The sequence below is a fragment of the Streptomyces sp. E-08 genome (genome assembly GCF_049913095.1).
In the GTDB taxonomy this organism is placed as follows: domain Bacteria; phylum Actinomycetota; class Actinomycetes; order Streptomycetales; family Streptomycetaceae; genus Streptomyces.
The window spans coordinates 618,756-734,098 of the sequence record NZ_CP183971.1 but is presented as its reverse complement, the minus strand read 5'-3'; the positions used below and the strand labels follow the sequence as shown (position 1 = coordinate 734,098).

The 115,343-nt window shown below is 73.6% G+C and carries 86 protein-coding genes and 1 pseudogene (2 of these 87 cut by a window edge); 52 read left to right on the top strand and 35 right to left on the bottom strand.

Annotated elements, in window-relative coordinates:
- The 4 genes in view from ACN9MM_RS03530 to ACN9MM_RS03515 are tightly spaced (at most 20 nt apart) and all read right to left on the bottom strand, a layout consistent with a single transcriptional unit that may run on beyond the window.
- Positions 1–720: the 5' portion of an ABC transporter ATP-binding protein gene (locus ACN9MM_RS03530; protein WP_426362231.1), read on the bottom strand. The gene continues 285 nt to the left of window position 1, outside the view; 720 of the gene's 1,005 nt are visible here — the first part of the coding sequence; its start codon is at positions 718–720; its stop codon lies off the left edge, out of view.
- Complete coding sequence (locus ACN9MM_RS03525) at positions 720–1,706, bottom strand: ABC transporter permease (RefSeq protein ID WP_426362230.1); 987 nt, start codon at positions 1,704–1,706, stop codon at positions 720–722. The genes ACN9MM_RS03530 and ACN9MM_RS03525 overlap by 1 nt, the downstream gene beginning before the upstream one ends.
- Positions 1,703–2,629, bottom strand: a complete 927-nt coding sequence (locus tag ACN9MM_RS03520) for an ABC transporter permease (protein WP_426368661.1) — start codon at positions 2,627–2,629, stop codon at positions 1,703–1,705. The genes ACN9MM_RS03525 and ACN9MM_RS03520 overlap by 4 nt, the downstream gene beginning before the upstream one ends.
- 20 nt (positions 2,630–2,649) lie before the next feature.
- A complete protein-coding gene (locus tag ACN9MM_RS03515; protein ID WP_426362228.1) occupies positions 2,650–4,395 on the bottom strand; it encodes an ABC transporter substrate-binding protein in 1,746 nt (581 codons plus the stop codon).
- A 217-nt stretch (positions 4,396–4,612) separates the two neighbouring features.
- On the opposite strand from ACN9MM_RS03515, the gene ACN9MM_RS03510 reads away from it, so the two are divergent.
- The 6 genes from ACN9MM_RS03510 (at position 4,613) to ACN9MM_RS03485 (ending at position 11,870) form a co-directional block, all read left to right on the top strand.
- A complete protein-coding gene (locus ACN9MM_RS03510) occupies positions 4,613–5,770 on the top strand; it encodes an NAD(P)/FAD-dependent oxidoreductase (RefSeq protein ID WP_426362227.1) in 1,158 nt (385 codons plus the stop codon).
- Positions 5,771–5,836: 66 nt separating this feature from the next.
- Complete coding sequence (locus tag ACN9MM_RS03505; protein ID WP_426362226.1) at positions 5,837–6,151, top strand: (2Fe-2S)-binding protein; 315 nt, start codon at positions 5,837–5,839, stop codon at positions 6,149–6,151.
- Entirely contained in the window at positions 6,132–7,619 is a 1,488-nt protein-coding gene (locus ACN9MM_RS03500; protein ID WP_426362225.1) for an FAD-dependent oxidoreductase, read from the top strand. The genes ACN9MM_RS03505 and ACN9MM_RS03500 overlap by 20 nt, the downstream gene beginning before the upstream one ends.
- A 79-nt stretch (positions 7,620–7,698) precedes the next feature.
- Positions 7,699–8,604 (top strand): dihydrodipicolinate synthase family protein, encoded by a 906-nt coding sequence (locus ACN9MM_RS03495; protein ID WP_426362224.1) that lies wholly within the window; start codon positions 7,699–7,701, stop codon positions 8,602–8,604.
- Between the two features lie 514 nt (positions 8,605–9,118).
- Positions 9,119–10,504, top strand: coding sequence for an aldehyde dehydrogenase family protein (locus ACN9MM_RS03490; protein WP_426362223.1), 1,386 nt, complete (start codon positions 9,119–9,121; stop codon positions 10,502–10,504).
- A gap of 100 nt (positions 10,505–10,604) precedes the next feature.
- On the top strand, positions 10,605–11,870 hold the full coding sequence (locus ACN9MM_RS03485; RefSeq protein ID WP_426362222.1) for an alpha/beta fold hydrolase: 1,266 nt from the start codon (positions 10,605–10,607) through the stop codon (positions 11,868–11,870).
- Between the two features lie 58 nt (positions 11,871–11,928).
- Here ACN9MM_RS03485 and ACN9MM_RS03480 read toward each other — a convergent pair whose 3' ends face one another.
- Together ACN9MM_RS03480 and ACN9MM_RS03475 are read right to left on the bottom strand one after the other, a co-directional pair.
- Positions 11,929–13,062, bottom strand: a complete 1,134-nt coding sequence (locus tag ACN9MM_RS03480; protein WP_426362221.1) for a serine hydrolase domain-containing protein — start codon at positions 13,060–13,062, stop codon at positions 11,929–11,931.
- Between the two features lie 47 nt (positions 13,063–13,109).
- Positions 13,110–14,006 carry an alpha/beta hydrolase gene (locus ACN9MM_RS03475; RefSeq protein ID WP_426362220.1) on the bottom strand — a complete coding sequence of 299 codons (897 nt, stop codon included), beginning with the start codon at positions 14,004–14,006 and terminating at the stop codon, positions 13,110–13,112.
- A gap of 117 nt (positions 14,007–14,123) precedes the next feature.
- On the opposite strand from ACN9MM_RS03475, the gene ACN9MM_RS03470 reads away from it, so the two are divergent.
- Positions 14,124–15,152, top strand: coding sequence for a PucR family transcriptional regulator (locus tag ACN9MM_RS03470; protein WP_426362219.1), 1,029 nt, complete (start codon positions 14,124–14,126; stop codon positions 15,150–15,152).
- Between the two features lie 342 nt (positions 15,153–15,494).
- Entirely contained in the window at positions 15,495–16,700 is a 1,206-nt protein-coding gene (locus ACN9MM_RS03465; RefSeq protein WP_426362218.1) for a serine hydrolase domain-containing protein, read from the top strand.
- Positions 16,701–16,753: 53 nt separating this feature from the next.
- Here ACN9MM_RS03465 and ACN9MM_RS03460 read toward each other — a convergent pair whose 3' ends face one another.
- The 8 genes from ACN9MM_RS03460 to ACN9MM_RS03425 all read right to left on the bottom strand — a co-directional run bounded on the left by ACN9MM_RS03460 (position 16,754) and on the right by ACN9MM_RS03425 (position 27,341).
- Entirely contained in the window at positions 16,754–17,824 is a 1,071-nt protein-coding gene (locus tag ACN9MM_RS03460; RefSeq protein WP_426362217.1) for an NUDIX domain-containing protein, read from the bottom strand.
- 154 nt (positions 17,825–17,978) lie between these two features.
- On the bottom strand, positions 17,979–20,003 hold the full coding sequence (locus ACN9MM_RS03455; RefSeq protein WP_426362216.1) for an ATP-binding cassette domain-containing protein: 2,025 nt from the start codon (positions 20,001–20,003) through the stop codon (positions 17,979–17,981).
- 255 nt (positions 20,004–20,258) lie between these two features.
- Positions 20,259–20,717 carry a MarR family transcriptional regulator gene (locus ACN9MM_RS03450; protein ID WP_426362215.1) on the bottom strand — a complete coding sequence of 153 codons (459 nt, stop codon included), beginning with the start codon at positions 20,715–20,717 and terminating at the stop codon, positions 20,259–20,261.
- The gene (locus ACN9MM_RS03445; protein WP_426362214.1) at positions 20,714–21,196 is read right to left on the bottom strand and encodes a MarR family winged helix-turn-helix transcriptional regulator; all 483 of its coding nucleotides are present in this window, start codon (positions 21,194–21,196) and stop codon (positions 20,714–20,716) included. The genes ACN9MM_RS03450 and ACN9MM_RS03445 overlap by 4 nt, the downstream gene beginning before the upstream one ends.
- A 136-nt stretch (positions 21,197–21,332) precedes the next feature.
- Positions 21,333–23,717, bottom strand: coding sequence for a protein kinase domain-containing protein (locus ACN9MM_RS03440; protein WP_426362213.1), 2,385 nt, complete (start codon positions 23,715–23,717; stop codon positions 21,333–21,335).
- A gap of 2 nt (positions 23,718–23,719) precedes the next feature.
- A complete protein-coding gene (locus ACN9MM_RS03435) occupies positions 23,720–26,017 on the bottom strand; it encodes a protein kinase domain-containing protein (RefSeq protein WP_426362212.1) in 2,298 nt (765 codons plus the stop codon).
- Positions 26,018–26,119: 102 nt separating this feature from the next.
- Complete coding sequence (locus ACN9MM_RS03430) at positions 26,120–26,791, bottom strand: hypothetical protein (RefSeq protein ID WP_426362211.1); 672 nt, start codon at positions 26,789–26,791, stop codon at positions 26,120–26,122.
- 115 nt (positions 26,792–26,906) lie between these two features.
- Entirely contained in the window at positions 26,907–27,341 is a 435-nt protein-coding gene (locus tag ACN9MM_RS03425) for an ester cyclase (RefSeq protein WP_426362210.1), read from the bottom strand.
- A 407-nt stretch (positions 27,342–27,748) separates the two neighbouring features.
- On the opposite strand from ACN9MM_RS03425, the gene ACN9MM_RS03420 reads away from it, so the two are divergent.
- The 3 genes from ACN9MM_RS03420 (at position 27,749) to ACN9MM_RS03410 (ending at position 31,453) form a co-directional block, all read left to right on the top strand.
- Complete coding sequence (locus tag ACN9MM_RS03420; RefSeq protein WP_426362209.1) at positions 27,749–29,146, top strand: APC family permease; 1,398 nt, start codon at positions 27,749–27,751, stop codon at positions 29,144–29,146.
- Between the two features lie 194 nt (positions 29,147–29,340).
- A complete protein-coding gene (locus ACN9MM_RS03415; RefSeq protein WP_426362208.1) occupies positions 29,341–29,748 on the top strand; it encodes a hypothetical protein in 408 nt (135 codons plus the stop codon).
- Between the two features lie 196 nt (positions 29,749–29,944).
- On the top strand, positions 29,945–31,453 hold the full coding sequence (locus ACN9MM_RS03410) for a right-handed parallel beta-helix repeat-containing protein (protein WP_426362207.1): 1,509 nt from the start codon (positions 29,945–29,947) through the stop codon (positions 31,451–31,453).
- Between the two features lie 60 nt (positions 31,454–31,513).
- Here the strand turns inward: ACN9MM_RS03410 and ACN9MM_RS03405 are convergent, their stop codons facing one another.
- Positions 31,514–31,912 carry a nuclear transport factor 2 family protein gene (locus ACN9MM_RS03405; RefSeq protein ID WP_382866414.1) on the bottom strand — a complete coding sequence of 133 codons (399 nt, stop codon included), beginning with the start codon at positions 31,910–31,912 and terminating at the stop codon, positions 31,514–31,516.
- Positions 31,913–32,127: 215 nt separating this feature from the next.
- On the opposite strand from ACN9MM_RS03405, the gene ACN9MM_RS03400 reads away from it, so the two are divergent.
- Entirely contained in the window at positions 32,128–35,154 is a 3,027-nt protein-coding gene (locus tag ACN9MM_RS03400; RefSeq protein ID WP_426368660.1) for an AfsR/SARP family transcriptional regulator, read from the top strand.
- A gap of 65 nt (positions 35,155–35,219) precedes the next feature.
- Here the strand turns inward: ACN9MM_RS03400 and ACN9MM_RS03395 are convergent, their stop codons facing one another.
- Positions 35,220–35,483 carry a hypothetical protein gene (locus ACN9MM_RS03395; protein ID WP_426362206.1) on the bottom strand — a complete coding sequence of 88 codons (264 nt, stop codon included), beginning with the start codon at positions 35,481–35,483 and terminating at the stop codon, positions 35,220–35,222.
- A 326-nt stretch (positions 35,484–35,809) separates the two neighbouring features.
- On the opposite strand from ACN9MM_RS03395, the gene ACN9MM_RS03390 reads away from it, so the two are divergent.
- The 15 genes from ACN9MM_RS03390 to ACN9MM_RS03320 all read left to right on the top strand — a co-directional run bounded on the left by ACN9MM_RS03390 (position 35,810) and on the right by ACN9MM_RS03320 (position 70,942).
- Positions 35,810–37,153, top strand: a complete 1,344-nt coding sequence (locus ACN9MM_RS03390; RefSeq protein WP_426362205.1) for a helix-turn-helix domain-containing protein — start codon at positions 35,810–35,812, stop codon at positions 37,151–37,153.
- Positions 37,154–37,509: 356 nt separating this feature from the next.
- The gene (locus ACN9MM_RS03385; RefSeq protein WP_426362204.1) at positions 37,510–47,067 is read left to right on the top strand and encodes an amino acid adenylation domain-containing protein; all 9,558 of its coding nucleotides are present in this window, start codon (positions 37,510–37,512) and stop codon (positions 47,065–47,067) included.
- On the top strand, positions 47,064–47,849 hold the full coding sequence (locus ACN9MM_RS03380; RefSeq protein WP_426362203.1) for a thioesterase II family protein: 786 nt from the start codon (positions 47,064–47,066) through the stop codon (positions 47,847–47,849). The genes ACN9MM_RS03385 and ACN9MM_RS03380 overlap by 4 nt, the downstream gene beginning before the upstream one ends.
- Positions 47,850–47,896: 47 nt before the next feature.
- Entirely contained in the window at positions 47,897–48,931 is a 1,035-nt protein-coding gene (locus tag ACN9MM_RS03375) for a TauD/TfdA family dioxygenase (RefSeq protein WP_426362202.1), read from the top strand.
- Between the two features lie 8 nt (positions 48,932–48,939).
- Positions 48,940–50,889 (top strand): amino acid adenylation domain-containing protein, encoded by a 1,950-nt coding sequence (locus tag ACN9MM_RS03370; protein ID WP_426362201.1) that lies wholly within the window; start codon positions 48,940–48,942, stop codon positions 50,887–50,889.
- Between the two features lie 59 nt (positions 50,890–50,948).
- Positions 50,949–56,483, top strand: a complete 5,535-nt coding sequence (locus ACN9MM_RS03365) for a condensation domain-containing protein (RefSeq protein ID WP_426362200.1) — start codon at positions 50,949–50,951, stop codon at positions 56,481–56,483.
- A 330-nt stretch (positions 56,484–56,813) separates the two neighbouring features.
- A complete protein-coding gene (locus ACN9MM_RS03360; RefSeq protein ID WP_426362199.1) occupies positions 56,814–63,962 on the top strand; it encodes an amino acid adenylation domain-containing protein in 7,149 nt (2,382 codons plus the stop codon).
- The gene (locus tag ACN9MM_RS03355; protein WP_426362198.1) at positions 63,959–64,174 is read left to right on the top strand and encodes an MbtH family protein; all 216 of its coding nucleotides are present in this window, start codon (positions 63,959–63,961) and stop codon (positions 64,172–64,174) included. The genes ACN9MM_RS03360 and ACN9MM_RS03355 overlap by 4 nt, the downstream gene beginning before the upstream one ends.
- Before the next feature lie 165 nt (positions 64,175–64,339).
- Entirely contained in the window at positions 64,340–64,750 is a 411-nt protein-coding gene (locus tag ACN9MM_RS03350) for a cobalamin B12-binding domain-containing protein (RefSeq protein ID WP_382866382.1), read from the top strand.
- Positions 64,747–66,060 (top strand): methylaspartate mutase, encoded by a 1,314-nt coding sequence (locus ACN9MM_RS03345; protein WP_426362197.1) that lies wholly within the window; start codon positions 64,747–64,749, stop codon positions 66,058–66,060. Before ACN9MM_RS03350 ends, ACN9MM_RS03345 begins: the two co-directional genes overlap by 4 nt.
- Before the next feature lie 65 nt (positions 66,061–66,125).
- Positions 66,126–67,130 carry an asparagine synthetase A gene (locus tag ACN9MM_RS03340; RefSeq protein WP_426362196.1) on the top strand — a complete coding sequence of 335 codons (1,005 nt, stop codon included), beginning with the start codon at positions 66,126–66,128 and terminating at the stop codon, positions 67,128–67,130.
- On the top strand, positions 67,127–68,434 hold the full coding sequence (locus ACN9MM_RS03335; protein WP_426362195.1) for a glutamate synthase-related protein: 1,308 nt from the start codon (positions 67,127–67,129) through the stop codon (positions 68,432–68,434). Before ACN9MM_RS03340 ends, ACN9MM_RS03335 begins: the two co-directional genes overlap by 4 nt.
- Complete coding sequence (locus tag ACN9MM_RS03330; protein WP_426362194.1) at positions 68,431–68,784, top strand: hypothetical protein; 354 nt, start codon at positions 68,431–68,433, stop codon at positions 68,782–68,784. The genes ACN9MM_RS03335 and ACN9MM_RS03330 overlap by 4 nt, the downstream gene beginning before the upstream one ends.
- Positions 68,785–68,853: 69 nt before the next feature.
- On the top strand, positions 68,854–70,143 hold the full coding sequence (locus tag ACN9MM_RS03325; RefSeq protein ID WP_426362193.1) for an MFS transporter: 1,290 nt from the start codon (positions 68,854–68,856) through the stop codon (positions 70,141–70,143).
- A gap of 10 nt (positions 70,144–70,153) precedes the next feature.
- Positions 70,154–70,942 carry a 4'-phosphopantetheinyl transferase family protein gene (locus ACN9MM_RS03320; RefSeq protein ID WP_426368659.1) on the top strand — a complete coding sequence of 263 codons (789 nt, stop codon included), beginning with the start codon at positions 70,154–70,156 and terminating at the stop codon, positions 70,940–70,942.
- Positions 70,943–70,970: 28 nt separating this feature from the next.
- Here ACN9MM_RS03320 and ACN9MM_RS03315 read toward each other — a convergent pair whose 3' ends face one another.
- The gene (locus ACN9MM_RS03315) at positions 70,971–71,999 is read right to left on the bottom strand and encodes a hemolysin family protein (RefSeq protein WP_426362192.1); all 1,029 of its coding nucleotides are present in this window, start codon (positions 71,997–71,999) and stop codon (positions 70,971–70,973) included.
- Positions 71,996–73,312, bottom strand: coding sequence for a hemolysin family protein (locus ACN9MM_RS03310; protein ID WP_426362191.1), 1,317 nt, complete (start codon positions 73,310–73,312; stop codon positions 71,996–71,998). Before ACN9MM_RS03310 ends, ACN9MM_RS03315 begins: the two co-directional genes overlap by 4 nt.
- Positions 73,313–73,554: 242 nt before the next feature.
- Here ACN9MM_RS03310 and ACN9MM_RS03305 point away from each other — a divergent pair, with 242 nt between their 5' ends.
- The 5 genes from ACN9MM_RS03305 to ACN9MM_RS03285 all read left to right on the top strand — a co-directional run bounded on the left by ACN9MM_RS03305 (position 73,555) and on the right by ACN9MM_RS03285 (position 77,564).
- Positions 73,555–74,577 (top strand): sporulation protein, encoded by a 1,023-nt coding sequence (locus ACN9MM_RS03305; protein ID WP_426362190.1) that lies wholly within the window; start codon positions 73,555–73,557, stop codon positions 74,575–74,577.
- Between the two features lie 145 nt (positions 74,578–74,722).
- Positions 74,723–75,298, top strand: coding sequence for a TerD family protein (locus ACN9MM_RS03300; RefSeq protein ID WP_382866351.1), 576 nt, complete (start codon positions 74,723–74,725; stop codon positions 75,296–75,298).
- Positions 75,299–75,335: 37 nt separating this feature from the next.
- Entirely contained in the window at positions 75,336–75,575 is a 240-nt protein-coding gene (locus ACN9MM_RS03295; protein WP_426362189.1) for a twin-arginine translocase TatA/TatE family subunit, read from the top strand.
- 117 nt (positions 75,576–75,692) lie between these two features.
- Entirely contained in the window at positions 75,693–76,535 is an 843-nt protein-coding gene (locus ACN9MM_RS03290; protein WP_426362188.1) for a hypothetical protein, read from the top strand.
- A gap of 237 nt (positions 76,536–76,772) precedes the next feature.
- Complete coding sequence (locus ACN9MM_RS03285; RefSeq protein WP_426362187.1) at positions 76,773–77,564, top strand: DUF4239 domain-containing protein; 792 nt, start codon at positions 76,773–76,775, stop codon at positions 77,562–77,564.
- Between the two features lie 22 nt (positions 77,565–77,586).
- Here the strand turns inward: ACN9MM_RS03285 and ACN9MM_RS03280 are convergent, their stop codons facing one another.
- Together ACN9MM_RS03280 and ACN9MM_RS03275 are read right to left on the bottom strand one after the other, a co-directional pair.
- A complete protein-coding gene (locus tag ACN9MM_RS03280; protein ID WP_426362186.1) occupies positions 77,587–78,597 on the bottom strand; it encodes a zinc-dependent alcohol dehydrogenase family protein in 1,011 nt (336 codons plus the stop codon).
- Positions 78,598–78,722: 125 nt separating this feature from the next.
- The gene (locus ACN9MM_RS03275) at positions 78,723–79,118 is read right to left on the bottom strand and encodes a nuclear transport factor 2 family protein (RefSeq protein ID WP_426362185.1); all 396 of its coding nucleotides are present in this window, start codon (positions 79,116–79,118) and stop codon (positions 78,723–78,725) included.
- Between the two features lie 91 nt (positions 79,119–79,209).
- Here ACN9MM_RS03275 and ACN9MM_RS03270 point away from each other — a divergent pair, with 91 nt between their 5' ends.
- Complete coding sequence (locus tag ACN9MM_RS03270) at positions 79,210–79,824, top strand: TetR/AcrR family transcriptional regulator (protein WP_426362184.1); 615 nt, start codon at positions 79,210–79,212, stop codon at positions 79,822–79,824.
- A gap of 223 nt (positions 79,825–80,047) precedes the next feature.
- Here ACN9MM_RS03270 and ACN9MM_RS03265 read toward each other — a convergent pair whose 3' ends face one another.
- Positions 80,048–81,001, bottom strand: coding sequence for a terpene synthase family protein (locus ACN9MM_RS03265; RefSeq protein ID WP_426362183.1), 954 nt, complete (start codon positions 80,999–81,001; stop codon positions 80,048–80,050).
- Positions 81,002–81,407: 406 nt separating this feature from the next.
- Here ACN9MM_RS03265 and ACN9MM_RS03260 point away from each other — a divergent pair, with 406 nt between their 5' ends.
- Positions 81,408–83,372, top strand: a complete 1,965-nt coding sequence (locus tag ACN9MM_RS03260; protein WP_426368658.1) for an ATP-binding protein — start codon at positions 81,408–81,410, stop codon at positions 83,370–83,372.
- Positions 83,373–83,463: 91 nt separating this feature from the next.
- On the opposite strand, the gene ACN9MM_RS03255 is transcribed toward ACN9MM_RS03260, so the two are convergent.
- Complete coding sequence (locus ACN9MM_RS03255) at positions 83,464–84,225, bottom strand: MerR family transcriptional regulator (protein ID WP_426362182.1); 762 nt, start codon at positions 84,223–84,225, stop codon at positions 83,464–83,466.
- Positions 84,226–84,477: 252 nt separating this feature from the next.
- Here ACN9MM_RS03255 and ACN9MM_RS03250 point away from each other — a divergent pair, with 252 nt between their 5' ends.
- The 6 genes from ACN9MM_RS03250 to ACN9MM_RS03225 all read left to right on the top strand — a co-directional run bounded on the left by ACN9MM_RS03250 (position 84,478) and on the right by ACN9MM_RS03225 (position 90,611).
- Positions 84,478–85,080: a GNAT family N-acetyltransferase gene (locus tag ACN9MM_RS03250; RefSeq protein WP_426368657.1), complete on the top strand. Its 603-nt coding sequence runs from the start codon at positions 84,478–84,480 to the stop codon at positions 85,078–85,080.
- A gap of 121 nt (positions 85,081–85,201) precedes the next feature.
- The gene (locus tag ACN9MM_RS03245; protein WP_426368656.1) at positions 85,202–85,609 is read left to right on the top strand and encodes a YciI family protein; all 408 of its coding nucleotides are present in this window, start codon (positions 85,202–85,204) and stop codon (positions 85,607–85,609) included.
- A gap of 8 nt (positions 85,610–85,617) precedes the next feature.
- Complete coding sequence (locus tag ACN9MM_RS03240; RefSeq protein WP_426368655.1) at positions 85,618–86,793, top strand: RNA polymerase sigma factor; 1,176 nt, start codon at positions 85,618–85,620, stop codon at positions 86,791–86,793.
- Between the two features lie 204 nt (positions 86,794–86,997).
- A complete protein-coding gene (locus ACN9MM_RS03235) occupies positions 86,998–88,197 on the top strand; it encodes a S8 family serine peptidase (RefSeq protein WP_426362181.1) in 1,200 nt (399 codons plus the stop codon).
- A 153-nt stretch (positions 88,198–88,350) separates the two neighbouring features.
- Complete coding sequence (locus ACN9MM_RS03230) at positions 88,351–90,009, top strand: serine/threonine-protein kinase (RefSeq protein ID WP_426362180.1); 1,659 nt, start codon at positions 88,351–88,353, stop codon at positions 90,007–90,009.
- Positions 90,006–90,611: a hypothetical protein gene (locus ACN9MM_RS03225; protein ID WP_426362179.1), complete on the top strand. Its 606-nt coding sequence runs from the start codon at positions 90,006–90,008 to the stop codon at positions 90,609–90,611. The genes ACN9MM_RS03230 and ACN9MM_RS03225 overlap by 4 nt, the downstream gene beginning before the upstream one ends.
- A 44-nt stretch (positions 90,612–90,655) precedes the next feature.
- On the opposite strand, the pseudogene ACN9MM_RS03220 reads toward ACN9MM_RS03225, so the two are convergent.
- The 3 genes and pseudogenes from ACN9MM_RS03220 to ACN9MM_RS03210 form a co-directional block, all read right to left on the bottom strand.
- A pseudogene (locus tag ACN9MM_RS03220) lies at positions 90,656–90,917 on the bottom strand (Type 1 glutamine amidotransferase-like domain-containing protein); the annotation flags it as partial.
- A 46-nt stretch (positions 90,918–90,963) separates the two neighbouring features.
- Complete coding sequence (locus tag ACN9MM_RS03215) at positions 90,964–92,445, bottom strand: hypothetical protein (RefSeq protein WP_426362178.1); 1,482 nt, start codon at positions 92,443–92,445, stop codon at positions 90,964–90,966.
- An 84-nt stretch (positions 92,446–92,529) separates the two neighbouring features.
- Positions 92,530–93,840, bottom strand: coding sequence for an MFS transporter (locus tag ACN9MM_RS03210; protein ID WP_426362177.1), 1,311 nt, complete (start codon positions 93,838–93,840; stop codon positions 92,530–92,532).
- A gap of 39 nt (positions 93,841–93,879) precedes the next feature.
- Here ACN9MM_RS03210 and ACN9MM_RS03205 point away from each other — a divergent pair, with 39 nt between their 5' ends.
- Positions 93,880–94,380, top strand: coding sequence for a MarR family winged helix-turn-helix transcriptional regulator (locus ACN9MM_RS03205; protein ID WP_426362176.1), 501 nt, complete (start codon positions 93,880–93,882; stop codon positions 94,378–94,380).
- 108 nt (positions 94,381–94,488) lie between these two features.
- Here ACN9MM_RS03205 and ACN9MM_RS03200 read toward each other — a convergent pair whose 3' ends face one another.
- Positions 94,489–95,160: a response regulator transcription factor gene (locus ACN9MM_RS03200; RefSeq protein WP_426362175.1), complete on the bottom strand. Its 672-nt coding sequence runs from the start codon at positions 95,158–95,160 to the stop codon at positions 94,489–94,491.
- Positions 95,157–96,269: a sensor histidine kinase gene (locus ACN9MM_RS03195; RefSeq protein WP_426362174.1), complete on the bottom strand. Its 1,113-nt coding sequence runs from the start codon at positions 96,267–96,269 to the stop codon at positions 95,157–95,159. Before ACN9MM_RS03195 ends, ACN9MM_RS03200 begins: the two co-directional genes overlap by 4 nt.
- A gap of 311 nt (positions 96,270–96,580) precedes the next feature.
- Between ACN9MM_RS03195 and ACN9MM_RS03190 the strand changes: the two genes are divergently transcribed.
- Together ACN9MM_RS03190 and ACN9MM_RS03185 are read left to right on the top strand one after the other, a co-directional pair.
- Positions 96,581–98,125 carry a hypothetical protein gene (locus tag ACN9MM_RS03190; protein WP_426362173.1) on the top strand — a complete coding sequence of 515 codons (1,545 nt, stop codon included), beginning with the start codon at positions 96,581–96,583 and terminating at the stop codon, positions 98,123–98,125.
- Between the two features lie 284 nt (positions 98,126–98,409).
- Complete coding sequence (locus tag ACN9MM_RS03185) at positions 98,410–99,981, top strand: TROVE domain-containing protein (protein WP_426368654.1); 1,572 nt, start codon at positions 98,410–98,412, stop codon at positions 99,979–99,981.
- A gap of 56 nt (positions 99,982–100,037) precedes the next feature.
- Here the strand turns inward: ACN9MM_RS03185 and ACN9MM_RS03180 are convergent, their stop codons facing one another.
- A complete protein-coding gene (locus tag ACN9MM_RS03180) occupies positions 100,038–101,585 on the bottom strand; it encodes a serine hydrolase (RefSeq protein ID WP_426362172.1) in 1,548 nt (515 codons plus the stop codon).
- Positions 101,586–101,668: 83 nt separating this feature from the next.
- Between ACN9MM_RS03180 and ACN9MM_RS03175 the strand changes: the two genes are divergently transcribed.
- From ACN9MM_RS03175 to ACN9MM_RS03165, 3 genes are read left to right on the top strand one after another with little or no spacing between them, the layout of a single operon-like run.
- The gene (locus ACN9MM_RS03175) at positions 101,669–102,616 is read left to right on the top strand and encodes a nitrilase-related carbon-nitrogen hydrolase (RefSeq protein WP_426362171.1); all 948 of its coding nucleotides are present in this window, start codon (positions 101,669–101,671) and stop codon (positions 102,614–102,616) included.
- Between the two features lie 46 nt (positions 102,617–102,662).
- Entirely contained in the window at positions 102,663–103,460 is a 798-nt protein-coding gene (locus ACN9MM_RS03170; RefSeq protein WP_426362170.1) for a thymidylate synthase, read from the top strand.
- On the top strand, positions 103,457–103,972 hold the full coding sequence (locus ACN9MM_RS03165) for a dihydrofolate reductase (RefSeq protein WP_426362169.1): 516 nt from the start codon (positions 103,457–103,459) through the stop codon (positions 103,970–103,972). Before ACN9MM_RS03170 ends, ACN9MM_RS03165 begins: the two co-directional genes overlap by 4 nt.
- A gap of 103 nt (positions 103,973–104,075) precedes the next feature.
- On the opposite strand, the gene ACN9MM_RS03160 is transcribed toward ACN9MM_RS03165, so the two are convergent.
- The 6 genes from ACN9MM_RS03160 to ACN9MM_RS03135 all read right to left on the bottom strand — a co-directional run bounded on the left by ACN9MM_RS03160 (position 104,076) and on the right by ACN9MM_RS03135 (position 108,872).
- Positions 104,076–105,080 carry a MerR family transcriptional regulator gene (locus ACN9MM_RS03160; protein ID WP_426362168.1) on the bottom strand — a complete coding sequence of 335 codons (1,005 nt, stop codon included), beginning with the start codon at positions 105,078–105,080 and terminating at the stop codon, positions 104,076–104,078.
- 35 nt (positions 105,081–105,115) lie between these two features.
- Positions 105,116–105,784, bottom strand: a complete 669-nt coding sequence (locus ACN9MM_RS03155; RefSeq protein WP_426362167.1) for a HEAT repeat domain-containing protein — start codon at positions 105,782–105,784, stop codon at positions 105,116–105,118.
- Positions 105,785–105,873: 89 nt separating this feature from the next.
- The gene (locus tag ACN9MM_RS03150; protein ID WP_426368653.1) at positions 105,874–106,401 is read right to left on the bottom strand and encodes an NUDIX hydrolase family protein; all 528 of its coding nucleotides are present in this window, start codon (positions 106,399–106,401) and stop codon (positions 105,874–105,876) included.
- 134 nt (positions 106,402–106,535) lie between these two features.
- Entirely contained in the window at positions 106,536–106,919 is a 384-nt protein-coding gene (locus ACN9MM_RS03145) for a VOC family protein (RefSeq protein WP_426362166.1), read from the bottom strand.
- A gap of 76 nt (positions 106,920–106,995) precedes the next feature.
- A complete protein-coding gene (locus ACN9MM_RS03140) occupies positions 106,996–107,943 on the bottom strand; it encodes a peptidoglycan-binding protein (RefSeq protein WP_426362165.1) in 948 nt (315 codons plus the stop codon).
- A gap of 179 nt (positions 107,944–108,122) precedes the next feature.
- On the bottom strand, positions 108,123–108,872 hold the full coding sequence (locus tag ACN9MM_RS03135; RefSeq protein ID WP_426362164.1) for a GntR family transcriptional regulator: 750 nt from the start codon (positions 108,870–108,872) through the stop codon (positions 108,123–108,125).
- Positions 108,873–109,168: 296 nt separating this feature from the next.
- Between ACN9MM_RS03135 and ACN9MM_RS03130 the strand changes: the two genes are divergently transcribed.
- The 5 genes from ACN9MM_RS03130 to ACN9MM_RS03110 are packed head-to-tail and all read left to right on the top strand — an operon-like array spanning position 109,169 to position 113,869.
- Positions 109,169–110,287, top strand: coding sequence for an ABC transporter substrate-binding protein (locus ACN9MM_RS03130; protein ID WP_426368652.1), 1,119 nt, complete (start codon positions 109,169–109,171; stop codon positions 110,285–110,287).
- Positions 110,287–111,180, top strand: a complete 894-nt coding sequence (locus ACN9MM_RS03125; RefSeq protein WP_426362163.1) for an ABC transporter permease — start codon at positions 110,287–110,289, stop codon at positions 111,178–111,180. The genes ACN9MM_RS03130 and ACN9MM_RS03125 overlap by 1 nt, the downstream gene beginning before the upstream one ends.
- Entirely contained in the window at positions 111,168–112,091 is a 924-nt protein-coding gene (locus ACN9MM_RS03120; protein ID WP_426362162.1) for an ABC transporter permease, read from the top strand. The genes ACN9MM_RS03125 and ACN9MM_RS03120 overlap by 13 nt, the downstream gene beginning before the upstream one ends.
- Positions 112,092–112,094: 3 nt before the next feature.
- A complete protein-coding gene (locus tag ACN9MM_RS03115) occupies positions 112,095–113,180 on the top strand; it encodes an ABC transporter ATP-binding protein (RefSeq protein WP_426362161.1) in 1,086 nt (361 codons plus the stop codon).
- Positions 113,177–113,869 carry an HAD family hydrolase gene (locus ACN9MM_RS03110; protein WP_426362160.1) on the top strand — a complete coding sequence of 231 codons (693 nt, stop codon included), beginning with the start codon at positions 113,177–113,179 and terminating at the stop codon, positions 113,867–113,869. The genes ACN9MM_RS03115 and ACN9MM_RS03110 overlap by 4 nt, the downstream gene beginning before the upstream one ends.
- Positions 113,870–113,949: 80 nt before the next feature.
- On the opposite strand, the gene ACN9MM_RS03105 is transcribed toward ACN9MM_RS03110, so the two are convergent.
- Positions 113,950–114,429 (bottom strand): carboxymuconolactone decarboxylase family protein, encoded by a 480-nt coding sequence (locus ACN9MM_RS03105; RefSeq protein WP_426362159.1) that lies wholly within the window; start codon positions 114,427–114,429, stop codon positions 113,950–113,952.
- Between the two features lie 181 nt (positions 114,430–114,610).
- On the opposite strand from ACN9MM_RS03105, the gene ACN9MM_RS03100 reads away from it, so the two are divergent.
- Positions 114,611–115,343, top strand: the 5' portion of a protein-coding gene (locus tag ACN9MM_RS03100; RefSeq protein ID WP_426362158.1) for an RNA polymerase sigma-70 factor. The gene runs 161 nt beyond the window's last position; 733 of the gene's 894 nt are visible here — the first part of the coding sequence; its start codon is at positions 114,611–114,613; its stop codon lies off the right edge, out of view.

Sequence of the window (115,343 nt, the reverse complement as noted above, 5' to 3'; positions counted from 1 at the left end):
CACCGGGGCGTGTTCGGCGGCCCGGCCGCCGTACATCACGAGGACGTCGTGGGCCACCCGGGCGACCACGCCGAGATCGTGCGTGATCATGACGACGGCGAGACCCCGGTCCTCCTGGAGGCGGGCGATCAGGTCCAGGATCTGGGCCTGGACGGTGACGTCGAGCGCCGTCGTCGGCTCGTCGGCGATCAACAGGTCGGGCTCGCAGGCGAGCGCCATCGCGATCATCACGCGCTGGCGCATGCCGCCGGAGAACTGGTGCGGGTACTCGCCGGCCCGGCGGCGGGGTTCGGGGATGCCGACCTCGCCGAGCGCCTCGACGGCCCGGTCGCGGGCCGCCGCGCGACGCGACCCGAAGTGGACCCGGTGGTGCTCGGCGATCTGCTCGCCGACGGTGTAGTAGGGGTGCAGGCTGGACAGCGGGTCCTGGAAGATCATCGCCATCCTCCGGCCGCGCAGCCGGTTGAGCTCGCGCTCCGCCAGGCCGACCAGTTCGCGGCCGTCCAGGGTGACGGAACCGCTGACCTCGGCGCCGGTGTGCAGGCCCATCACCGCGAGCGAGGTGACGGACTTGCCGGAGCCGGACTCGCCGACGATGCCGAGGGTGCGGCCGGGCGCGACGTCGAAGGAGAGGGAGTCGACGGCCCGGACGGACCCGTGCCGGGTCGGGAACGTGACCGTGAGGTCCCGCACCGACAGCAGGGGGGTGGAGTCGCCCATCAGTACCTCACTCGCGGGTCGACGACGGCGTACAGCAGGTCGACGGCCAGGTTGGCGACGACGATGAAGGTGGCGGCGAGCAGGGTGACGCCGAGGATGACGGGCTGGTCGCCGGTGGACAGGGCCCCGTAGAAGAGGCGTCCGACGCCGGGGAGTCCGAAGAGCGACTCGGTGATGACGGCGCCGGCGAGGAGCCCGCCGAGGTCCATGCCGAAGAGGGTCAGGACGGGGGTCATGCCCGCCCGCAGGCCGTGTTTGACGACGACCGTGCGGCGCGGCAGGCCCTTGGCGCGGGCGGTGCGGATGTACGGCTCGGCCATGGACTCGATCATCGAACCGCGGCTCTGCCGGGCGTACATGGCCGCGTAGAGCACGGCCAGTGCCAGCCAGGGAAGCAGCAGGTTGGAGGCCCAGGACAGCGGGTCGGAGGTGAAGGGGACGTACTGCGGGTAGGGCAGCAGCCCGGTCAGCCGGATCAGCCCGTAGATGAGCAGCACCGAGGTGAAGTAGACCGGCAGGGAGGCGGCGGCGACCGCGCCGACCATGAGGACCCGGTCGGTGAGGGTGTCCTTGCGGAGGGCCGCCGTCACGCCGGCGGAGAGGCCGAGGACCAGCCACAGCACGGCCGCGCCGACGGCGAGGGAGGCGGAGACGGGCAGCCGGTCGACGAGCAGGTCCCAGACGCTCTCGCTGTTCTCGTACGAGTAGCCCAGGCAGGGGAAGTCGCAGCGCAGGGCGTACGGGCCGGTCCCCATGGTGCGGCCGGTGAAGATGCCGGAGACGAAGTCGGCGAACTGGCGCCACAGCGGCGCGTCCAGGCCCATGTGGGCGCGGATCGCGTCCAGGCGCTCGTCGCTGCAGGCCTTGCCGCAGGCCGCGGCGGCCGGGTCGGAGGGCAGCACGTAGAAGATGGTGAAGGTGACGGCGGCGATCGCGAGGAGGACGCCGGCCACTCCGAGGAGCCGGCGGCCGAGGTAGAGGATCACGTACGTCCCCCGCGCGGGTCGAGGAGGTCGCGCAGGGCGTCGCCGAGGAGGGTGAACGCCAGCACGGTGAGGAAGAGGCAGAGGCTGGGGACGAGGAAGTACATGGGGTCCGTGTCGTAGTAGGCGACGCTCTCCGCGATCATCTGCCCCCAGGACGGGGTCGGCGGACGGACGCCGACGCCGAGGTAGCTGAGCGCGGCCTCGGTGGCGATCATGCCGGGGATCATGAGCGTGGTGTACGCGATGACGGGTCCCGCGACGCCCGGCAGGACGTCCCGGGCGAGGATCCGCCAGGGTCCCGAGCCGCCGACGCGGGCGGCGTCGACGTACTCGCGGTGTTTGAGCGAGAGGGTCTGGCCGCGGACGACCCGGGCCACGCCGGGCCAGCCGAAGAGGCCGATGACGAGGATCATCAGCAGGGTCCGGTTGACGTCCCGGGCCACCGACATCATCGCGATCATGAAGATGAGGGAGGGGAAGGACATCGTCAGGTCCATCAGCCGGGACAGGACGGTGTCGGTGCGGCCGCCGAAGTAGCCTGCGGCGATGCCGGCGGTCACCCCCGCCACCACGACGATCGCGGTGGCGGCGAAGGCGATCAGGAGCGAGACCTGGGCGCCGTGCACGACCCGGGCGAACAGGTCGCGCCCGGTGATGGGTTCGACGCCGAGCCAGTGCTCGGCGGAGACCCCGCCGAGCGGTCCGATCGGCAGTCCGCCGAGGTAGGGGTCGACGGCGGACTTGTCGAACTCCTCCGGGCTCCAGCCGCCCAGCGCGCTGATCAGCGGGGCGGCCACGGTCATCAGGGCGAAGAGGACGACGACGGCGAGGGAGACCTTGAGGGAGGTGCGGCGGCGCAGTTCCGCGCGGACCAGCTGCCAGGCCCCGCCGGCCCCGGGCACCGGAGGTGAGGTGGTGGTCATGGTCATGGGAGGGACGTCCTTCAGTTCGCGCTCTTCGACGGGTCCTTGAGGCCGACGGTCGCGTAGTCGAGCTGACCGCTCCAGGAGGTGTGGCCGTAGGCGCCGGCGATGTTGGTGCCCACGAGGAGCGAGCGGCGCTTCATGGCGCCGGGGGCGACGGGCGCCTTGGCGAGGATCTGCCCGTCGAGCTCCTGCCAGGCCTTGTTGGCCTGGGCGCCGTCGGTCATGGCGGCGATCTCGTCCATCCGCTTCATGGTGGCGTCGTCCCGGAAGAGGGAATGGTTGCCGGAGTTGCCCTTCACCTTGATGTAGCGGCCGTCGAACACGAAGGGGAGGAAGGTGGTGCCGGACGGGAAGTCGGGGCACCAGCCGGTGTAGACGAGGTCCGTGCGGTTCTTGGTGTCGCCGATGGTGTCGTAGAAGGCGGACGGGTCGACGGTCTCGATGGTCACCTTGATGCCGGCCCGGCCCAGGGACTGCTGGATGGCCTCGCCGATGGCCTTGTCGTTGATGCTGACGGTGAGGCGGGTGGAGAAGCCGTCGGCCTTCCCGGCCTCCTTCAGGAGCTGCTTGGCCTTCTCGGGGTCGCCGGAGAGCGGGATCTTCAGGGTGTCGGGCTGCTTTCCGCCGGTGAAGAGGGAGCCCGGCATGGCGGCGCTGGAGGCGTCGGTGACGGCCGGGCCGCCGGCGGCGGTGACGATCGCCTCCCGGTCGAGGGCCCACTGCACGGCCTGGCGGACCTTCAGGTCGTCGAAGGGGGCGCGGCCGGTGTGCATCTGGAGCATCTCGGTGCAGCTGCTGGACTCGGCGAGCAGCCGGGCCTTGACGTCGCTCCTGGTCAGCACCTTGGGGATGGACTCGGGGCGGAGCTGGGCCCAGGGGACGGCGGAGGCGTCGGTGCCGGAGGAGGCGATGAGCCGGTCGTCGATCTGGTTGCCCTTGAGGCCCATGGTGACGACGATCCGGTCCGGGTACGCCTTGCGGACCGTGTCGCTCTTCGGGTCCCAGTGGGGGTTGCGGACCAGGACGATCTGCTTGTCGCGGGCGTACGTCTCGATCTTGTACGGCCCCGAGGAGAACGGGCGGCTGTCGTACTGGGGTCCCTTGTCCTGCTTCTGCGGCACCGGGGCGAAGGTCGGCAGCGTGGCGGCGAAGGGGAACTCGGCGAAGGGCTTGTGGAGTTCGAAGACGATCGTGCGGGCGTCCGGGGTCTTCACCGAGTCGAGGTGCCGGCCCCCTGCCGGACCCTGGTAGCCCTCGGCGCCGGCGAGGTAGCGGGCCGCGTAGTCGGGGCCGCCGGGCAGCTCGGGGGAGAAGGACCTCTCCACGTTGTACTTGATGTCCTGGGCGGTGATCGGGGTGCCGTCCTCGTACTTCAGGCCGGGCTTGAGGCGGAAGGTCCACGTCCTGGCGCCGTTGGACGGGGTGCCGAGGTCCTCGGCGAGGTCGGGGACGAGTTCGCTGCCCTTGGCGCCGGGCTCGGCCTTGTAGGTGACGAGCGTGCGGTAGAGCAGCCGGGTGCCGAAGTCCATGTCGGGCATGACCCAGTTGCGGGCGGGGTCGAGGTGGGTGAAGTCCTGGTTGGACAGGACGGTGAGCGTGCCGCCCTTCTGCGGGGTCCCTCCGATGACCGCGCCGCTGGTGGAGGCCGCGGGGTTCCTGCGGTCCGGGGAGCCGGCGGACTTCCCGCCGCCGGAACAGGCGGTCGCGCCGAGGGCGAGGGTCGTCACCAGGGCGGTGGCCAAGGTGAGGGTGCGCTGGTTCATGAAAGGTCACTCCGGGAGGGCAGCAGTCGGACAGCCGGTGTCGAGGATCTGTCGGCTGGAATGTGACCGGTAACATAGTAATGTGAAATTGTACTGACAAGGTGTCGGGCGTTCTGTTACTCATCCGTGTCCGTGCGGTGCATTCGACGGCGGCGGGGTGACTGAGAGGCTCCTCGCAGGTCTTGGCAACTTCAGTGCCATGTGAAATATTACTGCCGTGCCCACGAGAAACACCTCGGATGTCATCGTCGTCGGCGCCGGCGTCGTCGGCGCGGCCTGCGCCCACTACGCCGCCCGAGCCGGCCTCTCCGTCACCGTCGTCGACCGCGGTCCCGTCGCCGGCGGAACCACGGGAGCCGGCGAGGGAAACCTCCTGGTCTCCGACAAGGAACCAGGGCCCGAGCTCGAACTCGCCCTGATCGCCACCGCGTTGTGGCGGGAGCTGTCCGAACTGCTCCCGCCACAGGTCGAGTACGAGGCCAAGGGCGGCCTTGTCGTCGCCTCGGACGAGCCCGGGATGTGCGCCCTGCGCGCGTTCGCGGCCCGCCAGGAGAAGGCGGGCGTCACCAGCCGGGAGGTCCCCGCGGACCGGCTCCACGACCTGGAGCCCCACCTCGCACCCACCCTGGCGGGCGGTTTCCACTACCCTCAGGACGCCCAGGTGATGCCCGCCCACGCCGCCGCCCAGCTGCTGCGCTCGGGAGGCGGAAGGATCCGGCTGCGCCTCGGGGAGGAGGTCACCGGCCTGCTCACCGGCTCCGCCGGAGAGATCCGCGGCGTACGCACCACGGCCGGCGAGATCCACGCCCCGTACGTCGTCAACGCCGCCGGAACCTGGGGCGGCGCCCTCGCCGCCCTCGCCGGCGTCCACCTGCCCGTGCTGCCCCGCAGGGGCTTCGTCCTCGTCACCGAACCGCTCCCGCGCGTGGTGCGCCACAAGGTGTACGCCGCGGACTACGTCGCCGACGTCGCCAGCGGCTCCGCCGCGCTCCAGACCTCGGCCGTCGTCGAGGGCACCCCCGCGGGACCCGTCCTGATCGGCGCCAGCCGCGAACGCGTCGGCTTCGACCGGACACTCTCCACCGAGGTCCTGAGCCGGCTCGCCGCCGGGGCCACCGCGCTGTTCCCGGTCCTCGGCGCCGTCCGGGCCATCCGCACCTACCTCGGCTTCCGCCCCTACCTGCCCGACCACCTTCCCGCGATCGGCCCCGACCCGCGCGTCCCCGGCCTGCTCCACGCCTGCGGCCACGAAGGAGCGGGCATCGGACTCGCCCCCGTGACCGGACAGATCGTCACCGCCTGCCTGACGGGCGCCGAACCGCCCCTCGACATCCACCCGTTCCGGCCGGACCGGTTCGCCGAGACGGCACCCTGAGCCGCGGCAGCGCCGACGGCACCGCACCCCGACGTGCGCGCACCCATCGTCACGAGAGGAGGGCCCGTGGCCCGCACCCCCGCCGACCTCGTCGGCGCACAGCCCGATCCGCCGTTCGAGATCACCTTCGACGGCCGTCGCGTCACCGCCCTGCCGGGCCAGACCCTCGCCGCCGCCCTCTGGAGCGCCGGCATCCTGGCCTGGCGCACCACCCGGGACGGCGGCCGGCCGCGCGGCGCCTTCTGCGGCATCGGCCAGTGCTACGACTGCCTCGCCACCGTCAACGGCGAACCCAACCGGCGCGCCTGCCTGGTCCCGGCACGCCCCGGCGACGCGATCACCACCCAGGAGGGCCACGGCCATGACCGCCTCACCGTCTGAGCCCGGAGTGCGGCGCGCACCGTACGACCTCGCCGTCGTCGGCGCGGGCTCCGCGGGACTCTCCGGCGCCGTCACGGCCGCCGAACTCGGCCTCTCCGTCGCCCTCCTCGACACCTCCGCCCAGACCGGCGGACAGTTCTACCGGCACCCGGCGCCCTCCCTCGGCGCCGTACGGCCCGAGGCCCTGCACCACGACTGGTCCGCCTACTCCGACCTGCGGCGACGTCTCACCGGAAGCTCCGTCACCCACCTGGCGGGACACCACGTGTGGTCCACGGTGCGGGAGGACGACGGGACCTGGACCGTGCACGCGGTCACCGGGGCCGACGGCGACGGGGAGCGGCCCGTACGGATCCGGGCGCGGAACCTGCTCCTCGCCACCGGAGCATACGAGCGCCAACTCCCCTTCCCCGGCTGGACCCTGCCCGGCGTCGTGGGCGCCGGAGGAGCCCAGGCCATGCTGAAGTCCGGGCTCGTGCTGCCCGGTCGCCGCATCGTCGTGGCGGGCAGCGGCCCCCTGCTGCTCGCCGTCGCCTCCTCCCTCGCCGCCGCCGGCGCGCGGGTGCCGGCCGTGGTCGAGGCCGCCGGCTATCTGCGGTACGCCCGCAGCCCCCGGGCGCTCGCCGCCAACCCGGGGAAGGCGGTCGAGGCCCTGCTGCACGGAGCCGGACTGCTCCGGCACCGGGTGCCGGTGCGGCTGCGCAGCGCGGTCACCGAGGTGCACGGCACCGACCGGGTGGAAGCCGTGACCGTCACCCGCCTGGACGCCGACTGGCGCCCCGTGCCGGGGACGGGCCGACGGATCACCTGCGACGCCCTGGCCGTCGGCCACGGCCTGGTCCCCCAGATCGAGCTGGCCACGACGGTCGGCTGCGCCACCCGGACCCTGCCCGACGGCACCCTGGGCCTCGCCCTGGACGACCTCCAGGAGACCTCGGAGCCCGGCCTGTGGGCGGCGGGCGAGACCGGAGGCGTCGGCGGCGCCGAACTCGCCCGTACGGAAGGGGAGCTGGCGGCCCGCGCCCTCGCCGCGCGACTCCTCGGGCGGCGCACCGGCGAGGGCCGGATCGCCGAACTCCGGCGCCGCCGCGACCGGATGCGCGCCTTCGCCGACGTGATGTCCGCGGCGCACGCCCCGGGCCCCGGCTGGCAGGAGTGGCTCACCGACCCCACGGACGTGTGCCGCTGCGAGGAGGTCACCGCCGGCCGCGTCCGCGAGGCGGTCACCGAACTCGGCGCGCGGGACGCGCGCACCGTCAAGCTCCTCACCCGGGCGGGCATGGGCTGGTGCCAGGGGCGGATGTGCGGCACGGCCGTCGCCTGCCTCGCCGCGCGCGGGGGCACCCCCGAACCACCCGCGGAACGCCGCCCGTTCGCCGTGCCGGTGCGGCTCTCGACGCTCGCCGCGCTCTCCCCGCTCGATGAGGATCCGGCAGGGCCGGCCGCTCCACCCCCCGAAGCTCCCTAGAGCCCGGAAGAGAGGCCCCGTCGGGCCTCTCCTCTTTCCCTACCTGTAAAATGTCACACAGTATAGAAAGGTCATCGGCATGACCACCACCTGGAACACCGACCGCCCCTGGCGCGGCATCATGGTCGCCACCACCCTCCCGTTCCGCGAGGACCTCTCCGTCGACCACGACGCCTACGCCGAGCACGTCGCCTGGCTGATCGCCAACGGCTGCGACGGCGTCGTCCCGAACGGCTCCCTCGGCGAGTACCAGACCCTGACCGACGCCGAGCGCGCCCAGGTCGTCCGCACCGCCGTCGAAGCGGCCGGCGACGGGGCCAGGGTCATGCCGGGCGTCGCCGCCTACGGCAGCGCCGAGTCGCGCCGCTGGGCCGAGCAGGCCGCCGAGGCGGGCGCCGGCTCGGTCCTCCTCCTGCCGCCCAACACCTACCGCGCCGACCCGGCGGCCGTGCGCGCCCACTACACCGAGGTCGCCGGGGTCGGGATCCCGATCGTCGCGTACAACAACCCCTTCGACACCAAGGTCGACCTCACCCCCGACCTGCTGGCCCGGCTGCACGGCGACGGCAGCATCGTCGCGGTGAAGGAGTTCAGCGGGGACGTCCGCCGCGCGTACGAGATCGCCGAACTCGCCCCGGAGCTCGACCTCCTGATCGGAGCGGACGACGTCCTCCTCGAGCTGGCCGTCGCGGGCGCCGTCGGATGGATCGCCGGATACCCGAACGCCTTCCCGGCGAGCTGCGCCGAGCTGTACCACGCGGCCGTGGCGGGCGACCTGACGACCGCGCTGCCGCTGTACAAGTCGCTGCACTCGCTGCTGCGATGGGACTCCAAGACGGAGTTCGTCCAGTCCATCAAGCTCTCCATGGACATCGCCGGCCGCCCCGGCGGGCCCACCCGGCCGCCGCGCCACCCGCTGACCGGCACGATCGAGGCCGCGGTGCGCACGGCCACGGAGAAGGCCGTCGCGAACGGCCACCACTGACGGACCCGCGACGCGGGCTCCCGCCCGTCGCCGCCCACCGCCGGTGGGCGGCGGATGCGCGCGGCCCGGCGCCGACGGTCGTGACGGACGGGTGCCGGCTGACGCCCGGGGCCGATGCCGACGGCCGGCACCTGGCGTCCGGCGCTCACCGTCGCCGGTCGTGCCGGACGCGTGCCGGCTGACGCCCGGCACTGACGATCGTGAGGGACGTCCGCCCGCTGACGCGCGCGCCGCCCGGCGGTGTTGGTCGGCACCTGGCGTCCGGTGCCCACCGACGCGCTCCGTCCGGCGACTCCGTGCCGGCGGGCGTGGGGCGCGCCCGCCTTCCGGCGCGGCCTGGCCGGAGCGCGCCGTCCAGAGGTCCGCGCCGTCGGCGCGGACCGCACCCACGGCCGTGGTTCGCGCCCGGCCCCCGATGTCCCGCGCCGCGGTCCTGGGTCCGCCCGCCGCCGGCGTCGTACCGCCCTTCCCGCAACGTCCCGAACCGGACACCCTTCCCCGGAGGCCTCCTCCCGTGACCGACGTCGTTCCCACCCTCACCTCCAGCAACCCGGCCGACCCCACCGACGTACTCCTCCACATCCCCGCGCCCGGTGCCTTCGCGGCCGTCGACGCCGTCGAGCGGGCCCGCGCCGCCCAGCCCGGCTGGCTGCGGGCCGGAGCCGCCGCCCGCTCGGCCGCTCTGGGAGCCGTCGCCGACGCCGTCGAGGCCGCGGCCGGCGAACTGGCCGCGCTCGCCGTGCGCGAGGTCGGCAAACCGCTCTCCGAGGCCAGGGCCGAGGTGGCCCGTACCGCCGCGATCTGGCGCTACTACGCCCAGGCCCCGTACGAGCCCACCGGCGCCGTCCACGAGACCGCCGCGGGCGCCGGACTCCTCCTGACCCGGCGCCGCCCGCACGGCGTGGCCGGCCTCATCACGCCCTGGAACTTCCCCTTCGCCATCCCGACCTGGAAGGCGGCCCCCGCGCTCGCGGCCGGGAACACGGTCGTGCTCAAGCCGGCCCCCGAGGCCACCGCGTGCGCCCAGCGCCTGGCCGAGATCGTGCGACAGGCCGTGCCGGACGCCGTGTTCACCGTCCTGCCCGGCGGGGCGACCGAAGGCAACGCGCTCGTCTCGGCCGCCGACGTCGTCTCCTTCACCGGCTCCACCCCCGTGGGGCAGGCCGTGGCCCGGGCCGCGACCGCCCGGGGCATCCCGGCACAGGCCGAGATGGGCGGCCTCAACGCGGCGATCGTCCTGCCCGACGCGGACATCGAGCAGGCAGCCGCCCACATCGCCGCCTCCATCGCCGGGTTCGCGGGCCAGAAGTGCACCGCCACCAGCCGCGTCATCGCGGTCGGTGCCGCCCTCGACCCGCTGCGCGAGGCGCTCTCCGAGGCGCTGCGGGCCCTCGCGGTCGGTGACCCGGCCGACCCGGCCACCGTGTGCGGGCCGCTCATCCACGAGGGCGCCCGCGACCGCATGGCCGAGGCCTGCCGGGGCCTCGCCACGCTCGCCGGCGGTACCGCGCTCGACAGGCCCGGCTGGTACGCGGCCCCGACCCTGGTCGAGAAGGTGTCCCCGGGACACCGGCTCCTGCGCGAGGAGGTCTTCGGCCCGGTCGCCGCCCTGCTCGCCGCCGACGACGTCGCCCACGCGATCCGGATCACCAACTCCGTCCCGTACGGCCTGGTGACCTCGGTCCACACCGCCGACCTGAACACGGCCCTGCACGGCCTCGACCTGCTCGACACCGGCATGATCCGGATCAACGCCCCGTCCACCGGCGTCGACTTCCACCTGCCGTTCGGCGGCTCCAAGGCCTCCAGCCACGGGCCGCGCGAGCAGGGCAGGGCGGGCCTGGAGTTCTACACGTCGGGACGTACGTACACCCTGGCGCCGGCGGGACCGGCGGCGTGATCCGGCGCGGTGGTGGCCCCGGGCCGCGAAGGGCCACCACCGCACGCACCACGGGCGGCCGGGCCCGCGAGCGCCCTCCCACATCCGAGCGAGAGAACCCATGAATCCCGCGTACGCGACCGTCGACCACACCTTCACCGTCCCCCTGGACCACCGGGCCCCCGACGGCCCCACCCTCCAGGTCTTCGCCCGGGAGGTCGCCGACCCCGCCCGCGCGGGCGAGGAACTCCCCTGGCTGCTCTACCTCCAGGGCGGACCCGGCGGAAAGTCCCCCCGCCCGTCGGCCGGTGCGCCCGGCTGGCTGCCGCACGCCCTGAAGACCCACCGGGTGCTGCTCCTCGACCAGCGCGGCACCGGCCGCTCCAGTCCCGTCACCGCCCGCTCGGCCGCCGCCTTCGACACGCCGGAGCGCCTCGCCGACCATCTCGCGCACTTCCGGGCGGACGCGATCGTCGCCGACGCGGAGCTGATCCGCCGCGAACTCTGCGGCGACACCCCCTGGGAGACCCTCGGGCAGAGCTACGGCGGTTTCCTCACCCTCACCTATCTCTCCCAGGCGCCCGCGGGTCTGCGCGCCTGCTACGTCACCGGCGGTCTGCCCGGCCTCGCCGCCACCGCCGACGACGTGTACGCGCGCACGTACCCCCGGGTCCGCGACCGGGTGCGCGACTTCTACGCCCGCTACCCGCAGGACGCCTCCCGCCTGCGGAGGATCGCCGACCTCCTCGAGGCCGGAGACGTCCGCCTGCCGGACGGCGACCGGCTCACCCCGCGCCGCTTGCGCACGCTGGGACTCGTCCTCGGCATGGGCGACGGCTTCGAGCGCCTCCACTGGCTGCTCGACGAATCCCTGGACGCCGCAGGTGAGTTGACCGGCACCTTCCTGCACCAGGTGATGTCCCTGACCGGCTTCGCCGACAATCCGCTCTTCGCCGTCCTCCAGGAGTCCCTGTACGGGCAGGGTGACGGGCCGACCGGCTGGGCGGCCGCCCGCGCCCTGGCGGACTTCCCCGAGTTCACCGTGGACGCCGACCCGTTCCTGCTCACCGGGGAGATGATGTACCCGTGGATGTTCCGTGAGATCAGGGGGCTGCGCCCCTTCGCGGACGCCGCCGACCTGCTGGCCGCACGCACCGACTGGCCGCCCCTGTACGACCCGTGCCGTCTCGCGGCGAACGAGGTGCCGGTCGCCGCGGTCGTCTACCACGACGACATGTACGTCGACGCGGGGCTCTCGCTCCGCACGGCCCGGGAGGTCGGCGCCCTGCGGGTCTGGGTCACGAACGAGTGGGAGCACGACGGCCTGGCGGCCTCCGGCGGTCGCGTCCTCGCCCGTCTGATGGACATGGCGGCGGGCCGGGCCTGAGGGGTCGCGGTGGGCGGGATCGATCCCGCTCACCGCACGGGGTGGCGGTGGAAGCCGGTCAGCCCATCGCCCTCCCGTACAGCGCCTTCATCGCGGCGTCGATGGGGTGGGGCTGTGGCCTCCCCGAGGCGTCCGGCCTGTTCCACCGGATGAGGTTGACCGCCACGGACATCTGCCGCACGCCGTCGGCGCGGGTCAGGGACATGGTGCCGGCTCCCCAGACGGTGCCGTCGTGGCCCCAGAAGGTCCCGTGGCCGGTGTCGACCCTGTGCAGCCCGAGACCGTACTCGATCATCGATCCGTCCAGGGCGCGGACCGGGATCGTACGCTGCATCTCCACGAGCGACGAGGGGGCGACGATCCCGCCGTCGAGCAGCAGGGCGTAGAAGCGGTTGAGGTCCGCCATCGTCGACACCAGGGCGGCGCCCGTCCCGGCCCACGACATGTCGTAGACGCTGTAGTCGCGCGGCGGTTCGATCAGACCGTAGAACGACTCGTACAGCAGCGAGTGCGGCCCTTCGACGTGCGGCCCTGCCGGGAACCCGGTGTGCCGGAGTCCGGCCCGCTCGATGACGTTCCGGGTGACGCACTCCTCGGCCGGCATCCCGGTGACCTCCGCCAGGAGCTCGCCGAGGATCAGCCAGTTGGTGTTCGAGTACACCCCGGTGGGACCGCCGGGCTCGCCGGTGGGCGGCGCCGCGAGCCCCATCGCGATCAGCTCGGCCGGACGGAACGTCCGGAACCGGTTGTCGTCGAGACTCTCCGTCGTGACGTCCGGCAGGGAGGGAAAGCCCCGGAGGGACGGGAACGCCTGGGGGAGGTAGTCGGGGATGCCGCTCGTGTTGTTGAGCAGCATCCGCACCGTGATCCTCCTGCCGCGCTCACCCGGCACGAGGTCCGGGAGGTGGTCACCGATCGGCGCGTCGAGCCCGATGCGCCCCCGCTCGACCTGCTGGAGGACGGCGGCGGCGGTGAACGACTTGGTGACGCTGCCGACGCGGTGCCGCAGGTCGGCCCTGACGGGACGGCCGGTCGTGACGTCGGCGACCCCGGAGGCGCCGTGCCAGATCCGGTCCCCGTCCCGCACCTCGGCGAACACCCCGGGCACGCCCGCGCGGTGGACGTCGTCCAGGGCGGACTTCAGGTCGGCGGGATCGAAGCCGGTGGATGGCGTCGCCTGTCGTGTCTTCAAGGTGTCTTTCCTTTCACGAGGAACGAAGGGAGGGAGCCCGGCCGTCGTCAGTCGGCGAGCGCGCGGCGCAGAACGGCGCCGAGCTCGGCGTTCTGCCGCTGGGACACGTCGGCGGAGAGGATCGCCTGCGAGCCGTGGAAGGTGCCGGGCCACTGGTGGAGCTCGACGGACACGCCCGCCCGGAGCAGCCGGACGGCGTAGTCGATGTCCTCGTCGCGGTTCGGGCAGAACTCGGCGGAGGCGACATAGGCCGGCGGGAGGCCCGACAGGTCGGCGGCCCGCGCGGGCGCGGCGTACGGCGTGGCGGGCCGTGAGCCCAGGTAGTGCTGCCACGCGGCGACCGCCTTCCCCCGGTGGAACCAGGGCGTGTCGGTGAAGTTCCGTGCCGACCACGTCTCCAGGCGGTCGTCGAGACCCGCCTGGTTGAGCAGCTGGAAGCGGATCGGCGGTCCCTGCTCGTCACGCGCCCGCAGCGCCACGGCGGCCGCGAGCCCGCCGCCGGCGCTGTGGCCGCCGACCGCGATCCGCTCGGGGTCGACACCGAGTTCGGCGGCGTGCTCGGCCGTCCACTCCAGTACGGCGTAGGCGTCGTCCAGCGCGGCCGGGAACGGATTCTCGGGGGCCAGCCGGTAGCCGACGGAGATCACCACCGCACCGGAGCTCTCCGCGATGCGGGCGGCCCACGGGTGCTCGGTGTCCACGTCGCCCATCACGAAGCCGCCGCCGTGCATCCAGACCACGGCCCCCCGGGCACCGCGCGGCCGGTAGATCCGTACCACCACGTCCGGGTCGGCGGGCACGACGCGGTCCTCGACCTCCATGTCCGGGGTGTCCGGCGCGGGTACCGCGGTCGCGAGACCGGCGAAGTACGAGCGGGCGGCCACCGGGTCGGACAGGTCGGTGCGGGGGAAGAACGGTATGAACGCTTCGAGTTCGGGATCCATGACGACCATCCTCAAGGCGGGCCGCCGAGGGGTCACCCGACATCCGTCGCGCGTCCCGCACCGATCACGCACCGAACGGCGCACCCCGTCCACCACTCCGTCTGGGATCCTTCTGCCATGGAGGCACTGGCCGTACGGCTGTCGGGACTCGATCCGTACGTCGACGGCGCGATGCGCATCGTCGCGTTCTACGACACCCTCATGCGCCGCCGCGTCGACCTCCCGGCGCTCGCCCGCGCCTCGGCCGGCCTGGCCGAGTGCGTCGCCGGGATACGACTGCACGGCACCGGCCGCTCGACGCGTGTCTCCCCCCACGGCACACAGGCGGCCACCCCTCCGGCACCCGCGTCGACGGAGGTGCCGATCACCCTCGACGAGGAGGAGATCGGCACGGTCTGGCTGGAGCGCCCGGGCCCGCCGCATCCGCTCGACGAGGTCCTCCTCGACCGGTTCGCCCTCGCCGCGGCGGGCGCCGCGGAGCGCTACGGCCCCGCGCGCACCACCATGGCCGACCCCGCCCTCGTCGAACTGGTCATCAGCTCCGACAGCGACGATGCCGCCAGGGCGCGGGCGCTCCGCCTCCTGGGCTTCGCCCCCGAACTCCCGGTCCACGTCGTCGCCGTCCGCACCCGCCTCCCGCTCGACCGCGTCGGCACCCTGGTCTGCCCGGCCCGCCCGGTGAAGGCGGCACCGCTCGCCGACGTGGGCGTCATCCTGACCACCACCGTGGACCGTACGGGTTTCCCCGCAGGAGTACGGGCGGGCATCGGCGCCACCGAGAACCCCGGTCGCTCCTGGCGCCAGGCCCGCACGGCCCTCCGCTTCACCACCCCGCGCGAACCCGTCGTCCACCACACCGACCTCGGAGCGCTGGCCCTCCTGGCGGACGTCCCGGAGGACGCCGTACGGGACAACCCCGACGTGACCGCCGTCGGCCGCCTGTCACCGGAGGACCTGGAGACACTGGACGCCTACTGCGCCACCTCCTCCGTCCGCAGAGCGGCCGAACTCCTCCACCTCCACCACAGCAGCATCGCCCGCCGCCTCGACCACATCGGCAGGACGCTCGCCCTGGACCTCACGACCCCCACGGGCCGGACCCGTGCCCGCCTCGCCCTCACCACACGGCGCCTGCTCGACGACTGAGCGTCTCCGGTGGAGGGAAGTCCCGCCCCGGGCGTCGCGCGTCGAGCACCGCGCCGGGCCCGTGGCGTCGCGCCGTGCCCGTGGCGTCGCGCCGTCTGCTCGACCCGTGCGAGGAGCCGGGACCTGGAGCCGATGCGCGGGAGACAGGGGCGGTGGGGTCGTCTCGGGTCCGTCTCGGGTCCGTCTCGGGTCCGTCTCAGGGATAGACCTCAGGGGCCCGATCCGGGGGACTCGGGGTCGGTTCGGGGTGATCACCGATGGTCAGCGGGCCGCGGGGGAAGGAGAGTTGAGGGTGTCAGGGGGCGAGTGGGCCCCGCAGCACCAGCAGAGCGGAGCACCCCCGTGCGCGTCCGTCCGACCACCCTCCACCGCCTCGCCCTGGCCGGCCTCGCCGCCTCGGTCCTCGCGATCGGAGCCGGCGCCCCCGCCGCCACGGCCCTCGCCCCGACGCGGCCGCACACGGCGAGCACGGCGCCCGCCTTCGACTCCGAGCCCCTGCGGACACTGGTCACGCCCCTGCCGAGCCACCACGCGGGCGTACTCGTCAGAGTGGACGGACCGGGCCGCGGCCCCCTGTGGACCGGCACCGCCGGACCCGTCACCGCCGATGACCACTTCCGCATCGGCAGCGTGACGAAGGTCTTCACCCACACGATCGCCCTGCAACTGGTCGCCGAGCACCGCATCGGCATCGACGACCCGGTGCGGCGCCACCTCCCGGACCTGATACCGGCCGACTACGGCACGGTGACGGTACGGCAGTTGCTCGACCACACCAGTGGTCTCCCCGTCCCGGCCCCCACCCCGGCACCCGGCGACGGGCCGGGCTGGTGGCTGCGGGGCGTGACGCCCCGGGACGCGGTCCGGGACACGTTCGCGCTCGCCGCGGGGGACCAGCAGGGGAACGAGCACCGCCCCGCTCCCGGCACGGTCCAGCAGTACAACGGGATCAACACCGTCATCATCGGCCTGCTCGTGGAGAAGGCCACCGGCCACACCTTCCGGCACGAGCTCGACCGGCGGATCCTCCGCCCCCTCCGGCTGAGGGACACCAGCCTCCCCGCCGCCGACGACTTCACCCTCCCGAGCCCGCACACCCGCGTGTCGGTCGACGGACACGACGTCACCGAGCAGAACCCGTATCCCTGGGCGGAGGGAGGGGTGATCTCCACCGCCGCCGACCTGGACCGTTTCATGACGGCCCTCTTCCGGGGCCGCCTGCTCCCGCCCGCCCAGCAGAAGCTGGCCTTCTCGGTCCCCCAGGTGCCCAACGCCCCGGCCAACAAGAACTGCCTCAAGGCCGGCGGCGCCTGCTACAGCCCCGGCGGGCTGATGCGCCTCACGGTGAACGGCGTCACCGTATGGGGCAAGACGGGATCCCGCCCGGGCTGGGAGAACGGCATGTTCGCCACGCGTGACCTCCAGCGCCGCCTGGTCTACTCGTTCAACCCCAACGGCACCGGCAGCGGGAAGGACTACGGCGACTACATAACGAACGTCGCCGGCGCGGCTTTCGCCGGCGTGACCGTCACGGACGAAGCCCGCTGACCGTCCCCCGCGCGGTCTGTCCGAAGCCTCGACGGCCCCGGGGCGACGACCCGTCATCCGGGCAGTGCGGACCACCAGGTGGCCGGGGCGGGGAGTTCGGTGACCGGCCGACGGCCGGCGCGGGGGATCCCGAGCCGCTCGCGGGCCCGGTGGACGGCGGCGAGCTGCGCCTCGGCCGGCGGGCCCCAGTCGAAGAGCTCGACGGCCTGCTCCGGCGTGGCCAGCACCCGGGTGTAGGTGCGGCCGGTGGCCGGATCGACGCCCGCCGGGCCGATGCCGGTGAGGGCCGCGGCGTACCGGACCCGGGCGCTCGGCTCGTCCGGGTCGGAGAGGTACCCGAGGAACTCCGGCTCGCCGAAGGAGGAGGCGGCCTCCTCGCGGACCTCACGGCGCAGCGTGGCCACGAAGTCGCCGCCGTCCTGGGGTTCGGGCGTGCCCCCGGGGAGACAGGCCGCGCCCGTGTCCGGCTCCAGCAGGACGAGCACCCGGCCGTCGGGCGCCAGGAGCCAGCCCCAGGCCTGGCACACGCGAAGCTCCGCCGGGGCCGGACCGGGGTGGAAGGGGAAGTGGTGCCGCGCGCGGGCGGTGCGCAGGACGGCGGCCCTGTCGAGGGCGGTGGGGGAGAGGGGGAGACCGTTCTCCAGGAACACGGGACCGGAGCCGTCGATCCGGGCGCGGAGCGCGGACAGGGTGCGGCGGGCGTCGCGGGCGGACATCAGGTCGGGCAGCCGCGCGGGCTCGGCGAACTCGATGGACTCGACCTCGTGTTCGGGCAGACGGATCGCGGCGATCCGCTCCGCGTCCCAGGTGCCTCCGTCGTACACGTGCAGGATCTCGCCGTTGAACCGCATGACGGGCGGCGCGTCGACGCTTTCGGCCGAGACCCAGTCGACCGCGAGCCCGCGCTCGACGGTCATGGCCACCCCGAGCTCCTCCCGCATTTCGCGGGAGGCCGCGCTGGAGGGCGATTCACCCTTGTCGACGGCACCGCCCGGCAGGAGGCAGGTGTCGCGGTAGTCGACGTGCTGGACCAGGACCCGTCCCCGCACGTCGGTGATCAGCACGGACGCCCCGGCCCACAGGGAGGCCCCGGCGCGCAGGGCCCCGTACTCCTCGTCGCTCATCGAGGAAGCGGGAAGGTCGTCAGAGGAAGGAGGAGTGACCATGTGTCTCCGATCGCCGGCTGCCCCGAGGGACGTCGAGGGACCGACCGGCGGTCGGTCCGCCCTCCGGGCCGTGAGGTGGGGGGAAGGAAGGGATTTCCAGCGGCCCGGCGGGTTATGCCATCTTTTCCTCCGGCTCGCTCTTCGACGCGGTGTGTCCGGCCTGACCGGGGACGGTGGGCGCCAGGAACTGGCGGGCCTGGAGGTCGTACGCCTCCCGGAACGCCCCGGTGCCCCGGGACGGGTCCATGAGTTCCTCGAACGTGCCGTGCTCGACGACCCGGCCCCGCTCCAGGACGTAGATGAGGTCGGCGTGGCGGACACTGTGCAGCCGGTGGGTGATCAGGACGGTCGTCTGGCCCGTGCCGGCGAGCCGGTGGATCTGGTCGAAGACCCGTTGCTCGGCCACCGGGTCCAGCGCGCTGGTCGGCTCGTCGACGACGAGGACCTGGCCGTTCCGGTAGCGCGCCCGCGCCAGTCCGACCTTCTGCCACTGCCCGCCGGAGATCTCCTGGCCGCCCTGGTAGCCACGGGCCAGCAGGGTGTCCAGGCCGCGCGGCAGTTTCGCCACGACATCGTCGGCTCCCGCGTACGCGGCCGCGGCGTCGACGTCACGGTCGTCGATCGTCCTCCCGGGCCGGCCGATCCCGATGTTCACCCGGGCGGTGAACGGCCACCGGTGGAAGTTCTGGGCGACCATCGCGACCCGGGAGAACAGCCGGGCCCGGCAGGCCTCCGCCGCGTCGACCTCGCCCCACATCACCCGGCCGGTCGCGGGCATGTGCAGACCGCAGAGCAGCTTGGACACCGTGGTCTTGCCCGAACCGTTCGCCCCCACGAGGGCCACGGTCCTGCCGCGCGGGATGACGAGGTCCACCTCCCGCAGCGAGGGTTCCTCGGCGCCCTGGTAGGAGAAGGTGACGTTCTCGAACCGGATCGCGTCGAAGTCCTCCGGCACGTCGAGACCCGTCTCCGGGATCGCCCGCCGCTCCGCCTCGGTGCAGAGCCGCTCCAGGTCGGCGACGAAGAGGGACTCCTCCTGGATGTCCGTGACCCTCAGCACCAGGTCGGTGATGCTCGCCGATCCGGCCCGGATGGCGAGCACCGCGGTTCCGCCGACCGCGAGTGCCATCTGCCCCTTCCACAGGAGCAGTCCCAGTACGGCGTACGCGGCGACCGTCGCCACACCACGGGCGCCGTCCGCGAACAGTCCCGTGCGCGCCCCGACCCACGCGAGGCGGGTCTGTTCGCGCTCGCTGGTCTCCGCCATGCCGCGGAAGTGCTCCAGCAGGAACGGCCCCACGTCGTGGACCCGGACCTCGCCCGCCGCCTGCTGGTCGATCAGGAGCCGGCTGAGCAGCTGTGCGGCGCGCGCGTGCTGGACGAACCGGTGCCAGCTCTCGTACCGCGCACGGGCCATCGTCAGGGACCCCCAGGCGCTCGGCAGCGCCATCGCGACGAGGAGCGGCAGCAGCGCCACATGCAGGACGGTCAGGACGCTCGCCGCCGCGATCAGGGAGATCGCGGAGGCGACGACGGCGGTGCAGTAGCCGACCATCCGCCGGGCCCCGTCGGCACCCCACTGGGCCGAGTCCATCAGCTTGTGGAACGCGTCGTCCTCGATCGCGTCCATCTCGACCCGGGCGACGAGGCCCAGGTACCGCTCGGTGGCGACCCGTTGGACCTTCGGCTCCAGGATGCCCGTCGAGGCGGTGGACGCCGATCTCAGCAGCGAGGAGAGGATCGCCGTCACCGACACGAGGACGAGCGACGGCAGGGCCGCCCGCAGCCGGTCGGCGAGGATCCCCGACGCCAGCAGCTCGGTGAGCAGCGCGTTCACCGCCACCAGGGAGAAGGCCTGGGCCACACCGCGGCCGATCTCGCTGACGGCCACCGTGTACAGCGCGCGGCGGTCGGCCTGCCGGGCGAGCCGCACGGCGATCCCGACCTGGCGGGGGAAGCTCACGGCCATGTTCCACATGCCGAGCCTCACCCAGGTCCCGCGGTGCTGGCTCCAGCCCTCGTCGTAGGCGAGTTCACCGCCGAACAGCAGCCGCTCGGACGCCGAGACGCCCTCGGTCGGCGGGGTGCTGTCCGTCGGCGCTGTGGACGCTGTGGTGTCCGTGGGTGTGGGGCGCATGGCGTTCTCCGGGAGCCGGGTGCGGGCTGTCGGAGAGCTCAACGACAGGGGCGGGCCGGTCGAACACATGTGTTTCGGACGGTGGCCGAACCCTGTGGCAGAGCGAAAGCACGTTCGTGCCGGGTGCATCGACCCGTGCGCCGGGTGGGTCGTGGCCTCGCGCGCGTGTGGCCGAAACGCCGACACGCGGCGGGGGTCAGGTGCTCCGGAAGGAGCGTCCGGGCCTTCCCATCCCGGCCGAGCCCCCGCGGACCCTCAGGATCCCGCCAGTTCGGCGTTCGCGCGCTCGGTGAGGAGGGTCAGTACGCGGCCCGCGGTCGCGAGGTCCTCGGCCGGGATGCCGGCGTACAGCCGGGCGGAGATCTCGGCGGTCTCGGCGGTGGTGGTCTCGTACAGCTCCCGGCCGGCGGCCGTCACCCGCAGCCGGGAGGCCTCCGCCGGGTCCTGCTCCAGCAGCTTCGTGGCCGTGAGCCCGTCGATCACGCCGCGCACGACGGACTCGGCCGCCTTCAGCGAGCCGATGACGTCGGAGACGAGCGCGTCCCGGTCGACGGAGTCGCCCGCGGTCACGACGGCCCGGAGGGTCACGCTCTGCTCGAACGTGGCTCCGTGGCGGGTGAGCACGCCCTCCAGGAGGGCGCGCGCGGAGTAGTGGGCCAGGGCGATGACGCGGCCGTTGGTCGTCGGCGCGGTGGTGGGTGCGGTGGTGGTCATGACTGCTCCTCGAAGTTCTCGGTGTGCGGATCAAGGGGTGCGTCGAGCAGGGCCGCGAGATCGCGGGTGAACTGTCGTGCGCGCGGGCCGTCCTGTCCCCCGAGCGGCTCCAGCATCTGGTCCAGGAGGCCCTGGACCACCCCGATCGCGCGGCGGGTCACGTCGCGCCCCTGGTCGGTGAGCGACAGTTGCATCGCGCGCGGGTCGTCCGGGTCCCGGGTGCGGGCGACGAGTCCGGACGCCTCCAGCGCACGGGCGAGCTTGGAGACGTACAGCGGTTCGAGCCCGGTGTGGTCGGCCAGCTGTCGCTGGCTCGGCCGGAGCCCGGAGCGCGCCAAGCCGTGCAGGGACCCCATCAGGGCGTACTGGGCATGGGTCAGGCCCAGCGGTGCGACCGCCCGGTCGACGGCCACGCGCCACTTCATCGACAGGCGCCAGACGAGGAATCCCGCCGTGGCGCTCTCGGTTTCTGAACTCACACAGATACCGTACATGGCTACTATGTACATGGCTACTATTTTCTCGACCGCGTCGCCGACGGCGCTCGGCACCGGGCGGCCGCCGCCGCGGCCCCCCGCTCGGCCGGTCAGCGGCCCGGTCGCCCGGCGGCGGTCGTCAGCCCTTCTCGCTCAGGGCCACCAGACCGTCCATGCCCATCACGTACACCTGGCCGCCGCCCGCCCAGAAGGCGCGCGCCGGACCGCTCTGCATGGCCGTGGAGAACCGGTGGTGCCAGCGGACCTCGCCGTCCGTCGCGTCCAGGGCCCACAGATGGCCGCCCGCGGCGAGGTAGACGGTCTCGTCCGCGCTCTGGAGCACCGGCAGGGCGCCCGTGGCATCGGCGATCGTGCCCGCCCAGCGCACGGTGCCACCACGGGCGTCGAAGGCGTAGACGGTGATCGCCAGTGCGTCCCGGGCGCGGGCGGTGGCGTAGACGGTCCGGCCGTCAGGGCTCGCGACGACGGCCTTCAGGGCGACCTCGGGGGAGGTCCAGACGACGTGACCGTTCGCCGGGTCGACGGCTCGCAGACGGTCGGTCACATGGAGGAACAGACCACCGGCCGAGGAGTGCGGCCCGTCGGTCCAGTGGTCGTAGCGACCGTCGGTGAGCCGCTCCATGGGGTCGGTCGCGGCGCCGGGCGACGGCTGCTCCCAGGCGAACTTCCGCGTGCGGACGTCGAGCGCCGCCATCGTCTGGGCGCTGCCGTCGGTGTTCTTGCTGGCCCACAGCAGACGGGTGCCCGAGGACGGCACGAACAGCCGGCCCTGGGGGTACTTGACCGCGGGGTCCGTGAGGATGCTGTTCCAGGCCGTCTTCCGCTTCGCCACGTCCACGGCCCAGAGCATCGGCCCGGCGACGATCTGGAAGCCCTTCTTCGGGTCGATCATGCTCGCCCCGGCCGTGCCCGTGAGGTACACCGTGCCGTCCAGCGCACCCGCCACCCCCACACCCGTGGGCGACTTGTACGGCGCGGGCAGCGTCCACGCCTCGGCGCCGCTGTCCAGGCGGATGGCCCGCAGCGCCTTCTCGAGCTCGCCCGCGCCCCGGCGGAGCACGGCGTACGCCATGCCGCCGCCCACGGCCGCGATGCTCCCCTCGATGGCTCCGGCGGAGGAGTCCGGCAGATGGGCCACCGGACCCCAGCGGCGACGGCCCGCCGGATCGAAGGCCCAGATGTGTTTCGCGCTGAACGCGACGACCGTTCCGCCCTCGCCCGCGATCTGGACCACGGGCTCGGAGACGGAAGCCGTCCACAGCGGCTTCGCCTCGGCCCCGTTGCCCAGCGGGCGCTTCGGGTCGGTGCGGGCGGGGGCGGGCGCCTTCGCGTCGGACTTCGCCTTCGGCTTCGGCGGATCGTCCCGCCCCAGCCACAGGCCGAACCCGGTGCCGCCGCCCGCTAGGGCCACCGCCCCGGACGCGAGACCGAGCGTCAGGAGCCGGCGGCGGCCCGGGTCCGCCGGGCCGGTCCCCGGCGCCGACGGCGCGTACGGAGGGACGACGGGCGGTACGGGCGGCAGCGGGGGCACCGGTGCGGGCGGCGGCGCGGCCGACGCGGCCGGCGTGGGCGCCATGACCGCCGCCGCCCGCTCGATCGCGGCGATCAGTGCGGGCGGCAGCCACACGCCGGAGGTGCGGGGCGTTCCCGCCCTCCGCGCGAGGTCGACGATCTGGCGCGGGGTGGGACGGCCGCCGGGATCCTTCGCCAGGCACGCGGCGACCAGGAGCCGCAGTCCGTCGGGGACCGCCGAGAGGTCGGGTTCCTCGTGCGCCACGCGCCGCAGCACGTCCTGCGGTCGCGCGGAGCCCTCCTCGCCGTCGAACGGGCCCGCCCCGCGCGCGGCGAACACGAGGGTCGAGCCGAGCGAGAACACGTCGCTCGCCGGGGTGAGCGGATGCCCGAAGGCCTGCTCGGGCGACATGTACGCGGGCGTGCCCAGGATCATCCCGGTGGCCGTGAGCGCCGTCCCGTCCGTGGCGCGGGCGATGCCGAAGTCGATGACGTGCGGCCCGTCCAGGGCGAGCAGCACATTGCCCGGCTTGAGGTCGCGGTGGGTCAGACCGGCCCGGTGGATCGACTCCAGGGACTCGGCGACCCCGGCCGCGAGCGCCCGCAGCGCGGGCTCCGGCAGCGGGCCGTCCAGGGCCACCGCCCGGCCGAGCGAGACGCCCGGGACGTACGCGGTCGCCATCCACGGCACCGGGCCGTCGGGGTCCGCGTCGACCAGGGGCGCGGTGAACGCCCCGGAGGCGGCCCGGGCCGCCGTCACCTCGGCGGCGAACCGGGCCCGGAAGCCCGCGTCCCCGGCCAGCTCAGGCCGGATCAGTTTCACCGCGACGGTCCGGCCTCCCGGCGACCGCCCCAGGTAGACCGCGCCCATGCCGCCCTCGCCCAGCCGTCCCCGCAGGCCGTACGGACCGATCGCGGGCGGATCGCCGGGCAGCAGCGGCATCAGGGGCGCGAAGGGCTCCGGGGGTTCCTGCGGTTCCCACGGGTTCATGGTCAGGCTCCGTTCGCGTCGAGTGCGGCGACGGTCGTCGCACCGGTGTCTGCGATGCACAGCCGCCGGTCGCCGGCCGCCCAGGCGAGGTTCGTGGCGCTGATCCCCTTGAACCCGCCGTACTTCCAGCGCGGCGCGCCGTTCGCGGCGTCGAAGGCCCACAGCATGCCGTCCGCCCCGATCCGGTACACGTTCCCGTCGGCGTACAGCAGCCGGGCGCCCGGGGCGGGCGACCCCTTGGCGTCGGCCGGGACCGGACGGCGCCAGCGGGCCTTGCCCGTCGCCGCGTCCAGGGCGACCAGCGAGAGCCCGCCGTCCGTGTCCCGTACCAGCACGTACGCCACGGTGCCCCGCTCGTCGGTCGCGACGCCGTCGCCCAGCCGGGAGGCGCCGACGACGTCCGGCACCGTCCACGCCCGTGTGCCCTTCGCCGTGTCGAACGCGACCAGGGTGCCGTGGTCGTCGACGACGAGGAAGTACGCTCCCGCAGCCCCGAGCAGTGCGGCCTTGAACTCCTTCGACCAGGTCATCGTGCCCTTCGTGCCCACCGCGACGATCCGCTCGGTGTCGGCGTACAGCAGGCCGCCGCCCGATCGGGGCAGCCCCCAGAACACGGGCATCGCCCGCGCCTTGTGCAGCCAGGCGGTACGGCGGGTGCCGAGGTCCAGTGCCCACACGGCCATCTCGCTGGTGCCGCTCTCGTCCATCGTGAGCGGCAGGAGGTAGGCACGGCCGCCGCGGACGCCGGGGAAGCCGAGCACTCCGGCGGAGCCCTGGTCGTCCAGGGTCGCCGTCCAGGGCTCCTTGCCGTCGGTCAGGCGGATCGAGAGCACCGCCGCCCGTACCGCGCTCCGGCCCGGCGTCGGCGTGGCGGTGGCGGTCCCCGCCGCGTACAGCCGGGTGCCGTCCACGGCGGCGATCCGCAGGGCGGTCGTGCTCATCGCGGAGAAGTACATGCCGTGGTCCTCGCCCTTCACCGTCCACGCGGTGCCGCCCTGGCGATCGAGGCCCACCACCTCGCGCAGGGTCACGCAGGCGACGATCCCGTTCCCGGGGAGGACCTGGACGGCGGCGCCCGGCAGTTTCGTCTGCCAGGTCAGCTTCGCGTCGGGGACGCTGTCGGGGGAGGGCCGGGACGGGCCGGGCGTGCCGCCGGAGGCGCCGCCGCTTCCGCCGCCCCCGGCACCGGAGCCGTCCCCGGCGAGGGAGCCGTCCCGGTTCAGGGCCCACACCGTGCCCCCGCCCGCGACTGCGAGCGCGCCGCCGGTCAGGCCCAGGAGCAGCTTCCGCCGGCCCGGCCCGCGTCGCTCCGGAGGCGGTACGAGATCCTCCACCGGGCCGGTGAGCGGGACCGTCGGGTCCGGTTCGGGCGGCGTCCCGAGGGCCGTCCGCAGCGCGAGGACCTCGGCCGCGACCGGATCGGGGAGCCAGCCGGCCGGTTCCGCGGGCCGGTCCGCACGGGGGCCGTCGCCGTACCCCAGCCGGGGGTCGGAGCGGCCGGCGAGCCCCTGGACGTACGCGATCACCTCGCGCGGGGAGGGCCGCCGCTCCGGCTCCTTCGCCAGGCACCGCTCGATCAGGGGCCGCAGGCGCGCGGGGACCGCCGACAGGTCGGGCTCGGTGTGCACGACCCGGAAGAGCACCGCCGCGCTCGCGCCGTCCCCGAACGGGCTCTCCCCGCACGCGGCGAACGCGACCGTCGTCCCCAGCGAGAACACGTCGCTCGCCGGGGTGAGGTGCTGCCCGAGCGCCTGCTCCGGGGACATGTACGGCGCCGAGCCGATCACCGAACCGGTGGAGGTCAGCGCCGTGCCGTCGGTGGCGCGGGCGATGCCGAAGTCGATGACGTGCGGCCCGTCCAGGGCGAGCAGCACGTTCGCCGGCTTCAGATCCCGGTGGATCACCTCCGCCGCGTGGATCCCCACGAGGGCCTCGGCGAGGCCGGCCGTGAGCATCCGTAACGCGTCCTCCGGCAGCGGGCCGTGCGCCGCGACCGCCCGGTGCAGCGAGACGCCCACGACGAACGCGGTCGCCATCCACGGCGCCCGGGCGTCCGGGTCGGCGTCCACGACCGGCGCGGTGAAGGCGCCCGACACCCGCCGCGCCGCCGCGACCTCCCGGCGGAAGCGGTCCCGGAAGGCGCCGTCGACGGCCAGGTCCGGCCGCACCATCTTCACGGCCACGGTCCGCCCTCCGGACGACCGCCCCAGGTACACCGCGCCCATACCGCCCGCGCCCAGCCGCGCGACGAGCGTGTACGGCCCGGCCTCCCGCGGATCGTCCGCGTGGAGTCGCTCCATCGTGGTCCCCGTTCCTCGACGGCCCCACAGGTTACCGGCGCGGAGGGTGCTCGGGTCCGGGGTTCGCGATCTCCATGGAACGCGTCGCCCCGAGGACGGCCGTCAGGCCTTCCCCGCCCTGGCCGCGGGGGAGTCGGGACCGCAGGACATACGGGCCGCCTCCAGGAGCGGTTGCCCCGGATCCACCTTCGGCACGGTCGTGGAGCACTCCAGGATGCCCGAACCGTCCGTGTCCCACCCGACCGCGCGGCCCACCGCGGGCGCGCCGTTGCCGCAGGCGTACCGGAAGTCGGCGGTGATCGCGCGTACCCAGGTGTACTCCACGACCTCTCCGGCGCCCTCGACGACGGTGGAGTCCGGCTCGTTCCTCGGCACCGCCCTGTGGACGTCGGCGAAGTCGTAGGCGTCGCCGAGGGCGGCGTCCGAGTCTCCGATGCGGGCGCCCAGGGACCGGAGCGTGGCCTTCACGTCGGCCCGCGGCCCCTTCTCGAAGGTGACGGCGGTCGGCGGCGTGTGGAGCGGCACGATCCTGTTCGTCAGCGTGCCGCCCCCCTTGCCCAGCTTCTGCTTCGCGGCGACGCCGGTCAGCACGTCCCGCTTGTCGACGTTGAACCAGGTGTACGTGCCGTTCGCGCAGGGCGCCCCGGTCGCCCCGGTCGCCTTCGTGGCGCGCGCGGGCGCCGCGCCGCCCCCGTCCGTACAGGCGACCGCGCCGGCGAGCAGCGCGGCGACGCCGCACACGGACAGCCCGAGCCTCGTGATCCTCGTGTTCATGTTCCCCCCTGAGACCTGTGCCACTGGTCGATGGCGCAGGCCTCGACCCTGGCCGTCGAGAGGACTTCCGGACAAGGGACTTGAGCCACTTCTGAGCTGGTTCGGGAGGACGCGGTCAGGACGGGAGCGCGCCGAGGAGGCGGAGCTGGGTGAGGACGTCCACGATGCCGCGGACCTCGGCGATCCGTCCGTCCGTGAAACGGAGGACGAAGATCTCGCCGTACGTGACGGTCCTCCCCGTGGGCGCCAGGCCCCGGTACTCGCCGAGGTGGGTGCCGGTCACCGTGTTCCTGGCGACGACCCTGTCGCCCTCCGCGACCGTCTCCTCCAGCGTGACGTGGATGTCGGGGAACGCCCGCAGGAGTACCTCCCAGACCCGCTTCAGGGACTCCCTTCCCGTGCCGCCCATGGGGACCGGTGCGTGGAAGACCAGGTCCGGTGCGGTGAACTCGTCGATGGCCTTCGCCACGAGTTCCGGGTCGCCGCTGTTCGTGGCGGAGTGGAAGCGGTGGAGCACCGCGATGTTGTCCGTCGTCTCGTCGTTCGGCACGGGGAGTCTCCTTCTGCTGGGGGGCGGGGCGCCCCGGCATTAGGACGGTGCAGCGGCCGGAGATGTGACATGGCCCGTACCGGCGTGAGAGTCGTATGCGAGGGTTCGGGCGGTTGCGTCCGGTATCCAGAATGTGGAGCGCCGGTAAAGCGCGGGAAAAGCCCTCCCGCGCGAGCTGCGGTTCCCGCACGGACTGTTTCGGCAGTCTTGACGCGTTCTTGGCGCCCCTCCAGCCCTCCCGGACGGATCGGAACAACGGATTCCGCAGCGGAAGGCCCATTGACCTGCGGTTCTGCTCACGCTTCCATTCAGCCCGGGAGCTCCACGGAACCACCTGATCACCAGCCGCCTCGGAGGCGATACCGCTCCCGCTCAGATCTACCGCTCGCATCGATCGGAACCGCCTGATGACCGACACCCTCAGCGCACCGCACGCGGTGGCCCCCCAGACCGGCCCCGTGCCGCAGAAGCTCAAGCGTTCCATCGGTGTCGTGGGCGGCACCCTGCTCACGCTCTCGTGCGTGACGCCCGCCTCCACCCTCTTCGTGGTCGTACCGGACCTCTTCGACGGCGTCGGCACGTACGCCGCCCTGACCATCGCCATCGGCTCGCTGCTCTGTATCGGCGTGGCGTTCTGCTACTCCGAGCTGGGCACCCTGATCCCCAGCGCGGGCGGCGAGTACGCCATCGTCTCCACCCTCTCGGGCCGCCTGGCCGGGTGGCTCGTGTTCGTGCTGTCCCTGCTGGTCGTGATGATCGTGCCACCGGTGATCGCGATGGGGACCGCCGACTACCTCGCGCCCCTGGTGCACATCCCCGCCCCGCTCGCCGGCGCGGGCGTCATGCTCCTCGCCACCCTCGCGGGCCTCCTCGACCTGCGCGCCAACGCCTGGATCACCGGCATCTTCCTCGTCCTCGAGGTGATCGCCGCGGGCATCGTCGCGATCCTCGGCTTCGCCCACTCCGAGCGGGGCGTCGGTTCTCTCATCCACGGCCAGGTCGCCGCCGAGGGCGGCACGCACTCGCTGGTCACCGGAGCCATGGTCGTCTCCGGCCTCGCCATCGCCCTCTTCATCACCCAGGGCTTCTCGACGGCCGTCTACCTCTCCGAGGAGCTGGAGAACCCCCGCCGCAACGTGGCCCGCACCGTGCTCGCCACCCTCGCCATCTCGACCGCCGTCATCCTGGTGCCCGTCGTCGCGATCACCCTCGGCGCCGGCGACCTGGAGACCCTGACCGGCGGCGACATCAGCGGCATGATCGCGGCCTGGTCCAACTCCGCCGTAGGCACCTTCATCAGCCTCTGCGTGGCGCTGGCCATCATCAACGCCGGCATCGTGATGGTCATCCAGAACTCCCGCGTGCTGTTCGCGTCCGCCCGCGACAAGGCCTGGCCCGAGCCCGTCAACAACGCCCTGTCCCGCCTGGGCCGCTTCGGCTCCCCGTGGGTGGCCACCCTGGTCGTGGGCGTGCCGGGCGCGGCGCTGTGCTTCGTCAACCTCGACACCCTCTACGGCGTCACCGGCGTCTCCGTCACCGGCATGTACCTCCTGGTGGCCGTGGCGGCCCTGTTCAGCCGGCGCGGCGCGCACCGTGACGTCCCGGCGTGGCGCATGCCGCTGTGGCCGGCGGTCCCGGTGGTCCTGATCGGCGTGCTCGCGTACGTGCTCTCCATGCAGGACGTCGAATACCTGCTGTGGACCGGCGGCATCACGGCGGTGGCGACCCTCTACTGGGCGCTGTACCTGCGGCCGCGCAAGGACACCCGCTGGCTGGTCAGCATCCCCGAGGACGAGCCGGCCTGACCCTTCCGGCACCATCCCGCGCGAGGGCCGGGGCGCTTCACGGCGCCCCGGCCCTCGGGCGTTCCCCGGGCGGCGGCGCCCTGCGTGCCGTACGCGCCGGAGGACGTCGGGCGATCACTCCGTACGGGGGGAGGACGGGGGCTCCCGCGTGTCGTGACGGGCGCCATGGGCAGCGGAAACGTATCTGTGCATGCATGACCACTGACATGGAACACCTGTTGAACGTACGCCTGTGCGAGCGCTTCGGTGACGCGGCCGACTGGTCCGAGGCCACGTCGCTGACCGCCTCCCATCTCCGGGTCGTCGTCTCGGCGCTCGGTCCCGAGGACGCCCTGACCTTCCTGACGGCCGCGCGTCGAGCCCTCGACGAGGAGGAGTCCCGGGCAGGAACGATTCACCTGGGCTTCGGCGCCCACCTCTGGACCCATCTGGAGGAGGTCTCCTGGGGCGCGTCGGTCCTGGCCAGGACCTCGGCCTGGGACGCGATGCTGACCATGCACCGCCTGTCCGTACTGGCCCCCGACCCAGGGCTCGGCGCCCACGTCGACAGCGCCCTCGACGCCTGCAGGCTCCGCCTCGTACCGGCCGCGGCCGGGTTCTGACCGGCGGCGGCACGCGTGCGGACGGGAGGGGCGGGTCCCTTCCCGTCCCGGCCAGGCGCCGAACGCACGCTGCCCCAGATCGACCAATCGCCCATCAGGCGATCGAAATTCGATCAATCGACACGATTGCATTGACTCGATCACCGGCCGCACCTAGCTTCTGGCCGCACCCGACCGCCAGAAAGGTTGTTGCGCCATGACCGACAGAGTTCGTCCCGCACGGCAGATGATGGGCCGCGGGCTCATCGCCGCCGTCCTCGCGTTCGGCGGCACCGCCGCCCTCCCCGGCGCCCCCGCCGTCGCCGCGGGGAGCGTCACCCACGTGGACTGCTCACGGCCGACCGCCGGCGACGGCAGCCCGACCGCGCCGTTCAACAGCATCGCGCAGGCCAACGGGAAGACGTACGGCCCCGGTGACACGCTCGCCTTCGCCTCCGGCACGACCTGCACCGGCGCCCTGGCCCCGCGGGGCAGCGGCACCGCCGCCGACCCCGTCGTCCTGACCGCGTACGGCACCGGCGCCCTGCCCGTGATCGACGGCGGCGGCGCCCCGAACGCGGTCTCCCTGACCGACCAGGACCACTGGCGGATCAGCGACCTCAAGCTCACCAACCCCGCCACCGCACTCGCCCGTCGCACCGGCCTGCGCATCTCCGCCACCGACGGAACGGCGCACCGCGGCTTCGACATAGGCAACCTCGTCATCGACCGGGTGGCGGGACAGACGAACAAGAACAGCCCGACCACCGAGGACTTCGTCCAGTCCGCCGGCATCGTCACGGGCGCGAGCGGCACCGGCTCGACCCTCAACGACGTCCACGTCCACGACAACCGGATCAGCAACACGGGCGGCGGCGGCCTCAAGATCCGCGTCGGCGCCATGGCCGTCAAGGGCACCGGGGTCCTGATCGAGAACAACACCGTCGAGGACGTCGGCGGCGACGGCATCATCGCCAGCTACGCCGACGCCCCCATGATCCAGTACAACAACGCCTCCGGCGTCGGCAACGGCGTCTATCCGTTCTCCGGCGGCAACTTCGCGGGCATCTGGGTGCTCGGCGACCACAACCCCACCATCCAGAAGAACGCCGTGTACGACACGACGCGCATGTCGGTCGCCGACAGCCAGGCCTTCGACTGCGACTGGGGCAACACCGGGACCTGCACGATCCAGTACAACTTCAGCCGCGACAACATCGGCGGGTTCTTCCTCGACTGTGACGGGTGCGGCACCATCGGCGGCGCCCAGCAGGTCGTCCGCTACAACATCTCCGAGAACGACTGCCGCATGAGCAGCGTCAGCGCCGGACGCTCCGCCCTGCACATGTACAACAACGTCCTCTACTGCACGGACAAGAAGTTCAGCATCACGCTCCCCGACGAGAGCGTCGTCGAGAACAACATCTGGGTGGGGACCACCGACTCCCGGCTGCCCACCGCGGCGGGGATCTCCTGGCTCTGGAACGTCTTCCAGGGCGTGCCCCGGCCCACCGCCAACGGCATCGCGGGCGACCCGCAGTTCGTGAACCCGGGCACCGGCGGCGACACGATCCACTCCGTCGACGGCTACAAGCTGCGCGCCACGTCCCCCGCCCTGGGCAACGGCTCCGTGATCAGCGGCAACGGAGGCCGCGACTACTGGGCGAACCCGGTGAGCGCCACCACGAAGCCGCACCGCGGCGCGTACAACGGTCCGGGGCTGTAGCCCTTCGCCCCCCGGAGGGCCGGATGCCGAGGACGGGTGGGGGCCGTCCTCGGCCGACGCTCACGGCGCCACGTGGTGGTACCGGGCACACGCGAGGACCATGCCGTCGTCGGCGATCGTGAAGACGTCGACGAAACGCAGGTCCTGCCCGTCCGTGCCCGGGACCACGCGGCGCCCCGTGGCGACCACGGTGCGGTCCTGGCCCACCACCCGGTCGATCTCGTAACGCGCCCTCGGCGCGGAGCGCCCGAAGTGGGTGTGCAGGACCGCCGTACGACCCCGGAACGGAGGCAGCCCCGGCAGTTCGAGGACCACGCCGTCGTGCAGCAGGGAGGCGCACGAGTCCAGATCGCCGGCGTCGAGGTAGTCGTAGACCAGGCGGACGTGGTCGATCCCCGCGGCGGTGACCAGGTCGGCCGGTCCCGGAAACCCGGTACTCGTGTCTTCTTGGCGGTTCAACGGCTGAGCCCCTTTCGCTCTCGGCCAGGAGTCTGGGGGGAGCCGCCAACTCCGCGTTATCCCCCCTCTATCTCCGACCGGGATCTTCACGGCATGGACAGGGCGGGGGTGGTTGTGGAGACTGTCCTCACTCGGACCTGACGTGTCAACTCGTTTCTTTGGTGGGGGAATCGGTGACGGACGACATCGGGGACAGATCCCAGGAACTCCCGGACATGTCGCCCCTCGCCTTCCGGGTGCTGGGACCGCTGCAGGTCCACGGCCCCGACGGACCGCTGCGGCTGCCCCCCGGGCGCCAGGAGGTCATCCTCGCGGCCCTGCTCCTGGAGACGAACCGGGTGGTCAGCACCAACCACCTGGTGGACCTCATCTGGGAGGACAACCCACCGGAGACCGCCCGCACCCAGGTGCAGATCTGCGTGTCGCGGCTGCGGAAGCTGCTCGCCGGCGCGGACGGCGAGGTCTCGATCACCACCCGGCCGCCGGGGTACGTGCTCCACACCGACCCGGGGAACGTGGACGCCGCGCTCTTCACCGACCTCGTCTTACGGGCCCGCCGGTTCCGCGACAACGGCGAACTCGACCGGGCCGTCGCACTGTTGAGGGACGCCGTCACGCTGTGGCAGGGCGACTGCCTCTCCGGCCTCGACAGCGGCCCGCTCGCCAACAAGGCGCGCCAGCTCAACGAGGAACGCCTGACCGCCGTCGAACTCCGCATCCAGCTCGAACTCGAACTCGGACGGTACGACGGCCTCGTCGGCGAACTTCAGCGCCTCACCCACGAACACCCCCTGCGGGAGAAGCTGCGCGGCCAGCTGATCCAGGCGCTGTACTGGTCGGGGCGGCAGGCCGAGGCCCTGGAGGCCTTCCGCACCGCACGGCGGTTCCTCGCCGAGGAACTCGGCCTCGAACCCAGCAGGGAGCTCAGAGAACTGGAGTCGGCCATCCTCGCCGGCCGGCTCCCGGCACCCGCCGGAGCCGCGCCTGCCCGCGTACCGACGGAGAGGACGGCCGACGAGCACCCGGCGCGGCCGTCGGGAGCGGAGAACGACGAGGAGACCGACACGGTCGCCCAGGCGGCCGCCCCCTCAGCAGAATCGGTTCGGCAGGATGCCGTGCCGCACCAGCTCCCCGCCGCCGTCGCCGACTTCGTGTCCGACGCCGGACAGATCGCCGCACTGGAACAGGCACTGACCGGACGGCCCGGCCGCACCACCGTCGGGCTCGCCGCCATCACCGGAAAGCCCGGCACCGGCAAGTCGACCCTCGCCGTGCACGTCGCCCACCTGCTCTCCGAGACCGGCTTCCCCGACGGCCAGCTCTACTGCGACCTGCGCGGGACGACCAGCACCCCGGCCACCCCCGAAGAGGTCCTGGGACGGTTCCTGCGCGCCCTCGGCATCCCCGGCCAGCTCATCCCCGAATCCCTCGACGAGCGGGCCGAGATGTACCGCACCCGGCTCGCCTCCCGGCGCGTCCTGGTCGTCCTCGACGACGCCGCCGGCGAGGGCCAGGTCCTGCCGCTGCTGCCCGGCAGCCGCGGCTGCGCCGTCCTCGTCACCGGCCGGGCCCGCCTCACCGCCCTGCCCGGCGCGCACCGCGTCGAACTCGACGTGCTCGCCGAGGACCGGGCGCTCGAACTGCTCTCCCGGATCGTCGGACGCGAGCGGGTCGCCGGCGAGGCCGTGGCCGCGGAGGCCCTCGTCCGCACGGTCGGACGGCTCCCCCTGGCCCTGCGGATCGTCGCCGCCCGGCTCGCGGCACGCCCGCACTGGACGCTCGCGTCGATGGTGCAGCGGCTCGCCAACGAGCGCCACCGGCTCGACGAGCTCACCCACGGCGAGATGACGATGCGCGCCAGCCTGTCGCTGACGTACGAGGGTCTGGCACCGGAGGACCGCCGGCTGCTGCGCCTCCTGAGCATGGCGCAGGCACCGACCCTGCCGAGCTGGCTGGCGGGGGCGCTGCTCGACGACCACCGCCCCTTCCCCTCCGACCTCATGGAACCGCTCGTCGACGTGCAGATGCTGGACGTCGCCGGAGTGGAGCGCACCGGCGGCTTCCGGTACCGCTTCCACGAGATCATCCGCGTGTACGCGCGGGAGCAGCTCGCCGCCCACCACACGCCCGAGGTCCGGCAGGAGGCCCTCGCCCGGATGGCGGGCGGCTGGATGCACCTGGCCCAGCAGGCCCACCGGACGGTGTACGGAGGGGACTTCACCGTCCTGCACGGCGAAGCGCCCCGCTGGGAACCCCCGGCCGCCTACACGGACGAGGTCCTCGCCGACCCGCTCGCCTGGCTCGATGCGGAACAGGCCTCCCTCTGCGGGATGGTCGAGCACACCGCCGAAGCCGGCCTCCACGACCTCAGCTGGGACCTCGCGACCTCGCTCGTCACCCTGTTCGAGGTGCGCGGCCACTACGACCTGTGGGAGCGTACCCACCTGAGCGCACTGGCCGCCGTCCGCAAGGCGGGGAACCTGCGGGGCACGGCCGCAGTACGGGCGTCGCTCGGCTCGCTCTACATGAGCCGCAACCAGTTCGACACGGCCCGGCAGGCGCTCAACTCGGCGCTCGACGTCTTCCAGGCACTCGATGAGCCGAGGGGCGAGGCGCTGTGCCGGCGCGACATGGCGCTCATCGCCCGCACGAGCGGCGACGACCTCGCGGCCCTGGAGCTGTACCGGAGGTCCCTGGCCGACTTCGACCGGGCCGGCGACGTGGTGGGCCGCGCCATCGTCCTCACCCAGAGCGCGCACATCCGGATGCGGCAGGGCGAGATCGCGGCGGCGCAGGGCCAGTTGGACGAGGCGCTCGACATCTACGAGGGAGTCGGCTACACGGGCGGTCGGGCGAGAACACTGCGGCGCGTGGGGCAGCTGCTGCTCGAACAGGGCCGGAGCGACCTGGCGGTCCTGACCTTCACGGAGGTACTGGAGCTCTGCCGGGATTCCGGCGACGTGATCGGGGAAGGCCATCTGCTCCGCGATCTGGGGCACGCCTTCACCGTCATGGGCCGCCCTGACCGGGCGAGGGACTTCTTCGACCGCGCGGTGGCCGCGCGGGAGGGCGTCATGGATTTTAGCGGTGGCGCGCTGGCGCGCCTCGATCTCGCCCGTCTGCTCGGTGCGGAGCCCGGGCGTTCCCGGGAGCTGCTCGTCCCCGCGGTCGAGGTGTTCCGCGAGCGGCGGATGGGACGGGAACTCGCGGAGGCGGAGAGGCTGCTCGCGACCGGCTTCTGAGCCCGGCTGCTGAGCCCGGCTTCTGAGCCCCGGCTTCTGAGTCCCGGCGCAGAACCCGGCCGGGTTCAGTCCCAGGGGTTGTTGTCGTTGCTGCACGGGGTGGTGGTGCCACCGGTCGTCGTGGTGCCACCGGTCGTGGTCGTACCCCCGGTCGTGGCCGGCTCACCGGTCGGGCAGCCCGCCGTCTGACCGGCGGTCGTGCCCGTGGTGCCGCCCGTGGCGTCGTCGGCCCAGCTTGCCTGGACCCCGGCGCCGGTCGCGATGACGATCAGCGCGGTGGTGAAGGCGGCGCGGAGGGCCTTGCGGGCGGTGGCGGTGGAGTTCGACATGGGGTCCAGCCTCTCGGTGGTGTGCGGCGTTTCCTTCTGACCACCAACTTAGGAACACCCGGATTCACCACACCGCTCGCTGCCTTATCACCCCGCTATCACGGAACGGCGCCCCGTCCGCGGCGCTATCACGGGGCCCCGACCGCTATCACGGCACCGGGACCGCTATCACGGCACCCGCCGCCCGCCCTTAGTCACGGGATGCCCCCCGAATAGGGCGTGTCCGGACGATGGGGACCAGCAGACGGCGAGGCGCAGCCCCGGGTCGGCGGCCCGACCGGGCCGTCCCCGGAGGCCCGCCCCAACCAGACGAGCGGGAGCTTCTCATGACGACCAGTCTCTCCCCCGAGGACACCGTGACGGCCACCGCCGCACTCGGCACCCTCATACGCGGCCACCGGCTCCGCATCGGCCTCACCCAGCAGGAGCTGGCCGACTTCTCCACCATCAGCGTCCGCGCCATCCGCGACCTGGAGAAGGGCAAGGCCCAGCGCCCGAGAGCCGACACGGTCCGGCTCATCGCCGACGGTCTCCGCCTGGGCCCCCGGGCCCGCACGGCCCTGGAGGACGCCGTGCGGCGCGGACACCGGGGCGGCGCCGGGGCCCGGTACTTCGCCGCCGAACGCCCGGCCCCTCCCGTACCCCTCCACCCGCTGATCGAGAGAGACGCCGAGGCCACCGTCCTCACGGAGGAACTGCGCTCCGGAGCCGAACGCCTGATCACCGTCGTGGGGCTCAGCGGCGTCGGCAAGACGAGACTGGCCCTGGAGGCGGCGGCCCGGCTGCACGCCGCCGGCCTCCCCGTGCTCTGGCACACCGCCCCCGGGGCGGTCTCCGACTCCCTCCCGGCCTGCGACGACCGGTCCGCGGCCCTGACGGCCGACTGCGCCGCCTTCCTGCACGGCGAAGGGGATGCCGACGACCTGGCCCCCGAACTGTCCGGCGCGCTCGGCGACCGCCCCGTGCTCCTCGTCCTCGACGGCGCCGACCCCGCACGGCTCGACTTCCACCGGCTGACCCGGCTGCTGCGCGAGCTTCCCGGACTCCGCCTCCTCGTCACCGCCGACGCACCCTGGAACGTCCCCGGCGAACGCCTCTTCCTCCTCTCCCCGCTGGAGGCACCGGACCCCTCCGGCGGCGTCCGCCCCGACGCGCCCGCCGCCCGGTTCCTCCTCAGCAGACTCCGCCACGTCCGCCCCGACATCGTCCCCGACGAGCGCGTCCTCACCGACGTCGCGTGGGTCGCCCACCGGCTCGACGGACACCCGCTCGCCCTCTCCGCCGCCGCGTCCTGGCTCACCGTCTGCGACCTCACCACCCTGCGCGGCATCGTCGAGTCCGACCCGGCGCCGCTCCTCGACCACCTGGCCGACGGCCGGTCCGGCTCCCGCCTCCGCGAACACGTCGCCCGGACCCTCACCGCCCTGCCCGACGGCCACCGGCAGCTGATCTCCGCGCTCTGCGCCGCGTCCGAGGACGAGTTCGTCCTGGAGGACGTCGTCCGCCTCACCGGCATGCCCCTGCCCCACTGCGGCCGCGCCGTCCGAGACCTGCTGGTCAGCGGCGTGATCCGGTCGAGCACCGACGCCGGCCGGTCCGCGTTCCGCGTGCTGGGCGTGGTGCGGGCGATCGCGGCGGACGCACTCGCGACCACGACTCCACTGCGCTGAGCGGCGGCTCAGTACCCACGACCGCGCGGCGCTGAGGCGGCAGCCCGTACCTACGCTCCCGCGGCGCTGAGCGGCAGTCCGTACCCACGATCGCGCGGCGCTGAGGCGGCAGCCCGTACCTACAACTCCACGGTGCCGAGCGGCAGCTCCGTACCCACGATCCCGCGGCGCCGAGCGGCAGCTCCGTACTGCCGGAACCGTTGCCGCCCGACTGCCGCCCCGCCGCCGAACCGCTGGCGTACCGCCGGATCAACTGCCGCTCGCCACCGCCGCCCACGGGTTGTATGGCGACTGCCCCGCCCGAGCCCGCTCGCCCGTCCCTCCCTCCTCTGCCGTGACTTCCACAGGAGCCCCTCATGCCGTTCGACACGCCCGTCGCACCCGCTCCGGCCGCCGTCCGGCTGCCGCTCTCGGTGGCCCAGCGTGACATCTGGACGGCACACGCCCTCGACCCCACCGGCGTGAAGTACAACGTCGCCGAGTGCCGCGAGATCAACGGCCCCGTGGACCCGGAGCTGATGGCCGCCGCCTGGCACCGGCTCGTCGAGGAGGCGGACTTCCTCCGCATCCGCCGCTTCGAGGACGACGGAGAGCAGGTCTGGCAGCTGCTCGACCCCGACGCCGGCACGCGCACCCTGCCGTACACCGACGTCAGCGCCGCGGACGACCCCGAAGGCGAGGCCTGGCGCCTGATCGACGCGCTGATCACCGCCCCCTTCGACCTGACCGACCAGCCGCCGGTCCGCTGCGCCCTGCTCAGACTGGGCGAGGAGAGGTACTTCTACTTCTACGGGTTCCACCACCTGGTCGTCGACGGCGTGGGCGTGTCGATGGCACTGGCGCGACTCGTCGAACTGTACGAGCAGGCGGTCGCCGGCGAACCCTGGGGCCCCTCCCCGTTCGGGAGCCTGGCCGAACTGCTCGCCGAGGACGAGGAGTACCGGCGCTCCGACGAGGCCGCCGCCGAGCGGGCCGCCTGGCGCGAGCACCTCTCCGGAGCACCGGACGCCCCCGCCGGTCTCGTCCGGGGCACCGGGCGGGCGCAGGCCGCGCACGGCGGCCTGCCCTTCGCCCGCCGGAGCGTACGGATCTCCCCGGCGGACGCCGACCGGCTCCGCACGGTCGCACGCGGCGAACGCGCCTCCTGGTCCGTCCTCCTCGTGGCCCTGTTCACCGCCTACCTGCACCGCGTCACCGGACAGACCGAGCTGATGATCGCCCTGCCGGTCACCGGCCGCACCTCCCGGCTGGCCCGCAGCACCCCCGGCATGTCGTCGAACGTCGTCCCGCTGCGGCTCCGGGTCGGCCCCGGGGACTCGCTCGGCGCCCTGGTCCGCTCGGTCGGAGCCGAGGTCAAGCACGGCCTGCGCCACCAGCTGACCCGCTACGAGGACCTGTGCCGCGACGCCGGTGTCATCGACGGAGCCCGCAGGCTGGCCGCACCCGTCCTCAACATCATGGGCTTCCACGCGGAGCTCACCGTCTGCGGCCACCCGACGGTCAACCACAACGTCAGCAACGGCCCGGTCGACGACCTCAGCGTCGCCGTGCTCGACCTGGGCGCCGCCCACGGCCTGCGCATCGACTTCGACACCCCGGTCGAGGGAGTCGACGTCACGGCCGTCGCCGACCACCAGGACCGTTTCGCCGCCTTCCTCACCACCGTCCTCGCCGCCGAACGGCCGGCCGAGCACCGGGTCGCCGACCTCGACGTGCTGTCCCGGGCGGAACGCGAGCTCCTGACCGGCAGTTGGTCCGGTCCGGTGGCGGACCCGGTGGAGACCACGCTCGTGGAGCGGTTCGAGGAGCAGGCCGCGCGGTACCCCGACGGGATCGCGCTCATCGACGACGCCGGCGAGGTCACGTACGCCGAACTCAACGCCGCAGCCAACCGCTGGGCCCGCCACCTTCGCTCCCGCGGCCTCGGGCGCGGCGACATGGCCGGCGTGCTCTTCGAGCGCGGAACCCGCTTCGCCACCGCCCTGCTCGCCGTCCTCAAGACCGGCGCCGCCCACGTCCTCCTCGACCCGGACTTCCCCGACGACCGGCTGCGCTCGGCCGCGACCGACGCCGGCATCAGCCACCTCGTCACCCGCCCGGTACTCGCCGAGCGCGTCGACGGCCCCTGGGAGACCCACACCGAGGCCCCGGGAGAGCTCCTGTCCCGCAACCCCGGCAACCTGGGGCTGCCGCTGGGCCCCGACGACCCCGCCTGCCTGATGTTCACCTCCGGCTCGACGGGCCGGCCGAAGGCCATCCTGTCCTCCCACCGCAACCTGGTGTCGACCCTGATCGGCCAGCCCTACCTCCCGGCCGGCCCGGAGCAGGTCTACCTCCAGTGCTCGCCGGTGTCCTGGGACGCGTTCAGCCTGGAGTTCTGGGGCGCCCTCCTGCACGGCGGCACGGCGGTCCTCCAGCCGGGGCAGAAGCCGGAACCGGCCCTCGTGACCGAGCTGGCGCGCCGGCACCGCGTCACCACGCTCCTGCTCTCCGCCACCCTCTTCAACTACCTCACCGACGAACACCCCGAGGCCTTCGAGACGGTCACCACCGCCTTCACGGTGGGCGAGGCCGCCTCCCCGGCGCACGTCCACAAGCTCCAGCGGCTCAGGCCCGGCATCGCCGTCCTCAACGGCTACGGACCCGCCGAGGTCATGATCTACGCGACCACCCACACCGTCGAGGCCGGCGAGGAACCGCACACGGTCATCCCGATCGGCACCCCGCTGGTCAACAAGCCGGCCTACGTCCTCGACGCCACGCTGAACCTGTGCCCGCCCGGAGTGACCGGCGAGCTGTACGTGGCGGGCGAGGGCCTCGCGCACGGCTACCTGGGCCGCCCCGATCTGACCGCCACCCGGTTCGTGCCGGATCCCTTCGGCCCGGCGGGCGGACGCCTGTACCGCACCGGCGACCTCGCCCGCTTCGACCGGGAAGGACGCCTCCTGTACGAGGGACGGGCGGACGACCAGGTCAAGATCCGGGGCTTCCGCATCGAGCCCGGAGAGACCGAGGCCGCCCTCCTGACCCACCCCGCCGTCACCCGGGCCGTCGTCACCGTCCACGAGAAGCGGCTGGCCGCGTACGTCGTCCTGACCGAGGACGACACCGCCGCCGCGGACCCCGACGGGATCCGCCGGCACGTCGCCGACCGGCTGCCGGAGCACCTCGTCCCCACGTACCTGACCCTGCTCGACCGCCTTCCCGTCACGCCGAACGGAAAGATCGACAAGCGGGCGCTCCCAGTGCCGGCGAAGGCCCTGGGAACGGACCGCGCCCCGCGCGACGAGACCGAGGAGATCCTGGCCGCGCTGTTCGGCCGAACCCTGGAGACGGCCGACCCGGTCGGCATCGACGACAGCTTCTTCGCCCTCGGCGGGCACTCGCTCCTCGCGGCGCGGCTCACGAACCACATCGCCGACGCGTTCGGCGTGAGGCTGACGATCCGGGACGTGTTCGGCCGTCCGACGGTGGCGGGGCTCGCGGAGCTTCTCGGCGAGCGGGACGGCGTACGGGCCGTTCCGCCGCCCCTCGCCGGGGAGGGGGCCGGGGAGGACGCCCCGGCGTCGTTCGCCCAGCGGCGGCTGTGGCTGCTCGCCCAGCTGGAGGGGGACAGCGCGGCCTACAACGTTCCGATGGCCGTACGCCTGGAGGCCGCACCGGACCGGACGGCGCTGGAGTCGGCGCTGAGCGATGTCGTGGAGCGACATGCTCCCCTCCGGACCGTGTTCGAGGCGGTGGAGGGCGAGCCGCGCCAGCGGGTCCTGTCGCCCGAGCGGGCCAGGGTGTCGGTGGACTGGCGCCGGATCGAAGCGGCGGCACTGGCAGTGGAGTTGGCCGTCGAGGCGGGGCGCGTCTTCGACCTGGCGGCGGAACTCCCCCTGCGGGCCGTGGTGTTCGAGCTGGGCGACGGTGCGGTGGTGCTGTCACTGGTGGTGCATCACATCGCGACGGACGGTCTGTCCAACGGTGTGTTCTTCGCGGATCTACAGAAGGCGTACGAGGCCCGGGTCGCCGGGGCGGAGCGCAGTGAGCTTCAGCCTCTGGCTGTGCAGTACGCGGACTACGCGGCCTGGCAGAGGCGCGTACTGGGCTCGGCGGACGATCCCGGGAGCCTGCTGGGCCGGGAGCTGAGCTACTGGCGGGGCGCGCTGGCGGGGCTGCCGGAGCAGCACGGGCTGAATCTGGACCGTCCGAGGCCGGCCAGGGCCTCGCAGCGGGGCGGTCAGGTCGAGGTGGGCTTCGGGGCGGACCTCTTCGAGCGGGTGGCCGCGTTCGCGAAGGCCGAGGGGTGCACGCCGTTCATGGTGGTGCACGCGGCTCTGGTCGCGGCGCTGGCGAGGCTGGGTGCGGGGTCCGATCTGGCGATCGGTACGCCGGTGGCGGGTCGGGGTGAGCGGTCGTTGCAGGATCTGGTCGGGTTCTTCGTGAACACGCTGGTGCTGCGGACCAGCAGTGCGGGTGACCCGAGCTTCCGTGACCTGCTGCGCCGGGTCCGTACGGCGGATCTGGATGCCTTCGCCCATCAGGAGGCGCCCTTCGACCTCGTCCTCGAAGCGGTCAACCCGACCCGGAGCCTCTCGCGCCACCCCCTCTTCCAGATCAGCCTCGGACTGGAGACCGACGGCGGCCCCGCCTTCGAGCTGAGCGGAGTCCCGACCGGTCCGGTGGAGAAGTTCTCCAACGGGTCCGCCAAGTTCGACCTGGAGTTCTTCCTCCGCTCCGAGGACGAGAAGGAGCTGCGGGCGACCGTGCTCTTCGCGGCCGAGCTGTTCGACGAGGCCACGGTACGGCGGATCGCGACCGTCCTCGGCGACGTGCTGGGCCAGGTCCTCGCCGCACCGGACCTGAGGCTGTCGGGACTGGAGGTCCTCTCCGAGGAGGAGCGCGAGCTCCTGACCGGCCGGTGGGCCGGGCCCGTGGCAGGCGCCGTGGAGAGCACTCTCGTGGAACGGTTCGAGGAGCAGGCCGCGCGGTTCCCCGAGCGGGTGGCCCTGGTCGGCGACGGCGCCGAGGTCACGTACGCCGAGCTCAACGCCGCAGCCAACCGGTGGGCCCGCCACCTGCGGTCCCGCGGTCTCGGACGCGGTGACATGGCGGGCGTGCTCCTTGAGCGCGGGGTGGAGTTCGCGGCGGCGGTGATCGGGGTCGTCAAGGCGGGGGCGGGATACACGCTCCTGGACCCGGAGTTCCCGGACGAGCGGCTGCGTTCCGCGGCCACCGACGCCGGCATCGGCGTCCTCGTCAGCGAGCCCCGCCTCGCGGCACGCCTGACCGGGCCCTGGGACACGGCCTCCTGCTCCTCCCGGCAGCTGGCCGAGCTCAGCGGCGAGAACATCGGCATCGAGCTGAGCGCGGATGATGCGGCCTGCCTGATGTTCACGTCGGGTTCGACGGGTCGGCCGAAGGCGATTCTGTCGTCGCACCGGAATCTGGTGTCGACGGTGAGTGGGCAGTCCTATGGCTTGTTCGGTCCGGGTGAGGTGTTTCTGCAGTGCTCGCCGGTGTCGTGGGACGCGTTCAGCCTGGAGTTCTGGGGTGCGTTGCTGCATGGCGGGTCGACGGTGTTGCAGCCGGGGCAGCGGCCGGAGCCGGTGCTGATCGGTGAGTTGTCCCGTAAGCACGGGGTGACGATGCTTCAGCTGTCGGCGAGCCTGTTCAACTTCCTGGTCGACGAGCACCCGGAGGCGTTCGAGACGGTCACCGTCGCTTTCACGGGAGGTGAGGCGGCCTCTCCGGCGCACGTGCACAAGCTCCAGGAGCTGAAGCCGGGGATCAGGGTCGTCAACGGCTATGGTCCCGCGGAGTCCATGGGCTTCACCACGACGCATCCGATCGAGCCGGGTGACGAGCCGCACGTGCTCGTCCCGATCGGCGCGCCGCTGGTGAACAAGGCCGCCTATGTCCTGGACGGCCGTCTGAAGCTGTGCGCGCCGGGTGTGACCGGTGAGCTGTACCTGGCGGGCGAGGGCCTCGCCCACGGCTACCTGGGCCGGTCCGACCTGACCGCCACCCGCTTCGTACCGAATCCCTTCGCGGCGGCCGGAGACCGGTTGTACCGGACGGGGGACCTGGCGCACTTCGACCGGCACGGTCATCTCCACTACGACGGCCGGGCGGACGACCAGATCAAGATCCGGGGATTCCGGGTCGAGCCCGGGGAGACCGAGGCCGCGCTCCTGACGCACCCGGCCGTCACCCAGGCCGTCGTCACCGTCCACCACGAACAGCTCGTCGCCCACGTCGTCACCGGCCGGCCGACGGACCCCGAGGACATCCGTCGACACCTCTCCGACCGGATTCCCGATCACCTGGTTCCCACCCATGTCCTCGTCCTGGAGCGGCTGCCGCTGACCCCCAACGGCAAGGTCGACAAGCGCGCCCTGCCCGAGCCGGGACCCGTCGCCTGCGCAGGCCGTGCCCCGCGCACCCCGCTGGAGGAGACACTCCTCGCCCTCTTCGCCCGCACGCTCGACACCTCCGCCGACCTCACCATCGACGACGACTTCTTCCACCACGGCGGCCACTCGCTGCTCGCGGCGCGGCTCACCAACCACATCGCCGACGCACTGGGCGCACGGCTGACGATCCGGGACGTGTTCCAGCGCCCCACGGTCGCGGGGCTCGCCGAGCTGGTCGCCGCGGGGAAGGGCGAGGCGCTTCCGCCGCTCGTCCCGGGCGAAGGGGCGGGGGAGCCGGCCCCGGCGTCGTTCGCGCAGCGGCGGCTGTGGCTCCTTGCCCAGCTGGAGGAGGACAGCGCGGCCTACAACGTGCCCCTGGTGGTGCGGTGCGAGGGCGGCCTGGACCTCGGGGCGCTGGAGTCGGCGCTGAGCGATGTCGTGGAGCGACATGCTCCCCTCCGGACCGTGTTCGAGGCGGTGGAGGGCGAGCCGCGCCAGCGGGTCCTGCCGCCCGAGCAGGCCCGGGTGACGGTGGAGCGCCGCCGTGCCACCGCCTCCGACGTCCCCGCGGAGCTGGAGCGGCTCGCCGGACGCGTCTTCGACCTGGCGGCGGAACTCCCGCTGCGGGCCGTGGTGTTCGAGCTGGGTGACGGCGTGGTCGTGCTGTCGCTGGTGGTGCATCACATCGCGACGGACGGTCTGTCCAACGGTGTGTTCTTCGCGGATCTACAGAAGGCGTACGAGGCCCGGGTCGCCGGGGCGGAGCACAGTGAGCTTCAGCCTCTGGCTGTGCAGTACGCGGACTACGCGGCCTGGCAGAGGCGCGTACTGGGCTCGGCGGACGATCCCGGGAGCCTGCTGGGCCGGGAGCTGGACTTCTGGCGGGGCGCGCTGGCGGGGCTGCCGGAGCAGCACGGGCTGAATCTGGACCGTCCGAGGCCGGCCAGGGCTTCCCACCAGGGCGGTCAGGTCGAACTCGACCTCGGTGTCGACCTGTTCGAGCGGCTCGCGGTTCTGGCCCGCTCGGAGGGGTGCACGCCGTTCATGGTGGTGCACGCGGCTCTGGTCGCGGCGCTGGGGAGGCTGGGTGCGGGGTCCGATCTGGCGATCGGTACGCCGGTGGCGGGTCGGGGTGAGCGGTCGTTGCAGGATCTGGTCGGGTTCTTCGTGAACACGCTGGTGCTGCGGACCAGCAGTGCGGGTGACCCGAGCTTCCGTGACCTGCTGCGCCGGGTCCGTACGGCGGATCTGGATGCCTTCGCCCATCAGGAGGCGCCCTTCGACCTCGTCCTCGAAGCGGTCAACCCGACCCGGAGCCTCTCGCGCCACCCCCTCTTCCAGATCTGCCTCGGTCTCGAAGTGGGCGGTGCACCGCGGCTCGACCTGCCGGGAGTCCGTGCCGAGATCTCCGGCCTCGGGAACGGTGCGGCGAAGTTCGACCTCGAATTCCTGCTCCGCTCCGACGACGGCCGGCGGCTGCACGGCGCGATCCTCTTCGCGTCCGAGCTGTTCGACGAGGACACGGTACGGCGCATGGCGGAGGTCCTCGGCCAGGTGCTCTCCCAGGTGCTCGACGATCCCGGCCTGCCGCTCTCGGCCCTGGAGGTGCTGTCCGGCGCGGAGCGTGAGCTCCTGACCGGCTCGTGGGCGGGGACCGTCGCCGAGGTCGGTGACGCCTCCCTCGTCGAGCGGTTCGAGGAGCAGGTGGCCCGTCGGCCGGAGGCGACGGCCCTGGTCGACGGTGACCGCGAGGTGTCGTACGCGGAGCTCAACGCCGCCGCCAACCGGTGGGCCCACCACCTGCGGGCCCACGGCCTGGGCCGTGGGGACATGGCGGGTGTGCTGCTCGACCGCGGGGCGGAGTTCGCGGCGGCGGTGATCGCCGTGGTCAAGGCGGGGGCGTCGTACACGCTCCTGGACCCGGAGTTCCCGGACGAGCGGCTGCGTTCGGCGGCCACCGACGCCGGCATCAGCCACCTCGTGACCGCGCCTGCCCTCGCGGAGCGCGTCGGGGGACCGTGGCAGACCCACACCGAGGCCCCCGGCGAACTCCTCTCCCGCAACCCCGGCAACCTCGGTCTGCCGCTCGGCCCCGACGACTCCGCCTGCCTGATGTTCACGTCGGGTTCGACGGGTCGGCCGAAGGCGATTCTGTCGTCGCACCGGAATCTGGTGTCGACGGTGAGCGGGCAGTCCTATGGCTTGTTCGGTCCGGGTGAGGTGTTTCTGCAGTGCTCGCCGGTGTCGTGGGACGCGTTCAGCCTGGAGTTCTGGGGTGCGTTGCTGCATGGCGGGTCGACGGTGTTGCAGCCGGGGCAGCGGCCGGAGCCGGTGCTGATCGGTGAGTTGTCCCGTAAGCACGGGGTGACGATGCTTCAGCTGTCGGCGAGCCTGTTCAACTTCCTGGTCGACGAGCACCCGGAGGCGTTCGAGACGGTCACCGTCGCTTTCACGGGAGGTGAGGCGGCCTCTCCGGCGCACGTGCACAAGCTCCAGGAGCTGAAGCCGGGGATCAGGGTCGTCAACGGCTATGGTCCCGCGGAGTCCATGGGCTTCACCACGACGCATCCGATCGAGCCCGGCGATGAGCCGCACGTGCTCGTCCCGATCGGCGCGCCGCTGGTGAACAAGGCCGCCTATGTCCTGGACGGCCGTCTGAAGCTGTGCGCGCCGGGTGTGACCGGTGAGCTGTACCTGGCGGGCGAGGGCCTCGCCCACGGCTACCTGGGCCGGTCCGACCTGACCGCCACCCGCTTCGTACCGAATCCCCTCGGCCCCGTGGGCAGGCGTCTCTACCGGACCGGGGACCTCGCCCACTTCGACCGGCACGGTCATCTCCACTACGACGGCCGGGCGGACGACCAGATCAAGATCCGGGGATTCCGGGTCGAGCCCGGGGAGACCGAGGCCGCGCTCCTGACGCACCCGGCCGTCACCCAGGCCGTCGTCACCGTCCACCACGAACAGCTCGTCGCCCACGTCGTCACCGGCCGGCCGACGGACCCCCAGGAGATCCGGCGGCACGTGGCGGACCGGCTGCCCGACCACCTCGTCCCGACGCACCTCCTCGTCCTGGAGCGGCTGCCGCTGACCCCCAACGGCAAGGTCGACAAGCGCGCCCTGCCCGAGCCGGGACCCGTCGCCTCCGCCGGCCGCGCCCCGCGCACCCCGCTGGAGGAGACCCTCCTCGCCCTCTTCGCCCGCACGCTCGACACCTCCGCCGACCTCACCATCGACGACGACTTCTTCCACCACGGCGGCCACTCCCTCCTGGGCGCCCGCCTCACCAACCACATCGCCGGTGCCCTCGACGTCCGGCTCACCATCCGCGACGTCTTCCAGCACCCCACCCCCGCCCGGCTCGCCGAGCACATCGCGTCCCTGAAGGCCGCGCCGGCGAGGAAGGCCCGTCCCGCCCTCCGCCGCCGCACCGACGCGACCAAGAGCGCGACCACCAGCACGACCACGACCACGACCACGTCCGCGACCACGACCGAACGGATCAGCTCATGACCTTCTCCCCGACCCCCGCCCCCGAGGACGTCGTCTGGGACCTGCCCGGCGACCGGCCGCACCGTCTGTCGCTGCTCGTGCTCCCGCACGCCGGAGGCAACGCGCACGCGTACAGCGTCTGGCGCGAGCACCTCCCGGCCGACGTGCGGCTGCTCATCGGCCAGTACCCGGGCCGGGGCGCCCGCTTCAGCGAGGACCTGCCCGAGTCCGTCGACGACCTGGCGCTGCCCGTCGTCGACGCGCTCCCCGCGGACACCGGAGCCCTGGTGGTGCTCGGTCACAGCATGGGCTCCCTGGTCGCCTTCGAGGTGACCCGCGCGTTGCAGGCCGTCGGTCGCACCCCGCGGGGCCTGATCGCCTCCGCCTGCCGGGCGCCGGTGCTGCCCAACCAGTGCCCCGTGCACCCGGAGCGGCTCGACGACGACGAGCTGGTCGCGGCCATCAAGGAGCGCGGCGGCACGGACGACGGCATCCTCGACGACGAGGAGCTCCGCGAGATCGTCCTGCCGTCCATCCGTGCCGACTTCGCCATCGACGACGCCTACCGCTGCACCGCCCCGGACGTACGGCTCGACTGCCCGGTCGCGGTGTTCGGCGGGGACGCCGACCCGATCGTCCCGGCCGACATGCTCGACGGCTGGTCCCTGGTGGCCGGACACCCGGTCGTGCCCGAGGTGCTGGCCGGCGACCACTTCTACTTCCAGCAGGACCTGCCGGGCTTCTTCGCCCGCCTGAACCCGGTCCTGGAGACGCTGCACGCCACCGCCCCCAGCAACGCCTGATCACCCGTCAACCGACCTGCTCTCCTAGGGATCACGAGGAACCCGCCATGACCACGTACGCCCAGAACCCGGCCACCACCGGCATCGCCGTCGTCCGGGAGCCCGGCAAGCCGGCGATCGTCCACACCCCCGCGTTCGACACCATGGCCGAGGCCACCGCCTGGCTGTCCGCCCAGCTCCCCGCCATCCAGGCCGAGCTGCACCGCTCCGGCGCCGTCATGCTGCGCGGCCTCCCGGTCACGGACACCGACACGTTCGCCGAGGCCCGGGACGCCCTGATCGCCCAGCGCGCGGGCTACAAGGAGAAGGCAACGCCCCGCAGCGACTTCGGCGAGGGAGTCTTCTCCTCCACGGACCTCCCGGCCGCTCAGGCGATCCGCCTGCACAACGAGAACAGCTACACCCTCGACTTTCCCGGCGTCCTGCTCTTCGGCTGCGTCACCGCCCCCGAGACCGGCGGTGCGACCACCGTCGGCGACATGCGCAAGGCCCTCGCGATGCTGCCGCGGGACCTGGCCGACCGGTTCGCCGAGGCCGGCTGGCTGCTGGTCCGCAACTACTCCGACCTGGCGGGCATGCCCTGGCGCAAGGCGTTCTCGTCGGACGAGCCGGCCGGCGCGGAGGAGTACTGCGACGCCAACGCCATCGGCTACGAGTGGCTCGACGAGGACACGCTGCGCACCCGCCAGCGCCGCTCCGCGATCATCACCCACCCGGTGACCGGTGAGCGCTCGTGGTTCAACCACTTCGCGTTCTGGAACGCCCGCAGCCTCGACGAGGACGTCCGCGAGGTCCTCACCGACACGTTCGGCGCGGACGGTCTGCCCTTCGACACCCGCCTGGGCGACGGCACCGCCCTCACCGACGCCGAGGTGGACGCGATCAACGACGTCTACCAGTCGGTGACGGTACGGGAGAGCTGGCAGGCCGGCGACCTCATGCTCGTCGACAACATCCTCTGCGCGCACGGCCGGGAGTCGTACTCCGGAGACCGGAAGATCGTCGTCGCCATGGGCGAGCCGGTACGGCTGTCCGACTGCTCCCCGACCACCGCCCCCTCCACCACCCTGTACGGAAGGTGAGCCCCGCCATGACCGCCGTCCTCCCCGAGCGCTCCGCCTCCGCTACGGCCGCCCCGGCCTCCTCCGCCTCCGAGGCCTCCTCCGCCTCCTTCGTCCCTTCCGTCACTTCCGTCTCCTCCGTCACGGAGCCCTGCGCCTGCGCTCCGTGCGCCGCCGCGGGTACCGGTGCGGCCGACCTGCTCGCCCGCCTCGCCACCGCCCCCGGGGGCCGTACCGCCGTGGTCTCCGGCGGCGACCGCCTCACCTTCGACGAGCTGCGTGCCGAGGCCGCCGTGTTCGCCGCCCGGCTCGGCGCCCTCGGTGTCGGCCCGGAGAGCATCGTCGCGCTGTGCCTGCCCCGGGGCGCGGCCCTGGTCACCGCCATCATCGGCACGCTCACCGCCGGCGCCGCCTACCTGCCGGTCGACCCGGCGCTGCCCGCCGACCGCCGCCGCTACCTCGTCGAGGACTCCGGTGCCGACCTGGTCGTCGTGGACGGCACGGGCGACACCGACGGCTCCCCGGCCGGCGGCGCCCGCGCCGTGACGGTCGCCGAGCTGACGGCCACCCCGGGCGGCGACCCCGCCCCGTACACGCCCGTCCCGGTCACCGGAGACACGCTCGCCTACGTCATCTACACCTCCGGCTCCACCGGCCGCCCCAAGGGCGTGGAGATCGGCCGGGGCTCCGCCTCGCTGCTCCTGAAGGAGCTGGAGGAGGCGGGCGCCGCCACCGGCGAGGGCCGCCGGGTCGGCTGGAACGCCTCCCCGTCCTTCGACGCCTCCGTCCAGCAGTGGACGCGGCTCTGCCGGGGCGACACCCTCGTCATGATCGACGAGGAGACCCGCCGCGACCCGTCCCTGCTCGCCGCCTTCGTCGACGAGCAGGCCCTCACCGACCTGGACATCACCCCCTCGCACGCCGACCCGCTCCTCGACCTGCTCTCGAAGGACGGCGGCCCGCGCCCGCTGACCCTCCTCGTCGGCGGCGAGGCGATCAGCCCCGCGCTGTGGGACCGGCTCGTGGCCGCCCACCGGACCGGCCTGCTCCGCGCGCTCAACGTGTACGGGCCGACCGAGTGCACGGTCGACGCGACGGCCGGCTGGATCGACGGGCCGGGCGAGCCGCACATCGGTGCCGTCCTGCCGGGGCTCCGGATGCGCCTGCTCGACGAGAAGCTCGCGCCCGTCGGGCCGGGGGAGTCCGGTGAGCTGTACCTGGCGGGTCCGCGCGTCGGCCGCGGCTACCGCCGCCGTCCCGGGCTGACGGCGGAGCGCTTCGTCCCCGACGTCGCCGTCACCGCCGACGACGCCGAAGGACCCGGCGGGCGCATGTACCGCACCGGCGACCGCTGCCGCCTGCTGCCCGACGGCCGGCTCGTCTACCTCGGCCGCGCCGACGGCCAGGTCAAGCTGCGCGGACACCGCATCGAACTCCCGGAGATCGAGGCCGCCCTCACCCGGGTGGACGGCGTCGCCGAGGCGGCCGTGATCCTCGGCGAGGACGCCGCCGGCACCCCCTCCCTGATCGCCTACCACCGGGGCGGGGACGCCGCCGCCCTGCGCGCCGCGCTCTCGGCCGGCCTGCCCGCCTACATGGTGCCCGGCGCGTACGTCGCCGTGGACCGCTTCGCCACCACCCCCAGCGGCAAGCTCGACCGGTCCGCACTGCCCACCCGGGTCGCGGCGCCGGCGGAGACGGAGCCGCGGACGAACGGCGCCGAGGGCACCGGCGGCCTCGACGGCCGTGCGGAGGAGCTGATCGCCCGCGTCTGGACCCAGGTCCTCGGCGCCGCCTCGATCGGCCCCGACGACAACTTCTTCAAGCTCGGCGGCCACTCCCTGCTGGCGATCAAGCTCGTCTCCCGCGTACGGGCCGAGCTGTCCGTGGCCCTCCCGGTCAAGGCCGTGTACGCCCACCCGCGCCTGCGCGACCTCGCCGCCCACATCGAGGAGCTGCTGGCCGCACGGGATGCCTGACCGCCGTCCCCGTCGTCGCCCCACCCGTCCGCCCCCGCCATTCACGAGGAGCAGCAACCGTGATCCCCCTGTCCTACGCCCAGCGCCGACTGTGGTTCCTGAACCGGCTGGAGGGTTCCTCCCCGGCCTACAACGCCCCCGTGGTGCTCCGGCTGGGATCGATGCCCGACCCGGTGGCCCTCGAAGCGGCCGTACGGGACGTGGTGGAGCGTCACGAGGTGCTCCGGACCGTGTACCCGGCCCGCGACGAGGAGCCGTATCAGGACGTCCTGGACGACGCCGACGTGCGCTTCGAGGTGGAGGAGTGCGCCGCGGGCGGGGACGTGGCGGCCCGGGCGACGGCCTTCGCCCGGCTCCCCGTGGACATCACGCGCGAACTCCCCCTCCAGGTGCGACTGTTCCAGGTCGCGGACGGAACGGCCGTCCTGGTGCTCCTCGTGCACCACATCGCCACGGACGGCTGGTCGGTGGGCTGCCTGCTCGCCGACCTCGACACCGCCTACCGCGCCCGCACCGACGGCCGCGCCCCCGGCTGGGAGCCGCTGCCCGTCCAGTACGCCGACTACGCGCTGTGGCAGCGGGACATGCTCGGAGACCCCGAGGACCCCGAGAGCACCGCGTACGAGCAGCTCACCCACTGGCGCAAGGCCCTGGACGGCATCCCGGCAGAGACGCGTCTGCCGGCCGACCGGCCCCGGCCCACCGAGCCCGGTCACCGGGGCGCCGTGGTCTCCGCGGACCTCGGCGCCGGAACGCACCGGGCGCTCGCCGCCCTCGCACGCGCCCGGCGAGGAACGTTCTTCATGGTGGCCCGCGCCGCCCTGGCCGCCGCCCTGCGGGCGGCGGGCGCGGGCGACGACGTCGTGGTCGGCACGCCGGTCGCGGGCCGGCCCGAGGAGGACCTGCACGAGCTCGTCGGGTTCTTCGTGAACACCCTGGCCCTGCGCACGGACCTCTCCGGGGACCCCGCCCTCGGCGCGCTCGTGGACCGCGTCCGCGAGGCGGACCTCGTCGCCTTCGCCCACGAGGACCTGCCCTTCGACCTCCTGGTCGAGGACCTCAACCCCGAACGCTCCCTCGGCCGCCACCCGTTCTTCCAGGTCATGCTGAGCGCCCGGGCAGGCCAGGAGGACGACACGGTCCGGCTCGGCCTCGTCACCGCCGTCCTCGACGACGCGGACCTGGCCACGGCCAAGTTCGACCTGAGCTTCCACTGCCAGGAGACGCTCGGCGCGGACGGCGAGCCCGGCGGAGTGCTCCTCGGACTCCAGTACGCGACGGATCTGTACGACGAGGACACCGCCCGGCTCCTGCTCACGCTGTTCCGGCGCGCGCTGACGGCCTTCGCCGAGGAGCCGGACAGCACTCTTCTCAGCCGGGTCGAGCTCCTCACGCCCGGCGAGCGGGAGGCCCTCGACCGCCGTCACGAGGCCCTCGCCGCGGTGGCACGGACCCGCAACGCCACCCGGCAGGAGGCGCACGAGGACGGGCGGACCACGGCCCGCACCGCGACGGACCCCCGCGAGGAGATCCTGAACGGCCTGTTCGCGGAGATCCTGGACCGGGACGACGTACGCCCCGGCGACAACTTCTTCAAGCTCGGCGGACACTCCCTCCTCGCGGGCAAGCTCACCAACCGCATCCGGGGAGCGCTCGGACTCCAGGCCGCGATCCGTGACGTCTTCCTCGCCCCCACGCCCCGGCAGCTGCTCCGCCGCCTCGGCGAGCGCGGCGACGGGCCCCGCCGCCCGGCCCTGCGGCCGGTGCCGGGCGAGCACCGCCCCGACCCGCTCCCCCTCTCGTACGCCCAGCGCCGGCTGTGGTTCCTCAACCGCCTCGAAGGCTCCTCCCCGGCCTACAACGCCCCCATGGTGCTCCGCCTGGAGGCCCAGCCCGACGCGGCCGTCCTGGAGGCGGCCGTACGGCACGTGATGGGCCGTCACGAGGTCTTGCGGACGGTCCACCCCGTACGAGAAGGGGAGCCGTACCAGCGTGTCGTCGACGCCCCGGAGGCGCGCGTCGAGGTCGAGGTCGAGGAGTGCGCCACGCCCGGGGACGCACAGGCGCGGGCGACCGAGTTCGCGAGGATCTCCCTGGACGTGACCCGCGAACTGCCCCTGCGTGTGAGACTGTTCAAGGTCGCCGACGGGACGGCGGTCCTCGTCCTTTCGGTGCACCACATCGCCACGGACGGCTGGTCGGTGGGCTCCCTGCTCGCCGACCTGGACCGCGCCTACCGCGCCCGCGCCGGGGGCCGTGCGCCGGAGTGGGAGCCGCTGCCCGTCCAGTACAGCGACTACACCCTCTGGCAGCGCGAGCTCCTCGACGGCGAACACGGCATCCGCGAGACCCAGACGGCCTACTGGCGCAAGGCCCTCGACGGGATCCCGGCCGAGACCCGGCTGCCCGCCGACCGACCCCGTCTCACCGAACCCAGCGGCCGGGGAGCCGTGGTGACGGCCGAGCTCGACGCCCTCGCCCACCAGGCACTGGCCGGTGTCGCCCGCAGCCGCCGGGTCACGTTCTTCATGGTCGTCCGCGCCGCCCTGGCCCTCGCCCTGCGGGCGGCCGGCGCGGGCGAGGACATGGTCGTCGGCACCGCGGTGGCCGGCCGGCCCGAGGAGGACCTCCACGAGCTCGTCGGGTTCTTCGTCAACACCCTGGCCCTGCGCACCGACCTGTCCGGCGACCCCACCCTCGACGAACTCGTACGCCGTGTGCGGGACGGGGACCTGGCGGCCTTCGCCCACGACGACCTGCCGTTCGACCTCCTGGTCGAGGCCCTCAACCCGGAACGCTCCCTCGGCAGACACCCCTTCTTCCAGGTGATGGTCAGCGCCCAGACCGCCCGGTCCGCGCAGGACAAGGCCGTCCGCCTCGGCGGCATCACCGGCGTGACGGACGGCGCCGACCTCGCCGGAGCCAAGTTCGACCTCTCCTTCCACTGCGTCGAGACGCACGACACCGGCGGCGAACCCGGGGGAGTGCTCCTCGGCCTCCAGTACGCGACGGATCTCTACGACGAGGACACCGCGCGGCTCCTGCTCGCCCTGTTCCGGCGCGCCCTGGCGGTCTTCGCCGAGCGGGCCGGAGACACGGCCCTGAGCGGTGTCGACCTGCTCACCGAGGAGGAGCGCCGAGGGCTCGACCGACGGCACGACGCTCTCGCGGCGGCCCGGGACCGCGCCCACGCGGAGCGGAAGCGCGCCGACGCGGCGGACGGCCGCGGGACGGGGACGCGTACCGTGACGGACCCCCGCGAGGAGATCATCCGCGGCCTGTTCGCGGAGATCCTCGACCGGGAAGAGGTGCTGCCGGAGGACAACTTCTTCAAACTCGGCGGACACTCGCTCCTCGCGGGCAAGCTCACCAACCGCGTCCGGGGAGCGCTCGGACTCCAGGCCGCGATCCGTGACGTCTTCCTCGCCCCCACGCCCCGGCAGCTGCTCCGCCGCCTCGGCGAGCGCGGCGACGGACCGGCCAGGCCCCCGCTGCGGCCCGTGCCCGACGCGCTGCGCCCCGCCCGCGTCCCCCTGTCCGCCGCACAGCTCCGGCTCTGGTTCCTCGACCGGCTGGAAGGACCCGGCGCCACCTACAACATCCCCGTCGTCACCCGGCTGCACCGCCCCGTCGAACCGGCCGTCCTGGCCGCCGCCCTGGCGGACGTCGCCGACCGGCACGAGGTGCTGCGCACCGTCTGCCGGACGGCGGACGGCGAGCCGTACCAGCACGTGCTGACCGGCGTGGCACCCGTCCTCGACGAGGTCGGCGCCGACGGCCCGGACGAGGTGCGCGCGGCCGTCGACGCGGCCGCCGGGTACGTCTTCGACCTGGCCGACGAGATCCCCTTCCGGGCGCGGCTCGTGACGGACGGCGACGGCGGCCAGATCATGGTGCTCCTCGTCCACCACATCGCCGGCGACGGCTGGTCGACGGGCTGCCTGCTCGCAGACCTGGACACCGCCTACCGCGCCCGCGCCGAGGGCCGTGCGCCGGAGTGGGAGCCGCTGCCCGTCCAGTACACCGACTACACCCTCTGGCAGCACCAGCTCCTCGACGGCGAACACGGCGTCGCGGGCGAGCAACTGGCCCACTGGCGGGCCACTCTCGACGGGCTGCCGCCGCTCCTCGCCCTGCCCACCGACCGGCCGCGCCCCGCCGTGAGCGACGGAGCCGGCGCCCTCACCGCCTTCGACGTCGACGCCGCCACCCACCGGGCCCTGCTCCGCGTCGCCCGCAGCAGCGGCGCCACCCTCTTCATGGTCGTGCAGGCCGCCCTCGCGGCCCTCCTCACCCGGCACGGCGCGGGCACCGACCTCGCGATCGGCACCACCGTCGCCGGCCGCGCGGACGACTCCCTGCACCCGCTCGTCGGCTTCTTCGTCAACACGCTGGTGCTGCGCACCGACACCTCCGGCGACCCCGACGCCACCGAGCTGGTCCGCCGGGTCCGCGAGTCCGGACTCGCCGCGTACAGCCACCAGGACCTCCCCTTCGACCGGCTCGTCGAACACCTCAGCCCGCACCGCTCCGCCGCCCACGCCCCGCTCGTCCAGGTGATGCTCCAGGTGCACGCGGCGGCCGGCGCGAGCGCGTCCCCGTCGGTCCTGGACGGCGAACAGGTCGGCTTCAGCACGGCGGGCGCCAAGTCCGACCTCACCTTCGCGCTGACCGAGCTGGTCGACGCCGACGGCGCACCGGCCGGTCTGCGGGGCGCCCTGGAATACGCCACCGCGCTCTACGACGCGGACACCGCCGCCCTCCTGGCCCGGCGGCTCACCGACACGCTCGGTGCGTTCGCCGCCGATCCCGGCGTCCCTCTCTCCGCCATGCCGTCCGGCCCGGCGGCCCCCGCCGGGCGGGACGTCGTCCTGGACGAGCGGGGACGCCCCGCGCCGGTGCGCGTCCCCGGCGAGGTCCACGAGCGGACGCCCGGCGGCGGCCTGCGCGCCACCGGCCGCCGGGCCTTCGCCGACGCCGACGGACGGCTGCGGCCCGTCGCCACGCTCACCGTGGGCGGCTACCCCGTGGAGCCCGGCCACGTCGAGGACGTCCTGGGCCGGCACCCCGACGTGACCGGAGCGGCCGTCGTCGTCCGCGACGACCGGCTGTACGCCTACGTCACCCGTCTGCCCGGCGGAGCCGACGGGGCGGCCCTGCGCGGCTGGGCCGCGGAGCGGCTCCCCGAGTACCTGGCCCCCGCGCGCGTCGTCCCCGTGCACCGGCTGCCCGCGCCCGGCGAGGACGCCCCCGCCGAGGCGGAGGCCCCCGGCGCGACGACCGGCCCCGACGTCCGGGAGGAACGCCTCCTCGGGGTCTTCCGGGACGTCCTCGGCGGCCGCGCGATCGGCCGGGACGACAACTTCTTCAAGTCGGGCGGGCATTCGCTGCTCGCGGTCAGGCTGCTCAACCGGATCCGCGCCGAGTTCGGCCAGGACCTGACCTTGCGGGACGTCTTCCGCAACCCGACGGCTGCGGCGCTGGCCCGGCGCCTGGCCGAGTCCGGCGCGGACCCGACGACTCCGCGGACCCCCCGCCCCCCGACCCCCACCCTGCGCCGCCGCACAGCGGCAGGCACCCGCCAACCCAACTGAGCCCCGGTCGCGGGCTGCGCCCCGCCGCGCGCTGGGGGTACCCCCGAACGGAGTCTGCGGGAGGGACGATTGCCCACACGGGGGGAGCGACGGGCACCGCCCGGCGCGAGGCGCGGGCCAGAAGGGCGCGGGCCCGCGCCCGTGGGCGCCGAGCCCGTCCGGCAGGGGCGACCGGCAGCTCCGCGCGGCCGGGCTGCCGGTTCCGGTGCCGGGCCGGCCCCAGCTGCCGGGCCGACTGCCCAGGCCCACGACCCCCCGCGCCTAGCGTGAAGGGCACGGAGGCGAGAGGAACCGCCCCGGTCTCTCGGCCCTTTACCGGAGGAACTCAGCATGCCCCCCAGCAGAACGGAAGACCTGCTCGACGGCGGACCCTCTCCCGCCCCCGCGCCGCCCGTGCTCGACCTGATCGCCCACCAGACGCGTACCCGCCCCGACGCCCCCGCCCTGGTCCACGCCGACGCCCGTCTGACCTACGCCGAGCTCGCCGACGCCGTGCGGGACCGGGCCCGGGAGCTCGCCGCGCAGGGCGCGGGGCCGGGCCGGCTCGTCGCGCTCCACCGGCCGCGCGGGATCGACGCGATCGTCGGTCTCCTCGCCGTCCTCGGCACCGGCGCCGCGTACCTGCCCCTGGACGTCCAGGCGCCCGACGCCCGCAACGAGGCGATCCTCAAGGACGCCTGCGGGGACCTGGCGCCGGCCCCCGCCGAGGTGGCCCGGCACGGCGAGCTCGTGCTCGGCGGCCCGGGCGCCGGGGAAGGCGCGGCGTACGTCATCTACACGTCCGGGTCCACCGGCACCCCCAACGGTGTGGTCGTCGCCCACGACTCCCTCGCCCACTTCATCGCGGGTGCGACCCCCGCGTACGGCATCGGGGCCGACGACGTGGTCCTCCAGTTCAGTCCGCTCCACTTCGACGCGAGCATCCAGGAGATCTTCACGACGCTCGGCGCCGGCGGCACCCTCGTCCTGCGCACCGACGACATGCTCGACGTGGCCGAGCTCCTCGCGGGCTGTGCCCGGCACGGCGTCACCTACCTGGACCTGCCCGCCGCCTACTGGCACGAGCTCGTCTACGTCCTCACCACCGGTTCCGTGGTCCTCCCCGACGGCCTGCGCACCGTGATGATCTACGGTGAGGCCGCCCTGCCTGAGCGCGTCGCCCAGTGGCGGGGCCTCGTCGGCGACCGGGTCAGGCTCCTGAACGGCTACGGCCCCACCGAGACGACCGTCGTGGCGACCATGGCCGATCTCAGCCGCCACGAGGACGGGCCCATCCCCATCGGCCGGCCGCTGCCCGGCGTCCGCGCCGCCGTCGTCGACGGCGAACTGTGGCTGCTCGGCGGCGGCCTGACCCGCGGCTACCTCCACCGGCCGGAACTCAACGCCCGCCGCTTCACCGAGCTCGACGGCGAACGCGCCTACCGCACGGGCGACCTCGTCACCGTCGGCGAGGACCGGCAGATCCTCTACCACGGCCGTCTCGACGACGAGGTGAAGATCGGCGGCCAGCGCATCGACCCGGCCGCCGTCGACTCCGTCCTCGCCGGTCACCCCGGGGTCCGGGAGGCCGCCGTCGTCGCCCAGCAGGACGGCGACGGCGTCAAGCGCCTCGTCGCCTTCGTGGTGACCGAGGGCGGAACGGGCACGGAGGAGCTGCGCGACTGGGTCCGCGCGCGCATGCCCGCCGCCGCCGTGCCCGCCGTCTCGATCGTCGTCGCCCTGCCCCGTACCAGCTCCGGCAAGATCAACCGGAAGGCGTTGCGCACGGCCGACCCGCGCCTGCCCGTCGTCGACGAGGAACCGCCGCCCGCCGAGGACCGCGTCCCGCTCTCCCACGCCCAGCGCCGGCTGTGGCTGGTCGGCCAACTGGACGGACCGTCCGCCGCCTACAACATGCCGATCGTCCTCGAACTGGAGACGGCCCCCGACCGGGCCGCGCTCGCCGCCGCGGTCACCGACGTCGCCGAACGGCACGAGGTGCTGCGCACCGTGTTCCCGGCCCCCGACGACGAGCCGTACCAGCACGTCCTCGCCCCCGCCGCGATCCGGCTGCGCACCGTCGAGTGCCCGGCGGAGGAACGCGCCGAGCGGGTCGCCCGGTTCACGGCGGAGACCTTCGACCTGTCCCGCGAACTCCCGCTGCGCGTCGCCCTGTTCCTGCCGGACGACGGCGCGGGCGCCACCCTGGCCGTCCTGCTCCACCACGTCGCGGGCGACGGCTGGTCCCTCGAACCGCTGATGACCGACCTGGCCCACGCGTACGCCGCGCGCGCCGCTGGCCGCGCCCCCGAACGGGAGCCGCTGCCCGTCCAGTACGCCGACTACACCCTCTGGCAGAACGACCTCCTCGGCGACGCCGACGACCCCGAATCCGTCGTCGCCGGGGGCCTCGCCCACTGGAGCGCGGCCCTGGACGGCCTGCCCGCCGCGACCGACCTGCCCCTGGACCGTCCGCGGCCCGCCGTCCGCGCCCACGACGGCGGCCTCGTGACCACCGCCCTCGGTGCCGGCGTCCACGCGCGGCTCGTCCGGCTCGCCGAGGACCACGACGCCAGCCTGCTCATGGTGGCGCAGGCCGCGCTCGCGCTCGCCCTGCGGGCGTCCGGCGCGGGGGAGCGCACCGTCCTCGGCACCCCCGTCGCCGGACGCGACGACGAGGCCCTCGACGAGCTGGTCGGTTTCTTCGTCAACACGCTGGTGCTGCCCACCGACACCTCCGGCGATCCCGCCTTCACCGACCTGCTGGACCGGGTCAGGGACACCGACCTCGCCGCCTTCGCCCACCAGCGGCTCCCCTTCGACCTCCTCGTGGAGCACCTCAACCCGCCCCGCACGCCCGGCGTCCACCCGCTGTTCCAGGTGATGCTGACCCTGCGGACCACCGGCCCCGACGCCGGACCCTTCCGCCTCGGCGCCATCGAGGGCCGCTTCGCCGGCGAAGGACCCGGCACCACCAAGTTCGACCTCACGGCCGCCTTCGAGGAACTCCGGGACGCCGACGGCGCCCCCGCCGGACTCCGGATCGGCCTGGAGTACGCCCGCGACGTCCTCGACGAGGACACCGCCCGCATCCTGCTCACCGCCCTGGAGCGCGCCCTGCTCGCCGCCGCCGACCACAGAGGGGCGCCGGTCCAGGACACCGCCCTCGTCGACCCCGGCACCCGCCGGGCCCTGGACGAGCGGCGCGCCCGCGCCGCCGCGCGCTCCGCAGAGACCGCCGCCGAGGCCACCGCACGTAGCACCACCGAGCCGCCCGCCGCGCACACCGACACCCTGCGGGAACTGTTCGCCGAGGTCCTCGGCCTCGACCAGGTCGGCCCCCACGAGGGCTTCTTCACCATCGGCGGCCACTCCATGAGCGGCGTCCGCCTCGCCAACCGGATCCGCGCCCGACTCGGTGCCGACGTCCAGGTCCGCGACCTGCTCCTGGCCCCCACCCCCGACGCCCTCGCCCGCCGCATCGCCGACCGGTCCACCGCTCCGGAGACGGACGGCGAGCCCGCCGTGCCGCAGCCCGCCCGCCCCCGTCCCGTCCCGCGCACCGACCGGTCCGCGCGCGTCCCCCTGTCGTACGCCCAGCGCAGGCTGTGGTTCATCGACACCCTCGAAGGCCCCAGCGCCTCCTACAACATCCCCCTCGTCCTCAGGCCGGCGGAACCCCTCGACGCCGGAGCCCTCGCCGAGGCCCTCACCGACCTCTCCGAGCGGCACGAGGTGCTCCGCACCCGCTACCGGACCGTCGACGGCGAACCCCACCAGGAGATCCTCGCGGCCGTCCGTCCCCCGCTCGACGTGCGCTCCGTCCCCGCCGGCCGGCTCCCGGCCGCCGTCGCCGAAGCCGCGGGCCACGTCTTCGACCTGGCCGGGGAGACACCCCTGCGGGCCACGCTCGTCACCCCCGAGGACGGCGGTGGACAGGTCCTGGTCCTGCTCGTGCACCACATCGCCGCCGACGGCTGGTCCACCGGACCCCTCCTCGCCGACTTCGGGACCGCCTACCGGGCCCGCGTCGAGGGCCGTGACCCCAGCTGGACGCCGCTGCCCGTCCAGTACGCCGACTACACCCTCTGGCAGCGCGACCTGATCGACGGTCCGGCCGCCGCGGCCCACCTGGACTTCTGGGAGCAGACCCTCGCCGGCGCCCCCGCCGTCCTCGAACTCCCCTCCGCCCGTCCCCGCCCCGCCGAGGCCACCCACCGCGGCGGACGCGCCCCCGTCACCGTCGACGCCGCCACCCACCAGGCCCTCGAAGCCGTCGCCCGGCGCAGCGGCGCCACCCTGTTCATGGTCCTCCAGGCCGCCCTGGCCGCCGTCCTCACCCGGCACGGCGCGGGCACCGACCTGCCGCTCGCCACCATGACCGCCGGACGCGACGACGAGTCGCTCGGCGACCTGGTGGGCTTCTTCGTCAACACCCTGGTGCTGCGCACCGACACCTCCGGCGACCCCACCTTCACCGAACTCCTCGAACGGGTCCGGCGGACCGACCTCGCCGCCTACGGCCACCAGGAACTCCCCTTCGACCGGGTCGTCGAGCACCTCAACCCGGCGCGCACCACCGCCCACCACCCGCTGGCGCAGATCGTCGTCCAGCTCCACCACGACTACACGAGCGGCGCCCCCGGCGCGTCCGCGGCGAAGAGCCTCTTCCAGGAGGGAGGACCGGCACTCCTCGACACCGTCTCCACCAAGTTCGACCTGACCTTCGCCCTGGACGAGCGGCGGGACGCGGAAGGGCGGCCCGCAGGTCTGGCCGGCGGCCTGGAGTACGCCACGGACCTGTTCGACGCCCCCACCGCGACCCTGATCGCCGACCACCTGGAGCGGACCCTGCGGGCCGCCGCGGCCGACCCGGGCGTACGGATCGGGGACGTCGACCTGCTCACCGCCGCCGACCGGTTCCGGCTGGTCACCGACTACAACGACACGGCCACCGCGGCCCCCGCCGGCCCGCGGACGATCCACGAGCTGCTCGCCCGCCGCGCCGCGCGCACCCCCGGCGCACCCGCGCTGATCACCGACGGGGAGACCGTCGGCCACGGAGCGCTCGACGCCCGAGCCGCAGCGCTGGCCGGCCGCCTCCGCACCGCCGGGGTGCGCCGCGGCGACACCGTCGGCGTCCTCCTCGAACGCGGTGTGCCGCTGGTCGTGACGGCCCTCGCGGTCCTCAAGTGCGGCGCCGCCTACCTGCCCCTGGACCCGAGCCTGCCGGAATCCAGACTCCGCCTGATGCTGGAGGACGCGGGCGTGCGGCTCGTGGCGACCGACGCCGACCACGCCGCGCGCGCCGGGGGAGCCGTCCCGACGGTGCTGGACGTAGACGCGCCCGGTACCGGTGAGCCTCTCGGCGAGGACACCGGCGCCACCGGGGACGACCTGATGTACGTGATGTTCACGTCCGGGTCGACGGGCCGGCCGAAGGGCGTCGGCGTCACCCACCGCAACGTGCTGGAGCTCGCCGCCGACCGTGACGTCCGCTCCGGCGGACCGTGCCGGATGCTCGTCCACTCGGCGACCGGGTTCGACGCGTCCGTCTTCGAGATCTGGGTGCCGCTCCTGAACGGCGGCAGCCTCGTCCTCACCCGCGGCGACGGCACGGACCTCGCCGAGACGGCCCGCGCGGTCCGCGAACACGGCGTCACCAGCGCCTACTTCACCGTCGGCCTCTTCCACGTCATGGCCGACGAAGGCCTGGACACCCTGCGGCAGCTGCGCGAGGTGTGGACCGGCGGCGACGTCGCGAGCCCTGCCGCCGTGCGACGGGTCCTCACCCACTGCCCGGACACCGTCCTCGTCCACTCCTACGGCCCCACCGAGACCACCTTCGCCTCCCACAACCAGTGGTTCGGCACCGGCGAACGCGCCCTGCGCGGCACCGGTCTCCACCTCGGACGGCCGATGGACAACACCCGCAGCCACGTCCTCGACGCCGCCCTGCGGCCCGTCCCGCCGGGCGTGCCCGGCGAGCTGTACATCGCCGGCTCCCACGTGGCCCGCGGGTATGTCGGCCGGGCGGGACTGACCGCCGAGCGCTTCGTCCCCGATCCGTTCGAGGGCGACGGAAGCCGCATGTACCGTACGGGCGACCGCGTGCTGTGGACCCCCGCCGGCGAACTCCGGTTCCTCGGACGGGCGGACGGCCAGATCAAGCTGCGCGGCGTACGGATCGAACCCGGCGAGGTCGAACGGGCCCTCGCCGCGCACCCCTCGGTCGGCCAGGCCCTCGTGGTGGTCCGCGAGGACCGGCCCGGCGACAAGACCCTCGTCGGCTACGTCGCCCCCCGCGCCGGCACGGCGGTCACCGAGGCCGAACTGCTCGCCGACGCGCGGGCCACGCTCCCCGAGCACCTCGTGCCGTCCGCCGTCGTCGTCCTCGACGCCCTGCCGCTCACCGTCAACGGCAAACCCGACCGCGCGGCGCTCCCCGCCCCGCACCGCCCCGAGGCCGCGGAGGGCGGCCGGCGGCCGCGCAACGCCCGAGAGGAGGTGCTGTGCGCGCTGTTCGCCGAGATCCTCGACGTGCCCCGGGTCGGTATCGACGACAACTTCTTCGCCCTCGGCGGCCACTCGCTGCTCGGTGTCCGCCTGGTCAACCGCGTCCGGGGGGTCCTCGGCATCGAGCGCACCGTCCGCGACCTGTTCCGCCTGCCCACCCCCGCCGGGCTGCTCGGCTCGCCCGACGACGACGGTGCGGCCGCCGCCCTGGGCGTACTGCTCCCGCTGAGCACCCGCGGCACCCGCCGCCCGCTGTTCTGCGTCCACCCCGGCACCGGTGTCGGCTGGGCGTACGCCGGGCTCGCCGCCCACCTGGGCGACGACCAGCCGCTGTACGCCCTCCAGGCCCGCGCGCTGAGCGAGCCAGGCCACCGGCCGCGCAGCGTCGAGGACATGGCCGACGACTACCTGGAGCAGATCCGGCAGGTCCAGCCCTGGGGCCCGTACAGGCTCCTCGGCTGGTCGTACGGCGGTCTCGTCGCTCACGCGATGGCGGTACGGCTCCGCGAGGCGGGGGAGCGGGTCGAACTCCTCGCCCTGATGGACGTCCACCAGACCGGACCCGGCAGCGTCTCCGTCCTCCCGCCCGAGGAGCGGACCGGTACGGCCGCCCAGACGGATCCCGTGGAGCTCGCCACGGCGATGGAGGACGTCCGCCGCGAGGACCCCGTCCTCGCCGGATTCTCCGACGCGGAACTCCGGGCGGTGCTGGGCGCCTCCGAGACCCACGCCGCCCTCATGGCGCGGCACGTGCCGGGCGTCGCCGACGCCGACACGCTGTTCTTCACCGCCCGCCGGCCGGGCGAACCGGAAGGCGCCCTCGCCGCCACCTGGATTCCCTTCACTGAGGGAGTCGTCGACAATCACACCCTCGAATGCGGCCATCTGTACATGGCCGAACCGGAACCTCTCGAGAACATCGGAAGAATAGTCGCGGAGAAACTCTCCGCGCTCCAGAAGGAAGAAACGAGGAGCCAGTCATGAGTGAGTCCGTCAACCCGTTCGACAACGCCGAGGGCACCTTCCACGTCGTCGTGAACGACGAGGGCCAGCACTCCCTCTGGCCCGACTTCGCGGAGATCCCCGCGGGCTGGACCAGTGTCTGGGGTGCCGGAAACCGCACTGAAGCCCTGGACTACATCACCGCCCACTGGACCGACATCCGCCCGCGCGGCCTCGTCGCCCAGTACGCCTGACCCACCCCCGAACCGAGCGCCGTGCCCCGCATCCGATGCGGGGCACGGCGCTTTTCCCGTTTCCCGCCGGCAACCCGCAACCGGGTAATTCAGAACTGAAAGTGCCGGTCCTTGCTGCCGGTCGTACTTCCCCTTCCGGAATCCCCGGAAATCTATCCTCGACACATGAAGATACTCCTGAGCGGAACCGCATCGGATTCCCACACATGGAATCTCGTGTACCTCCGTCTCTTCCTCGAGGAACAGGGCCACGAGGTCGTCGGGCTCGGCCCCTGCGCCCCCGCCGAGCTGCTGCTCGACGGCTGCCTGCGGCACGCGCCCGACGTGGTGGTGCTCAGCAGTGTCAACGGCCACGGCTACCGCGACGGACTCACCGCCGTCCGCCGGCTGCGCGCGGAACCCGCCCTGGCCGGCCTCCCCGTGGTGCTCGGGGGCAAGCTCGGCGTCGCCGGACACCGCCAGGAAGCGGACGTGGCACGGCTCACCGAGGCCGGCTGCGACGCCGTGCTCGGCGAGGACCTGGACGCCCTGTGCGCGTTCCTCGCCGCACGCGCCCGCAGGGAGGTGCCGGCTTGACCGCCCCGGCCCCCCACTTCGGCGCCTTCGTCGCGGCGTCCACGGCCGCCGGCCGGCTCGTCGTCCAGCCCCGCATGGGCTTCGGCGACCCCGGCCGCATGCGGGACGGGCTCGCCCGGACCAGGGCCGCCACCGCCCACACCGCGGGCACCCTGACCGTCGACAGCTACACCCGCGTCGGCGACCTCGCCGCCGCCCACGCCGCCGTGGCCGAGGGAAGTCGCCTCAACGGCTACCCGATCGCCGCGCACTCCCCGGCCACCACCCGCGCCGTCCTCGACGGACTCTTCGACGCCGACTTCCCCGTACAGGTCCGGCACGGGTCCGCCCGCCCCCTGGCCATCGTCCGGGCCCTCACCGCGGCCGGCCTCGACGCCACCGAAGGCGGGCCCGTCTCCTACTGCCTGCCCTACGGACGCACCCCCCTGCGGGAGTCCGTCACCGGCTGGGCCCGCGCCTGCGAACTCCTCGCCACCGGCGCGCGCCCCGGCGCCGTGCCCCATCTGGAGAGCTTCGGCGGCTGCCTCCTCGGCCAGCTCTGCCCGCCCTCCCTGCTCGTGGCCACGAGCATCCTGGAATGCCTCTTCTTCGTCCAGTACGGGCTGCGCAGCGTCTCGCTCAGCTACGCGCAGCAGACCGACCCGGCCCAGGACGAGGAGGCGCTGCGCGCCCTGCACCGGCTCGCCGCCGAGTTCCTGCCCGACGACGTCGACCACCACGTCGTCCTCTACACCTACATGGGCGTCTACCCGCGCACCGAGCAGGGCGCCACCCGCCTCCTGGAGGCCTCCGCCCGGCTCGCCGTGCGCTCCGGTGCCGGCCGCCTCATCGTCAAGACCACCGCGGAGGCCCATCGCATCCCGACCGTCGAGGAGAACGTCCGCGCCCTGGAGACGGCCGCCGCGGCCGCCGCGCTCGCCGGACCCCCGGCACCCGGCACCACCGCCGCGGGGGACGACGAGGTGTACCAGGAGGCCCGCACGCTCGTGGAGACCGTCCTCGGCCTCCACCCCGACCTGTCCCGGGCCCTGCCGGCCGCCTTCGCACGAGGCCTCCTGGACGTGCCCTTCTGCCTCCACCCCGACAACGCCGGCCGCTCCCTGGGGTTCGTCGACCCCGGGGGCCGCCTCCGCTGGGCCCGTACCGGAGCCATGCCGATCCGCCCGGACACGGCGGCCGACGCGACCCCCCTCACCTCGGCGGGACTGCTCGCCGCGCTCCACCACGTCGCCGGCCGCTACGACAGCCCCCGGCACCGCGACAGCGACGACGGCCACGGACGCCCGCGGGCCACCCCGCTGACCGTCTGAGCCGGCCCGCACCGCCTCCGCCGCCGCCCCGCACCCGCCCCGACCACCCGAACTGGAGCCCCGTCATGGACACGTCCCACCCCACCGGCGCACCGGCCACACCGCCCCCGCTGGGCGAACACCTCCGCTCGCCCCGGCTGCGCGCCGCCATGCTCGTCCAGCAGGAGGCCCTGTACGCCGCCCGCGCGTTCCTGCGCGGCGAGGGCTTCACCGAGCTGCTGCCCCCGCTCGTCGGCCCCGTCACCGACCCCGGCGGCCGTGGCGCCAAGGCCCTCGACGTCGACTACTACGGCCACCCGTACAAGCTGATGACCAGCGCCATCCTCTACAAGCAGGCGTCCCTCCGCGGCTTCCCCCGCCTCTTCTACATCGCCCCCAACGTGCGGGTCGAGCCCGAGGAGACCGCCACCACCGGCCGTCACCTCGTCGAGTTCCACCAGATCGACGTGGAGATCGCCGACGGCAGCCGCGAGGACGCGCAGGACGTCGCCGCCGGCCTGCTCACCCACGTCACCGAGCACGTCTGGACCGCCGTCCCCGAGATCCTGACCGAACTCGGGCGCGTGGAGGCCGACTTCGCCGACATCCGCTCCGGCAAGTACGACGTCCGCACCCACGACGACGCCGTGTCGAGCCTCCTCGCCGCGGGCCACCCGCAGAACCCCGACGGCGAGATCGACTGGGCCGGCGAGCGGCTCCTCTCCCTGGAGAGCGACCGCCCCTTCTTCGTCAACGACTACCCCAAGGGCTCCCGCGGCTTCTACGACCGGGAGGACCCCGAACGCCCCGGCGTCCTGCGCAACTTCGACCTGATCGCCCCGCACGGATACGGCGAGCTCGTCTCCGGCAGCGAGCGCGAGGCCGACTACGCCACCATCGTCACCCGCATGCGGGAGAGCGGCGAGAACCCCGCCAAGTACGCCTGGTACCTCAAGGAGGCCCGCGAGGGCATGCCGGCCAGCGCCGGATTCGGCATGGGCCTCCAGCGCCTCGTCCGCTTCCTCACCGGTCTCGACGCCCTGTGGCAGGTCAGCGCCTACCCGAAGCTTCCCGGGGTGGTGGCCCCGTGACCGCGCTCAGCGCCCCCGGATTCCCGGAGCGCGCCATCCGCGCCCGCGCCCGCAACGGCACCGCCGAGGTCTTCCCCGACCCCGGTCCGTACGGCACACGGCTGTACGGACCGGGGACGGGCACGGCCGTCGCCGCCGACGACCTCGACCGGGCCCGCATCGTCCCGCCCGTCTTCATGCCCCAGCGCCTGGAGAAGCTCATCGACCTGGCCCGGGAACCGGAGTTCACCGACGTCGACCTCGGCGCCCGCGTCGGCGGCTTCACCTCCCGGCTGCCCCTCTACCTGTCCGCCTTCGGCTCCACGCGGGCCGGCAGCGGCGACCTCGCCGTCCACGCGAGCCGGCAGGCCGCCCGCCTCGGCATCCCCATGGTCATCGGGGAGAACATGATCCCCGTGCACGGCTACCGCCGCGCCGGCGACGCCGCCCGCTCCGCCCTCCTCACCCGCGTCGAGGCCTACCTCGACGCCGCACCCGACGCGACGACCGGCGGCATCGTCGTCCAGCAGTCCACCGAGGACGCCGACTCCGAGGTCTGGAACCTCCTCTACAGCGACCCCGCCTTCCGTCCCCTCCTGGACACCGGACGGCTCGCCTTCGAGCTGAAGACCGGTCAGGGCGCCAAGCCCGGCCTCGGCGGCATGACCGTCGTCGACCGCGCCGAGGCCGAGCAGCTCGCCCGCCGCTTCACCGTACGCAAGGTCCTCGACCCGGACGGCGAGCGCCAGTTGCGCTGCGCCACCCCCGGAACCTTCACCGACGAGATCCTCCGCCAGCAGCTGCGGTTCATGCGGAACAACTTCCCCAAGGCCCGCACCTGGGTGAAGTTCCACCCGGGCCGCGACATCGGCCACGCCGCCCGCACCGCCTGGTCCGCCGGCGCGGACGCCGTCACCGTCGACGGAGCGGAGGGAGGCACCGGCTGGGCCCCCGGCGTCTTCCTCGACCACGTCGGCCTGCCCCTCGCCACGTGCCTGCGCCGCATCGGCCGCCCCGGCGGGTGCCTCCTCGCCACCGGCGGCATGTGGGAGGGCGGCCGCGCCGTACGCGCCCTCGCCCTGGGCGCCACCGCCGTCGGCCTGGGCCGAGCGGCCCTCGTGGCCGTCGACGAGGACCCCGAACACGGCCTGGAGCGCCTCGCCGACAGCATCGCCCTCGAACTCCAGCTGCTCATCAGCGCGTTGGGCAAGTACTCCGTCGCCGCCCTGGACCCCGAGGACCTCTGGTGGCCCGACGGCCACACCGCCGACTCCGGGGCCGTCCCCTCACCGGGCGCCACCGACCCGGCGGGAGCGAGCGCGTGACCGCGCACCGGCGGCACGGCGCGGACCACGCCGTCCACGCCTGTTTCTCCGTACGCGAGACCCCCGGCATCACCGTGGCCGTCTCCCTCGACGGCACCGGCCTCGCCACCACGGCCCGGCACACGGCACAACGCGCCCTCGCCGAGGCCGGCCGCGGCTACCTCGGCGGCCGCGTCGAACTCCGCACCCCCCGGACCCCCGCCCACGACGCCTCCCGGCCCAGCGCCACCGGCACCCGCCGACGCCGCGCCGTGCGCCGGGCCGCCGACCGTGCCGTCGCCCTGGCCGTCGCCGCCACCCTCCGGGGCGACACCACCCACGTCCGGGTCCACGTCCGCCCACCCCTCTGAGCGCGACCGGACACCCCCGCTCCCGCCACCTCCTGGCCCCCCGTCCCTCGACCACAGAAAGCCGACCCCATGGGAACGACCCCCACGACCAGCGCACCGGCAGGCCGAGCACCCGCCGTCGACTGGCGCCGCGTCAGCAGTCTCGTCATCGGCCAGGCCGCCGTCCAAATGGGCAGCTTCGCCCTCCTGATCGCCATGAGCTGGACGGCCGTCCAACTCGGCGGCCGTGAAGCCGTCACGTACGTCACCCTCGCCGCCACCCTGCCCCGCGCCCTGCTCCTCCTCTTCGGCGGAGCACTCGCCGACGCGCTCGGCCCCCGCGCCGTCCTGCTCCGCGCGACCTCCGTCCGCGTCCTCGTCCTCGTCGCCGGCATCGCCGTCACCGCCACCACCGAGACCCTCTGGCCGCTGATCGCCGTCGCCCTCGTCGACGGCGTCCTGCTCGGCCTCACCGGCCCCGCCTCCGGCGTCCTGCTGCCCCGCCTCGCCCCCCAGGACCAGCTCGGCCGCGCCAACTCCCTCTTCTCCATGGTGCTGCGCCTCGCCCCCATCGCCGGATCGCCCCTCGGGGCCTGGCTGGTCGTCGTCGGAGGCCTCCCCGTGGCCATGACGGCCGCGGCCGTCGGCTGTGCCGTCTGGCTGGCCTGCGCCACCCACGTCACCCACGGCATGTCCCGCCCCGAGCGCACCCCCCAGGGGCCCTCCCTGCTGCGCCGCTCCGGCGACGGTTTCCGGCTCCTCGCCGCGCACCCCCGCCTGCGCTGGATGTTCGTCGCCTGCTTCTGCATGGACCTCGCGTTCCTGTGGCCGGCCGAGGTCGCCCTGCCGCTGCGGGCCGCCGACGAGGGCTGGGGCGTCGGCGCCGTCGCCATGGTCCTCGCCGTCTTCGGCGCCGGCGCGCTGGCGTCCGCCGCCCTGGGCGCGGCCCTGGCCCACCGCATCCCGGCGCACACCAAGCTCGTGGTGACCGGCGTCGGCCTCGCGGCCGGCATGGCCGCCATGGCACTCGTCCCCTCGCCCGTCGTCCTGGCCGCCACCGCCGGCGCCGTCGGCCTGCTCTCCGGCCTCAACGGACCCGCCCTGGTCACCGCCTACCAACAGGCCGTCCCCGAAGGCCGGATGGGCGCCGCGATGTCCACCTTCGCGCTCTCCGGCATCGGCGCGGCGCCGCTGTCCCTCGCCGTGTTCAGCCCCGTCTCGCTCTACCTCGGCGTCACCGGGACCTGGCTGCTGTGCGCGGGCCTCGCCCTCCTCTCCCCGGTCGCCGCGGCCGTCGCCCTGCGCGGCGGGACCGCCGCCGCGCCGCGGGCCGACGCCCGCACCCGTACCGCACCGGAGCCCACCGCCACTTCCGTGTGAGGCAGACATGATTCCGCTGCTTGCCCCGCCGCCGGAGGCCCCTCCGGCCGGCCCGCTGATGCCGACGTCACTCCCGCCCCTGACCGCGGCCCTGCCACGGCTGCCCGGGCTGCGCCCGGTACGACCGCAGCTGTGGCTGGTGGCCACCGAGTCCCACCAGGACACCGTCACCCGGTACGCGCCGCTCGTCCTGGACACCACCGAACTGGCCCGCGCCGAGGAGTTCCGCCGCTCCGGCGACCGTGCCACCTACCTGTGCGCGCACGTCGGACTGCGCCGGCTGCTCGGAGCCCACCTGGACCTCGCACCCCGCGCCGTGTCGGTGGCCCGGGCGCCGTGCCCCTGCTGCGGCGAGCCGCACGGGCGCCCCGTACTGCCCGACGGGCGCCTGCACTTCTCGCTCTCCCACTGCGAGGGACTGAGCCTGATCGCCGTCGCGTCCACCCCCGTCGGCGTGGACATCGAACGGGTGCCGGCGCCGCACACCGTCACGGAGGCCTCGGAGGTCCTCCACCCGGCCGAGGCGGCGGAACTCGCCGCGCTCACCCCCGCCCTCCGCCCCGCCGCCTTCGCCAGGGTGTGGACGAGGAAGGAGGCCTACCTGAAGGGGCTCGGCATCGGCCTCGGCGCCGATCCGTCCGCGGAGTACGTGGGCGCGGGACCGCTCCCCGCCGCACCCACCGGCTGGCTGCTCGCCGATGTCGCCGTCCCGGACGGCCACCACGCCGCCGTGGCACTACGACGCGACGGTGAGGCCCCGGCTGGTGAGGCCCCGGGGTCCCGGAGGGGATCCGGGTGAGGGACGGGCCAGGGGGTCGCCGATCTGATCACGCGGACCCGGTCGGCTGCGGCCCCATGAGCCGGACGAGGAGGTCGTCGAGGCTGACCAGGCCGGTGAGCTCGCCGCGGTCGTCCCGTACGACGGCGAGAGAGGCCCGGCGCCGCCGCAACTGCTCGACGGCCTCGGACACCGTGGTGCCGGTGGCCAGCTCGGGGACGGGGCGGGCGAGGTCTCGGGCGGTGAGGGCCCGGCCCCGGGTGCGGGCGACCAGGGCGTCACGGGCGTGGACCGAACCGAGGACGCGGTCGCCGTCGCGGACGAGCAGGCGCGAGCGGTCGGCGGCCGAAGCGCGGGCGAGGAGCGAGTCCAGATCGGCGCCGGCGGCGACGGTGACGATGTCCGCGGCCGGGGTCTGCAACAGCGCCACGGGCGTCTGAGGCTCGGTCAGGGAGCGGGTGATCAGCTGCGAGTCCGTCCTGTTGATCAGGCCGAGCCGCTCGGACTCCGCCACGAGGTGGGTCAGCTGCTCACGGTTGTGGACGGCCGCCAGCTCGTCGCGGGGCTGGACGCGGCACAGCCGTACGAGCCCGTTGCTGACCTTGTTGAGCACCCAGAGCAGCGGCCGTACGGCCTTGACCACGGCACGGAACGACGGGGTCAGGAGCATCGCCGAGCGCTCGGGGTGGGCGATGGCCCAGGACTTGGGCGCCATCTCGCCGACGACCATGTGCAGGAAGACCACGATGATCATGGCGATCGCGAAGGAGACGCCGTAACCGAGTGCCGTCGGCAGACCGAGCTTCACCAGGAGCGGGTCCAGCTCGTGGGAGATCGCCGGTTTGGAGACGGAACCGAGACCGAGGGTGCAGATGGTGATGCCCAGCTGGGCACCGGCGAGCATCAGGGACAGTTCGCGCATCCCGGCGAGCGCGGCCCCGGCGCCGCGCTGCCCGGCGGCCACGGCCTTCTCGATGCGGTGCCGCTTGGCGGCGACGAGCGCGAACTCGGCGGCGACGAAGAACCCGCTGCCGAGCAGCAGCAGCACGGTGACGAAGAGCGCCATGGGAAAGCTCATGCCTGGGCCTCCTCGGCGCCGGACTCGACGCGCTCGATGCGGACGCGTTCGGGGACGTGACGGTCGAGGCTGAGGACCTCGATGCGGACGTCGTCGACGGTGAGACGGTCACCGATCGTCGGGAACCGGCCGAGGCGGTCGATGATCAGGCCGGCGACCGTGTCGTAGTCGTCCTCCTCGGGCAGCGCGATGCCGGTGGCGTCCTCGATCTCGTCGAGGCGCCGGCCTGCGTCCACACGCCATCCGGCGCCGTCCGGGGCGGCGAGGTCGACGACCTTGTCGGTCTCGTCGGCGATGTCGCCGACCAGCTCCTCGGCGATGTCCTCGTACGTGACGATCCCCGCGACGCCGCCGTGCTCGTCCAGGACGACGGCGAACTCGTCGTCGCGCTCCCGCATCTGCGCCACCGCCCGCGGCAGCGGCAGGGTGTCGGGCAGCAGGAGCGGCCGCCGGGCGGCGGCTCCCGCGGTGGTCGTGTCGAAGGCGGCAGCGGGCAGGCGCATCAGCTCGCTCACGCCGAGGACACCGGCGATGTCGTCGGGGTGGTCGCCGAGGACCGGGTAGTTCGAGTGGCCGTGCTGCGCGATCAGTTCCACGGCCTCGGTGAGCGTGGCGTCCTTGCGGACGAAGACGGCGTCGGCGCGCGGCACCATGACCTCGTCCATGGTCCGCTCCGAGAACTCCAGCGCGTGGTCGAGCAGCTCGGCGGTGTCGGGCGGCAGCTCGCCCTGCTCGTGGGACTCGCCGATGAGGTGGCTGAGCTCTTCCAGCGTGGCGCCGTGGTGCAGTTCCTCGACCGGCTCGATGCCGACCCTGCGCAGGAGCCTGTTCGCGGCCGCGTCGAAGACGTGGACGACCGGCCCGACGACCTTCAGGTACACGAGGGTGGAGGGGGCCAGCGACTTGGCGAGCCGCTCGGGCACCGCGAGCGCCAGGTTCTTCGGAGCCAGCTCGCCCAGGACCATCTGGAGGACGGTGGCGACGACGAAGGCGAGGGCGACTGAGATCGCGGAGACGGCACCCTCCGAGAGCCCCGTCCCCTCCAGTGCGGGCTCGAGGAGCGCCGAGACGGACGGCTCCGCGAGGAAGCCGACGACCAGACCGGTGACGGTGATGCCGAGCTGAGCGCCGGAGAGCATGAACGAGAGCCGTCCGAGGACCGTCAGGGCACGGGCCGCCCGCTTGTCACCGGCCTCGGCCTCACGGGCGAGCGCGAGGCGGTCGGCGGCGACGTAGGCGAACTCCTGGGCGACGAAGTACCCGGTGCCCGCGGTCAGGAGGAGGACGGCGAGCAGGCCGAGAGCGGCGTTCATCGGCTGCCGCACCCCTTCACGTGAGGGCGGGTCGAACTGGCGGACAAGGAGGAGCTCCTTCGGGGGGCGGTGACGGGAAGTCCCCGCTTCTACATCACTGTAAAGGATGGGTGATCAGGCATCGCGAGGCGAAATGCGCCCGTCGGAGACCGGTCGAAGATCTTCTACACTCACGTAGATGACCGGCGGACGCGCAGTCGAACTGCCGTGCCGCGCAAGCGATGTGAAGGAGTGAACGTCCGATGGTGTTCAAGCGTCTGCTCGGCTCGCTCGGCGTGGGGGGCCCGTCGGTGGACACCGTGCTCGATCCCGGGGCGGTGACGCCCGGCGGCATCCTGACCGGGCGGGTCCACCTGAAGGGCGGGGACGCCGACTTCACCGTCGAGCACCTCACCCTGGACCTCGTGGCCCGCGTCGAGGCGGAGCACGAGGACGGCGAGTCCGAGGGCTCGGTGGCCTTCCACCGGCACGTGGTGGATTGCGACTTCCGCCTCGCGGGGGGCGAGGAGCGCAGTCTCCCGTTCTCCTTCGAGCTGCCCTGGGAGACGCCGATCACCGAGCTGTACGGGCAGGGTCTCGGCGTCGTCCTCGGAGTACGGACCGAACTCGGCATCGCCGGCGCGAGGGGCACGAGCGATGTCGATCCGCTCGCGGTCCGGCCGCTGCCCGTCCAGGAGGCGATCCTCGAAGCCCTCGGGCAGCTGGGCTTCGGCTTCAGGTCCGCGGACCTGGAACTCGGCCGCATCGGGGGGACGGGGCAGCGGCTGCCGTTCTACCAGGAGATCGAGATCGCGCCGGCGCCCTCGTACGTGCACCAGGTCGACGAGATCGAGGTGACCTTCCTCGCGTCCCCGGCCGGGATGGAGGTCGTCCTGGAGGCGGACAAGCGCGGCGGCTTCTTCGCGGAGGGCCACGACGAGCTCTCCCGTCACCTGGTCAGCCACCAGGGCGTCGACCACGTGGACTGGAACGCCGAGGTCGACTCCTGGGTGCGGCGGCTCGTGGAACAGCGCGCCTCGTACGGCTCGCCCTCCTCGTACGGACACGGCGACGGACACGGGCACGGGTCCGACCACGGGTCGGGGCATGGGTCGGGTCACGGGTCCGGTTTCGGGGGTCCGGGCATGGGTACGGCGATCGCGGCCGGCGCGGCCGGGCTCGCCGTGGGCGTCGTCGGCGGAATGGTCGCGGCCGAAGTCGTCGACGAGTTGGGCGACTTCTTCGAGGGGGACGACGAGCCGGAGGGCGAGGGCGACGAGGACTGAGCCGCCGGGCCGGTCCCCCCGGACGCCGCTCCGGCCCGCGACCGCGTCGTCGTCGCGGGCTCGACCGCCCCCGCCCTTCCGGCGCCTTCTACATCACTGTAGATTTGATATGTCCCCGCACGAAGGCCGGAAGGAAGACGAGAACATGGGTGTGAGCCTCGCCAAGGGCGGAAACGTCTCGCTGAGCAAGGAGGCGCCGGGTCTGACCGCGGTCCTCGTGGGCCTCGGCTGGGACGTTCGCACGACCACCGGCGCGGACTACGACCTCGACGCGAGTGCCCTGCTCCTGGACGGCACGGGGAAGGTCGTCTCCGACCGGCACTTCGTCTTCTACAACAACCTCACCAGCCCGGACGGCTCGGTCGAGCACACCGGCGACAACCTCACCGGTGAGGGCGACGGCGACGACGAGAGCATCAAGGTCGACCTGGCCGCCGTACCGGCCGACATCACGAAGATCGTCTTCCCGGTCTCGATCCATGACGCCGACAACCGGGGACAGAGCTTCGGCCAGGTCCGCAACGCCTTCATCCGCGTGGTCAACCAGGCCGGCGGCGCCGAACTCGCCCGGTACGACCTCTCCGAGGACGCCGCCGCGGAGACCGCGATGATCTTCGGCGAGCTCTACCGGCACGGCACCGAATGGAAGTTCCGAGCGGTGGGCCAGGGCTACGCCTCGGGCCTCGCGGGCATCGCGGCCGACTTCGGCGTCAACGTCTGAGGCTCTGAGCGAGACCCCCTCCAGAGAACGGAAGACCGTGTTCGGAATCAGCGAGATAGCGATCATCCTGATCGTCGTCATCCTGCTCCTCGGCGCCAAGAAGCTGCCCGACCTGGCCCGCAGCGCGGGCAAGGCGGCCCGCATCCTCAAGAGCGAGGGCAAGGCGATGAAGGTCGACGGCACGCCGGAGCCGCAGGCCACCTACCAGGTCACCGAGAGCGCCGCGCCGCGGAATCCGGTGCGGCCCGACGGGCGACAGGAGAACGAACGCCCCTGACGAACCACCACGGCCCGCTCACGCCCCGCTCGACCAGGTGATCGAAGCCCGGCATCTGGCCGAGCGGCCGTGCGGGTGCGGGCGCGCCGGACCGTGCGAGCGGCGACAGTGGGCGGTGTGGACGTCGAGCGGATCACCGAGGAGCTGTACGGGCTGAAGCCGACCGACTTCGTCGCGTCCCGGGACGAGTACGTCGCCGAGGCCCGCCGAGCGAAGGACCCGGCGGCGGCCAAGTCGATCGCCGCGCTGCGCAAGCCGGCCACTGCCGCGTGGGCGGCGAACCGGCTCGCCCGGGAACGGCGTGAGGAGGCCCAGCGGTTCCTGGCCCTGGGCGAGGCACTCCGGGAGGCGCACCGGACGCTCGACGCCGAGCGCCTGCGGGCGGCGAGCCGGGAGCAGCACCAGGTCGTCACCGCGCTCGCGCGCACGGCGGCCGAGCTGGCCCGGGAGGCGGGACAGCCGGTGAGCGACAGTGTGGTGCGGGAGATCGAGCAGACCCTTCACGGTGTCCTCGCCCACCGGGACGTCGCCGAGCTGTGGTCGAAGGGTCGGCTCGTGAAGGTGCCCGAGGCCGCCGTCGACTTCACGGCGATCGCGCCGGAGACGGTGCCGCCCCGTCCGGCACCGGCCGAGCGGCAGCCGGAGCGGCACCCGGACCTGGAGCGGGCGCGAGCGGCGGCAGCGGAGGCCGACGCCGAGGTCGCCCGGCGCGAGCGGGAGTTCGACGAGGCGCAACGGGCGCGGCAGGAGGCGACGGTGAAGGCCGAGGCGGCGGCGGAACGGGTCGCCCGCCTGGAGGCCGAACTGGAGGAGGCCCGGCAGTCCCGGCTCGACGCGGAGACGACCGCGTCGAACGCCGCCACGGCGCTGACGACCGCGAAACGCGCCCTCGCCCAGTCGCGCCGCTCCGCGGACCGGGCGACCCGCACGGCGGAACGCCTGGAAGACCGCGCCCCGTAGGCCGCCCGGCCGCGCGTCACCCTGCGCCCCGCCCGGAGTCCCGCCGTCCTGCCGACCTGGAGCCCCCGTGTCTCGCCGACCCGGAGCCCCCCGCGTCACCCCGCCGCCCCACCCACCCCGCCGTCACGTCCGGCCGGGGCGACCGTGTGTTCCATCGCCGACACGGGCGAGTGATCATTCGCCTCATCGCCACCATGCGGCGGGAGCGGCCTCGTGGCGCACCTAGACTCCCCGCACATGTCGCTCTGGCTCCTCAATCACTTCAGCACCTTCACTCTCGCCGTGGTCTCCGTCGGCGGGACCGTCGTCCTCGCCGTGGGCGGCAGCGTGCTGCTCCGCCGCAGGTATCCCTCGCTGGCCCGGGGGGAGCACAACGACATGGTCGGGGTGACGCTGGGGATGTTCGGCGCGATCTACGGGATCATCCTCGCCTTCGTCATCGTCACTCTCTGGACCCAGCTGGACAGCACGCAGACCATCGTCGCCAGCGAGGCGACCGACGCCGCGCTCATCGCCCGCGACGCCGCCGCCTTCCCGCCCGCGGTCCGCGCCGACCTCGACACGGCCCTCAGCGGCTACGTCCACGCGGTCGTCGAGGACCAGTGGCCCCGCATGCGCGCCGGGCAGCCGAGCTACGGGGCCACGGAGGTGCACCTCAGGTCCGCGTTCGACGTCCTCCAGGCGTACGACCCGAAGTCCCCGCGCGAGGAGGTCTTCTACGAGGAGGCCGTCACCCATCTCAACGACGTCGCCGCCCAGCGCCGCGCCCGCCTGAACATGGCCGAGCAGGAACTGCCGCCGCTGCTCCAGGCCCTGGCCTTCGGCGGTGCGATCGTCCTCGTCCCGCTCACCTTCCTCTACGGCATGCGCAAGCTCCGGATCCAGCTGCTCTTCGTCGCCTCGGTCGCCGCCCTCATCGGCTTCAGCCTGCTGCTGGTCTTCGTCCTCGACCGCCCCTTCGCCGGCGAACTGAGCGTGAGCCCGGCCCCGTACCGGGAGGGAGCCCTCGCCCAGTACTGGGAGCGGTGAACGGCGACGCGCGACGCCGGGCTCAGGAGTGGGCGATGACCACCTTGCCGAACGGTGCGGCGTCGGCGTAGTGACGGTACGCGTCCACGGCCCTGTCGAAGGGGAAGACGCGGTCGATGACGGGCCGGAGTCCCCGCGCCTCGATGAAGGCGTTCATCGCGGTGAACTGGGCGCGGCTGCCGACCGCCACGCTGCGGATGGTGGCGCCGGAGGCGAAGAGGGCCTGCGGATCGAGCGGCGTGGCGGTCCTGCCCGTGAAGCCGACGCCTGCGATGGTGCCGGCCAGGGCGACGGCGCGGACGGACTCGTCGAGGAGACCGGCGACGTCGACGATCCGGTCGGCGCCCCGGCCGTCCGTGAGGGCGCGGACCTCGGCGGCCCAGTCGGGGCCGGCCGCGTAGTCGACGACGTCGTCCGCGCCGAGTTCGCGCAGGCGGGCGGCCTTGGCGGGGCTGCTGGTCGTGGCGATCACGCGGGCGCCGAGCGCCTTGGCGAACTGGAGCGCGAAGAGAGAGACGCCGCCGGAGCCCTGCACGACGACGGTGTCACCGGCGCGGACACCGTCCCCGCCGCCGGTCAGCGCGTTCCATGCCGTGACCGCCACACAGGGGAGGGTCGCGGCCTCGGCGTACGTCAGGTGCGTGGGCACGGTCACGAGCGAGTCCGCGTCGACGAGGGCGAACTCGGTGAGCATGCCGTCCAGCGAACCACCGCGCTGCGCGAGGTGTTCGAGGGCGAACGGACCGTCCTGCCAGGACGGGAACAGCGTGGCGGCGACCCGCTCCCCGACCCGTGCCGGGTCGACGCCGGGGCCGACCGCGACCACCTCTCCGGCGCCGTCCGAGACGGGGACGACGTCCGGTGCGACCGGCAGGACGTAGGTCCCGTCGAGCACCATGAGTTCGCGGAAGCTCAGGGACGTGGCGCGCACCGCGACCAGGGCCTGTCCCGGTCCGGGGGTGGGGACGTCGTGCTCGCGGACGGCGAGACCGGACAGTCCGGCTCCGCTGTGCGACAGGTGATAGCTCCGCATCGATGATGCCCTTCTTAAGAGATGGATGACGGGCGTCGGGGCGTGGGACGCCCCGGCGGTCTCGCTGTACGTTCCGGCCGCGGCGGTGTGTGTTCCCGCGGAGGGGTGTGCTCCCGCTGCGGGCGTCACGCGTCGTCGGACTCGGAGGCGAGCGGGACCTCTCCCGCCGTCTTGCTGAAGCCGAGCGCCTCGACGATCCGGCCGTCCGCCACGCGCATGACGTTGACGCCCTGCACCCACTGGTCGGGGCCCTCCCCGAAGCGGTACGTCCACAGGATGGTCGCGCGGTCGCCCGCCACGATCACCTCCTGAGGGGTGAACTGCGAGGCGGTGTCGTCGACGAGGGCCGTCCACCACTCCGTACACGCCTCGCGTCCGGAGACCCGCTCCCCGCGCGGCGCCGGCTGGACGCTCTCCATGACGCAGTCCTCGGCGATCAGGCCGGCCAGGAGACCGGTCTCGCGGTCGGTGAACGCGCGGTTGAAACGGTCGATGACTTCGGCGGTGGTGCGTACGGACATGACGCCTCCTCAGAAGAGATAGACCGTTCGGTCTACCGAGACCATAGATAGACCGGTTGATCTACCGTGTCAAGTGCAGCAGAATGGGGTCATGACCACTTCCGCGAAGCCGGGCCCTCGTGAGCGACTCCTGCTCGCAGCCCAGGAGTTGACCTACGCCCAGGGTGTCGGCGTCGGTGTGGACGCCCTGTTGAAGGGGGCCGGCGTCGCCCGCCGGTCGCTGTACGAGCACTTCGGAGGCAAGGACGGTCTCATCGCCGAGGTGCTGCGCCGCAGCACCGCCGAGGACGTCGTGCGCTACCGCGCCACCATGGACGCAGCCGGGGCCGACCCCCGGGCCCGGCTCCTCGCCGTCGTCGAACGGCTCGGCCGCATCGCCGCCGAACCCGACTTCCACGGCTGCCGCTACCTCGCCGCCGACCTCGCGCTCACGGACCCGGAGCACCCCGGCCACGAGGTCACCCGGGCATACCGGCACACCGTCCACGGTCTGTTCGCGGACGAGTTCACCGCGCTCGGCCACGCGCGGCCCGGGATCGCCGCCGACCAGCTCCTCCTCCTCGTCGACGGCCTCCTCGCCGCCGGCGCGACCCGGCCCGACAGCGAGCCCGCCGTCGCGGCCCGCGACCTCGCCGAGCACATCATCGACGCCGGCCTCGCGCGGCAAGGTGCCGCGCCCCGTGCGGCCGGGCCGGTGGCTCCATGAGCTGTCCGCCGCCGTCCCGTGCCGCGCAGCGTGCCCTCATCGCCGGACCGCGCGACACGGAACCAGGACGCGGACCCCGCGACGCGGGACCTGCCCGGCGCGGACCCCGCGACGCGGGACCTGCCCGGCGCGGTCCCCGCGACGCGGGACCTGCCCGGCGCGGTCCCCGCGACGCGGGGCCGCCGGACACGGCCCCCGCGACGTGGGGCCGGCCCGATGCGGCTCAGCGTTCGTAGCGGCCCGTGTCGATCTCCCAGCGGTGGTAGCCGGAGATCCAGGCGGCGAGACCCTCGACGTACCGGTGGGCGGCCTCGCGCGCGGCCGGGTCGAGGCCCAGGACGTCGCAGATCCCGGGCACCTCGGTCGACAGCTCCACGAAGCGGTCGACCATCGTCTGGGCCTCGCGCATCACCTGGACGGCCGCCTGGTCCGGGGTGCCTCCGCGTTCCTCGCGGACGATCATCACCATGTTGGCGACGTCGCCACGGGCGAGCTCCTGGGCGTACGAGTGCACGTCGTTGGTGAACGACGGTATGTCGGCCGCCAGTTGCCGCAGACGGCGGAAGGCCGGGAAGTGCAGCACCTCCTGCGGCAGTTCGAAGTGGTTGAGTCGCTCGACCATGTCGAAGAGGGTCTCCATGGCCGCCGTGCCCCTGCGGAGCGCCAGATAGCTCTCCCGGTCCGGGAGGCGGCCCGACAGCCGGCCGGCCGCCTCGGCGGGGTGGCACGCGAAGTACCATTCCCAGTTGTACGCGGACCGGGCCCGCCACCGGGCGGACATGCCGCGCGTGCTGCGCTCCCAGAGGTCGGCGAAGGCCCGCTCGACGGGCGTCCGGACGTCGGGGGCGGGCCCCTCGCCGTGCAGAAGGCCCGTCAGGCGGGTGCATATCTCGGCCACTTGAGCCGGGGCCCGACCGAGGTCCGAGTCGAACCGGTCGTCGAAGAGGAAGTAGAAGCTGAGCAGGTCCGCGGCGAGGGCGAGGTCGTCCACGGCGGTGTCCGGGCTGGTGAACGCGGCGAGTCGGGGCACGTCCCACTTGTCGTACGCCGACAGGGCGATGGTGGCGGCGAGACCCTCGTTCCGGAGCAGCCAGTCCCGGTGGGGCTGCGCGACGAACGCGCGGTTCGGATTGCTGCGAGACGGAAACGGCAGGTCGAGTGTGGTGGCGTTGGACACTGGCCCCCCCAGGTTCTGATCCCGGGCGATCCCAAGACGCCCCCGGCGCGATCGAACAGTACTTGAATTGATCATCAACTACCAGAAGCCTCAAGCAGATCGCGCTCCAGTCGCAATCCAGCCAACGGAAGGGTTACGTCCGCATCGATCGATCGTCCTTCGGTGAGTCGAAGGACGTGTGGAGGAAACGAGGGGTCTTCGTGTCGGTCACGCGTTCCCCCGTTCGTCGCGGAGGGTGGTTCGTCCGCCGTGCGCGCCACCCGTGGGCGGGGGAGCGCGTTGGGGTTGCCGTGACGCCCGGTGCAGTGACGGTTCTGCAACCGGGACCTGCGGGTTCTGTGCCGACTCCCGAATCTCGGTGGGTCGATGGCGAGAACGACGATCTGGATGGTGCGCGGTGCCGGAGATGTGGACGCGGGGCGAGGGACACGACGCCCGGTTCGTGGGCGGCTTCCAGGACGGCCGGGCCCTGGTCGGACGCGACGGGGAGCTCGCCGAGCTCCGGCGTGCCGTGTCGGGGCGCCGGCTGGTCACCGTGACCGGCGCGGCCGGGACGGGGAAGAGCCGGCTGGCCCTCGCCGCCGTCACGTCCCCCCTCGACAGCCCCTGGCGGACGGTGGTCCGGGTCCGGTGGCACGGCGGGATCCCGGTGGGACGCCGGGCGTTGACGGCGCGGGTCGAACGGGCCCTGAGCGGAGCCGGCGTCCCGGACGGCGCACACCCGCCCCGTACCGCCCCCGCAGGGGACGTGCTCCTCCTGCTCGACGACGTCGATCCGGTCCACACGGAGTGCATCGGCCTGGTCCAGACGCTTCTGATGGCCCGGCCGGGCGTGCGGATCCTGGTGACCTCGCGGCGACCGCTCGGCCTCGGGGACGAGGACGTGATCAGACTGGCGCCCCTGCCCGTGGAGGCGGCGCCGGGCCGGGCGGGTCCGTCCCCCGCGGCGGAGCTCCTCGTCTCCCGCGCCCGGGAGCGCGGGTGGCGCGAGGACCCGGATCCCTCCGCCGTGGCCCGGGTGTGCCGCCTCCTCGAAGGCGTTCCCCTGGCCCTCGAACTGGCCGCGGGCCGACTGGGGGAGTGGACGACGGAGCAGCTGGCCGACCACCTCGCGGCCGGCCAGTGCAGGCTGGCCGACCCCGCCCCGCTCCTGCTGCGGCACCGCACGCTGCGCGCCGCCATCGGGGCCGTCCACGCCCTGTGCGACCCGGCGCAGCGCAGGGTCTGGCGCAGGCTCAGCGTCTTCGCGGGCCCCTTCACGGAGGCGGCCGCGGTGTTCGTGTGCTCAGGCTCCGACCTCGCACCGCACGAGGTTCCCCCGGCCCTGGCGACGCTCGGCGCCACGGGCGTGCTCCAGGTCCTCGGGGACGCGGGCGCGGTGCGCCCGCTCCGCTACCGCATGGCCCGCGCCGCCCGCGACTTCGGTACGGAGCGGCTCGCGGCGGCGGGCGAACGGCCGGTCACGCGGGACCGGCACGCCCTCCACCTCCGGGGTGTGGCGGGCGTCGCCGAGACCCTGTGGAACACCGGCCTCCAGCGCCAGGCGCTCCAGACCGTCGAGGACGAGCACGAGGACCTGATGGCGCTCATGCGCCGCGCCGAGGACGGGACCGGTCACCCCGAGACGGCCCTGGAGGCCGTGTTGCACCTCTGGTTCTGGTGGGCCGTCCACGACCACGCCCGCGAAGGCGACGACCACCTGCGGCTCCTGCTGTCCCGGGTCGCCGCCGACAGTCCGCTCGTGGCGCGGGGCCGATGGCTCGCGGCCTGGCTCGGCGCGGCCCGGGACCCGCGTGCGGCGCACCGGCTGCTGTCGCTCGCCTGGCCGGCGGCCGTGCTCGCCGGTGACGACGCCCTCCTCGGCCGCATCGCCCACGTGCACGGAACCCTCGCGTGGCAGCGGCAGGACCCCGAGTCGGCTGCCGCGTACTACCGGCAGGCGGCGGACACCACGCCCAGCGGCGCTCCCGGAGGCCCTTCACCCGCCGTGAGCCTGGCCGCCCTGGCCGTGGTCCAGGCCCACCACGCCCCCGAGGCCGCGGCCCGCACCGCCGACCGGGCACTCGCCCAGCCGAGCTGCGCGAACGACGCCTGGGCCGCGGCGCTGGCCCAGTACGCCCGGGCCCTCGCCGACCACCGCGCCGGACGCACCGGACGCGCCCGGCACCGGGCCCGGCGCGCCCTCGCGGACCTCGAAGCCCGGGTCGAGGCCCCGCAGGCCCGCCGGGCCCTGCGCCTGCTCCTCGCCGCGTGCGACCCGGCCACGACGGCGACGGGTGCGCCGGCGGCGCCGCACCTCCGCCCGCACGTCCCCATCCCCCGCGGTGGCGCGCAGACCCCGCCGACGACGGCGAGCCTGGCCCAGCGGTGACCCCGCGGTCCCCGGTGCCGGCTCGCCCCGAGGGCGAGCGCCGCCGCCGAGGGGAGTGCACCCCTCGGCGGCGGTCCTGCCGACTGCCCGATCAGCTCGGCATCGACGCGGCGTACGCCTCGATGGCGTCCCGCTGGTACGCGGCGAGGCCCGGGGCGATCGACTCGTACGCGGCACGCCACTGCTCGTTGTCCACGCAGGAGCGGCCGAAGGCGCGGTACTCCTCGACGGAGACCGTGCGCAACTCCGCGAGGGCCCGGTACTGGCGGTCCGTCTCGGCCCGTACGGGTCCGGCGTCGGCGGGCAGACCGGCGGCCATCAGTTCGGCCAGCCGGACCATCCTCGCCGTGCGCTCGCGCTGCCCGGCCTCGATGTCCTCCGGGGTCATCGCGGCGACCCGGCGGGCGACCGCCTCGGCGTGCTCGGGGAAGTCGCGCAGGCTCTCCTCGTACTGAGCGGGCCGGACGCCTTCGAACAGGTTCTCGGGTCGGTTGATCGCGGTCATGGAGGTGCCGTCCTTCCTGGACTGTTCCAGTTCGCCGATCGTGCGGGAGACCGTGCCGGCCAGGGCGTCGAGCCGGTCCCGTTCGGCGAGCAGCCTCCGGTGGTGGCCGCGCAGGGCCTCCACCTCGTCGACCTGCTCGGACAGGATCCGCCCGATCTCGGGCAGTCCCACGCCCAGCGCCCGCAGGACGAGGATCTGCTGCAGCCGCAGGAGCTGGTGCTCCCCGTAGCGACGGTGGCCACCGGCGCCGATCCGGGCCGGCGGGAGCAGACCGATCTCGTCGTAGTGCCGCAGGGTCCGGGCGGTCACGCCCGACATCCGGGCGACCTCCGCGATCGGCCAGTCCATCGCCGCCTCCCACACGAGTGCGTTACGTGGCCGGTCTCTCCGGCCCTGGTCAGGACGGTAGAAGCTGCCGCAACGGTAACTTCAACCCCGGGATAGGGCCTTCGTCGAACCACGTTTCCCTCGCGCCGGAGAAAACCCCTGCGGGAGCGCTCCCAGAGTGGCAGGGTGCACCGGGTGACGACCGAACTCGACTCCGACCCCGGACCCGAATCCGAGCCCGAACCCGGCCTCGAACCCCGACCCGACCCCTTCATCCGCCCCTACCGGCCCTCGGACCGCGCCGCGCTCGGTGACATCTGCGTCAGGACGGCGCACGACGGCGGGGACGCGTCGCTCCTCTACCTCGACCCGGAGCTGCTGCCGACGATCTTCGCCTACCCGTACGCCGAGCTCGAACCGGCCTTCGCCTTCGTCCTGGACGACGGCTCCGGCAGCGCCGTCGGCTACGTCCTGGGCGTTCCGGACACGGCCGCCTTCGCCGGACGGTTCCGCGCCGAGTGGCTGCCAGGGGTGGCGGACCGCTTCCCGGCCCCCGCCGGCCCGGCCCGTACACCGGCCGACGAGATGACCGGACTGCTGTACGCGCCTGAGCGCATGGTCCGCGACGAGCTGGCCGGATTCCCCGCGCACCTCCACATCGACCTGCTGCCCGCCTGGCAGGGCCGGGGGTTCGGCCGTGCCCTCGTGACGACCCTCCTGGAGGCCCTGCTGCGGCACGGCGTCCCGGCCGTACACCTCTGCATGGCGCGGGCGAACACCCCCGCCCGGGCGTTCTACGACCGCCTCGGTTTCCGGCTGCTGACGGTCGACGACCCCGGCCCCGTCTGGTACCTGGGGAGGCCCACGACGCCATGACGGAGAGGGGCCGGGAAGATGCCGGAAAAAGTTCTGCCGGTGATGTCGAGAAGCCGTGGCCTGCTCCGTCCCCGGTGTGAGAGCGACCAGAATGGGTCGCACCAGCACCGAGGAGAAGACCATGGCGAAGTACCTGCTGCTGAAGCACTACCGCGGCGCCCCGGCACCGGCGAACGACGTTCCGATGGCCGAGTGGACGCCGGAGGAGATCGCGGCGCACGTGCGGTACATGAACGACTTCGCGGCCCGGCTGGAGAAGACCGGTGAGTTCGTCGACGGCCAGGCCCTCGCCCCCGAGGGGACGTGGGTCCGCTACGACGGGGAGGGCCGCCCGCCGGTCACCGACGGACCGTTCGCCGAGACCAAGGACCTCATCGCCGGCTGGATGGTGATCGACGTCGACGGCTACGAGCGCGCCGTCGAACTGGCCGGGGAACTCTCGGCCGCGCCCGGGGCGGGCGGGAAGCCGATCCACGAGTGGCTGGAGCTGCGCCCGTTCCTGGGCGCGCACCCCACCGTGGCGGAGTGACCGTCCCCGTGGACGAGGCCCTGCTCCGGAGCCTCACCCCGGGTGTGCTCGCCGTCCTCGTCCGCCGCGGAGCCGACTTCGCGGCGGCCGAGGACGCCGTCCAGGACGCCCTGGTGGAGGCGGTCCGCGTCTGGCCGGACGATCCTCCCCGGGACGCGAAGGGCTGGCTGGTCACGGTGGCCTGGCGCAAGTTCCTGGACGCGACCCGGGCCGACACCGCCCGGCGCCGCCGCGAGGACCTGGTCGACGAGGAACCGGCGCCCGGGCCCGCGTCCGGGGTCGACGACACGCTCCAGCTGTACTTCCTCTGCGCCCACCCCTCGCTGACGCCGTCGTCGGCCGTCGCGCTCACCCTGCGCGCGGTCGGCGGGCTGACCACCCGCCAGATCGCCCAGGCCTATCTGGTGCCCGAGGCGACCATGGCGCAGCGCATCAGCCGGGCCAAGAGGACCGTCTCCGCTGTGCGCCTCGACCGGCCCGGTGACGTCGCCACCGTGCTGCGCGTCCTCTACCTGGTCTTCAACGAGGGCTACTCCGGCGACGTCGACCTCGCCGCCGAGGCCATCCGGCTCACCCGGCAGCTCGCGGCCGCGATCGACCACCCGGAGGTCGCGGGGCTCCTCGCCCTGATGCTGCTCCACCACGCGCGGCGTGCCGCCCGGACCGCACCCGACGGCAGCCTGGTGCCGCTCGCCGAGCAGGACCGCGGGCGCTGGGACACCGGGGCGATCGCCGAGGGCGTCGAGATCCTGCAGGCGGCCCTGGCCCGCGACCGCCTCGGCGAGTTCCAGGCGCAGGCCGCCGTCGCGGCGCTCCACGCCGACGCGCCCACGGCCGGGGAGACCGACTGGGTGCAGATCGTCGAGTGGTACGACGAGCTCACGCGCCTGACGGACAGTCCGGTCGTCCGCCTCAACCGCGCGGTCGCGGTCGGCGAGGCCGACGGGCCGCGCGCCGGTCTGGCGGCGCTCGCGGAGCTGGACGGCTCCCTGCCCCGGTACACGGCCGTCGCGGCGTACCTCCACGAACGCGCCGGCGATCTCACGACGGCGGCGCACCTGTACGCCGAGGCGGCGACGAAGGCGACGGACATCCCGGAACGCGACCACCTGACCCGTCAGGCCGCCCGCCTCAACACCCTGCTCCGCACCCGGCTGGACGCGCGGTTCGACGACCGCGCCTGAGCCGCGCCCGTGAACGTGCCCATTTCACGGAGGAGTTCGCCGCGCGGCGTGTGCGACGTGGAGGGAATGAGGAGGGCTCTTTAAGAAACCTTGTTGAACAACCTCTTACCCCTGGTTCGCACTTGATTTGCTCCTGCCAATCCGCACAGGGTTCTCTCGAACGTTTGACGCCCCACACGTCAACACGAGGAGAGATCCCTTTTCATGGCAACTCACAAGCGATCCCGCGGACTTCGCAATGCGGCCATAGCCACTGGTGTGGCGGGCGCCGCAGCAGCAGCACTGCTCGCGGGCAATCTCGCCGGGGCGACCACCCCGGCCGAGGGAACCGTGCACGGACTCGGCGCCCCCGGCGCCGTCGACGGCAGCTTCGTCGTCATCCTCGACGCATCCGCGAACAAGGCGGAGCTCGCGAAGAAGTACGGCGGCACCCTCCAGCGCTCCTACGGCTCGAAGGTCAACGGCTTCTCGGCATCGGGTCTGACCGTCCAGGAGGCCAAGCGGCTCGCCGCCGACCCCGCCGTCGACACGGTCGTCCAGAACAAGCGCTTCAGCATCGACGAGACCCAGGAGAAGCCCCCGTCCTGGGGCCTGGACCGCATCGACCAGGCCGAGACGGCCGGCGACGACAAGTACACCTATCCCGACGCCGGAGGAGAGGGCGTCACCGCGTACGTCATCGACACCGGCGTACGGATCACCCACCAGGACTTCGGCGGCCGGGCCGCCCACGGCTTCGACGCCGTGGACAACGACGACACGGCCGACGACGGCAACGGCCACGGCACGCACGTGGCGGGCACCATCGCCGGCACCTCCCACGGTGTCGCCAAGAAGGCCAGGATCGTCGCCGTGCGGGTGCTCGACGACAACGGGTCCGGCACCACCGAGCAGGTCGTGGCGGGCATCGACTGGGTGACCAAGAACCACTCCGGCCCCTCCGTCGCGAACATGAGCCTCGGTGGCGGCGCCGACGAGGCGCTCGACGCGGCGGTCCAGCGCGCCATCGCCTCCGGCGTGACCTTCGCGGTCGCCGCCGGCAACGAGTCCTCCGACGCGGGCCAGGGCTCGCCGTCCCGCGTGCCCGAGGCCCTCACGGTGGCGTCCAGCACCAAGGATGACGAGCAGTCGGACTTCTCCAACTTCGGTGCGGTGGTGGACCTCTACGCCCCGGGCTCGGAGATCACGTCGGACTGGAACGACAGCGACACCGGCGTCAAGACGATCTCGGGGACCTCCATGGCCACGCCCCACGTGACCGGAGCCGCGGCCCTCTACCTGGCGGCCCACCCGTCCGCGACGCCCGCCGAGACGGCGGCCGCGCTGACCGGGACGGCCACCCCGGACGCCATCAAGAACGCCACCTCCGGCACGGCGAACAAGCTGCTGAAGGTGACGCAGTAACCCCATCGCGCACCGGACGGCCCTCCACCTCGGTGGGGGGCCGTCCCCCTGTCCGGCACGAGGCAGCGCCCACCCCCTTCCGCCGGGAACCGGCCGTGGCGAGAATCTGTCCCTGTGGGGGAAGGCTGCCGCGGCGCCGAGGGGGGAACGGGGATGAATGCATGGGTCGTCCCGGGATACACGGAATCCCGGGAACTGGGTGCGGGCGGCAGCGGACGCGTGGCACTGGCCACCCACGACGCGACCGGCATCCCCGTGGCCGTGAAGTACCTGAGCGAGCGGCTCCGCTCGGACGAGACGTTCGTCCGGAGATTCCGTGCCGAGGCCCGGCTCCTCGGCGCGCTCGACACGCCGCACGTCGTGGGACTCCACGAGTACGTCGAGTCCCCCCGGGGCGCGGCCATCGTCATGGAGCTCGTGGACGGCGTCGCCCTGCGCGCCCTCCTCGCCCGGGAGGGCGCCACCGGCCCCGAGGCCGCCCTCGCGGTCCTCAAGGGCTCCCTCCTCGGCCTGGCCGCCGCCCACCGGGCCGGTGTCGTCCACCGCGACTACAAGCCCGAGAACGTCCTCGTCGCCGCCGACGGGTCCTCCAAACTGGTCGACTTCGGGATCGCGGCCGGACGGGACAGCCGCCCCGGCATCGCCGGTACGCCCGCCTACATGGCGCCCGAGCAGTGGAACGGCGCTCCCGCCTCACCCGCGGCCGACGTCTACGCGGCGACCGCCACGTTCTTCGAGTGCCTGACGGGCCGCAAGCCCTTCGCGGGCGACAACTTCGCCGAACTCGCCCTCCAGCACCTGGAGGCGCCCGTGCCCGACGGAGAGGCGCCGGAACCGCTGCGCCCGCTCATCCGGCGCGGCCTCGCCAAGGCCCCGGGCGAACGGCCGGAGAACGCCGAGGTGTTCGTCGGAGAACTGGAGTCGGCCGCCACGGCCGCGTACGGACCGGACTGGGAGGAACGGGGACGTGGCCGCCTCGCCGCCCTGGCGGCGCTCCTCCCCCTGCTCTTCCCCTCCTCCGGCGGCACCGCCCAGGGCACGACCGCGCTCGCCACGACGACCCTGCCCCGGCCGCCGGGACGGCGCCTGCGCCGCAGGCTCCCCCAGGGGGTGCCCGCGGGCGCCGCCGCGCTCCTCCTGGCGCTGCTGCTCGCGCTCGCCGCACGGGCCGGGGGAGCGGAGCCGGACGGGGACGAGGCCGCGCAGGCCTTCGCGACGACGAACACGACACGGAGCCCGAGCCCACCGCCCCCGACGCACACACCACCCCCGACCTCGGCCCCCACCCCGACGCCCGACGAGCCGACCACCTCACCGGCCACGCCCGAGACGTCCCCCGCGACCCCGACGACACCGACGTCCGCACCCACCACGACGGAGCCGACGCTCCCGCCCACCACAGCGCCCACCACCGCACCCACGTCGGCACCCACGACGCCACCCACCACCGCCCCACCGACGACGACACCACCCCCGACGCGGCCACCCGTCGCCGTAGCGTCGGTGTCGGTCACGAGCCTGCGCCAGACCGCGCCGACGACCGCCGAGGCCACCGTCGAGATCACGACGGACGGAACGGGCCCGGTGGCGCTCCTCGTCGAGTGGTTCACCGGCGACGAGAAGGGCTCGCCGGGCGCGCCGGACGGATCGGAGACCGTCCGGCGCGAAGGAGCGGACCGGTACACGCTCACGCTCACGCACCCGGTCCAGGGCGGCGGCTGCTACTGGGGAGTGCGCGCGACCACGGACCCGGCCGCCCCGAACGGCGGCTCCCTGCAGCAGATCTTCATCAGGCGGTGTGTGATCACATGAACGACGACGCCTACAGCGCCACCGAACTGGGCAGCCACTGGTTCGAGGGGCCGGCGCCGGACCCGACGCCCGACCGCGTGGAGGGCGACGTGCTGCGCTTCGGCCCGGGGGTGACCGCGGCCGCGGTACGACGCGCCGAGAACACCCCCACGGCGGCCCAGATCTGGCACGGCACCCTGCCCGGCACCCCACCGGCCCGCCCGCCCCGGTCGCGGTGGCCCCTCCGGTACGGCCCCGCGGTCGTGATCCTCCTCGTCGCCCTGGCCCTCCTCGCCTGGCGCGAGTACGGCCCCCGGGTCTCGGTGCGGGACGTCACGGTCACCGCCCCCGAAGGACGGCTCGGCTGCGACGGCACGGCGAACGTCCTGGCCGTCGTGCGCACCGACGGCCGCCCCGGCACCCTCACGTACCACTGGGAACGCAGCGACGGCACCCGGTCGGCCCCGCTGCGCGAGACGGTGCCCCGCGGCCGGAAGGAGGCCCGGCTCCACCTCCTGTGGACCTTCGAGGGCCGGGGCACCCATCACGCGACGGCCCGCCTGGTGATCACGTCCCCCGCACCGCGCACGGCCGAGGACACCTTCACGTACCGCTGCGACTGACCCCGCCCGCCGCCTCGGTCACCCCGTCCCGGCGGGTCGGGCGCCAGCGAGGCGTTCGCCACGGCCGCCCGGTAGGAGTCGCGCCGGCCCGGCTCGCTGTCGTAGTCCGAGCCGGGCAGCAGGCAGGCCGTCGGGCAGGTGCGTCAGCGGGCCGAACGAGTCGGTGTGCGACCCCTCGGCCCAGCAGTTGGCGCCCGCGCTGATCCCGCACAGCAGCGTCCCCCGGTCGTAGGCCTCGCGCAGCAGGCGGTCCACTCCATGGGCCCGCCACACCGCGAGCAGGTTCGCGGTGTCTCCTCCTCGTACGACTCCGACACCGAACGACGGGCTGGTCCTTCGCCGGACGGGACCGTCACGGAAAGAGCGCCGCCCGCACGGCGATCCGCTCCATCAGGCTCTCCGGCAGCGCCGGGTTCTCCGCGGCCGCGCGGGCGAGTTCCCTGTCCGGGCCTGCGAGCAGCGACTCCAGGACCCGCACCGGCAGAGCCGGATGGGCGGCCGCGTGCCACCGCACGTCCGGGGCGTCCGCCGCCAGGCACAGCAGGAGCGTCTCGGAGCGGGTGGCCGGGTGGCGGGCGACCTCGCGCAGGACGCGACGCCCGACGCCGGGATCGGACGCCACCCGGTGCAGAAGGGCGGCGGGGCAGCCGGGGTGGCGGGCGGCGGCCCCGAAGACGGGCGGCCCGTGCCGCTCCACCAGTGCGGCGAGCTGCTCGGGGGCCAGATCCGGACGGTCGGCGATCCGCCGGGCCACCCCGGGGTCCGGGTCCGCGAGGAGCCGTTCGACGAGGGCGGACGGCAGCAGGGTGCGTCCGGCGACGAGCGCTCTGACCTGTGCCACGCGACTCCCGGCCAGGTCGTGGAGCTCGGCCTCCGTGGCGGACTCGACCCGGGGCGCGGCGTCGTCGGGCAGCCGGTGGTGGGCGGCGACCGTGACGAGCAGGTCGAGTGGGACGGCCGGGTTCTCGACGACGGCCCGCCGGACCTCCGGATCGGGGTCGGACGCGAGCGTACGCAGAAGGGGTTCGGGGACGGCGGGGTTGGCGGCGATCACGGCGCGGACGTCTGCGGCGGGGTGTTCGGCGAGGCGCTCCAGGAATCCCGCCGGCAGGTCGGTGCGGGCCGCGAACGTCGTGACCGTCCCGCACTCGGGCGCGTCCAGGAACGCGGCCAGGCCCGCCGGCGGCACGTCCGGACGGGCGGCCGCCGCCAGACGGACGCGCCGGATACCGGGCGTGTGGTCGGGGCAGGCCTCCTCGCGGCGGTGGCAGGCGCCGCACCGGGTCGGGGCCGGGTCGCCACCGTCGGCGAGGAGAGCGGCGAGCAGAGCGGCCGGTGCGTTCTCGTTCTCGGCGACGGCCGCGCGTACGACGGTGCTGGGGTGGCGGGCGAGTGAGGCGAGCAGCGCGGCCGGGAGCCGTGGGTTCCAGGCGGCGACCGCCACGACCCGGGGGTCCGGGTCATGGGCGAGCGCCTCGGCGACCTCGCGGGGCGCGTCGGGCTCGTAGGCGACCTCCTGCCGTACCTCGGGGTCGGGATCGGTGGCGGCTTCCCACCAGACGGCGAGCGGGGCCACGCCGCCGAGTACGGCGTCGAGCGCGCGGCCGGGATGGTCCTCGGGGACGGCGGACCACGGAACACGCCCGCTCCGCACCAGGGAGGAGGTGAGGGCATGGTCCCCGGCGGCGAGCAGCGCTCCGGTCTGAGGGGCGGTCAGCCGCTCTCGCCCGGCCAGCGCGTCCAGGACGTCCTCGTCGCCGCTCGCCACGAGCCGGGCGAACAGATCGGCGGTCAGAGCCGGATTTCCGGCCAGCCCCGGCAGCACGTCTCGCACACGAACCTCCCCGTCGCACCCCTGTGGGTGCTCCCCGTCGGTCGATGCAACAGCACGAGCGGGCGGTGGGTCCACCTCATATCGTCACACCGTCGGCGTAGGCGTCGGCGTCGGCGTCGGCTTCGGCCTCGGCTTCGGCGTCGGCGCGCCGAGGCCGTTCGTGTGCGCCGGGAGGGAGCGCTCCGCGCACAGGAGGATCGCCGCGCCGGTCAGGACCAGGAGGGCCAGGACCGACCACAGGTGCCATGGGCCCGTGTCCAGGAGGAAGCCCAGGAGCATCGGGGCGATGGTGCGGCAGATCGACCAGGACAGTTGGTACACCGACAGGTAGCGGCCCCTCAGGTGGTCGGGCGCAGCCTGGACGGAGAGGCTCTGCGCGGGGGCGGAGTGGACGAGTTCTCCGGCCGTGTAGAGCGCGGCGACCGCCAGGACGGCGATGAGCGCGTCCGCGCCGTGGACCAGATCCGGGAGGACGGCGAAGGCGGCGAACGAGAGGGCGAAGGTCACCGCGCCCAGGGCGGCCGTACGGGTGCGTCTGGCGCGTGCGGTCAGACGGGCCGCGGGGACGCCGAGTGCGGCGACCAGGACGGTGTTGACCGCGAACACGGCCCCGGCGAGGGCGTCGGGCATGCCGACGTCCCGGGTGAGGAAGACCGGCAGGGCCATGGCCTGGGTGGTGTAGCCGAAGGCGATGAGGAAGTTGGCCGTCGTGAGGAGGAGGTACGGCCGGTCGGCCAGGACGTGCCGGTAACCGCCGCGCGCGTCACGGGGCTTGGCGTCGCCGCGGACCGGGGGGATCCGGGCGACCAGGACGGCGGCGACGGCGAAGACCGCGGCCAGGGCCTCGGCGGCGACGATGAAGCCGGTGGTGCCGTTCCAGGCGAGCATGCCGGCCGCGGCGAGGCTGCCGCAGCCCATCCCGGCGTTGCGGAGGCTGCGGTCCCAGGCCAGGAGCCGGTCGCGTTCGGTGCCTCGGGCGAGGTCGCCGATGAGCGACTGCTGGCTCGGCGACGACGCCCACATCCCCACCGCCACCACGAGCGCGATGGTCAGGAAGGCGGGGTAGGAGTCGGCGAACGGGTAGGCGGCGAAGCCGACCGCACGTAGCGCGAGCACGGCGATGAGGACGCGGCGCCCGCCGAACCGGTCGATGAGGATGCCCGCGACGGGCATGAAGGCCAGGGCGCTGAGCCCGGCGACCGTGAGCCCCGTGCCGATCGAGGTGAGGGACAGGCCGGTGAGTCCGTGGAGGAACAGCATGGTCAGCGGCACGTAGATGCCGTCGCCGATCGAGGTGGCGAGGCTGGAGGCGATGAGGCGGCGGCGCGCGGGAACGCCGGTGGGGGAGGGGGTGTCGGCTCCTGGAGCGGGATCGAGGACGCGGGTATCTTCCACGGAAGATAATTTATCATCCGTGGAAGATAGAGTGAAGAGATGCAGCCCGACGCCATTGCGGCCATCGTCGACCAGTGGAAACGAGAGCGCCCCGACCTGGACGCGTCGCCGATGCTCGTCATCGGCCGGCTCTTCCGGCTCACCCAGGCGCTCGACCGGCGGCTGCGCCCGCCCTTCGCCGCCGCGGGCCTGGGGAGCGGGGACTTCGACCTCCTCGCGGCCCTGAGGAGGGCCGGCGAGCCCTACGCCCTCTCCGCGGGCGAGCTCAGCCGCACCGTGCTCGTCACCACCGGCGCCATCACCAAGCGCGTCGACCGGCTCGAAGCCCGCGGTCTCGTCGCCAGGACCGTCGACGAGGCCGACTCGCGCGGGCGCCTCATCAGCCTCACCCCCGAGGGCGTCGCCCTGACCGACGAGCTCATCGCCGTCCACCTGGACAACCAGCGCCGTCTCCTCGCCGGGCTAGACGTCGAGGAGACGGCGCAACTCGCGGGGCTGCTGCAGCGGTTGGCCTTCACCTCGAAGGCCGAGGAGGACTGATTCCCCGGACTCGCGGAGTCGAGGACTCGCGGGTCCCCGGACCTGCGGACTCGCGGGCCCCCGGACCTGCGGACCCGCGGGCTCCCGGACTCCCGGTTTCCCGGAGACTCAAGGGGCCGGGGTGTCCGCCATGCGGTACCCCACCCCGGTCGTCGTCGTGATGACCGGCGGGCCTCCCAACTTGCGGCGCAGGCGGCCGACCGTGACCGTCACGGTGTTGGTGAACGGATCGGCGTTCTCGTCCCACACCTGCTCGAGGAGCTCCTCCGCGCTCAGGAACCCCGGGCTCGCGCGCAGGAGCGCCTCCAGGACGGCGAACTCCTTGACGGACAGGGCGAGCGGCCGACCGTCCCGGAGAGCCGTGCGGCGCACCGGGTCGAGTTCGACACCGGCGGCACGCAGCGTACGGGCCCGGGCCGACGGCCTGCGGTGCGCCAGGGCCCGTACGCGCAGGACCAGTTCGGGGAAGTGGAAGGGCTTGGCGAGGTAGTCGTCGGCCCCGAGGGTGAGTCCGCTCACCCGGTCGCCCGGCGCTCCTGCCGCGGTCAGCATCAGGACCATCGGACGGTCGTCCCGCCCGGTGATCATCTGACAGAGCACGTCCCCGTGGATACCGGGCAGGTCCCGGTCGAGGAGCACCACGTCGTACGCGTTCAGGTCGAGCTTCGCGGCGGCCTCCAGACCGTCGTGCGCGAGGTCGACGGCCATCCCCTGATCCCGCAGCCCCTCGGCGACGACCTCGGCGAGCGATCGCGCGTCCTCCACGACCAGAACCCTCACACCGGCACCCCCGTCCGCGCCGCGTCGCCTTCCGGGACCGCCGGCGCCAGCGTCACCGCCACGCGCAGGCCACCCTCCAAACGCGCCCGCAGGACGAGCCGACCCCCGTGCGCGGCGACGATCGCGGAGACGATCGACAGGCCCAGGCCCGAACTCCCCTCCGGCCCCGTACGGGCGGTGCCGAGCCGCTCGAACGGCTGCCCGAGCCGGTCCACCCGGCTCTGCTCCAGCACGTCCCCGCCGGTCTCGACGACCAGGCGCGTGCCGGAACCGTCGCCGTCCGCGGTGATCCGGATCCAGCCGTTCCCGTGGTTGTGCGTGATCGCGTTGTCGACGACGTTCCGCACCATCCGGGACAGCAGCACCGCACTGCCCCGTGTCCAGGCCGCCGTCCCCACCTGGGCGTCCAGGGCCAGGGACTTCGCGGCGATGTCGGGAGCCCGGTCGTCCAGCGCCTCCCGGGCGAGCTCGGCCAGCGACACGAGGGTCCGGTCGGAGAAGACGCCGTGCTGCGCGCGGGCGAGGAGGAGGAAGCCTTCGAGCAGGTGGTCCACGCGGTCCAGCTCGGTCCTCACCCGCCCGGCGAGCGCGAGGGTCTGCGCCGCGGGCTCCGGTTTGGCGACGGCCACGTCCAGCGACGCCCGGATCGTCGCCAGCGGCGTACGGAGTTCGTGCGAGGCGTTGCCCACGAAGCGGCGCTGCGCGGCGAACGAGGCTTCGAGCCGTTCGAGGAGGTCGTCGACGGTGTCGGCGAGTTCCTTCACCTCGTCGGCGGGGCCGGTCACGGCGAGCCGCTCGTGCAGGTTCTCCGCGGAGATCCGCCGCGTCGCCGCGGTGATGAGCCGCAGCGGGCGCAGGACCCGCCGCGCCAGGAGGCGGCCGAGGAGCAGGGAGAGCAGCGCCGTCACCACCAGCGCGACGAGCGAGGCGACGATCCACCGGTGCTGCTCCTGACCCTGCACCTCCGCGAGCCGGTCCCGCAGCTCCCGGATCTGCCGCTGGGCGGCATCGGGTTCGGACGAGCCGCTCGGAGCGGGCGCGGGGACGTTCCCGGGCGCCGGTGCGGACAGCCGGACACCGGACATCACGTAGGTCAGGAAGAGCAGCACGATCCCGGACCCGAGGAACCCCGCGGCGTACAGGAGGGTGAAGCGCCGTACGACGGTTCCGCGCCGCGGCCACCGCGGGGCCCGGTTCCTCGTGCCGCCGGGTTCCGTGGTCGGCGTCCCCGTGGCCCGGTTCCTCGTACCGGCGGGTTCAGTGGTCGGCGTCCCCGTGGCCCCTGGTTCCGTGCTCCGCATCCCCGTGCTCCCCGTTCCCGCGCGTGTCCGGCCGGACCCAGCATGCCCCGCCGCACCTAACAGCGAGGTGACAGCGACGGTTCGGAGCACGTCATGGCGTCATCCGTACAACGGTGGTCATGTCTTCGACCCACGCAGCACTCCACGCGGTCCACCGGGAGTGGACCGCCTTCCGCCGTCCGGGCCGGCTGATCGCCATGGTGGCGGCGACGCTGGCCGTCGTCGTCCTCGGCCTGCTCTACGCCTCCGGCAACCACGCGTCCTGCGAAGGACCGTGCCCCGCCGATCCGGTCGGACCGGACGGCGCCCTCGTCAACGACCAGTTCTCCGTCCTGCACCGGGAGCTCGGCGAGAACGGCAGCATCACCGTCCGGATGACGTCCATGACGGGCACGGTCACCTACCCGCCGCCGCACCACGACCAGATCGTCCCCGGCCTCGTGCCCTGGGCGAAGGCAGGGATCATCATCAAGGACGGGGTCCGCCGGGGATCCTCGTACGCGGCCCTGATGGTCACCGGCGGCCACGGCGTCCGCATGCAGTACGACTACCGCCACGACATCGCCGGAAGCGAGGGCGACGGCGGTGCGGTTTCGGCCCGGGACCCGCGCTGGCTGAGGCTGACCCGGTCGGGCGACACCGTCACCGGCCACGAGTCCGCCGACGGCCGCCGGTGGACGGAGGTCGGCACGGCGCGGCTTCCGGGGCTGCCCGAGATCGTACGGGTCGGCCTGTTCGCCACCTCTCCCGGCGACCTGACACTGCGTCGCGTCGGCCTCGGCGGCGCCACGGAGCAGGTGCGCTGGACCCAGGCGGCCGGCGTCTTCGACCACGTCGGACTCAAGGGCACGCCCGCCGGGGCGGGGTGGCGGAGCGACACCGTGGGGGAGGCGAACCGGACCGACTGGGAGAAGAGCGTTCAGGCATCCGGCGCCGTGGAGAAGAACGGGACGGTCACCGTCACCGGATCCGGCGACATCGGACCCGCGGGCACCGAGGACGGGGCCCGGCCGGTCGAACGCACCCTCGGCGGTCTGGCCCCCGCCCTGCTGATCGTGCTCGCCGTCGCGGTGCGGCTCGCCACCACCGCGTACCGGCGCGAAGGCACCGGCGGCACGCCGGTCACCCGCGTGGAACTCGCCGCGAAGGCCGTCGTCGTCGCAGCCGTCACGTTCGTGACGGGGCTGCTCGCCGTCGGCATCGTGACACCCGTCGGTGCGGCGATCCTGAAGGACAACGGCATCCCCGTCCTCTGGGTGTCCGCGGCCACCGGAGTGCGCATCGTCACGGGCACGGCCGCCGCGCTCGCCCTTGCCGCCGTGCTCGCCCTGGCGCTCGGCGCCCTGCAGCGCCGCGCCAGCGCCGCGATCCCCGTCGCCGTCCTGGCCGTCGCCGTCCCGTACGTGGTGACCTCCTTCCCGCTGCTCCCCGACGGCGTGGCCCAGTGGCTCCTGCGCGTGACCCCGGCCGCGGGCTTCGCCACGCAGCAGTCCGCCGTCGCGTATCCGCAGGTCGTCGCCCACTACGCGCCCTCCACCGGCTACTTCCCCCTTCCCTGGTGGGCCGGAGTCGCCGTACTCGGCGCGTACGCGGCGCTTCTGCTCGGCCTCGCCCTGTGCCGGCTGCCGGGGCCGCGGGGCACAGGGAGCCCGGACCCGCGTTAATCGCTGGTGCGCGGTGCGGCGGGACTTGTACGGTGGCGACGCGACCGCGCCTCCGATGCGCTCGGCTGCGGCTACTTCTTCCGTAAACCAAGTGACGCCGCCGCCCTCTTGGATCTCGGCAGGCGCGGCGCCCCAGCCCCGCCGTCGTCGTGCCCGGGGCCGTCCGATCCTTTGCCTCCAGCCTTTGCATCCAGGGGAATTCACTGCCTCGTCACACCCCGCGCGTCTCCAAGATGTGGTCCGACATGCTCGTGGCCCCCCAGGTCCTCGCGACCGCACGCTCCATGCCCCCGTCGCCCCCACGGCTCCGCCCCGCGCCCGGCATACCGCACCCCCGCACCCACGCGGGCGGTGCGGCCTTCGTCCGGGAGCCCCGCGACGAGCTCTTCCTCCTCGCGGTCGGCAACCTCGTCTCCCAGCAGACCTTCTACGAGAGCGGCCCGGAGCGCGACGCGCGGTACACGCGGCTCGTCGGCGAACTCGCCGTCCAGGACCCCGAGTGGACGGCGAGTCTGCTGCGCTGGCTGCGCGGCGAGGGCAACATGCGCACGGCGTCCCTGACGGGCGCCGCCGCGTTCGTCCGGGCCCGCCTCAAGGCCGGAGCGACCGGGGGCCCCTCCAACCGGTCCGTGATCGACTCCGTGCTCCAGCGCGCCGACGAACCCGGCGAACTGCTCGCCCGCTGGATCTCGGCGTACGGGCGGAACGTGCCGGCGCCCGTGAAGCGGGGCATCGCCGACGGGGTACGGAGGCTGTACACGTCCCGCTCCCTGCTCAAGTACGACACCCCCTCCAAGCCCTTCCGCTTCGGCGACGTGCTCAACCTGGTGCACGCCACCCCCGACCCGGACAAGCCCTGGCAGGGGCCGCTCTTCCGGTACGCCCTGGACCGCCGCCACCACCCGGAGCGGGCAGTCCCTCCGGCCACCGACCGGCTGCTGACGGCCCACCGGGCGCTCATGGAGACGGCGGCGGACGAGCGGCGGGCGCTGGTGACCGGGCCGGGCGGCGCCGAACGCCTCGCCGCGGCGGGCATGACGTGGGAGGCCCTGGCGGGCTGGCTCCACGGACCGATGGACGCCGCCGCCTGGGAGGCCGTGATCCCCACGATGGGGTCGATGGCCCTCCTGAGGAACCTGCGGAACTTCGACGAGGCGGGGGTCTCGGACGAGGTCGCGGCCCGGGTCGCCGACCGGCTCTCGGACGCCGCCGAGGTCGCCGGGGCCCGGCAGTTCCCCTTCCGCTACCTGGCGGCGCACCAGCACGCGCCGTCGCCGCGCTGGGAGACCCCGCTGGAACGGGCACTGGGCCACTCCCTGGCCAACGTCCCGGCCCTGCCCGGGCGGACCCTGATCCTGGTGGACCGGTCCGACTCCATGTTCTGGGACAAGGTCTCGGAACGCTCCGAGCTGACCCGGGCGGACGCGGCGGCCCTGTTCGGCACCGCACTGGCCATGCGCGCGGAGCAGGCGGATCTGGTGGAGTTCGGCTGGGGGAGCGCGGCGGTGCCGTTCGCGCGGGACGAGCCGGTGCCGGCGGTGCTGAAACGCTTCCGCAGCATGGGAGGCACGTACACCGCGAAGGCGGTGCGCAAGCACTACCAGGACCACGACCGCGTCCTGATCGTCACCGACGAACAGACCGCCCCGTACCACCGGTCCGGAGCGACGGACCCGGTCCCCGCCACCGTCCCGGTCTACACGTGGAACCTGACGGGATACCACCCCGCCCACAGCCCCCAAGGCCCCCACCGCCACACCTTCGGAGGCCTCACGGACGCGGCGTTCCGCATGGTCGGACTCATCGAGTCGGGCCGGACGGCGACGTGGCCGTGGACACCGGAGCCGGTTGCGTGAACACCCGGCCCTCCGCCCCGGGCCACCCGAGAGCCCCTCCGCATCGGCAGGGGACGTCAGGAGCCGTCGGTACGGGTGAACGTGCCCAGGCCCTCCGTGTTCAGGTACTCCACCGTGAACGACTTCCCGTCCGGCGTGAACGTGACCCCGGTGAGGCCCACGGCGTTCTCGCCCGTCGTCGGGAAGCTGAACGTGTCGCCGTCGTAGTGCGTGAGCCGGTACGACTGGGGCTTCGGGCCCAGTTGGAGCGTCAGGGTGCCGTTCGGGCCGGCGACGACCTTCGCGCGCCCGTAGTACGCGCTCTCGTACGTGCCCGCGTACGTGTCGGCCGCCTGTGCGGGCGTCGCGCCGGACGGCGGGTGGGCGTAGTCCGTCTTCGACCGGCCCTCGTCCGCCTGCTGCTGGTACAGCGCGTCCACGAGGGGAATCCAGTCGCGGCTGATCTTTCCGGTCTGCGCGATGTCGAAGAAGTCGAGGGCGACGGCGTCGGCGACGCCGACCGGTGCGGTGTTGGTCAGGACGACGATGCCGAGCTGCTCGCCGGGCAGCATCGTCACGTTCGTGTGCGCGCCCTCCGCGAACGCCCCCGTGTGCGAGAGCCTCAGCCGGCCCTCGTCGTCGTAACTCACGTTCCAGCCGAGGCCGTAGAAGCCGGTCCGCCCGGCCGGGGCGTGGGGCGGACTCGCGACCGACTCGGGCCAGTGGGTGCGCTCCAGGGCGTCGGCGGCCACGATCTGCCGTCCGTCGAGCTTGCCGTCGCCGAGTTGCAGCTTCAGCCACGTCGCCATGTCACGGGCGCTGGAGCTGACGCCCCCGGCAGGGGACTGGGCGTCCGGGTCCCGGACGAACTCCGCCTTCCAGGAGCCGTCGACCTTGACGTGCCCCCAGGCCCGGTCGGAGGCCTTGGCGTAGTCCTCGAAGCGCGAACTGGTGGAGTTCATGCCCGCCGGCCGGTACAGCGTGTCGGCGGCGAGTTTCTCCCAGGGCACGCCCTTCTCGTCGGCGACCGCCTGGGCGGCGGCCGTGAGACCGAAGTTGGTGTACGCGTAGCTCGCACGGAACGGGGCGAGGGGCTCGTACCGCAGGTGCGACAGGATGTACGCGCGGTCGTAGCCGAGGTCCTCCAGCAGGTCCCCCGCGTGGTCGGGCAGGCCGCTGCGGTGCGAGAACAGGTCGGCGACCGTCACATGGGACGTGACCCACAGATCTTTGAGGGCGAAGTCCGGCACGTTCGGGGCGACCGGCCGGGTCCAGCCCTCCGTGCCGACGGCTCCGGCGACGACGGTGGAGGCGATCGGCTTCGACACGGACGCGAGCTGGAAGACCGTGTCGGCGTCGACGGAGGCGCTCTCGCCCGCCTTCCGTACGCCGTACCCCTTGAGGTGGATCACCTTGCCGTCGTGCACGACGGCGACCGCCACGCCCGGCACCCCGGTGCGTCTCATCGCCTGCTCGACCACACCGTCGAGCTGGTCGACGGCGCGCTGCACGTCCGCGTCGTCGAGCTGGGGCGGCGGCTGGGCGGGAGGCGGCGAGGGTCCGGGTGCCGCGGCGCCGATCAGCGCCGCCAGTCCTGCGGCGGCAAGCCATCGCACAGTGCTCACCCCTCCATTCAACGGCCTGCGCCGAAGCCTGTCGCGCGCTGGGCGTGTGGCCCGACCGACAGGACACCCCCTAGCGTCAGGGCATGACCCCGACCTCCGCGGCGCCCCGCCGCACCCTCACCGTCGCCGTCGTCCAGGCGGCCGCCCCGCTCTTCGACACCCCGGCCGCCGTCGCCCGGGCCGAGGAGCTCGTCCGTGAAGCCGTGGCCCGGGACGCCGAGGTCGTCGTCCTCCCCGAGGCGTTCATCGGCGGCTACCCCAAGGGGCTGGACTTCGGCATCACGGTCGGCAGCCGCACCCCCGCGGGCCGTGAGCTGTTCCGCCGCTACCACGCCGCCGCCGTCGAGGTCCCCGGCCCGGAGACCGAGACGCTCGCCGCCGTGACCCGGGAACTCGGCTGCCACGCCGTGATCGGCGCGGTCGAGCGGCAGGGCGGCACCCTGTACTGCGTCGCGCTGTTCTTCGGCCCCGACGGCTACCTGGGCCTCCACCGCAAGCTCATGCCCACCGCCGCCGAGCGCTACCTGTGGGGCCAGGGCGACGGCTCCACCCTCCCCGTCGTCGACACCGGCAGCGCCCGCATCGGCTCGGCCATCTGCTGGGAGAACTACATGCCGCTCCTGCGCACCGCGATGTACGCCAAGGGTGTCGACCTGTGGTGCGCGCCGACCGTCGACGACCGCGACGCCTGGCAGGCCACCATGCGGCACATCGCCCTGGAGGGCCGCTGCTACGTCCTCAGCGCCTGCCAGTACCTGCGCCGGGACGCCCTGCCGGACGACGTCCACCCCGTCCAGGGCGACGAGCCCGGCACCGTACTCATCGGCGGCGGGTCCGTCATCGTCTCCCCGCTGGGCGAGGTCCTGGCCGGGCCCCTGCGCGACGGCGAGGGCGTCCTGACCGCCGAGCTCGACCTCGACGACCTCGCGCGCGCTCGCTTCGACCTCGACACCACCGGCCACTACGCCCGCCCCGACGTCTTCACCCTCCACGTCGACGAGACCGCCCGCACGACCGTGACCAGCGGGTAGGCCACCCGTCGAGGGTGCGCCGTCCCCGGCGGTAGACTCGGCGATCGTGGCGGATACCCAGTACGAAGACTTGTTGAAGACGGTGCTCACCCAGGGAACGGCGAAGGCCGACCGGACGGGCACAGGCACCCGGAGTGTCTTCGGGCACCAGCTCCGCTACGACCTCTCGCAGGGGTTCCCGCTGGTCACCACCAAGAAGGTGCACCTCAAGTCCATCGTGTACGAGCTGCTGTGGTTCCTCCGCGGCGACTCCAACGTGGGCTGGCTCCAGGAGAACGGCGTCAGCATCTGGGACGAGTGGGCCGACGAGCAGGGCGAGCTCGGCCCCGTCTACGGTGTGCAGTGGCGCTCCTGGCCCACGCCCGACGGCCGGCACATCGACCAGATCACCGAGGTCCTCGACACGCTGCGCCGCGACCCCGACTCGCGCCGCATGATCGTGTCCGCCTGGAACGTCGCCGAACTGGAGCGGATGGCGCTCGCCCCCTGCCACGCCTTCTTCCAGTTCTACGTCGCCGACGGCAAGCTCTCCTGCCAGCTCTACCAGCGCAGCGCGGACCTGTTCCTCGGCGTCCCGTTCAACATCGCCAGCTACGCCCTGCTCACCCACATGGTGGCGCAGCAGGTCGGCCTGGAGCCGGGTGACTTCATCTGGACCGGCGGCGACTGCCACATCTACGACAACCACGTGGAGCAGGTGACCGAGCAGCTCTCCCGCGCCCCGTACCGCTTCCCCGAGCTGAAGCTGCACAAGGCCGACTCGCTGTTCGACTACGCCTTCTCCGACGTGGAGGTCGTGGGGTACGAGCACCACCCGGCCATCAAGGCCCCGGTCGCCGTATGAGCACCGGTACGGGCATCGGGCTCATCTGGGCGCAGACCCCGGACGGCGTGATCGGCGCGGGCAACGCGATCCCGTGGCGCCTGCCCGAGGACATGGCGCACTTCAAGGCGACCACCCTCGGTCACCCCGTGATCATGGGCCGCAGGACCTGGGACTCGCTGCCCCCGCGATTCCGTCCCCTCACCGGCCGCCGCAACATCGTGGTCACGCGGGACCCCGCGTGGACGGCCGAGGGCGCGGAGCGCGCGGGCTCCATCGACGCGGCGCTGGACCTGGCGGCCGGTTCGCCGGAGCCGGGCGGCGAGGTCGCCTGGGTGATGGGCGGTGGCGAGATCTACCGTGCCGCGCTGCCCCACGCCACGACGCTGTCGGTGACGGAGGTCGACACCGAGGTCGCGGGCGACACGTACGCCCCGGCCGTCGGCGCCGACTGGCAGATCGCCGAGGACTCCGGCTGGCAGGACTCCACGACCGGACTGCGCTACCGCATCCGCCGCTACACCCGCCCGTAAGGGGCGGGCCGAGGCGCCGGACCGCGTCCGTCACGCCCCCCGCGTTCCCGGTGCGCCTTCCCCGTGCGTACGCGCCAAAGGGCCGGACCCCGGACCGCGTCCGTCAGCGTGCTTCGCGTAGTCCCAGGATGTACGCGGCGGTCAGCGCGACGGCGCGGTCCTCGTCGTGGGACAGCTCCGTGAGCGCGTGGGACGCCGTGTCTCCCGGGATGTCCGCGAGGGCCTGCGTCAGCCGCCTGCGCGCCGGCGGTCGGGTCGCGTCGCGGGCGAGCCGGTCGACGAGCAGGCCGGTGATCCGGTCCGCGAGCGCGGGGCGGCCCGCCAGCGTGCCGAGCGCGTCCGCCGCGTCGACGTCGTTCACCTCCTCGACGATCATGTCGATGAGCGTGGGGACCCCGTCGTCCACGCCGCGGGCCCCGAGCTCCAGGGCGGCGTACCGGCGGACCACGACGTCCGCGGCCGCGACGGCCTCACGCAGCAGCGCGGTCGCCCGGTCGCCCGGGATCTCGGCGACCGACCGCACGGCCCGCTTCCGCACCTCGGCCACCGCCGACCCCAGGCCGTGCGCGAGCAGCGGTAGTGAAGCGTCGCCCGACCGGGCCAGCGCCCAGCGGAGCGCTCCGGCGACGCTCGGGTCCTTCTCGCTCAGCACCGCCTCGACCAGCGCCTCCACCGGCACCGGGGCCTCTTCGGCCGAGGACAGGGCCGCCCGCTGGCGTGTCTCGGGGCTCTTCGACCCCAGCGCCTGGAGGAGGGCGACGATCTGGAGGACGTCCCGCCAGCCGGCCGGTTCGGCGGAACCGATCCGGCGCAGCCGGGTCAGCAGCTCCGTCTCGGCGGCGATGCGCTCCCGGGTCTGCCGGATGAGGTCGTCGACGAGTTCCGAGGCGGCGAAACCGGGCTCGTCGAGCGCGCGCCCGACCTCGCGCAGCGAGAGCCCCAGGGACCGCAGGCTCTCGATGTGGAAGATGCGCCGGATGTCCTCGTCGGAGTACTCCCGGTAGCCTCCTCCGGTACGCACCGTCGGCCGCACCAGGCCCAGCGATTCGTAGTGCCGGAGCATGCGGGCACTGACTCCCGAGTGCCGCGCCACCTCACCGATCAACACGGAACGTCACTCCTCCGGACCGACCCCACAGGACGTCATTCCTCCTGGCCGCCCGGACCGAGGGCCACGACCCGCTTGGCCTCCTCGAGCGCGAAGTCGAATCCGGCGTCCGGGTCGCGGGACAGCTTCTCCGTCGCGATCGCGTGCTGACGTACGTGGGGACGGGGATCGGACATCGCGGCGCTCAGGACCGCCGTCATCGCGGCGCCGAGCCCGATCAGCGCCCGGCTGAGACTCAGCTGTGTCTCGCGCCCGCCCCGCCCCAGCTGGGTCGCGAGTACTCCGGCCGGCGCGGACTCCTCGCCCTCGGGTACGAGGACCACCGCCGCGCGCCAGGCGCTGCGGGCCACCTCGTCGTCGGCGTCGGTCATGAGCTCGGGCGTGATCGCGGGCCAGGCCCGCGGGTCCCCGATCTTCGACAGGGTGTGCAGGGCCTGGCTCCGTGCCTGGGCGTGCTCCGAGCGGAGCTCGCCGAGGAGCCGGGGGAGCGTCAGCGCCGCCGGGTGGCGGGTGAGCGCCCAGGTGAGCATCTCGCGGACCTGGAAGTCGGGCTCGACCGCGCACCGCCCGACGAGCTCGTCGACGCAGCGCGGGTCCGGTGCCGTGCCGACCGCCAGCGCGGCCCGCAGGCGCACCGACGAGCTCTCGTTCGTGAGTCCCCGCAGGGCTCGCACCACGTTCGTGTCCTCGTTCGCCATGGTCATGGGGACCACCTCCTCGGCGACAGTGAAGACCTTGTCACGGTGTCAAGGTCAAGCGGGCCGCGTGGGCGGCCGTGCGGAGGAGCGGGCGGTCAGTAGGTGTGCCCGACGTGGGCGAGGGCCTGCTTGAGGAGATGCCCCTGACCGCCCGGCATCTCGTTCTGCACGGTGGGTGACGCGGCTTCCTGCGGGCTGAACCAGACCAGGTCGAGGGCGTCCTGCCGCGGGCGGCAGTCGCCGGTGACCGGGACGACGTACGCGAGGGACACGGCGTGCTGGCGCGGGTCGTGGAAGGGGGTGATGCCGGCCGTGGGGAAGTACTCGGCCACGGTGAAGGGCTGCAGGGAGGCGGGGACTCGGGGGAGGGCGACCGGCCCGAGGTCCTTCTCCAGGTGGCGCAGCAGTGCGTCACGGACCCGCTCGTGGTGCATGACGCGTCCGGACACCAGGGTGCGGCTGATCGTTCCTTCCGAGCCGATCCGCAGGAGCAGCCCGATGCTGGTGACTTCGCCGCTGTCGTCCACGCGCACGGGGACGGCCTCGACGTAGAGGATCGGCATCCGGGACCTGGCCGTGTCCAGTTCGTCCGAGGACAGCCAGCCGGGTGAGGTCTCAGTCATGTCAGACATCGCTTGATCATACTTTCCGGTCTGCGCTTCGGCCCAGGCCGCGTGTCCGCCGGCCGGGTGGGAGTTCGGGCGGCCGTCGCGGGCCGTTCCTGCCCCTCGGAAGCGGGGACGGTGGTGCGGGACGGTCAGAGGGGCTGGATGCGGGTCCGAAGCAGGCAGAACTCGTTGCCCTCCGGGTCGGTCAGGACGTGCCAGCTCACGGAGTCGCCCTGGCCGATGTCGGCGTGTTCGGCGCCGAGGGCCAGCAGCCGCGCCAGTTCGGCGTCCTGGTCGCGGTCGGTGGGGTTGACGTCGATGTGCAGGGGCAGCTTCCCGCGCCGGGGGTCGCGGCTGGGGCTGAGGAGGAGGGTGGGCTGCGGTCCGCCGAAGTCGGCGCCGGGGGGCCCGATCTGGATGCTGCCGTCGTCCTCCCGGCCGGTCTCGACGTATCCGAGGACCTCGCTCCAGAAGGCGGCGAGCCGCTCGGGGTCGGCGCAGTCGAGGTTCAGTTCAGTGATGCGGCATGCCATGACCGTGAGTGTACGCGGGGAGCCGTCGTGACAAGTCGTCAATTACGTGCATGAGGGCGCTGGTTGACCTTGCGCCTCAGGGGCCCCAGGAGTCGGGGCCCGCCCAGGGGTTCCGGTCGTGCTGGTTCCTCCGGTCGGGACGGTGGGTCTCGGCGTACAGGGCCGCGCGGGTCAACGGGCCGTAGACGCCGGGCTCCTCCGGGATGTCACGGGCCTTCTGGAAGCGGGTGAGGGCCACCTCCACGGATTCGCCGAACACCCCGTCGGTCGATCCGAGGTACAGGTACAGCTGCTGGAGCCGGAGCTGGAGGTCCATGACGTCGGGTCCGGAACTGCCGAGCTTGAGCAGGTGCGCGTCCGACCGCCCGGGCCGCCGGGAGCCGGGGGTCGGTGTCGGTGTCGGTGCCGGCGTGCGGGTGGCGGGGGGAGTGGGGTCGGCCGGGGGAGCGGTCGTCGGGGGCGGAGTGCGGGGGGCGGTGGGCGTGGGCGAGGCCGTACGAGGGGTGGGTGACGCCTTCCCGGCCGGGGCGGCGCTCGGGCCGGGACTCGACGGTCCGGCGTCCGGGGTCGGGCCGGGACTCGACGGTCCGGCGTCCGGGGTCGGATCGGGCGCCGGCAGGTCGGGCATCGTGAGGGTCAGGCCGTCCGGGACCGCCTGGTCCGACGGGGATGTCAGGCCGACGGTGAGGCCGATGCCGGCGGCGAGTGCGCCGGTGATCAGCAGCGGGAGGGACAGGCCGCCTCGGCTCTCGTACGCGCGGGGCTCGGCGGCCTTCCGCGCCGGGGGCGCCTTCCGCGTGTACCGGGGCTTCCCGGCTCCGTGGCGCCTCCGCGGCAGGGGTTGGCCGGCGGGCGGCGTGGCCGGCGTGACGTCGAACATCTCGACGTCCTGCGCGCGTGCCCCCTGCCCGCCCTCGTCGGGCCGGGCGACCCTGCCGAAGATGTGATCGTCCGGCGCGGGGTGAGGGGCCTGTTCGGGGGAGCCGGACGTGACGGCTGTGGTCAGGGCAGTCCTGTTGGGCATCATCTGCTCCAGATGTGGTGAAGCCGTGGACGTTGCGGCGAAGCCGAGGAGAATTTGACTGACATTCAATGCAAGCGTCAACTGCTCCCAACAGGTGGCAAAAGGGAACGTTCTCGACGTTGATTCTTAAACAACTCTTAATAAGTGACGCACGTCACTACCACGCCATGGAGAAGTCGTCACATCAGCAGCGAGCCGGGGTCCCTGACGAGGGGGGCCGTGCCCACCGAGTTGCTCACGTTGAACGTGACGCTCCCCGCGCGGTACCGGTCCTCGGTCCACTCGATGGGGCGGCCGTCCTGATTGCTCGTCAGGTGGCGCTGGCGCAGAAGCGGGCTCCCCCGGCGCACGCGCAGCAGACGGGCGTCGTCGCTCCCGGCGGGGACGGCGTCGATGAGGTGCTCGCCGTAGTGGGCGACGATCCCCGCGTCCTCGGCCATGCTGTCCATGATCGAGGCGCAGTCCGCCGGCAGGGACTCCACGGTGGGCGCGACCCACTCCGCGTACGCCGTGCGCTCCACCATGACCGGTTCGTCGTCCAGGCAGCGCAGCCGCAGGACGTCGAGGACCCCCGCCCCCTCGGGGAGGGCCAGGCGGCGCGCCTCCTCGGGCGTGGCCCGGCGGCGCTCGCGGTGGAGGAAGCGGCTCGACGACCGGTAGCCCATGGTCCGCGCCCACTGGGCGAAGCTGTGGAGCTCGGCGAAGCTGTGCCGGCGCTCCCTGCGGAGCACGATGCGCCGGGCGCCCTGCCGCGAGCCGATGATGCCCTCCGAGGTGAGCAGGGCGACGGCCTGGCGCACCGTGCCGCGCGAGGCGGACCAGCGGTCGGCGAGGTCGCTCTCGGACGGCAGCCGGGCGCCGACGGCGTACTCGCCACTGAGGATCGAGCGGCGGAGCCCCTCCGCGATCTCCACGTACAGCGCCGTCACCGTGCCCCCATCTCGTCCGTGACTGTGCGCACCCGGTCACGGGGTGTGCGGTCCCTGCGCTCACCCTAACCCGGCGGGCCGACGCCGGAAGGTGCCGCCGATTCACCTCAAGGCCGCCCGGTTCACCTGTGGTTCACCACAACGCGCTCTTCCGGGAGGCGTCTGGATCTCGCCATGTCCCGTTCACTTTTCGGACAGGAAGCGCGGGCGAACTAAGGGCGGCTTGTTCAGACAAGTTCCACCACTCGCTTCTGGGAGAACCCGTGCGCAGAACCCCCGTCCGCGGCGCCGCAGTCCTGCTCGGCGCCGTCGTCCTGACCACCGTCACCGCCTGTGGCGCCGCTCCCGAGGGCGCGGCCGGCGCCGCGGGCGACGGTGCGAAGTCGGCCACGGCGGCATCGGCCGAGGACTTCGGAGGCATGGACGCCCTCGTCAAGGCGGCCAAGCAGGAGGGCGCGCTCCACGTCATCGCGCTGCCGCCGGACTGGGCCAACTACGGAGAGCTGATCAAGGCGTTCGAGACGAAGTACGGCATCAAGGTCGAGAGCGAGAACCCGGACGCCTCCAGCGCCGACGAGATCGCCGCCGTCAAGTCCCGCAAGGGCCAGAAGCGCGCCCCCGACGTCCTCGACCTGGGCATCGCCTTCGCCCGCAGCGGCGCCGAGGAGGGCCTGTTCGCCCCGTACAAGGTCGAGGCCTGGGACAAGATCCCCGAGGCTCAGAAGGACGCGACCGGCCGCTGGTACAACGACTACGGCGGCTACGTCTCCATCGGCTGCGACGCCAAGCGCGTCCCGAACTGCCCGAAGACCTTCGCCGACCTCCTGAAGCCCGAGTACAAGGGCAAGGTCGCCCTCAACGGCAACCCGACCAAGTCCGGCTCCGCCTTCGGCGGCGTCTACGCGGCCGCCCTCGCCGGCAAGGGCTCCTTCGCCGACATCCAGCCCGGCATCGACTTCTTCGGCACGCTGAAGAAGAGCGGCAACTTCATCCCCGTCGAGTCCACCCCGGCCACGGTCGAGAAGGGCGAGACGCCCATCAGCATCGACTGGGACTACCTCAACGCCGGCTACGCCGACCAGTTCAAGGGCAAGGGCGTCGACTGGCAGGTCGCCGTCCCGACCGACGGCGTGTACGCCCAGTTCTACTCCCAGGCCGTCAGCAAGGACGCCCCGCACCCCGCCGCCGCCCGCCTGTGGATGGAGTTCCTCTACAGCACCGAGGGCCAGAACCTCTGGCTCAAGGGCTACGCCCGCCCCGTCCTGCTGCCGGCCATGACCGCCGACGGCACCGCCGACAAGACCTTCGTCGCCAAGCTCCCCAAGGTCGACGGCACCCCCTCCTTCCCCGCCTCCGCCGAGCTCGACAAGGCCAAGGCCACCCTCGCCGAGAAGTGGGACAAGGCCCTCTCCTGATGTCCTCAGCCACCCCCACCGAGGGAACCGCCGGCGGCACCGGCCGCCGGCGGCGCGGCCCCCGCACCTGGCTCGCCGCCCTCCCCCTGATCGCCTTCACCGCCCTGGCCTTCGGACTGCCCCTCGGCGCCCTCCTGTACGGCGCCGTCACCCGCACCGACCCGGCCACCGGCACCACCGCCCTCACCGGCGAGCACCTCAGCCGCTCGCTCCAGGGCCCCTACCTCGGCTCCCTCGTCGGCAGCCTCCAACTCTCCGCGCTCACCGCCCTGATCGGCTCGGTCCTCGGCGTCCTCATCGCCCAGGCCGTCGTCACCTCCCGGTCCCGGGCCCTGCGCTCCGCCGTCCTCACCGCCTCCGGCGTCCTCGCCAACTTCGGCGGCGTCCCCCTCGCGTTCGCGTTCATCGCGACCGTCGGCATCTCCGGCGTGGTCACCCAGCTCGCCGACCTGACCGACCTCGGCTGGAACCTGTACTCCTTCGGCGGCCTCGCCGTCGTCTACCTGTACTTCCTCATCCCCCTCATGGTCCTGGTGATCCTCCCCGCCCTCGACGGCCTGCGCCCCCAGTGGCGGGAGGCCGCGCAGAACGCGGGCGCCGGCGGACGGCAGTACTGGCGCCACGTCGGCATCCCGGTCCTCGCACCCTCGCTGCTCGGCGGGTTCGTGCTGCTCTTCGGCAGCGCCTTCGCCGCCCACGCCACCGCCGCCGCCCTCGTCGGCGGCTCCGTACCCCTGGTCACCCTGAAGATCGCGGACGCCCTCTCCGGCAACGTCATGGTCGGCCAGGAGAACGTCGCCCTCGCCCTCGGCCTCGACATGATCCTGATCGCCGGGCTGGTCATGGCGGTCTACCTCCCCCTCCAGCGCAGGAGCGCCCGATGGCTGCGATGACCCCCACCGCCCCGGACGTCACCCCGGAGTCCGGGACGCGGGCGGCGGCCCGGCCCACCACCCCCGTACGGACCCGGCGCCGCCCCCGTCTGTGGCGCGGCCTCGTCCTCGGCCTCGGCGGCGCGTACTTCCTCGTCCCGCTGATCGCCTCGTTCGTCTTCACCGTGCACGTCCCCGGCCAGGGCGTCTCCTTCGAGGCGTACACCGCGCTGCTCTCCGCCGACGGATTCACCGAGAGCCTGCTGCTCTCCCTCGGCCTCGCCGCCGCCACCATCGCGCTCGCCCTGCTGCTCGCCGTGCCCGCCCTGGTGGCGGTCCGGCTCGGCGCACCGCGCCTGCGGCCGGTCGTCGAGGTGATGTGCATGCTGCCCCTCGTGGTACCGCCGATCGCGCTCGTCACCGGGATCAGCAGCGTGCTGCGCTGGGGCCCCGACCACCTGTCGCGGACCCCGCTCTACCAGACGTTCCTCGCCGTCCAGAACGAGGACTTCCCCTTCGTGCTGGTCCTCGCGTACACCGTCATGGCCCTGCCGTTCGTGTACCGCTCCCTCGACGCGGGACTGCGCGCCGTCGACGTCCCGACCCTCGTCGAGGCAGCCCGCAACTGCGGGGCGTCCTGGCCCTACGTCATGCTCCGGGTGATCCTGCCGAACCTGCGCTCCTCACTCGCCGGCGCCGCGTTCCTCACCCTGGCCCTCGTCCTCGGCGAGTTCACCATCGCCTCGATCCTCGGCTTCCGGCCCTTCGCCGTCTGGATCGTCTCCATCTCCGGCGCCCAGGCCCGCATGTCGGTGGCCGTCTCCCTCCTGAGCCTCCTCATCACCTGGGCGCTCCTCCTCGTCCTGTCCCGGGCCGGAACGGCACAGACCGGCGCCCCCGGAGCCCCCCGCACCTCCCGCAAGGAGTCCTGACCCATGACCTCTGCCACAGCGGAACGGACGGAGTCCACCGCCGCCACCGGGGCCCGCGTCGAATTCCGTGGCCTGCGCCGCGCGTTCGGCACCACCGTCGCCCTCGACGGCCTCGACCTCACCGTCGAGCCCGGCGAACTCCTCGCGCTCCTCGGCCCGTCGGGCTGCGGCAAGACCACCGCGCTGCGGGTCCTCGCGGGCTTCGAACGCCCCGACGCGGGCGAGGTCCTCGTGGACGGGAAGGACATCACCCACGTCCCCGCCAACCGCCGTGACGCCGGCATGGTCTTCCAGTCGTACAGCCTCTTCCCCCACCTCACCGCCCGCGACAACGTCGCCTTCGGCCTCCGCGTCCGCAGGACCGGGGCCGCCGAGCGCCACGCCCGCGCCGCCGAACTCCTCGACCTGGTCGGCCTGCCCGAGCACGGCGACCGCTACCCGCACCAGATGTCCGGCGGCCAGCAGCAGCGCGTCGCCCTGGCACGCGCCCTCGCCCTGTGCCCCCGCGTCCTGCTCCTCGACGAACCCCTCTCCGCGCTCGACGCCAAGGTCAGGCTCAGCCTGCGCGAGGAGATCCGCCGCCTGCAGCTCTCCCTCGGCATCACCACCGTGTTCGTCACCCACGACCAGGAGGAGGCGCTGTCCATGGCGGACCGCGTCGCCGTCCTCAACGCGGGGAAGCTGGAGCAGTGCGCGGCCCCCGCCGAGCTGTACCGCCGGCCCGCGACCGCCTTCGTCGCCGAGTTCGTCGGCACCATGAACCGTCTTCCGGGCCGGCTCACCGACTCCGGACTCGTCGAGGCGGCCGGCAGCCGGCTCCCCGTCGACGGGGACGTCCCCGGAAGCCCCGACGTCGAGGTGCTCGTCCGCCCCGAGAACGTCACCGTGACCGCGGACGCCGACGGCGAGGCCGTCATCGTCTCCACCTCCTTCTTCGGCTCCGTCACCCGCGTCCACCTCGACCACCGCGGTACGTCGGTCAAGGCGGACCTCCCCTCGCGCGACGCGGGCGAACTGACCCCGGGGACCCGCGCCACCATCGGCCTCGCCCCGCACCCCGTCCTCGTCGTCCCGCGGGCGGAGCGATGAGCGCACTCGCCGCCGTCCTCTTCGACATGGACGGCACCCTCGTCGACACCGAGGTCCTCTGGTGGCAGGCCACCGAGGAGATCGCCGCCCGCCTCGGACACCGGCTCACGGACGCCGACGCCCCCGAGGTCGTCGGACGCGCCGTCGAGGACACCGCCGCCCACCTGGTACGGGCCACCGGGGCGCCCGACAGGGACGGCATCGTGACGACGCTGACCGCCGCCTTCCAGCGCCGCGTCGACGAGGGCGCCCCCATGCGCCCGGGAGCGGACCGGCTCCTGGCCGAACTGGACCGGGCGGGCCTGCCGTTCGCCCTGGTCAGCGCCTCACCGCGGTCGGTGGTCGACTCGGTGGTCGGCGGCGCGCTCGCCCACGTCCCCTTCGCCTTCACGCTCTCCGCCGACGACACCGTACGGACCAAGCCGCACCCCGACCCGTACGCCACGGCGGCCGAGCGGCTCGGCGTCGCGGCGGCGGCGTGCGTGGCCGTCGAGGACTCACCGGACGGAGCGGCCTCGGCCGACGCCGCCGGCTGCACGGTCCTCGTCGTCCCCTCCCTCCTGCCGGTGCCTCCGGGGCCCGACCGGATCTTCGCGGACAGCCTGGAGGACGTCTCGCTCGACGGCCTGCGCCGCCATGTCAGGGACCGGGCGGCCGCCCGGAGCGGCGAGCTGCCGGAGGAGGGCTGACACGGAACGTCCGGAAAAGGAAGCGGGCCCGTCCCATGGATCGAACGTCCAGGGACGGGCCCGCTGTGTGTGGCGCCCGGTCAGCCGGCCGTACGGGCGAACAACCCGGGCTCGTACGAGCCGCCCAGGTTGCGCACGATCACGGCCATCCGGGTGGCCGCGTTGATCAGGGCGACCACGCAGACCAGCGCACCGACCTGGTCGTCGTCGTAGTGCTTGCGCACCTCGGCCCAGGTCTCGTCGGACACGCCGTGCTCGCCGAGCCGGGTGCCCTCCTCGGCGAGCGCGAGCGCGGCCCGCTCGGCCTCGGTGAACACCGTGCTGTGCCGCCAGGCGGCCACCAGACTGAGCCGGACCGCGCTCTCACCCTCGGCAGCGGCCTCCTTGGCATGGGCGTCCACGCAGAAGCCGCAGCCGTTGATCTGACCGACCCGCAGCTGCAGCAGCTCCCGCAGGGACCTCGGCAGGGTCGACTCCTCCAGAACCAGCGAGGTGTTGTAGAACCGCTTGGCGACCTTCGCGGCGGTCGGGCTGTCGAACAGGTTGAAACGGGGTTCCATGACGCCGTCCTCATTCGTGGTGTCGTGTGCTCTCGCACGGGGCGAACACAAGACGCCGGCGTCCCGGCCCCTGTGACGACCCCGCGCTGTGGCGTGGATCACCGGATGCGGGTGTCACACAACGGCGGCGGCCGGCGTCTGGTGCACGGCGCACTCGAGACCGAACGGGCAGGAGCCGGCGATGAACGACCGAACGAAGAGCGACGCGATGCGTGACGTCACCGAGGCGTTCGTCGCCCACCGCAGACTGCTGTTCACCGTCGCCTACGAGATGCTCGGCTCGGCCGCCGACGCCGAGGACGTCCTGCAGGAGACCTGGTTGCGGTGGGTGGGCGTCGACCCCAGCACCGTACGGGATCAGCGCGCGTACCTGGTCCGCATCACCACGCGCCAGGCGCTCACCCACCTGCGCACGCTGGGCCGCCGTAAGGAGGCCTACCTCGGCCCCTGGCTGCCCGAGCCGCTCCTGACGGCGCCCGACGTGGCCGAGGACGCCGAGCTGGCCGACAGCGTCTCGATGGCGATGCTCCTCGTCCTGGAGACCCTCACGCCGACCGAACGGGCGGTGTTCGTCCTGCGCGAGGTGTTCGACCTGGCGTACGACGAGATCGCCGATGCCGTCGACAAGACGCCCGCCGCGGTCCGCCAGATCGCCCACCGGGCGCGGACCCACGTCGCCGCGCGCCGACCGCGTGGGACCGCCTCCGCCGCGGAGACCCGCCGCACCGTCGAGGCGTTCCGCCGGGCCGTCGAGACGGGCGACCTGCAACGCCTGCTCGACGTCCTCGCGCCCGACGTCGTCCTGCTGACCGACGGCGGCGGAGTCGTACGGGCCGCACTGGTGCCCGTCGTGGGAGCCGCCGAGGTGGCACGGATCCTCGGCAGGATCGCCACCACGACGGACCTGGAGCCGG

Bases quoted from the DNA above. Each gene is read 5' to 3' on its own strand.
- ACN9MM_RS03515 (WP_426362228.1), bottom strand. From the start codon at position 4,395: ATGAACCAGCGCACCCTCACCTTGGCCACCGCCCTGGTGACGACCCTC.
- ACN9MM_RS03475 (WP_426362220.1), bottom strand. From the start codon at position 14,006: ATGGATCCCGAACTCGAAGCGTTCATACCGTTCTTCCCCCGCACCGAC.
- ACN9MM_RS03310 (WP_426362191.1), bottom strand. From the start codon at position 73,312: ATGAACGCCGCTCTCGGCCTGCTCGCCGTCCTCCTCCTGACCGCGGGC.
- ACN9MM_RS03450 (WP_426362215.1), bottom strand. From the start codon at position 20,717: ATGACCACCACCGCACCCACCACCGCGCCGACGACCAACGGCCGCGTC.
- ACN9MM_RS03350 (WP_382866382.1), top strand. From the start codon at position 64,340: ATGAAGATACTCCTGAGCGGAACCGCATCGGATTCCCACACATGGAAT.
- ACN9MM_RS03230 (WP_426362180.1), top strand. From the start codon at position 88,351: ATGAATGCATGGGTCGTCCCGGGATACACGGAATCCCGGGAACTGGGT.
- ACN9MM_RS03165 (WP_426362169.1), top strand. From the start codon at position 103,457: ATGAGCACCGGTACGGGCATCGGGCTCATCTGGGCGCAGACCCCGGAC.
- ACN9MM_RS03420 (WP_426362209.1), top strand. From the start codon at position 27,749: ATGACCGACACCCTCAGCGCACCGCACGCGGTGGCCCCCCAGACCGGC.
- ACN9MM_RS03280 (WP_426362186.1), bottom strand. From the start codon at position 78,597: ATGCGGAGCTATCACCTGTCGCACAGCGGAGCCGGACTGTCCGGTCTC.
- ACN9MM_RS03410 (WP_426362207.1), top strand. From the start codon at position 29,945: ATGACCGACAGAGTTCGTCCCGCACGGCAGATGATGGGCCGCGGGCTC.
- ACN9MM_RS03235 (WP_426362181.1), top strand. From the start codon at position 86,998: ATGGCAACTCACAAGCGATCCCGCGGACTTCGCAATGCGGCCATAGCC.
- ACN9MM_RS03205 (WP_426362176.1), top strand. From the start codon at position 93,880: ATGCAGCCCGACGCCATTGCGGCCATCGTCGACCAGTGGAAACGAGAG.
- ACN9MM_RS03190 (WP_426362173.1), top strand. From the start codon at position 96,581: ATGTCTTCGACCCACGCAGCACTCCACGCGGTCCACCGGGAGTGGACC.
- ACN9MM_RS03155 (WP_426362167.1), bottom strand. From the start codon at position 105,784: ATGACCATGGCGAACGAGGACACGAACGTGGTGCGAGCCCTGCGGGGA.
- ACN9MM_RS03115 (WP_426362161.1), top strand. From the start codon at position 112,095: ATGACCTCTGCCACAGCGGAACGGACGGAGTCCACCGCCGCCACCGGG.
- ACN9MM_RS03400 (WP_426368660.1), top strand. From the start codon at position 32,128: ATGTCGCCCCTCGCCTTCCGGGTGCTGGGACCGCTGCAGGTCCACGGC.
- ACN9MM_RS03370 (WP_426362201.1), top strand. From the start codon at position 48,940: ATGACCGCCGTCCTCCCCGAGCGCTCCGCCTCCGCTACGGCCGCCCCG.
- ACN9MM_RS03415 (WP_426362208.1), top strand. From the start codon at position 29,341: ATGACCACTGACATGGAACACCTGTTGAACGTACGCCTGTGCGAGCGC.
- ACN9MM_RS03305 (WP_426362190.1), top strand. From the start codon at position 73,555: ATGGTGTTCAAGCGTCTGCTCGGCTCGCTCGGCGTGGGGGGCCCGTCG.
- ACN9MM_RS03390 (WP_426362205.1), top strand. From the start codon at position 35,810: ATGACGACCAGTCTCTCCCCCGAGGACACCGTGACGGCCACCGCCGCA.
- ACN9MM_RS03385 (WP_426362204.1), top strand. From the start codon at position 37,510: ATGCCGTTCGACACGCCCGTCGCACCCGCTCCGGCCGCCGTCCGGCTG.
- ACN9MM_RS03375 (WP_426362202.1), top strand. From the start codon at position 47,897: ATGACCACGTACGCCCAGAACCCGGCCACCACCGGCATCGCCGTCGTC.
- ACN9MM_RS03460 (WP_426362217.1), bottom strand. From the start codon at position 17,824: ATGAGCGACGAGGAGTACGGGGCCCTGCGCGCCGGGGCCTCCCTGTGG.
- ACN9MM_RS03285 (WP_426362187.1), top strand. From the start codon at position 76,773: ATGTCGCTCTGGCTCCTCAATCACTTCAGCACCTTCACTCTCGCCGTG.
- ACN9MM_RS03470 (WP_426362219.1), top strand. From the start codon at position 14,124: ATGGAGGCACTGGCCGTACGGCTGTCGGGACTCGATCCGTACGTCGAC.
- ACN9MM_RS03435 (WP_426362212.1), bottom strand. From the start codon at position 26,017: ATGGAGCGACTCCACGCGGACGATCCGCGGGAGGCCGGGCCGTACACG.
- ACN9MM_RS03260 (WP_426368658.1), top strand. From the start codon at position 81,408: ATGTGGACGCGGGGCGAGGGACACGACGCCCGGTTCGTGGGCGGCTTC.
- ACN9MM_RS03185 (WP_426368654.1), top strand. From the start codon at position 98,410: ATGCCCCCGTCGCCCCCACGGCTCCGCCCCGCGCCCGGCATACCGCAC.
- ACN9MM_RS03175 (WP_426362171.1), top strand. From the start codon at position 101,669: ATGACCCCGACCTCCGCGGCGCCCCGCCGCACCCTCACCGTCGCCGTC.
- ACN9MM_RS03430 (WP_426362211.1), bottom strand. From the start codon at position 26,791: ATGAACACGAGGATCACGAGGCTCGGGCTGTCCGTGTGCGGCGTCGCC.
- ACN9MM_RS03110 (WP_426362160.1), top strand. From the start codon at position 113,177: ATGAGCGCACTCGCCGCCGTCCTCTTCGACATGGACGGCACCCTCGTC.
- ACN9MM_RS03150 (WP_426368653.1), bottom strand. From the start codon at position 106,401: ATGACTGAGACCTCACCCGGCTGGCTGTCCTCGGACGAACTGGACACG.
- ACN9MM_RS03340 (WP_426362196.1), top strand. From the start codon at position 66,126: ATGGACACGTCCCACCCCACCGGCGCACCGGCCACACCGCCCCCGCTG.
- ACN9MM_RS03520 (WP_426368661.1), bottom strand. From the start codon at position 2,629: ATGACCACCACCTCACCTCCGGTGCCCGGGGCCGGCGGGGCCTGGCAG.
- ACN9MM_RS03360 (WP_426362199.1), top strand. From the start codon at position 56,814: ATGCCCCCCAGCAGAACGGAAGACCTGCTCGACGGCGGACCCTCTCCC.
- ACN9MM_RS03395 (WP_426362206.1), bottom strand. From the start codon at position 35,483: ATGTCGAACTCCACCGCCACCGCCCGCAAGGCCCTCCGCGCCGCCTTC.
- ACN9MM_RS03380 (WP_426362203.1), top strand. From the start codon at position 47,064: ATGACCTTCTCCCCGACCCCCGCCCCCGAGGACGTCGTCTGGGACCTG.
- ACN9MM_RS03485 (WP_426362222.1), top strand. From the start codon at position 10,605: ATGAATCCCGCGTACGCGACCGTCGACCACACCTTCACCGTCCCCCTG.
- ACN9MM_RS03355 (WP_426362198.1), top strand. From the start codon at position 63,959: ATGAGTGAGTCCGTCAACCCGTTCGACAACGCCGAGGGCACCTTCCAC.
- ACN9MM_RS03325 (WP_426362193.1), top strand. From the start codon at position 68,854: ATGGGAACGACCCCCACGACCAGCGCACCGGCAGGCCGAGCACCCGCC.
- ACN9MM_RS03105 (WP_426362159.1), bottom strand. From the start codon at position 114,429: ATGGAACCCCGTTTCAACCTGTTCGACAGCCCGACCGCCGCGAAGGTC.
- ACN9MM_RS03145 (WP_426362166.1), bottom strand. From the start codon at position 106,919: ATGGCATGCCGCATCACTGAACTGAACCTCGACTGCGCCGACCCCGAG.
- ACN9MM_RS03500 (WP_426362225.1), top strand. From the start codon at position 6,132: ATGACCGCCTCACCGTCTGAGCCCGGAGTGCGGCGCGCACCGTACGAC.
- ACN9MM_RS03140 (WP_426362165.1), bottom strand. From the start codon at position 107,943: ATGCCCAACAGGACTGCCCTGACCACAGCCGTCACGTCCGGCTCCCCC.
- ACN9MM_RS03120 (WP_426362162.1), top strand. From the start codon at position 111,168: ATGGCTGCGATGACCCCCACCGCCCCGGACGTCACCCCGGAGTCCGGG.
- ACN9MM_RS03125 (WP_426362163.1), top strand. From the start codon at position 110,287: ATGTCCTCAGCCACCCCCACCGAGGGAACCGCCGGCGGCACCGGCCGC.
- ACN9MM_RS03275 (WP_426362185.1), bottom strand. From the start codon at position 79,118: ATGTCCGTACGCACCACCGCCGAAGTCATCGACCGTTTCAACCGCGCG.
- ACN9MM_RS03300 (WP_382866351.1), top strand. From the start codon at position 74,723: ATGGGTGTGAGCCTCGCCAAGGGCGGAAACGTCTCGCTGAGCAAGGAG.
- ACN9MM_RS03455 (WP_426362216.1), bottom strand. From the start codon at position 20,003: ATGCGCCCCACACCCACGGACACCACAGCGTCCACAGCGCCGACGGAC.
- ACN9MM_RS03315 (WP_426362192.1), bottom strand. From the start codon at position 71,999: ATGAGCTTTCCCATGGCGCTCTTCGTCACCGTGCTGCTGCTGCTCGGC.
- ACN9MM_RS03270 (WP_426362184.1), top strand. From the start codon at position 79,210: ATGACCACTTCCGCGAAGCCGGGCCCTCGTGAGCGACTCCTGCTCGCA.
- ACN9MM_RS03495 (WP_426362224.1), top strand. From the start codon at position 7,699: ATGACCACCACCTGGAACACCGACCGCCCCTGGCGCGGCATCATGGTC.
- ACN9MM_RS03245 (WP_426368656.1), top strand. From the start codon at position 85,202: ATGGCGAAGTACCTGCTGCTGAAGCACTACCGCGGCGCCCCGGCACCG.
- ACN9MM_RS03440 (WP_426362213.1), bottom strand. From the start codon at position 23,717: ATGAACCCGTGGGAACCGCAGGAACCCCCGGAGCCCTTCGCGCCCCTG.
- ACN9MM_RS03225 (WP_426362179.1), top strand. From the start codon at position 90,006: ATGAACGACGACGCCTACAGCGCCACCGAACTGGGCAGCCACTGGTTC.
- ACN9MM_RS03255 (WP_426362182.1), bottom strand. From the start codon at position 84,225: ATGGACTGGCCGATCGCGGAGGTCGCCCGGATGTCGGGCGTGACCGCC.